Annotated in this window: 110 protein-coding genes, 1 tRNA gene and 1 riboswitch (2 of these 112 running past the window's edge); of the genes, 43 read left to right on the top strand and 68 right to left on the bottom strand. The window is 68.4% G+C overall.

The genetic code is table 11. The features are described 5' to 3' along the window. The 4 genes from GQR91_RS10985 to GQR91_RS10970 form a co-directional block, all read right to left on the bottom strand. Positions 1 to 488, bottom strand: the 5' portion of a protein-coding gene (locus GQR91_RS10985) for an HPP family protein (RefSeq protein WP_149681724.1). Its footprint begins 181 nt before the window's first position; the window shows 488 of its 669 coding nt (coding positions 1–488); the start codon lies at positions 486 to 488; its stop codon lies off the left edge, out of view. A 78-nt stretch (positions 489 to 566) separates the two neighbouring features. Beyond that, complete coding sequence (locus GQR91_RS10980) at positions 567 to 872, bottom strand: 2Fe-2S iron-sulfur cluster-binding protein (protein WP_149681725.1); 306 nt, start codon at positions 870 to 872, stop codon at positions 567 to 569. Continuing rightward, positions 869 to 1,936 (bottom strand): cysteine desulfurase family protein, encoded by a 1,068-nt coding sequence (locus tag GQR91_RS10975; RefSeq protein ID WP_149681726.1) that lies wholly within the window; start codon positions 1,934 to 1,936, stop codon positions 869 to 871. The genes GQR91_RS10980 and GQR91_RS10975 overlap by 4 nt, the downstream gene beginning before the upstream one ends. Continuing rightward, positions 1,933 to 2,934, bottom strand: a complete 1,002-nt coding sequence (locus GQR91_RS10970; RefSeq protein WP_149681727.1) for a cysteine desulfurase family protein — start codon at positions 2,932 to 2,934, stop codon at positions 1,933 to 1,935. Before GQR91_RS10970 ends, GQR91_RS10975 begins: the two co-directional genes overlap by 4 nt. Before the next feature lie 131 nt (positions 2,935 to 3,065). On the opposite strand from GQR91_RS10970, the gene GQR91_RS10965 reads away from it, so the two are divergent. Further along, positions 3,066 to 3,722: an alpha/beta hydrolase gene (locus tag GQR91_RS10965; protein WP_112382558.1), complete on the top strand. Its 657-nt coding sequence runs from the start codon at positions 3,066 to 3,068 to the stop codon at positions 3,720 to 3,722. Between the two features lie 135 nt (positions 3,723 to 3,857). On the opposite strand, the gene GQR91_RS10960 is transcribed toward GQR91_RS10965, so the two are convergent. Continuing rightward, a complete protein-coding gene (locus GQR91_RS10960; RefSeq protein ID WP_211368833.1) occupies positions 3,858 to 4,028 on the bottom strand; it encodes a hypothetical protein in 171 nt (56 codons plus the stop codon). Then, positions 4,021 to 4,932 carry a threonine ammonia-lyase gene (locus GQR91_RS10955; RefSeq protein WP_149681992.1) on the bottom strand — a complete coding sequence of 304 codons (912 nt, stop codon included), beginning with the start codon at positions 4,930 to 4,932 and terminating at the stop codon, positions 4,021 to 4,023. Before GQR91_RS10955 ends, GQR91_RS10960 begins: the two co-directional genes overlap by 8 nt. Positions 4,933 to 5,126: 194 nt before the next feature. Between GQR91_RS10955 and GQR91_RS10950 the strand changes: the two genes are divergently transcribed. The 3 genes from GQR91_RS10950 (at position 5,127) to GQR91_RS10940 (ending at position 8,705) form a co-directional block, all read left to right on the top strand. Beyond that, positions 5,127 to 6,320 carry a type III PLP-dependent enzyme gene (locus tag GQR91_RS10950; RefSeq protein ID WP_235903918.1) on the top strand — a complete coding sequence of 398 codons (1,194 nt, stop codon included), beginning with the start codon at positions 5,127 to 5,129 and terminating at the stop codon, positions 6,318 to 6,320. Between the two features lie 114 nt (positions 6,321 to 6,434). After that, positions 6,435 to 7,523, top strand: coding sequence for a 1,9-bis(guanidino)-5-aza-nonane synthase (locus tag GQR91_RS10945; protein ID WP_149681730.1), 1,089 nt, complete (start codon positions 6,435 to 6,437; stop codon positions 7,521 to 7,523). 204 nt (positions 7,524 to 7,727) lie between these two features. Further along, positions 7,728 to 8,705, top strand: coding sequence for an alpha/beta hydrolase (locus tag GQR91_RS10940; protein WP_149681731.1), 978 nt, complete (start codon positions 7,728 to 7,730; stop codon positions 8,703 to 8,705). Here the strand turns inward: GQR91_RS10940 and GQR91_RS10935 are convergent. From GQR91_RS10935 to GQR91_RS10880, 12 genes are all read right to left on the bottom strand, one after another. Further along, positions 8,686 to 10,572, bottom strand: a complete 1,887-nt coding sequence (locus GQR91_RS10935) for an XrtA/PEP-CTERM system amidotransferase (RefSeq protein ID WP_149681732.1) — start codon at positions 10,570 to 10,572, stop codon at positions 8,686 to 8,688. The two genes, GQR91_RS10940 and GQR91_RS10935, sit on opposite strands and share 20 nt — an antisense overlap. A gap of 1 nt (position 10,573) precedes the next feature. After that, positions 10,574 to 12,046, bottom strand: a complete 1,473-nt coding sequence (xrtA, locus tag GQR91_RS10930) for an exosortase A (RefSeq protein ID WP_174236600.1) — start codon at positions 12,044 to 12,046, stop codon at positions 10,574 to 10,576. Then, entirely contained in the window at positions 12,043 to 13,206 is a 1,164-nt protein-coding gene (locus GQR91_RS10925) for a TIGR03087 family PEP-CTERM/XrtA system glycosyltransferase (RefSeq protein WP_149681733.1), read from the bottom strand. The genes xrtA and GQR91_RS10925 overlap by 4 nt, the downstream gene beginning before the upstream one ends. Positions 13,207 to 13,210: 4 nt before the next feature. After that, entirely contained in the window at positions 13,211 to 14,233 is a 1,023-nt protein-coding gene (locus GQR91_RS10920) for a FemAB family XrtA/PEP-CTERM system-associated protein (protein ID WP_149681734.1), read from the bottom strand. After that, positions 14,230 to 15,081, bottom strand: coding sequence for an XrtA system polysaccharide deacetylase (locus GQR91_RS10915; protein WP_149681735.1), 852 nt, complete (start codon positions 15,079 to 15,081; stop codon positions 14,230 to 14,232). Before GQR91_RS10915 ends, GQR91_RS10920 begins: the two co-directional genes overlap by 4 nt. Beyond that, positions 15,071 to 16,144 carry an ExeA family protein gene (locus GQR91_RS10910; RefSeq protein ID WP_149681736.1) on the bottom strand — a complete coding sequence of 358 codons (1,074 nt, stop codon included), beginning with the start codon at positions 16,142 to 16,144 and terminating at the stop codon, positions 15,071 to 15,073. Before GQR91_RS10910 ends, GQR91_RS10915 begins: the two co-directional genes overlap by 11 nt. Positions 16,145 to 16,163: 19 nt before the next feature. Continuing rightward, positions 16,164 to 17,834 (bottom strand): hypothetical protein, encoded by a 1,671-nt coding sequence (locus GQR91_RS10905; RefSeq protein ID WP_149681737.1) that lies wholly within the window; start codon positions 17,832 to 17,834, stop codon positions 16,164 to 16,166. Then, positions 17,831 to 18,823, bottom strand: a complete 993-nt coding sequence (locus GQR91_RS10900) for a P-loop NTPase family protein (RefSeq protein WP_149681738.1) — start codon at positions 18,821 to 18,823, stop codon at positions 17,831 to 17,833. The genes GQR91_RS10905 and GQR91_RS10900 overlap by 4 nt, the downstream gene beginning before the upstream one ends. Positions 18,824 to 18,831: 8 nt before the next feature. After that, a complete protein-coding gene (locus tag GQR91_RS10895; RefSeq protein ID WP_149681739.1) occupies positions 18,832 to 20,343 on the bottom strand; it encodes an XrtA system polysaccharide chain length determinant in 1,512 nt (503 codons plus the stop codon). 10 nt (positions 20,344 to 20,353) lie between these two features. Next, complete coding sequence (locus GQR91_RS10890) at positions 20,354 to 20,998, bottom strand: XrtA/PEP-CTERM system exopolysaccharide export protein (protein ID WP_149681740.1); 645 nt, start codon at positions 20,996 to 20,998, stop codon at positions 20,354 to 20,356. Between the two features lie 118 nt (positions 20,999 to 21,116). Next, on the bottom strand, positions 21,117 to 22,328 hold the full coding sequence (locus GQR91_RS10885) for a pyridoxal-dependent decarboxylase, exosortase A system-associated (protein ID WP_149681741.1): 1,212 nt from the start codon (positions 22,326 to 22,328) through the stop codon (positions 21,117 to 21,119). Then, positions 22,325 to 23,794: an AMP-binding protein gene (locus GQR91_RS10880; RefSeq protein ID WP_174236601.1), complete on the bottom strand. Its 1,470-nt coding sequence runs from the start codon at positions 23,792 to 23,794 to the stop codon at positions 22,325 to 22,327. Before GQR91_RS10880 ends, GQR91_RS10885 begins: the two co-directional genes overlap by 4 nt. Before the next feature lie 84 nt (positions 23,795 to 23,878). Here GQR91_RS10880 and GQR91_RS10875 point away from each other — a divergent pair, with 84 nt between their 5' ends. Genes GQR91_RS10875 through GQR91_RS10865 form a run of 3 tightly spaced genes read left to right on the top strand, consistent with a single transcriptional unit; the run spans position 23,879 to position 25,535 of the window. Then, complete coding sequence (locus GQR91_RS10875; RefSeq protein ID WP_112382575.1) at positions 23,879 to 24,151, top strand: acyl carrier protein; 273 nt, start codon at positions 23,879 to 23,881, stop codon at positions 24,149 to 24,151. Then, complete coding sequence (locus GQR91_RS10870; protein WP_174236602.1) at positions 24,148 to 24,789, top strand: hypothetical protein; 642 nt, start codon at positions 24,148 to 24,150, stop codon at positions 24,787 to 24,789. Before GQR91_RS10875 ends, GQR91_RS10870 begins: the two co-directional genes overlap by 4 nt. Beyond that, the gene (locus GQR91_RS10865) at positions 24,777 to 25,535 is read left to right on the top strand and encodes a hydrolase 1, exosortase A system-associated (RefSeq protein ID WP_149681742.1); all 759 of its coding nucleotides are present in this window, start codon (positions 24,777 to 24,779) and stop codon (positions 25,533 to 25,535) included. Before GQR91_RS10870 ends, GQR91_RS10865 begins: the two co-directional genes overlap by 13 nt. Here the strand turns inward: GQR91_RS10865 and GQR91_RS10860 are convergent. From GQR91_RS10860 to GQR91_RS10800, 13 genes are all read right to left on the bottom strand, one after another. After that, positions 25,532 to 28,255 (bottom strand): TonB-dependent receptor domain-containing protein, encoded by a 2,724-nt coding sequence (locus GQR91_RS10860; RefSeq protein ID WP_112382576.1) that lies wholly within the window; start codon positions 28,253 to 28,255, stop codon positions 25,532 to 25,534. The genes GQR91_RS10865 and GQR91_RS10860 overlap by 4 nt on opposite strands. Before the next feature lie 102 nt (positions 28,256 to 28,357). Then, complete coding sequence (locus tag GQR91_RS10855; protein ID WP_149681743.1) at positions 28,358 to 29,947, bottom strand: hypothetical protein; 1,590 nt, start codon at positions 29,945 to 29,947, stop codon at positions 28,358 to 28,360. Positions 29,948 to 30,315: 368 nt separating this feature from the next. Then, positions 30,316 to 31,113, bottom strand: a complete 798-nt coding sequence (locus GQR91_RS10850; protein WP_149681744.1) for an AIM24 family protein — start codon at positions 31,111 to 31,113, stop codon at positions 30,316 to 30,318. A gap of 16 nt (positions 31,114 to 31,129) precedes the next feature. Further along, entirely contained in the window at positions 31,130 to 32,023 is an 894-nt protein-coding gene (locus GQR91_RS10845; protein ID WP_149681745.1) for an HpcH/HpaI aldolase/citrate lyase family protein, read from the bottom strand. Continuing rightward, complete coding sequence (locus GQR91_RS10840; protein WP_149681746.1) at positions 32,020 to 33,108, bottom strand: cysteine protease StiP domain-containing protein; 1,089 nt, start codon at positions 33,106 to 33,108, stop codon at positions 32,020 to 32,022. Before GQR91_RS10840 ends, GQR91_RS10845 begins: the two co-directional genes overlap by 4 nt. Then, a complete protein-coding gene (locus GQR91_RS10835) occupies positions 33,105 to 33,845 on the bottom strand; it encodes an HAD family hydrolase (protein ID WP_235903919.1) in 741 nt (246 codons plus the stop codon). The genes GQR91_RS10840 and GQR91_RS10835 overlap by 4 nt, the downstream gene beginning before the upstream one ends. Further along, complete coding sequence (locus tag GQR91_RS10830; protein WP_149681747.1) at positions 33,845 to 34,948, bottom strand: phosphoribosyltransferase domain-containing protein; 1,104 nt, start codon at positions 34,946 to 34,948, stop codon at positions 33,845 to 33,847. Before GQR91_RS10830 ends, GQR91_RS10835 begins: the two co-directional genes overlap by 1 nt. 3 nt (positions 34,949 to 34,951) lie before the next feature. After that, complete coding sequence (locus GQR91_RS10825) at positions 34,952 to 35,527, bottom strand: TerD family protein (protein WP_112382580.1); 576 nt, start codon at positions 35,525 to 35,527, stop codon at positions 34,952 to 34,954. A 59-nt stretch (positions 35,528 to 35,586) separates the two neighbouring features. After that, entirely contained in the window at positions 35,587 to 36,672 is a 1,086-nt protein-coding gene (locus tag GQR91_RS10820) for a DUF475 domain-containing protein (protein ID WP_149681997.1), read from the bottom strand. Between the two features lie 48 nt (positions 36,673 to 36,720). After that, positions 36,721 to 37,824 carry a TerD family protein gene (locus tag GQR91_RS10815; protein WP_149681748.1) on the bottom strand — a complete coding sequence of 368 codons (1,104 nt, stop codon included), beginning with the start codon at positions 37,822 to 37,824 and terminating at the stop codon, positions 36,721 to 36,723. A 14-nt stretch (positions 37,825 to 37,838) separates the two neighbouring features. Continuing rightward, positions 37,839 to 38,423 (bottom strand): TerD family protein, encoded by a 585-nt coding sequence (locus GQR91_RS10810; protein ID WP_149681749.1) that lies wholly within the window; start codon positions 38,421 to 38,423, stop codon positions 37,839 to 37,841. A gap of 77 nt (positions 38,424 to 38,500) precedes the next feature. Next, a complete protein-coding gene (locus tag GQR91_RS10805; protein WP_149681750.1) occupies positions 38,501 to 39,541 on the bottom strand; it encodes an ATP-grasp domain-containing protein in 1,041 nt (346 codons plus the stop codon). Positions 39,542 to 39,637: 96 nt separating this feature from the next. Continuing rightward, positions 39,638 to 40,420 carry an IclR family transcriptional regulator gene (locus GQR91_RS10800; RefSeq protein WP_149681751.1) on the bottom strand — a complete coding sequence of 261 codons (783 nt, stop codon included), beginning with the start codon at positions 40,418 to 40,420 and terminating at the stop codon, positions 39,638 to 39,640. Between the two features lie 315 nt (positions 40,421 to 40,735). On the opposite strand from GQR91_RS10800, the gene GQR91_RS10795 reads away from it, so the two are divergent. Further along, positions 40,736 to 41,422: a DUF4197 domain-containing protein gene (locus GQR91_RS10795; RefSeq protein WP_149681752.1), complete on the top strand. Its 687-nt coding sequence runs from the start codon at positions 40,736 to 40,738 to the stop codon at positions 41,420 to 41,422. 8 nt (positions 41,423 to 41,430) lie between these two features. Here GQR91_RS10795 and GQR91_RS10790 read toward each other — a convergent pair whose 3' ends face one another. From GQR91_RS10790 to GQR91_RS10740, 11 genes are read right to left on the bottom strand one after another with little or no spacing between them, the layout of a single operon-like run. After that, positions 41,431 to 41,952 carry a histidine phosphatase family protein gene (locus tag GQR91_RS10790; protein ID WP_149681753.1) on the bottom strand — a complete coding sequence of 174 codons (522 nt, stop codon included), beginning with the start codon at positions 41,950 to 41,952 and terminating at the stop codon, positions 41,431 to 41,433. Further along, positions 41,949 to 42,722, bottom strand: coding sequence for an adenosylcobinamide-GDP ribazoletransferase (locus GQR91_RS10785; RefSeq protein ID WP_311732255.1), 774 nt, complete (start codon positions 42,720 to 42,722; stop codon positions 41,949 to 41,951). Before GQR91_RS10785 ends, GQR91_RS10790 begins: the two co-directional genes overlap by 4 nt. After that, complete coding sequence (cobT, locus tag GQR91_RS10780) at positions 42,712 to 43,725, bottom strand: nicotinate-nucleotide--dimethylbenzimidazole phosphoribosyltransferase (protein ID WP_149681755.1); 1,014 nt, start codon at positions 43,723 to 43,725, stop codon at positions 42,712 to 42,714. The genes GQR91_RS10785 and cobT overlap by 11 nt, the downstream gene beginning before the upstream one ends. Next, the gene (locus GQR91_RS10775) at positions 43,722 to 45,179 is read right to left on the bottom strand and encodes a cobyric acid synthase (RefSeq protein ID WP_149681756.1); all 1,458 of its coding nucleotides are present in this window, start codon (positions 45,177 to 45,179) and stop codon (positions 43,722 to 43,724) included. The genes cobT and GQR91_RS10775 overlap by 4 nt, the downstream gene beginning before the upstream one ends. After that, positions 45,167 to 46,051: an adenosylcobinamide-phosphate synthase CbiB gene (gene cbiB / locus GQR91_RS10770; RefSeq protein ID WP_149681757.1), complete on the bottom strand. Its 885-nt coding sequence runs from the start codon at positions 46,049 to 46,051 to the stop codon at positions 45,167 to 45,169. Before cbiB ends, GQR91_RS10775 begins: the two co-directional genes overlap by 13 nt. Further along, positions 46,048 to 46,821, bottom strand: a complete 774-nt coding sequence (locus GQR91_RS10765) for an ABC transporter ATP-binding protein (RefSeq protein ID WP_149681758.1) — start codon at positions 46,819 to 46,821, stop codon at positions 46,048 to 46,050. The genes cbiB and GQR91_RS10765 overlap by 4 nt, the downstream gene beginning before the upstream one ends. Further along, the gene (locus GQR91_RS10760; protein WP_149681759.1) at positions 46,818 to 47,780 is read right to left on the bottom strand and encodes a FecCD family ABC transporter permease; all 963 of its coding nucleotides are present in this window, start codon (positions 47,778 to 47,780) and stop codon (positions 46,818 to 46,820) included. Before GQR91_RS10760 ends, GQR91_RS10765 begins: the two co-directional genes overlap by 4 nt. Beyond that, positions 47,777 to 48,598 carry an ABC transporter substrate-binding protein gene (locus GQR91_RS10755; RefSeq protein WP_235903959.1) on the bottom strand — a complete coding sequence of 274 codons (822 nt, stop codon included), beginning with the start codon at positions 48,596 to 48,598 and terminating at the stop codon, positions 47,777 to 47,779. Before GQR91_RS10755 ends, GQR91_RS10760 begins: the two co-directional genes overlap by 4 nt. Positions 48,599 to 48,600: 2 nt before the next feature. Then, positions 48,601 to 49,212: a cob(I)yrinic acid a,c-diamide adenosyltransferase gene (cobO, locus tag GQR91_RS10750; protein ID WP_149681760.1), complete on the bottom strand. Its 612-nt coding sequence runs from the start codon at positions 49,210 to 49,212 to the stop codon at positions 48,601 to 48,603. Then, a complete protein-coding gene (locus tag GQR91_RS10745) occupies positions 49,209 to 50,180 on the bottom strand; it encodes an aminotransferase class I/II-fold pyridoxal phosphate-dependent enzyme (protein ID WP_149681761.1) in 972 nt (323 codons plus the stop codon). Before GQR91_RS10745 ends, cobO begins: the two co-directional genes overlap by 4 nt. A 4-nt stretch (positions 50,181 to 50,184) precedes the next feature. Next, positions 50,185 to 52,116 carry a TonB-dependent receptor plug domain-containing protein gene (locus GQR91_RS10740; protein ID WP_149681762.1) on the bottom strand — a complete coding sequence of 644 codons (1,932 nt, stop codon included), beginning with the start codon at positions 52,114 to 52,116 and terminating at the stop codon, positions 50,185 to 50,187. Positions 52,117 to 52,256: 140 nt separating this feature from the next. After that, positions 52,257 to 52,463: riboswitch (cobalamin riboswitch) on the bottom strand. 25 nt (positions 52,464 to 52,488) lie between these two features. Between GQR91_RS10740 and cobU the strand changes: the two genes are divergently transcribed. The 5 genes from cobU to GQR91_RS10715 are packed head-to-tail and all read left to right on the top strand — an operon-like array spanning position 52,489 to position 57,448. Then, entirely contained in the window at positions 52,489 to 53,001 is a 513-nt protein-coding gene (gene cobU / locus GQR91_RS10735) for a bifunctional adenosylcobinamide kinase/adenosylcobinamide-phosphate guanylyltransferase (protein WP_149681763.1), read from the top strand. Positions 53,002 to 53,031: 30 nt separating this feature from the next. Continuing rightward, on the top strand, positions 53,032 to 53,658 hold the full coding sequence (locus GQR91_RS10730; RefSeq protein WP_149681764.1) for a TetR/AcrR family transcriptional regulator: 627 nt from the start codon (positions 53,032 to 53,034) through the stop codon (positions 53,656 to 53,658). 37 nt (positions 53,659 to 53,695) lie between these two features. Beyond that, positions 53,696 to 54,811, top strand: coding sequence for a glycoside hydrolase family 130 protein (locus GQR91_RS10725; protein ID WP_149681765.1), 1,116 nt, complete (start codon positions 53,696 to 53,698; stop codon positions 54,809 to 54,811). Continuing rightward, entirely contained in the window at positions 54,808 to 56,427 is a 1,620-nt protein-coding gene (locus GQR91_RS10720; RefSeq protein ID WP_149681766.1) for an alpha-amylase family glycosyl hydrolase, read from the top strand. Before GQR91_RS10725 ends, GQR91_RS10720 begins: the two co-directional genes overlap by 4 nt. A 10-nt stretch (positions 56,428 to 56,437) precedes the next feature. Continuing rightward, positions 56,438 to 57,448, top strand: coding sequence for a glycosyltransferase family 4 protein (locus GQR91_RS10715; RefSeq protein ID WP_149681767.1), 1,011 nt, complete (start codon positions 56,438 to 56,440; stop codon positions 57,446 to 57,448). 105 nt (positions 57,449 to 57,553) lie between these two features. On the opposite strand, the gene GQR91_RS10710 is transcribed toward GQR91_RS10715, so the two are convergent. Further along, complete coding sequence (locus GQR91_RS10710; RefSeq protein WP_162853752.1) at positions 57,554 to 58,015, bottom strand: MarR family winged helix-turn-helix transcriptional regulator; 462 nt, start codon at positions 58,013 to 58,015, stop codon at positions 57,554 to 57,556. 64 nt (positions 58,016 to 58,079) lie between these two features. On the opposite strand from GQR91_RS10710, the gene hppD reads away from it, so the two are divergent. The 5 genes from hppD (at position 58,080) to GQR91_RS10685 (ending at position 62,077) form a co-directional block, all read left to right on the top strand. Continuing rightward, positions 58,080 to 59,141: a 4-hydroxyphenylpyruvate dioxygenase gene (gene hppD / locus GQR91_RS10705; protein ID WP_149681768.1), complete on the top strand. Its 1,062-nt coding sequence runs from the start codon at positions 58,080 to 58,082 to the stop codon at positions 59,139 to 59,141. A gap of 179 nt (positions 59,142 to 59,320) precedes the next feature. Further along, positions 59,321 to 60,598, top strand: coding sequence for a homogentisate 1,2-dioxygenase (hmgA, locus tag GQR91_RS10700; RefSeq protein ID WP_149681769.1), 1,278 nt, complete (start codon positions 59,321 to 59,323; stop codon positions 60,596 to 60,598). Continuing rightward, the gene (gene maiA, locus GQR91_RS10695; protein ID WP_235903921.1) at positions 60,595 to 61,227 is read left to right on the top strand and encodes a maleylacetoacetate isomerase; all 633 of its coding nucleotides are present in this window, start codon (positions 60,595 to 60,597) and stop codon (positions 61,225 to 61,227) included. The genes hmgA and maiA overlap by 4 nt, the downstream gene beginning before the upstream one ends. Then, entirely contained in the window at positions 61,224 to 61,613 is a 390-nt protein-coding gene (locus GQR91_RS10690; RefSeq protein ID WP_149681770.1) for a Rieske (2Fe-2S) protein, read from the top strand. The genes maiA and GQR91_RS10690 overlap by 4 nt, the downstream gene beginning before the upstream one ends. A 68-nt stretch (positions 61,614 to 61,681) precedes the next feature. After that, positions 61,682 to 62,077 (top strand): hypothetical protein, encoded by a 396-nt coding sequence (locus tag GQR91_RS10685; RefSeq protein ID WP_149681771.1) that lies wholly within the window; start codon positions 61,682 to 61,684, stop codon positions 62,075 to 62,077. Between the two features lie 7 nt (positions 62,078 to 62,084). On the opposite strand, the gene map is transcribed toward GQR91_RS10685, so the two are convergent. The 3 genes from map to GQR91_RS10670 form a co-directional block, all read right to left on the bottom strand. Continuing rightward, on the bottom strand, positions 62,085 to 62,858 hold the full coding sequence (map, locus tag GQR91_RS10680; RefSeq protein WP_149681772.1) for a type I methionyl aminopeptidase: 774 nt from the start codon (positions 62,856 to 62,858) through the stop codon (positions 62,085 to 62,087). Between the two features lies 1 nt (position 62,859). Then, the gene (locus GQR91_RS10675; protein WP_149682001.1) at positions 62,860 to 63,063 is read right to left on the bottom strand and encodes a ParD-like family protein; all 204 of its coding nucleotides are present in this window, start codon (positions 63,061 to 63,063) and stop codon (positions 62,860 to 62,862) included. A 345-nt stretch (positions 63,064 to 63,408) separates the two neighbouring features. Beyond that, entirely contained in the window at positions 63,409 to 64,257 is an 849-nt protein-coding gene (locus tag GQR91_RS10670; RefSeq protein ID WP_149681773.1) for a PEP-CTERM sorting domain-containing protein, read from the bottom strand. A gap of 93 nt (positions 64,258 to 64,350) precedes the next feature. Between GQR91_RS10670 and GQR91_RS10665 the strand changes: the two genes are divergently transcribed. From GQR91_RS10665 to GQR91_RS10655, 3 genes are all read left to right on the top strand, one after another. Next, positions 64,351 to 64,626: a metal/formaldehyde-sensitive transcriptional repressor gene (locus GQR91_RS10665; protein WP_112382606.1), complete on the top strand. Its 276-nt coding sequence runs from the start codon at positions 64,351 to 64,353 to the stop codon at positions 64,624 to 64,626. A gap of 13 nt (positions 64,627 to 64,639) precedes the next feature. After that, the gene (dmeF, locus tag GQR91_RS10660; protein WP_149681774.1) at positions 64,640 to 65,542 is read left to right on the top strand and encodes a CDF family Co(II)/Ni(II) efflux transporter DmeF; all 903 of its coding nucleotides are present in this window, start codon (positions 64,640 to 64,642) and stop codon (positions 65,540 to 65,542) included. A 73-nt stretch (positions 65,543 to 65,615) separates the two neighbouring features. Continuing rightward, positions 65,616 to 66,272 carry a L,D-transpeptidase family protein gene (locus tag GQR91_RS10655; RefSeq protein WP_149681775.1) on the top strand — a complete coding sequence of 219 codons (657 nt, stop codon included), beginning with the start codon at positions 65,616 to 65,618 and terminating at the stop codon, positions 66,270 to 66,272. On the opposite strand, the gene GQR91_RS10650 is transcribed toward GQR91_RS10655, so the two are convergent. Further along, a complete protein-coding gene (locus tag GQR91_RS10650) occupies positions 66,269 to 67,828 on the bottom strand; it encodes a family 43 glycosylhydrolase (protein ID WP_149681776.1) in 1,560 nt (519 codons plus the stop codon). The genes GQR91_RS10655 and GQR91_RS10650 overlap by 4 nt on opposite strands. A gap of 270 nt (positions 67,829 to 68,098) precedes the next feature. Between GQR91_RS10650 and GQR91_RS10645 the strand changes: the two genes are divergently transcribed. Beyond that, positions 68,099 to 70,705 carry a DUF5695 domain-containing protein gene (locus GQR91_RS10645; protein WP_311732254.1) on the top strand — a complete coding sequence of 869 codons (2,607 nt, stop codon included), beginning with the start codon at positions 68,099 to 68,101 and terminating at the stop codon, positions 70,703 to 70,705. Between the two features lie 138 nt (positions 70,706 to 70,843). On the opposite strand, the gene tsf is transcribed toward GQR91_RS10645, so the two are convergent. The 4 genes from tsf to GQR91_RS10625 form a co-directional block, all read right to left on the bottom strand. Then, positions 70,844 to 71,779, bottom strand: a complete 936-nt coding sequence (gene tsf, locus GQR91_RS10640; RefSeq protein ID WP_112382610.1) for a translation elongation factor Ts — start codon at positions 71,777 to 71,779, stop codon at positions 70,844 to 70,846. 90 nt (positions 71,780 to 71,869) lie between these two features. Further along, positions 71,870 to 72,688, bottom strand: coding sequence for a 30S ribosomal protein S2 (gene rpsB / locus GQR91_RS10635; RefSeq protein ID WP_149681778.1), 819 nt, complete (start codon positions 72,686 to 72,688; stop codon positions 71,870 to 71,872). A 501-nt stretch (positions 72,689 to 73,189) separates the two neighbouring features. Continuing rightward, positions 73,190 to 74,002: a CDP-alcohol phosphatidyltransferase family protein gene (locus GQR91_RS10630; RefSeq protein ID WP_149681779.1), complete on the bottom strand. Its 813-nt coding sequence runs from the start codon at positions 74,000 to 74,002 to the stop codon at positions 73,190 to 73,192. Next, on the bottom strand, positions 74,002 to 74,724 hold the full coding sequence (locus GQR91_RS10625) for a phosphatidylserine decarboxylase (RefSeq protein ID WP_112382613.1): 723 nt from the start codon (positions 74,722 to 74,724) through the stop codon (positions 74,002 to 74,004). The genes GQR91_RS10630 and GQR91_RS10625 overlap by 1 nt, the downstream gene beginning before the upstream one ends. Positions 74,725 to 74,860: 136 nt before the next feature. Here GQR91_RS10625 and GQR91_RS10620 point away from each other — a divergent pair, with 136 nt between their 5' ends. After that, complete coding sequence (locus tag GQR91_RS10620) at positions 74,861 to 76,081, top strand: NADP-dependent isocitrate dehydrogenase (RefSeq protein WP_149681780.1); 1,221 nt, start codon at positions 74,861 to 74,863, stop codon at positions 76,079 to 76,081. Positions 76,082 to 76,141: 60 nt separating this feature from the next. Here the strand turns inward: GQR91_RS10620 and GQR91_RS10615 are convergent, their stop codons facing one another. After that, a complete protein-coding gene (locus GQR91_RS10615) occupies positions 76,142 to 76,555 on the bottom strand; it encodes a c-type cytochrome (protein WP_375781561.1) in 414 nt (137 codons plus the stop codon). 152 nt (positions 76,556 to 76,707) lie between these two features. Between GQR91_RS10615 and GQR91_RS10610 the strand changes: the two genes are divergently transcribed. After that, the gene (locus tag GQR91_RS10610) at positions 76,708 to 78,483 is read left to right on the top strand and encodes a cation:proton antiporter domain-containing protein (RefSeq protein ID WP_149681782.1); all 1,776 of its coding nucleotides are present in this window, start codon (positions 76,708 to 76,710) and stop codon (positions 78,481 to 78,483) included. A 42-nt stretch (positions 78,484 to 78,525) separates the two neighbouring features. Here GQR91_RS10610 and GQR91_RS10605 read toward each other — a convergent pair whose 3' ends face one another. From GQR91_RS10605 to GQR91_RS10585, 5 genes are read right to left on the bottom strand one after another with little or no spacing between them, the layout of a single operon-like run. Further along, positions 78,526 to 81,171 carry a valine--tRNA ligase gene (locus GQR91_RS10605; RefSeq protein WP_149681783.1) on the bottom strand — a complete coding sequence of 882 codons (2,646 nt, stop codon included), beginning with the start codon at positions 81,169 to 81,171 and terminating at the stop codon, positions 78,526 to 78,528. A 41-nt stretch (positions 81,172 to 81,212) separates the two neighbouring features. Continuing rightward, a complete protein-coding gene (locus tag GQR91_RS10600) occupies positions 81,213 to 82,826 on the bottom strand; it encodes a histidine kinase famiy protein (protein WP_149681784.1) in 1,614 nt (537 codons plus the stop codon). A 33-nt stretch (positions 82,827 to 82,859) separates the two neighbouring features. After that, positions 82,860 to 83,411 (bottom strand): DUF2497 domain-containing protein, encoded by a 552-nt coding sequence (locus GQR91_RS10595; protein ID WP_149681785.1) that lies wholly within the window; start codon positions 83,409 to 83,411, stop codon positions 82,860 to 82,862. 25 nt (positions 83,412 to 83,436) lie between these two features. Beyond that, positions 83,437 to 84,957 (bottom strand): TolC family outer membrane protein, encoded by a 1,521-nt coding sequence (locus GQR91_RS10590; protein ID WP_149681786.1) that lies wholly within the window; start codon positions 84,955 to 84,957, stop codon positions 83,437 to 83,439. Between the two features lie 8 nt (positions 84,958 to 84,965). Beyond that, a complete protein-coding gene (locus GQR91_RS10585; protein ID WP_112382692.1) occupies positions 84,966 to 85,658 on the bottom strand; it encodes a protein-L-isoaspartate O-methyltransferase family protein in 693 nt (230 codons plus the stop codon). Positions 85,659 to 85,850: 192 nt separating this feature from the next. Here GQR91_RS10585 and GQR91_RS10580 point away from each other — a divergent pair. From GQR91_RS10580 to paoC, 4 genes are all read left to right on the top strand, one after another. Further along, positions 85,851 to 85,924, top strand: a tRNA-Cys gene (locus GQR91_RS10580). Between the two features lie 265 nt (positions 85,925 to 86,189). After that, positions 86,190 to 86,822 carry an aldehyde dehydrogenase iron-sulfur subunit PaoA gene (gene paoA / locus GQR91_RS10575; protein WP_149681787.1) on the top strand — a complete coding sequence of 211 codons (633 nt, stop codon included), beginning with the start codon at positions 86,190 to 86,192 and terminating at the stop codon, positions 86,820 to 86,822. After that, the gene (locus tag GQR91_RS10570) at positions 86,819 to 87,778 is read left to right on the top strand and encodes an FAD binding domain-containing protein (RefSeq protein WP_149681788.1); all 960 of its coding nucleotides are present in this window, start codon (positions 86,819 to 86,821) and stop codon (positions 87,776 to 87,778) included. Before paoA ends, GQR91_RS10570 begins: the two co-directional genes overlap by 4 nt. Further along, positions 87,775 to 89,994, top strand: coding sequence for an aldehyde oxidoreductase molybdenum-binding subunit PaoC (paoC, locus tag GQR91_RS10565; protein WP_112384006.1), 2,220 nt, complete (start codon positions 87,775 to 87,777; stop codon positions 89,992 to 89,994). The genes GQR91_RS10570 and paoC overlap by 4 nt, the downstream gene beginning before the upstream one ends. Here the strand turns inward: paoC and GQR91_RS10560 are convergent. Beyond that, positions 89,951 to 90,418 carry a (deoxy)nucleoside triphosphate pyrophosphohydrolase gene (locus GQR91_RS10560; RefSeq protein WP_149681789.1) on the bottom strand — a complete coding sequence of 156 codons (468 nt, stop codon included), beginning with the start codon at positions 90,416 to 90,418 and terminating at the stop codon, positions 89,951 to 89,953. The genes paoC and GQR91_RS10560 overlap by 44 nt on opposite strands. A 32-nt stretch (positions 90,419 to 90,450) precedes the next feature. On the opposite strand from GQR91_RS10560, the gene GQR91_RS10555 reads away from it, so the two are divergent. Both GQR91_RS10555 and GQR91_RS10550 read left to right on the top strand, forming a co-directional pair. Further along, a complete protein-coding gene (locus GQR91_RS10555; protein WP_149681790.1) occupies positions 90,451 to 90,654 on the top strand; it encodes a Flp family type IVb pilin in 204 nt (67 codons plus the stop codon). Between the two features lie 113 nt (positions 90,655 to 90,767). Then, positions 90,768 to 90,938: a Flp family type IVb pilin gene (locus GQR91_RS10550; RefSeq protein ID WP_149681791.1), complete on the top strand. Its 171-nt coding sequence runs from the start codon at positions 90,768 to 90,770 to the stop codon at positions 90,936 to 90,938. Positions 90,939 to 91,019: 81 nt separating this feature from the next. Here the strand turns inward: GQR91_RS10550 and GQR91_RS10545 are convergent, their stop codons facing one another. Genes GQR91_RS10545 through GQR91_RS19785 form a run of 4 tightly spaced genes read right to left on the bottom strand, consistent with a single transcriptional unit; the run spans position 91,020 to position 94,817 of the window. Then, positions 91,020 to 91,967 (bottom strand): acetyl-CoA carboxylase carboxyltransferase subunit alpha, encoded by a 948-nt coding sequence (locus tag GQR91_RS10545; protein ID WP_149681792.1) that lies wholly within the window; start codon positions 91,965 to 91,967, stop codon positions 91,020 to 91,022. 51 nt (positions 91,968 to 92,018) lie between these two features. After that, positions 92,019 to 92,924 (bottom strand): tyrosine recombinase, encoded by a 906-nt coding sequence (locus GQR91_RS10540; RefSeq protein WP_149681793.1) that lies wholly within the window; start codon positions 92,922 to 92,924, stop codon positions 92,019 to 92,021. Then, positions 92,921 to 94,699 carry a hypothetical protein gene (locus GQR91_RS10535; RefSeq protein ID WP_211368598.1) on the bottom strand — a complete coding sequence of 593 codons (1,779 nt, stop codon included), beginning with the start codon at positions 94,697 to 94,699 and terminating at the stop codon, positions 92,921 to 92,923. The genes GQR91_RS10540 and GQR91_RS10535 overlap by 4 nt, the downstream gene beginning before the upstream one ends. Then, complete coding sequence (locus tag GQR91_RS19785) at positions 94,683 to 94,817, bottom strand: hypothetical protein (protein WP_260173116.1); 135 nt, start codon at positions 94,815 to 94,817, stop codon at positions 94,683 to 94,685. The genes GQR91_RS10535 and GQR91_RS19785 overlap by 17 nt, the downstream gene beginning before the upstream one ends. Positions 94,818 to 94,897: 80 nt before the next feature. On the opposite strand from GQR91_RS19785, the gene GQR91_RS10530 reads away from it, so the two are divergent. From GQR91_RS10530 to GQR91_RS10520, 3 genes are read left to right on the top strand one after another with little or no spacing between them, the layout of a single operon-like run. Beyond that, a complete protein-coding gene (locus GQR91_RS10530; RefSeq protein WP_112384000.1) occupies positions 94,898 to 95,440 on the top strand; it encodes a shikimate kinase in 543 nt (180 codons plus the stop codon). Next, positions 95,437 to 96,537: a 3-dehydroquinate synthase gene (gene aroB, locus GQR91_RS10525; protein ID WP_149681795.1), complete on the top strand. Its 1,101-nt coding sequence runs from the start codon at positions 95,437 to 95,439 to the stop codon at positions 96,535 to 96,537. The genes GQR91_RS10530 and aroB overlap by 4 nt, the downstream gene beginning before the upstream one ends. Then, positions 96,537 to 96,677, top strand: a complete 141-nt coding sequence (locus GQR91_RS10520) for a DUF2256 domain-containing protein (protein WP_112383998.1) — start codon at positions 96,537 to 96,539, stop codon at positions 96,675 to 96,677. The genes aroB and GQR91_RS10520 overlap by 1 nt, the downstream gene beginning before the upstream one ends. 3 nt (positions 96,678 to 96,680) lie before the next feature. Here the strand turns inward: GQR91_RS10520 and GQR91_RS10515 are convergent, their stop codons facing one another. From GQR91_RS10515 to GQR91_RS10505, 3 genes are read right to left on the bottom strand one after another with little or no spacing between them, the layout of a single operon-like run. After that, on the bottom strand, positions 96,681 to 97,895 hold the full coding sequence (locus GQR91_RS10515) for an SAM-dependent methyltransferase (protein WP_149681796.1): 1,215 nt from the start codon (positions 97,893 to 97,895) through the stop codon (positions 96,681 to 96,683). Between the two features lie 39 nt (positions 97,896 to 97,934). Beyond that, on the bottom strand, positions 97,935 to 99,299 hold the full coding sequence (locus GQR91_RS10510) for a cryptochrome/photolyase family protein (protein WP_149681797.1): 1,365 nt from the start codon (positions 99,297 to 99,299) through the stop codon (positions 97,935 to 97,937). Next, positions 99,296 to 100,216, bottom strand: coding sequence for a histone deacetylase family protein (locus GQR91_RS10505; RefSeq protein ID WP_149681798.1), 921 nt, complete (start codon positions 100,214 to 100,216; stop codon positions 99,296 to 99,298). The genes GQR91_RS10510 and GQR91_RS10505 overlap by 4 nt, the downstream gene beginning before the upstream one ends. Positions 100,217 to 100,257: 41 nt before the next feature. Between GQR91_RS10505 and GQR91_RS10500 the strand changes: the two genes are divergently transcribed. The 10 genes from GQR91_RS10500 (at position 100,258) to GQR91_RS10455 (ending at position 110,315) form a co-directional block, all read left to right on the top strand. After that, positions 100,258 to 101,235: an alpha/beta hydrolase gene (locus tag GQR91_RS10500; protein ID WP_149681799.1), complete on the top strand. Its 978-nt coding sequence runs from the start codon at positions 100,258 to 100,260 to the stop codon at positions 101,233 to 101,235. A gap of 4 nt (positions 101,236 to 101,239) precedes the next feature. Next, positions 101,240 to 101,755 (top strand): RNA pyrophosphohydrolase, encoded by a 516-nt coding sequence (locus tag GQR91_RS10495; RefSeq protein ID WP_149681800.1) that lies wholly within the window; start codon positions 101,240 to 101,242, stop codon positions 101,753 to 101,755. Between the two features lie 11 nt (positions 101,756 to 101,766). Next, entirely contained in the window at positions 101,767 to 102,669 is a 903-nt protein-coding gene (locus GQR91_RS10490) for a DUF481 domain-containing protein (protein ID WP_235903924.1), read from the top strand. A gap of 27 nt (positions 102,670 to 102,696) precedes the next feature. Next, a complete protein-coding gene (locus GQR91_RS10485; protein ID WP_174236603.1) occupies positions 102,697 to 103,908 on the top strand; it encodes a hydrolase in 1,212 nt (403 codons plus the stop codon). Beyond that, positions 103,905 to 104,921: an arginine N-succinyltransferase gene (locus GQR91_RS10480; protein ID WP_149681802.1), complete on the top strand. Its 1,017-nt coding sequence runs from the start codon at positions 103,905 to 103,907 to the stop codon at positions 104,919 to 104,921. Before GQR91_RS10485 ends, GQR91_RS10480 begins: the two co-directional genes overlap by 4 nt. Before the next feature lie 5 nt (positions 104,922 to 104,926). Beyond that, positions 104,927 to 106,174, top strand: coding sequence for an N-succinylarginine dihydrolase (locus tag GQR91_RS10475; protein ID WP_149682004.1), 1,248 nt, complete (start codon positions 104,927 to 104,929; stop codon positions 106,172 to 106,174). 281 nt (positions 106,175 to 106,455) lie between these two features. Then, the gene (locus tag GQR91_RS10470; RefSeq protein WP_112383991.1) at positions 106,456 to 106,695 is read left to right on the top strand and encodes a hypothetical protein; all 240 of its coding nucleotides are present in this window, start codon (positions 106,456 to 106,458) and stop codon (positions 106,693 to 106,695) included. A gap of 1 nt (position 106,696) precedes the next feature. Beyond that, positions 106,697 to 107,641, top strand: coding sequence for a sulfate adenylyltransferase subunit CysD (cysD, locus tag GQR91_RS10465; protein WP_268878315.1), 945 nt, complete (start codon positions 106,697 to 106,699; stop codon positions 107,639 to 107,641). Then, positions 107,641 to 109,581, top strand: a complete 1,941-nt coding sequence (gene cysN, locus GQR91_RS10460) for a sulfate adenylyltransferase subunit CysN (RefSeq protein ID WP_375781560.1) — start codon at positions 107,641 to 107,643, stop codon at positions 109,579 to 109,581. Before cysD ends, cysN begins: the two co-directional genes overlap by 1 nt. Beyond that, positions 109,578 to 110,315: a 3'(2'),5'-bisphosphate nucleotidase CysQ gene (locus GQR91_RS10455; protein WP_235903925.1), complete on the top strand. Its 738-nt coding sequence runs from the start codon at positions 109,578 to 109,580 to the stop codon at positions 110,313 to 110,315. Before cysN ends, GQR91_RS10455 begins: the two co-directional genes overlap by 4 nt. Before the next feature lie 4 nt (positions 110,316 to 110,319). Here GQR91_RS10455 and GQR91_RS10450 read toward each other — a convergent pair whose 3' ends face one another. The 3 genes in view from GQR91_RS10450 to GQR91_RS10440 are tightly spaced (at most 25 nt apart) and all read right to left on the bottom strand, a layout consistent with a single transcriptional unit that may run on beyond the window. Continuing rightward, positions 110,320 to 111,312 carry a UDP-glucuronic acid decarboxylase family protein gene (locus GQR91_RS10450; protein WP_149681804.1) on the bottom strand — a complete coding sequence of 331 codons (993 nt, stop codon included), beginning with the start codon at positions 111,310 to 111,312 and terminating at the stop codon, positions 110,320 to 110,322. Positions 111,313 to 111,337: 25 nt separating this feature from the next. Then, entirely contained in the window at positions 111,338 to 112,417 is a 1,080-nt protein-coding gene (locus GQR91_RS10445; RefSeq protein ID WP_149681805.1) for a CgeB family protein, read from the bottom strand. After that, a protein-coding gene (locus GQR91_RS10440; RefSeq protein ID WP_149681806.1) for a CgeB family protein crosses the window boundary here: on the bottom strand, positions 112,414 to 112,524 show its end. Its footprint extends 978 nt past the window's final position; only the last 111 of its 1,089 coding nucleotides appear in the window; the start codon falls outside the window, past its right edge — the gene reads right to left on this strand; its stop codon occupies positions 112,414 to 112,416. Before GQR91_RS10440 ends, GQR91_RS10445 begins: the two co-directional genes overlap by 4 nt.

Genomic DNA, 112,524 nt, shown 5'->3' with positions numbered 1-112,524 from the left:
GACAGCCGGTGGAACGCCACGCCGACCAGCGCGATGATCACCGCGTTCACCCCCACCGGGACGAAGGCAAAGGCATAGCCCGCACCCAGCACCGGCGCTCCGCCGATCACCGCGGTCAGCGCCGCCGCGCCGCCCGGCGGGTGCAGCGACCGCGTCAGCGCCATGGCCAGGATCGCGCCCCCCACCGCCAGCGGCGCGGCAAGGCCGTTGCCGGGCAGGGCATGGACCACCGCCACCCCGACCAGTGCCGAGATCACGTTGCCGCCGATCACCGGCCAGGGCTGCGCCAGGGGGCTCGCCGGCACCGCGAACACCAGTACTGCCGAGGCGCCCATCGGCGCCACCAGCAGCATCGTCGCACCCGCGTCACCGCACAGCAGCGCGGTCACCACCCCCGTCAGCGCGATCCCGATCAGCGCCCCCAATGGCGCGATCAACCGGTCGCGCAGAAAGCCGGCGGACAGAACGGAGGGGAACCGCGAACGCATCGAAAACCCGTACGAAAGAAGAGGAAAAAACCGCCGCGCTATGCCCCCGGCAAGCCCGCGTCGCAACCGGCGCGGCGATCAGGGCAGCCGCACCACCAATCCGTCCAGCGTCGCATCCAGCCGGATCTGGCAGGACAGCCGGCTGGTCCGCGTCGCCTTCGGCGCCAGATCCAGCATATCCTCCTCCTCCGCGCTCGGGCCGGGCAGCCGGTCCGCCCAGGCCGGGTCGACGACGACATGGCAGGTGGCACACGCCATCTGCCCCTCGCACGTTCCCTCCAGCGGCTGGCCGATCGCCTGCCCCACGCGCAGCACCGTATCGCCGGCCTCCCCCTGCGCCTCCGCCACCGATCCGTCGGGTGCGACGAAGCCGACCCGGATCATGCCTGCGCCGCCGCCGCGACCAGGATCGCGTCCACCGCCTGCATCAGTTCCGCCTCGCGCGTATAACGCCCGAACCCCAACCGAATGGAGGACCGCGCCTGCGCATCGGAAAGCCCGATCGCGCGCAGCACATGGCTGGGCCGCCCCGATCCGCTGGCGCAGGCGGAGCCCGCCGAAAACGCGACACCCCGCACGTCCGACATCAACCGCCCGACATCCAGGCGGTCGCGCCGCACGTTCAGATTGCCCGGATAGCGCGGGTCCGCCGCCCCGTTGAGCGACCAGCCCGCCGCCCGGAACCGGTCATGCGCCGCCCGCCACAGGCCGGCGACCGCGCCCGCATCGTCCGCCGCCATCAACTGCGCCGCCACACCGAAGCCGGCGCACAGGGCCGGGCTCAGCGTGCCCGAACGGCCCAGCGCCTCCTGCCCCCCGCCATGCATCAGCGGCGCCGGCGCCACCCCGTCGCGCAACCACAATGCCCCGATGCCCTTGGGGCCATAAATCTTGTGCGCGGAGACCGCCACCATATCCACCGTCCCGGGCAGCGGCACCCGGCCATAGCCCTGCACCGCATCGCACAGCATCCACGCGCCGGCATCATGCGCCAGGTCCGCCAGTTCAGCGATCGGCTGCACCACTCCGATCTCGTTGTTGACCAGCATCGCCGCCACCAGCCCGGTGCCCGGCCCGATCGCCGCACGCGCGGCGTCCAGGTCGACCAGGCCGTCGCCATGGACGGGCAGCACGACATGCGGCCGCCCACTCGCCGCCACTGTGTCCAGCACCGCGGCATGCTCGGTCGCGATCGTCACGATCGCGCCCGTGCTGCCCTTGATCGCCCAGTTCAGCGCCTCGGTCGCGCCACTGGTAAAGGCCAGCTTGCCGCCGGCGGGCAGCAGCGCGGCGATCCGGTCCCGCGCCACCTCCACCGCCGCCCGCGCGGCCCGTCCCGGCCGATGCGGCGAATGCGGATTGGCATGCGCATCGCGCAGCCACGGCACCATCGCGTCGAAGGCTTGCGGCGCCAGCGGCGTCGTCGCCTGATAATCCAGATAGATCATGCCCGCCCCCGCGCGATCCCGCGCCACGCCGCGATAAAGGCGTCCACCTCCTCGCGCGTCGTCGTCCGCCCGAAACTGACCCGCACCACCTCGCGCGCCGCCTCCTCGCGCCAGCCGAGCGCCGCCAGCACGTGACTGGGCTTCAGGCTCCCGCTCGCACAGGCGCTCCCCGCCGACACCGCGATTCCCCCTGAATCGAACCGGATCAGCTGCGCCGCCGCCGGCACCCCGGGCATCCGATACGCCCCGATCGCCGGGTGCCGCGCACTGTCCTCGGCCACCACGATCCCCCCCGACCGCCGCACCGCATCGTCCAGATGCGCGCGCAACGCCGTGTGATCGGGCTCCGCCTCGCGCAGCGCCGCGGCATAGCCGATCGCGGCGGGCATGTTCTCCGTCCCCGGCCGGTATCCCCGCTCCTGCCCGCCGGTCGGCAGCAACGTCGCCAGGTCGCGCACCAGCAGCGCGCCGATCCCCGGCGGCCCGCCGCGCTTGTGCGCGGACAGCGCGACGAAATCGGCATGCTCTGCCACGTGCGGGTCCGCCCCTGCCGGCATCTGCGCGGCATCGACCAGCAACAGGTGCCCGGCGCCGTGCACCGCCTCGGCCAGCGCCGCGATCGGCTGGCGAACGCCCGTCTCGCTGTTCGCCCACTGCACCGCCACCAGCGCGCGCGGCCCCGCCAGATCGGGCAGCACCACATGCCCCGCCGCATCCACCGGCATCACGCTCGCCGCCCCGCTCGCGCGCAGCACCGCATCATGCTCAACCGCCGAGACGAAGCACCGCTCCACCATCGAGCGCCCCAGTGCGATCGCCAGCGACTCGCTCGCGCCCCCCGTCAGCAGCACCTCCTGCCCCCAGCCATAGGCCGTCGCCACGTCCGCGCGCGCATCCTCCACCAGCCGCCGTGCCGCGCGCCCCTCCGCATGCGGCGAAGACGGATTCGCCCAGCGCGCGAAACCGTCCGCCACCGCCTCCCGCGCAGCGCGGGTCATCGGCGTGGTGGCGGCGTGATCAAGATAGAGACGGGTCAGGACGCGCGTTCCAATTGCTTGTAAGGGGCTCCCGCCTATATAGCGCGCACTGTCCGGCGCTCCACCTGCGCCCTTCCTGATCGGCGAGATTCATGCCCGAAGTCATTTTTCCCGGCCCCGAAGGCCGCCTCGAAGGCCGGTTCGTCCCTGCACCCCGGCCCCGCGCGCCCGTCGCGATGATCCTGCACCCCCACCCCTCGGCGGGCGGCACGATGAACAACCGCATTGTGCAGGAACTCTACAAGACGTTCCAGCGTCGCGGCTTCGCCACGCTGCGCTTCAACTTCCGCGGCGTCGGCAAGAGCCAGGGCACCTTCGACAACGGCATCGGCGAACTGTCCGACGCTGCCGCCGCGCTCGACTGGGTACAGAGCTTCCATCCCGAGGCCTCGACCACCTGGATCGCCGGCGTCAGCTTCGGCGCATGGATCGGCATGCAACTGCTCATGCGCCGCCCCGAAATCCGTGGCTTCATCTCGGTCGCGCCGCCGGCCAACATGTACGACTTCACCTTCCTGGCACCCTGCCCGTCGTCGGGCATCATCATCCAGGGCGAGGGCGACGAGGTGGCGACCCCCGCCGCGACGCAGAAGCTGGTCGACAAGCTGCGCACGCAAAAGCACATCACCATCCACCACGACACGATCCCCAAGGCGAACCACTTCTTCGAGCATGAGATGCCCGAGCTGATGGGCAGCGTGGACCGTTACCTCGACATGCGCCTGGACCCGAACTCGCCGATCAAATAACCGCCTCCCCTCCCCTTCAGGGGAGGGGCCGGGGGTGGGGCGGCTCCACGAACGCGGCGTCTGCGGATGCGCCCCACCCCATCCCCTCCCCTGAAGGGGAGGGGCTGAACAATGAGGCTTTGCCGCGCCGGGCACTCACATCGTCCAGATCAGCACATTGCCCAGCAAGACCGCGGCCATGACGAGCATCAGCACCCCCTTGGTCCGGTCGCGGCGCTTGGCGATCAGATAGCCCCCACCGCCCACACAGGCGAAACAGGCCAGCATCGCCAGCGCCGGCGCGGCCTGCGCGATCCCCTCAAGCACCGGCCAGCACCCGGCCATAGGCGGCCATGTCGACGTTGCCGCCGGACAGGATCACCAGCCCCCCCGGCTCGGCCCGCACGCGGCCGGCCAGGAGCGCCGCCAGCGCCACCGCCCCGCCCGGCTCCACCACCAGCCGCATCGTCTCCGCCGCCCAGCGCTGCGCGGCCGCGATCTCGGCTTCCGACACCGCAACGCCCTCCGCGCCCCGCCGCGCCAGCACGTCGAAGGTCAGCGGCGACACCCGCGTCGTCTGCAACGCGTCGCATGCGGTCGGCGGCGGATGGTCGCCGACCGGCTCGATCCACCCCGCCTCCAGGCTGCGACGCATATCGTCCCACCCCTCCGGCTCGACCACCGTCACCCGCGCCTCGGGCAGCGCCAGCGTCAGCCCGGCTGCCAGCCCGCCGCCGCCACATGGCACCACCACATGTGCCGGCGCCGGCAGGCCGCGCTCCGCCATCTGCCGCGCCGCCTCGATCCCGGCGCTCCCCTGCCCCTCGATCACCCACGGATCGTCGAAGCTCGGCACCAGCGTGGCGCCCCGCGCCTCCGCCAGCCGGCCCGCGATCGTCTCGCGGCTCTCTCGCGCGCGGTCGTAATCGACCACCTCCGCCCCCAGTGCCAGCGTCCCCTCGCGCTTGGCGCGCGGCGCATCGGCGGGCATCACGATCGTCGCTGCGATCCCCAGCCGCTTTGCCGCCCAGGCGACCCCTTGCGCATGATTCCCCGACGAGAACGCCACCACCCCGCGTGCCCGCGCCGCCTCATCCAGAGCGGTGAGCCGGTGCCAGGCACCACGAACCTTGAACGCACCCATGGGTTGCAGGGATTCGGCCTTGAACGCGACCTCCACCCCCTTGAAACGATGGGTGAAAAGCGGCGTCGGGCCTAGGATTTCCGCCATTTTCGCGGCGGCGTCCCGTACTCCGGCGCGTGTCGGCTGTCGCAGAATAGTCACATTTTATCCCTGACCGGTTTCAGACGCTTTACATAGCCAAAAGTGGGTCCTACATCGCGCGTCCGCTGCCCCATGGGACTTCCAACCGCAAGGCAGCTTTTTCTGTCGTCATGCCGCAAGGCAATTGGAGGTCCCTTGAGTTGCACAAGCATCATAGCGCGCTGGGGTTAGTTTCCACCCTTCGTCCGGTACAGCCGGTCACGCTCGTTCGCCCGCACGCCGCTGCGCGCGCCGCCCGCTTCTTTGTGGAGAAGTTTCCGGGCCGGCCGATGTATGCGGTAAAGGCGAACCCGTCCCCCGAACTCCTGCAGATCCTGTGGGACAACGGCGTCACGCACTACGACACCGCGTCGATCGGCGAGGTGCGTCTGGTGAAGTCGACCCTGCCGGATGCGGTGTGCTGCTTCATGCACCCGATCAAGGCGGAGGAGGCGATCGCCGAGGCGTATTTCGACCACGGCGTGCGCACCTTCTCGCTCGACAGCATGGAAGAGCTGGCGAAGATCGTCCGCGGCACCCGGGGTGCCACCGATCTCACGCTGTGCGTGCGCCTGCGCGTGTCGTCGGAATATGCGAAGCTGAGCCTTGGCTCCAAGTTCGGCGTCGCGCCGGACGAGGCCAAGGAATTGCTGATGGCGACCCGCCAGGTGGCGGACGCGCTCGGCATCTGCTTCCATGTCGGCAGCCAGACCATGTCGCCCGACGCCTATGTGGGTGCGATGGAGCGTGTCCGCGCCGCCATCGTGGAGGCCGCGGTGACGGTGGACGTGATCGATGTCGGCGGCGGTTTCCCGTCGCGCTATCCCGGCATGAACCCGCCCCCGCTGGAGCGGTATTTCGAGACGATCCACCGCGCGTTCGAGAGCCTGCCGATCAGCTATTCGGCGGAACTCTGGGCCGAGCCGGGTCGCGCGCTGTGCGCCGAATATGCCTCGGTCGTCGTCCGCGTCGAGCATCGGCGCGGGTCCGAGCTGTTCATCAACGACGGCGCCTATGGCACGTTGTTCGATGCGGCGCATATCGGCTGGAAATATCCGGTGCAGTTGCTGCGCGAGCCGGAATCGGACGCGCGCGACATGGACTTCGCCTTCTGGGGTCCGACCTGCGACGATATCGACTATATGAAGGGTCCGTTCCCGCTGCCTGCGGACACGCGTGGGGGCGATTATTTCGAGATCGGCATGCTCGGTGCCTATGGCTCGGCGATGCGCACGCAGTTCAACGGCTTCGGCTCCGACCTGACCGTCGTGGCCGGGGACGAACCGATGTTCTCCGTCTACCGCGAGGACGAGGCCGACGACCGCGTTGCGACGGGCAACGTCGTCAAGCTGTAACGGCCTCCCTATATCACACGTCTTCCCCCCTCCCGCCTGCCGGCGGGAGGGGCGGCTTTGGGTTTCCGCGTCCCCAATATCGAACGACGACGGCTGGATAGCCAAGGGCGAACCATGACCGACACGCTGACCAAGACCGCAAGCGCCAACGCGCCGATCAACGATACCCGCAAGGCCGAACTGCTGTCGAAGCAGGTGAAGCATATCGACATCAAGAGCTTCGACGCGCGTCCGATCGTCGACGCGATGGCCGATATGAGCTTCACCAGCCGCGACCTGGGCCGCGCGACCGGCATCTACAACCAGATGCTGGCCGACAAGGACTGCTCGATCTTCCTCGTCATCGCCGGGTCGACCTCGGCCGGCGGCTGCATGGACCTTTATGCCGAGCTGGTGCGCAACAACATGGTCGACGGCATCGTCGCGACCGGCGCCACCATCGTCGACATGGATTTCTTCGAAGGCCTGGGCCACAAGCATTACCAGGCGCTGGAGATCCCCGACGACGACACGCTGCGCTCGCTCTACATCGACCGCATCTACGACACCTATATCGACGAGGAAGCGCTCCAGAACGTCGACCACACGATCTTCGAGATCGCCGAGTCGCTGGAGCCGCGCGCCTATTCCAGCCGCGAGTTCATCCGCGAGATGGGCAAGTATCTGGTCAAGCACGGCAAGAAGGAGAACAGCCTCGTCAAGCTCGCTTATGAGCATGACGTGCCGATCTTCTGCCCGGCGTTCGTCGACAGCTCGGCCGGCTTCGGCCTCGTCAAGCATCAGGTCGACGCCGCCAAGGCGGGCCGTCCGTATCTGATGATCGACGCGGTCGCCGACTTCCGCGAACTCACGCAGATCAAGATCGAGGCTGGCGTCACCGGCCTCCTGATGATCGGCGGCGGCGTGCCGAAGAACTTCATCCAGGACACCGTCGTCTGCGCCGAGATCCTGGGTCATGACGACGTCCAGGTGCACAAGTACGCGGTGCAGATCACCGTCGCCGACGTGCGCGACGGCGCCTGCTCGTCCTCGACGCTGCAGGAAGCGGCAAGCTGGGGCAAGGTGAACACCGGCATCGAACAGATGGTATTCGCCGAGGCCGGCTCGGTCATGCCGCTGCTCGCCTCCGACGCGTACCACCGCGGCCACTGGAAGGACCGCCCAGTCCACCGCTGGGCCAAGCTGTTCGACAAGCAAGCCTAAAAATCTAAGAAGGCCGGCGGCAAATCCCGCCGGCCTTCTCCTTATTCCCTCTCCCTCACGGGGAGAGGGAAGGGGCCCGCTGCCGCAAGGCAGTGGGAAGGGTGAGGGGCAGCCCAACAGTGCAACACTGCCTGCGACCATAGTCCCCCTTGCCCCCGACCCCACACCCCGCCAATCTCCGCCCCAAACAGCGGAGAGGCCAGCATGATTTCCCGACGCACGCTCATCGCCGCCACCGCCGCGCTGCCGCTGGCCACCCGCGCGACTGCCCAGGCCCGCCCCCAAACCCCCTGGCCGCCTGCGGAACACGTCAAGCTCTGGCCCGGCCCACCCCCCGGCGCCCCCAACCCTCTCCCCCGCTATGCCCCCGAAATGAGCGGCAATCCCGCCGACCCCGAACTCTGGCTGCGCGGCGTCGTCGAACCCGTCATCGGCGTCTTCCGTCCCGAGCGTCCGGACGGCCGCGCGGTGCTGTCGATCCCCGGCGGCGGCTACGGCTTTGTTTCGATCGAAAACGAAGGCATCGACGTCGCCCGCGCGCTCAACCCGCAAGGCATCACCGTCTTCGCCCTTGCCTATCGCCTGCCCGGCGAGGGCTGGGCGAACCGCGCAGACGTACCGCTTCAGGATGCGCAGCGCGCCATGCGCCTGATCCGCGCCAATGCCGCCCGCTACGCCATCGACCCCACCCGCCTCGCCGCACTCGGCTTCTCGGCGGGCGGCCATCTTGCCGCCGCGCTTACCGTCGGTCACGCCGACCGCATCTATGCCCCCATCGACGCCGCCGACCGGCAATCCGCCCGCCCCGATGCCACCGGCCTTGTCTACCCCGTCACCCGCATGTCCGACCCGCGCACCCGCGGCCGCTCGACCGACAACCTGCTCGGCCCCACCCCGGCCCCCGAAACCGTGACGCGCTACGACACCCCGCCCCGCGTCCGCGCCGACACCCCGCCCCTCTTCATCGCCCACGCCATGGACGACCCCGCCGCCCGCGTAGAGGAATCCTTCGCGATCCTCGCCGCGGCCCGCGCCGCAAACGTACCCGTGGAGGCCCACCTGTTCGAACGCGGCGGCCACGGCTTCGGTGCGCGCCGCGCGGCCGAAGGGACGCCGCCACGCGAATGGCCGCACCTGTTCGACCTGTGGCTGCGCCAGCGCTTCAACCGAACAGCCGCGTAAGGCTCCGCTCCAGCATCAAAAACTGCCACAGCGTCCGGCCATGCTCCGCGCGGCCGGTGCGGTGGTCGTCGGCAAGGCGCGCAATCTCGGGCAGCGCGAACCACCCCGTCTCGCGCAGCAGCGACGAGGTGGCGAGCCCCGCCGCCTCCTCGGCCAGCGCCCCGCGGAACCAGTCGCTGATCGGCGTCACGAACCCCATTTTGGGCCGGTACAGAATATCCCGGGGCAGATACCGCTCCAGGCTGCGCTTCATCAGCCATTTGCCGCATCCGCGCTGCAACCGCATGGCCGGCGGCAGGCTGGCGGCGAACTGCACCAGCCGGTGGTCGAGCAGCGGCTCGCGCGCCTCCAGCCCCACCGCCATCGAGGTGCGGTCGGTCTTGGTCAGGATGTCGCCGGGCAGCCAAATCTTCAGGTCGGCATATTGCACCCGGTCCAGCGCCCCTTGCGCCGGGGCATTCTCCATCGCCGCGACGTAACGATCCTCGGCCCGGTGTCCGCCCAGCGCCGCCCGCGCTTCCTGCGTGAACAGCCGCGCGCGCAGGGCCGACGTCGTCACGCCGACGCTCGCCGCATAGCCTTCCGCGCTCTCGGCCGCGAGCGCCAGCAGCGTCGTCTTGGCCCTCAGCGGCCGCGGCGCCCAGTCGGCCTTCGGATAGAGATTGCCCAGCGTTCCGAACACCGATCGCCGGAACCCCGCCGGCAACAGGCCGCGCACCCGGTCCTCCGCCGCCTGGAACGCATGGCGGCGATACCCGGCCATCGCCTCGTCCGCGCCGTCGCCCGACAGCGCCACGGTCACATGTTCCCTTGCCAGCGCACAGACCTGATAGGTCGCCAGGGCCGAGGCATCGGCGAACGGTTCGTCGAAATGATGGACCAGCGTGTCGATCAGCCCGAAATCGTCGCTGCGCACCACCCGCGTCGCATGCGCGGTGGCAAATCGGCGCGCGACCATTTCAGCATAGGCGCGCTCGTCATAGCCCGCTTCCTCGAACCCGATCGTGCAGGTGCGCACCGCACGCGGGCTCGCCTCCGCCATCAGCGCGACCACGGCCGAGCTGTCCACCCCGCCCGACAGGAACGCGCCCAGCGGCACGTCCGCCACCATCCGGCTGGTCACGCCCGCGCGCATCAGGTCGAGTAGTTCCTCGCCCAGCGCCGCCGCCGATCCACTGGCGCGCCGGGAGAAATCCACGTCCCACCATTGCCGCGGCCGGGGAATACCCCGCCCGCGCTCAACCAGCAGGTAATGCCCGGCCGGCAACTTGCGCACGCCCGCGATCAGGCAGGCATCGTCGGGCACATAGCCCAGCGCCAGATAATCCTCGACCGCGGTCAGGTCGGGTTGCCGGCGCAGCAGGGGATGCGCCAGCAACCCCTTCAGTTCGGAGGCGAAGGCGATCGACCCGTCGGACAGTTCGGCCCAGTGCAGCGGCTTCACGCCCAGCCGGTCGCGCGCCAGGAACAGGGCACCCGCCAGCATGTCGTGGATGGCGAAGGCGAACATCCCGTCCAGCCGGTCGAGCATCGCCGGCCCCCAGTAGCGCCATCCCTGAAGCAGCACCTCGGTGTCGCCCTCCGTGCGGAAATGCGCGCCCATCCCGCGCAATTCGGCCCGCAGCGCCTGGAAATTATAGATCTCGCCGTTGAAGGTCACCGCGATCTCGCCGTCGATCATCGGCTGTGGCGATCCCGCCAGATCGATGATCGATAGTCGGCGATGGCCCAGCCCGACGCCGGGGGCGGTCCATACCCCGTCGCCGTCCGGCCCGCGGTGCGCCTGCGCCGCGATCATCGCGCGCACCCGCGGCGGATCGACCGGCTTGGGCGTGCCCGGATGGAAGATCCCTGCGATTCCGCACATCTCAGCGCGCCGCCGTCAGCCGGTCCGCGAACCGGCCCATGCCGCCGGTCGCCGCGACGAAGTCGGCGATCGCGGCGGGGTCGCGCCCCTCGGTCGACAGGTGGATCGCCGTCGCCGGTCGATCCTCCCCCAGCAGGCGGGCTTTCATCGTCACCATCTTCACCCGTCTTTCGTCCGCCGTCGTCTCGCCACCGACCCGGTACCATGTCGCCACGATCCGCTCCACCGGTCCCGGTGCCATGATCCGCATGGCCGATCCGCCCGCGATCGGCGCCATGTCCGCCACCCGCACCCAGCGGTCGTCCTCGCGCAGCACGCCGGTGCCGAACGCCGCCAGTTTCTTGGTTCCATGCTGCTCGGCGAACACCGCCACGCCGACATCCACCGGCCGTCCGCGCGCATCGACATAGCGGCCGAACAGATAATGGTCCGCCGCCGGATACCAGGGCTGCCAGGCCGAACCCAGCGGCGCGCGGTGCCATCCCGGCACATCGGGCAGCACCATCTGCGCGGGCAGCGTCGCCGCCCGCCCGCCCGTCATCGCCGCCCAGCTCGGGAAAACCGCCGCGGTGGCGATCACCAGCGCCCCGCCCGGGATCAGGCCGATGCGCCGGCGCGGCACGCCCGACAGTGAAGCGGGGTTGAAGGCGGGGTCATCGGGCGCCCGGTCGAACCATCGCCACCCGATCGCCAGCACCGCCGCCATCACCGCGGCGAAGAACAGCCATCCGAACACGATATGGTCGAACCCCGCCGCCGCCTCGATCCCGAACAGCTGCGCACCATAGATCGTCCCCCACGCCCGCACCCCGTTCGCGAGCACCGGCACCACCAGGCACGCCGCCAGAAACGTCGCACGCCGCGTCCAGCGCCGAAAACACAGGTTCGCCACCAGTACCCCGAACGCCAGCATCGCCAGCACGAACTTCGACCCCGAACACGCCTCCGCCACCTCGAACCGATACGCCCCCGCCTGGATCAGCACCCCGTCGACCGCCGCCCGCACCCCCGCCAGATGCAGCAGCGGCATGACGATCGCCACCGTCACGCGTTGCAGCGGCGGCTCCAGTTCCTGCCCGAACGGCACGGCGAACAGCGCATAGGCCAGCGGGAACAGCACGCCCCGCGCCACCATCGGCCCCAGCAGCGTCACCACCGCGCCCTGGCACATCAGCACCAGCCCAAGCTGCCGCGCGAACGTCACCGTCCCCGCCTCGCCCATCAGCCAGCCCACCCCGCCCAGCGCCACCAGCGCCAGCCCCGGCCACCACGCCTGCGGGCGCAGTTCCGCCAGTTGCGCCCGCCGCTGCCACACCAGCCACCCGACCACCGGCAGGATGAACAGGCAATGCCCATAGGTCGTGTTCGTCCACCACAGACCGACCAACTGCACCACATCGCGCCAGAACAGCGCCACCAGCGCCAGCCAGACCGCCGCCAGCACCAGCAGATGCCAGCGCCACCGGCGGCTCACGCCTCCAGCCCCATCAGCGCGTCCAGCGGGGCCAGCCGCGCCCCCCAGTCATAGCGGCTCAGCACCTGGGCACGCGCGTCCGGCCGATCCGCGGGTCCGTCCAGCGCCGCGATCACCGCCGCCGCGAACGCCTCCGGGCTATCGGCCACCGCGATCGTGCCGCCATGGTCGATGCCCTCGGCCGCCGCCTGTGTCGCCACCACCGGGCGCGCCATCGCCATCGCCTCCAGCACCTTGTTCTGGATACCGCGCGCCAACCTGAGCGGCGCCACGCACACCCGCGCCGCCGCCAGCCATCCGCGCACGTCGGGCACCGTCCCCGTCACCACCACCCCGTCCCGCGCACCCAGCCGCGTCACCGCCGCCACCGGCGCCCGCCCGACGATCACAAACACTGCCGCCGGCCGGCTCTGCCGGACGATCGGCAGGACATGGTCGGCAAACCACGTCACCGCCTCGATATTCGGGCGGTAATCCATCTGTCCCGTGAGCAGGATCGTCTCCGCCCCCGCCGCCACCGGGTGACACGTGGCCGGGTCATAGGTCGCCGCATCGATCCCGTTCTCGACCGCGACGATCCGTCCACGACCACCGCCTGCGCGGAACAGCGCCGCCTCCGCCTCGCTGACGAACAGGGTCGCCGCGGCGCGCGCCGAAACCGATCGCTCATGCGCCGCCAGCAGTCTGGCCTCGCGCGCATAGATCCAGGCCATGGGGCCGCGCGCGCCCTCGGCCAGTTGCGCGAACTTGGCGGAATCGACATCCACCATGTCCATCGTCATCGGCACGTCCGCCGGGGCATAGGGCGCCATCTGCCCCGAAAACACATAGGTCGCGGCGATCGGGTGGGCGCGCACCACGTCCGCGACGGCCGCCGTCATCCGGCGATCGGCAAAGGCGGTCAGCGACAGGGGCCGCCCGCTCACCAGCGCCTCCAGCCCCGCGCGCGGGCTCGATTTGGTGCGCGGCACGATGCGGCAACTCGCCAGCCGCGCCGCCAGCGCGGGCGGCACCACCCGGTCCGCCGGATCGTCGGCAAAGGCGCACAAATGCACCCGCGCCCGCGCCGCCAAGTGCGACAGGATATGGAAGCTGCGGATCTTGTCCCCGCGGTCGGGCGGAAACGGCGCCCGGTGCGCCAGGAACAGCAGATCCTTCACCGCCTCAGCCGAGCCCCCTGGAAATCCAGGGTCCGGCACGATTGGCCAGCCATAATGGCAGGCGCTTCCACGTCGCCACCATCAGGGCATATTTGGGGTTCAGCGGGTTCACCGCGCGCGCCTCGCCCTCGTGCCGGCTGGCATAGCGCAGCGGCTGGCCGTCGAACCCCCAATTCTTCTTGAACGCGGCGGCCCCCGTGCCCGTCTTCGACCGACCGAAGTCGAACCGCGTACATCCGCGTTCGCGCGCATGACGCATCAGGGCGAAATACATGGCGTCGTTGGCGCGCAGGCCCCGCGCCGCCTGCGTACCCCCGCCCCAATAAGGGTACACCGTTCCGCCGAAATACAGATTCAGCACGCTTGCCACCGCCCGGCCCTCATGCCGCACGGTCAGTATGTCGGCATCCAGTTCGTCCAGTACGGCCGCGAACAGCGCACGCGGGAATACCGGCGTCCCCAGATTGCGCACCGACTCGCCGTAAACGCGTGCATGCGCCGCCCGGTCGCGCGCCCCGCTACCGGTTTCGATGTGCAGGTCCAGCGCCAATGCCTTGCGCAACTCCGCACGCTGCTTGCGCGGCACCGCCTTCAGTTCCGCCTCGTCATCCGCCGCCAGCGGCCGGACGAAACCCAGATAGCTGCTGTCGTTCACCGCCCAGCCCTCGGGCGCCGGCCCGCCGCGCAACTCGACACTGCCCATCCCCCCGGCCCGCGCCATATCCCAGGCCGCCGCCGCCAGCGCGTCCACACCTTCGCCCAGCACGCCGCCATCCACGCCGAACCCGGCGGATACCAATGCCTTACCGAACAGGGGCGATCGCATCGCGGTCAGCGGCAGCACCCCCACCGGCACGCCGCCGCGCTCCGCCACCAGATAGCGTGCCTTCTGCCCCGTGCCCCGCTCCACCGCGCGCGACCAGCCGGTCAGGTGAAAGGGCGTGGCGCCCGGCGCCTGCTGCACGAACGCATCGATGCGCGCGGCCTCACCGGCCACACGCAGGTCCGCCACGCGGATCTCGGTCATGACAGCGCCCGTGCCTCCTGCGCCACCACCGCGTCCATCCGGCCCCAGTCGTGCCGCCTCGCCAGTCGGCGCAGCTTGCCCGCCATCGCGCCCAGCCGCGAATAATGCCGCACCCGCGATTTCAACGGCGCGTTCGCCACGCGCGGCTGGTCGGGATCGATCTCCCATGGGTGGAAGTAGAACACCGCACCATGCGCCTCGGCGTTCACCTGTCGCACCGCAAAGTCCATCAACTGCCCCGGCAACAGGCGGAAAAAGCCGCCCCCCGTTGCCCATCGCCGCCCGGCGATCTCGGCCACCGTCACCGGCACCTCGATCAGCGCGCTGTCGCCGAGCGGGCGATAGGCGTAGCGCGGCGCCTCGCGCCAGCCATAATGGTCGTGCGCCAGCGGTGCGACGCTGGAGGAATAGGCATAGCCTGCCTCGGCCAGCACCTGATGCGCCCATGGAGTGCGCGCATCGATCGAAAAGCTCGGCGCGCGGTAGCCCGTCACCGGCAGCCCCGACGCATCCTCGATCGCGGCCCGTGCCCGCGCCAGATCGGCGCGGAACGCCCCTGCGTCCATGGTGAAGACGCGGGCATGATCCCAGCCATGGCTCGCCATCTCGTGCCCGGCATCGACGATGCGGCGGATCAGGCGTGGGTGGCGGTGTGCCACCCATCCCAGCGTGAAAAAGGTCGCGCGCGTTCCCGTCTCGGCGAACAGGTCCAGCACCGCACCGGTATTGGCCTCGACGCGGGCGTCCAGCCGGTCCCAGTCCGCCTTGTCGATCACCCGCTCGAACGCGCCGACCTGGAACCATTCCTCCACGTCGACCGACATGCCGTTCAGGGGCTTAGGCGGCATGGTCCCACGCGCTCGGTCGGTGCAGGGGCGACAGGTCGGGCTGTTCGCGATCGGATTCCACCCAGTCGACCAGCAGCGTCAGGATACGGCGCAGCGCCGCCTCCTGCTGCTCGACGCGCGTCTCCAGCGCCGCCACCCGCGCGCGCAATCCCTCGTCGGGGGCCGGAGCGGGCGACGGAGTGACGGGCACCGGTACCTCGTCGGCAACGAAGCGCACCGGTTCCGGAGCCACGGCCTCGGTCGGCATCGGCAGGTCCGCCGCCATGTCCTCCGCCACCGTCTCCACCACCCCGGCATCGATCAGCGTCAGGTCGAGCACCGCCGCCTGCAGCATCACCCGCCCGGCCAGCAGGTTCAACCGCCGCGGCACGCCGCCCGACACGCGGTACAGCGCCGCGAACGCGTCGTCGGCGAAGTCCGGCCGCCCCTGCCACCCCACGATCGACAGGCGATGCGCGATGTAATCGGCGACCTCATGTTCCTCCATCGGGTCGAGATGGTGGATCGCGATGATCCGCTGGCGCAGTTGCTCCAGCCGCTCCGACCCGTGCAGCCGCTCGCGAAACTCGGGCTGGCCGAGCAGCACGATCTGGAGCAGCGCATGCCCGCCCGCCTGGAAGTTGGAGAGCATGCGCAGCTCCTCCAGCGCATCCACCGGCAACCCTTGCGCTTCGTCCACGATCAGCAGCGTCCGCCGCCCGGTCCGCGCGACGCCGTGCAGTCCCCGCTCGATCGCGGTCAGCAATTGCGCCTTTTCCAGCCCGGCGGGGTCGACGTTCAGCTGCGTCGCGATGGTGCGCAGCAGGTCGCGCGCGTCGATCGCGGTCGACACGATGGTCACCGCATGCAGCCGGCGCGGATCGATCGTCTCCAGCAGGTGACCGACCAGCGTCGTCTTGCCCGCGCCGATATCGCCGGTGATGACGATGAAGCCCTCGCCCTGCGCCAGCCCATATCCCAGATAGGACATCGCCTTGCGGTGGGTCGCCGTCTCGTACCAGAAGCGCGCGTCGGGCGTCAGCTGGAACGGCCGTCCGGTTAGCCCGTAATGCGTGTCGTACATATCCTGCCTTTCCGGCCGATCAAAAATAGTAACGGGCGGCGATGAGCGCCTGTGCGGACAAGGCGCTGTCGAGGTCGCCCACCTGGAAGTGGTACAGCCCGACGCTGGCCGTGGTGCCCAGCCGTCCGAAATTGCGGTAATAGCTGGCGGTCGCCCCCACCGAGACGACATCGTCCGCCCCCGCAAGCTCGCTGCTGTAATGATTGATGAAGGCGTTCAGGTCCACGCCCGACACCGCGTTCAACTGGCGTGCATAGAAGAGCTGCCCGTACCAGCTTTCGTCCTCCAGCCCGTACAGCACCACGCCCCCCGGCACGTTCGGCGAAAAGAGCCGCCGGTTGGCATAGCCGGCACCCGCGCCCCAGGTCGCCAGTCCCCGCTGCACCGTGACGATCCCGTCCACCCCGCGCGCGCGGTAGCTGGCCGTCTGCACCGACTGGAACACGTCGTTCAGGCATCCGCCCGGCGTCGCCCCGCTGGTCGAGAAGACGCAGCCATTCACCCCCTGGCCGAACACGTCGCGCGCACCGATGAAGCTGGTCGGCAGGCTGGCCAGCCCGGTGCGAAGCTGCCGTCCGAAGGTCTGCACCCCGTCATACACCACGACCGCCACACCCATGCTGCGCGACGCCTGATAGCGCAGCGACCCCGTGTAGCTGATCGATCCGAACCGCTCGCCCACCCGCGCCTCCAGCGCGGTGCGGCGGTTGGGCCGCCACATCACGCCGACATCGTAATAGACGCCGTCCGTCCGGTACGCGATCCGCCGCGGCGAGGCGGGATCGGTGACGAAGCGGCCATCCCCGTCCAGCACCGGCGCCCCGTCCGCACCGCGCAAGGCGTCGCGCTGGCTCGTCTCGATCCGCTCGTAACCGACCCCGCCGACCAGGGCGACATAAGGGGAGACCGGCCACAGCACGTCGCCGCGCCCGTACCAGCCCTCGTACCGGCCGGACAATTGCCCCGCCGTTTCGCGCTCATAGGCGCCGCTGGCCGTGAAGCCCGGCGTCGCGACCATGCCCGGCGCCACGCCGATGCTGGCGGTCGCGATGTGGTTCCAGCTGTCGTCGAAATAATCCAGCCGCGGCAGCGTGGGCGAAATGCCGCCGATCGACGGCACCTCCACCTTGGTATAACCCAGCCGGTAATTGGCGTTCACCGTCGCGACGCCCAGTTGGCCGGTATAGCTCGGCCCGACATAGGCCGAATAAAGCTGGCTGGTGTTGCCGACATTGCCGACCAGCACGCCCGGCGCATCGCCGCGAATGTCCGATCGCACCCGCGTCGCCAGCGCCCCGCCCTCCAGGCTCAGCCCGCGGGTCAGCGACACGATCCCGCGCGCCAGCCCGGCATGCACGTCGCTGTCCGCCAGATCGTTGCCCCAGCCGATCCGCCGCTCGTAGCGATAGCTGGCCTGCCCCTGCGCGCGCGCGGTGGCGATCGACGCATCCACCCCGGCGGCCAGCGTGGTATAGGTCAGCACATCGCCGGAGCGCAGGTCGGCCGCCAGCACCTGCCCCAGTTCGATATAGGGCTGCACCACCGTGCGACCCGATGCCGGCGCCCCGTTCGCGGTCCCGTCCGCGACCTGTGCCTGCGACGGCACCGATGGGCCGGCGATGTCGCCGCCCGTCTGCGCCGCCGCGGGCACCGCCAGGACGATGCCGGCAAGGGCCGCCACCGCCTTCACCGTGCGCCCTCCTGCCCGTAATAGCTGCCGAACCGCTGGCTGCCGGACACGAACGCCACCGAGTTCAGCACGAGCTGGATATGCTCGCACCCGTCGAGCAGGTTCACCGCTGCGGCGAGTTCGTTTTCCGGCGTCCGGTCCGCCCGCACGATCAGCATCACCTGCCCGACCAGCATCGCCAGCACCGAGGCGGGCGACGCCGCCAGCGCCGGCGGCGAATCGAAGATGATCAGGCGGCGGGGATTGGCCTCCAGCAGCCGGGCCAGCACCGCGCGGGTCCGTGCCGATCCCAGCAATTCGGTGTCGCTCGCCGTCTTGGTGCCCGCCGACAATACCGACAGGTGCGGCACGTCGGTGCGCACCACCAGCGTCTCGACGTCGATCCGCGCATCGTCCAGCGCATCCAGCAGCCCCGGTCCCTCGGGCAGCCCCAACCGCGCCAGCACGTCGGGCTTGGCGAAATCGGCATCGACCAGCAACACCTCGGTATCGCGTTCCGCCGCCACCGACAGCGCCAGGTTGATCGCGCAGAACGTCTTGCCGTCGCGCGGCCGCGACGAACAGACCAGCACGCTGCGCGCCTTGTCCGTCTCGCCCGCAGCCAGCAACCGTTCGCGCGTCACGAACAATTGCCGCTTCACCAGCCGGAATTCCTCCGCCAGCGGCCCCACCGGCGCGCCGGGCACGATCATGCCGTTTTCCGCCAGCATCGCCCGGTCGATCGTCGCGACATCGGTAAAGCCCGGCGCATATTCGCTCGCCAGGAACGCGCTATCCGCCGCACTCGCCCGAAACTCCTCGGGAATGTTCAGCAGCACCGGCCCGTCATTACCGGGCGTCGCCGGCATCGCGACCGGCGCCTCGGGCTCCCGTTCCGGCGGCACGGCCACCGCCGCCGGCGGCGTTGCACGAACATGCGCTGAAAAGTCGTATACCTCCGCCGCACGTTCCAGCAGCGAGGATGATCGGCGCGGTCTGGGATTGCTCATCTGGGTCCTCACGCCGCCATTCCGCGCTGCAATACCTCAACGCCCAGCAGCAGCACATAGGCCACCCCCAGCGCCGCCGTCCCGCCGAGGAACAGTTTCAGCCGCTTTGCCCGCGCCTCGGCCTGGGCGCGGGTCACCACCTCGCCGATCGCACCGATCACCGGCATGCCCGTCGCCCGCTCCAGCGCGCCGACCGTGGTGAACGTCCCCCTCAGCTTCGCCAGCGCGAACGCCGCGGCGACGCCTGCGCCCAACCCGGCGACGAAAACGCCGCTCAGCAACAGCATGCGGTTCGGCGCCACCGGCTTGGAGGCCAGCGTCGGCGGATCGATCAGGCTGAAGCGCACGGCATCGGTCTGCGTCTGCGCCTGCCCGCGCAGCGCGATCTGTTCGCGCTGGCGCAGCAACTGGTTATACTGGTCCTGCAGCACCTGGTAATCGCGCTCGATCTGGCCCTGCTCGGCCGCGACCTCCGGATCGCCGGCCAGCTTGGCGTTCAACTGGTCCAGGTCGCCCTGCAACTGCGCCTTTCGCATCCGGAGTGCCGCGACCTGCGCCTGCTTGTCCGCCGCCAGCGATTGCAGCGACAGGTAGAGCGGATTGGCCGTCGCACCGCCCGCCGTGCCCGCCGGCTCGGCCCGCGCCGCCGCGGTCGCCGCGCCCAGCTGGCTCTTCAGCGCCACCACATCGGGGTGATTGTCGGTATAGCCGCGTGCCCGCGCATCGGCCAGCTGCCCCTGGATCGCCGCCAGCCGCGCGCGCGCCGGGCCGCCCGTGGTGCCCCCCGGCCCCGCCACGGTCTGTGCGGTGGACGCCATCTGCCCCTGCACCGCCGCCAGCCCGGACTGCGCCGCGGCCAGATCGCCGTCCACCTGCGCCATCTGCGCGCGCGACGCACCGATCCGGTCGCTCACCGATCCGGTACCCGGCAGGCCGCCCAGATACCGGTTCTGGAAGTCGGCGCGCTTGGCCTCCGCATCCGCCAGTTGCCGCTGGCGCTGCGCCAGTTGCTTGTCCAGAAACGCCAGACTCTGGCTCGTCGCGCTGCGATCGCCCGCCAGATTGGTTTCGACGAAAATGTCGATCAGCTTCTGCGTCACGTCGCGCGCCAGCTTGGGGCTGCTCATCGTCGTGGTGATCTGGAACAGATTGTCCTGCTGGCTGTCGATCTTGATCGACTGCGCCAGCGACGACACCCGGTCGGCCACGTCGCGGTCGTTCGCCACCGTGTTCGCCAGATCGGTGCCGCGCACCACCTTCTGCAGGTTCACCGCCGAGATCAGCGTCTGGCGCACCTGGTCCACCGTCTGCTGCGCCGCCTGCGGCGCCCCGTTCAGGTCCGCGGGCAGGATCGACTGCATGTCGACCAGCACGCGGGCGCGCGATTCGTACCGGCTCGGTATCTGCGCCACGAACAGCCAGCCGAGCACGCACACGGCCCAGGCGACCGCCAGCGCGACCCAGCGCCGCGTCCACACCGCGTGCAGCGCCAGCCTTACCTCGTCCAGGATGCCGTTCATGCGCGCATCCTCAGAACATCGACTCAGGGATGATGATCACGTCGCCCGGCTCCAGCCGGACATTGGCGGAGGAATTGCCGCGCTTCAGCAGGTCGGCGATCTTCAGCGCATATTCCTTCTGCTTGCCCGTCGCCCGGTCGTACCGCACCAGCTTGGCCTTGTTGCCCGCGGCATATTGGCTGAGGCCGCCGACCGCGATCATCGCATCGAGCAGCGTCATGTTCGCGCGGTAGGGCAGCGATGCCGGCTTTTCGGTGGCGCCGACGATGCGCACCTGCTGGCTGAACGTGCCGGAGAAATTCTCCACGATCACCGAAACGATCGGCTTGGAGATATATTCGGACAGGGCCTTGGTCATGTCGTCGGCCAGCATCGCCGGCGTCTTGCCGACGGCGGGCATGTCGTTGACCAGCGGCGTCGTGATCCGGCCGTCGGGGCGCACCTGCACCTTGGCGGTCAGTTCGGGATTGCGCCACACGAAGATGTTCAACTGGTCCAGCGGACCGATCACATATTCCTCGCCCGGCTGCTCCTTGCTCGCCACATAGGACGCCGCGGGCAACTGCGCCGCCGGCGTCGTCGTCGTGGCGCACCCGGTCAGGGCCGTGGCAGCGATGCCGGCGAGCAGGCAGGAACGGACAAATGGGCCGGGCATCGGAACATCACTCCTCAAGACGCCATGTCCGGCGCCATCGTCTTCACCCTCCGCTATGCTGTGCCAGAGGTGAACATAGCGTTAGAGGCGGATGGAAAGTCGCAAAACGGCGGCACCGTCACCGCGCCAGCCGCTCCGCCGCCGCCGGATGGCCCAGAAACGCCGCCGGACTCGCGCTCGCGCCATACGCCCCCGCCAGAAAGATCGCGATCACGTCCCCCGCCGCGGCGGCGGGCAACGCCACCCGGTCGCCCAGCCGGTCCAGCGGCGTGCACAGCGGCCCGACCACCGATACCGTCTCGTGCCATTCCGCGCCCATCGCATGCGCCACCGCCAGCGGATAGTTGCGCCGCACCACCGTGCCGAAATTGCCGCTCGCGGCCAGTTGATGGTTCAACCCGCCCGACAGGATCAGGAAGGTCTCGCCCCCGCTCTCCTTGCGATCGATCACCCGCGCCAGATACACGCCCGCCTCCGCGACCAGCCAGCGGCCCAGTTCGATCGCGAACCGGCTGTCGGCCAGCACCGCGGCACGCCCCGACAGGGCATCGGTCAGCGCCGCGCCGACCTTTTCCACCTCCAGCGCCGTGTCGCCCGCGAAATAGGGCACGCCGAACCCGCCCCCCAGATTGACCAGCGGCGGCGCATGGCCTGCCTCGTCCGCCAGCCGCGCCGCCAGATCCAGCGTCGCGGCATGCGTGTCGATGATCGCCTGCGCGTCCAGCGCCTGGCTGCCCGCATAGATGTGGAACCCGCGCCAGTCCGCGTCCGCCGCCACCAGCCGTCGCACCAGCACGGGCACCCGCACCGCGTCGATCCCGAATGGCGAGGGGCGCCCGCCCATCCGCATGCCTGATCCGCGCAACTCCACATCCGGGTTCACCCTGACCGCCAGCCGCGGCACCCGGCCAAGGCGTGCCGCGATGGTCAGCGCCCGCTCCGCCTCCCCTTCCGATTCCACGTTTAGCGCGATCCCGGCGGCGATCGCCGCTGCCAGTTCGCCGTCGCGCTTGCCCGGCCCGGCAAAACTGACCGGCAGGCCAAGCCCTGCGACCTTGTCCAGTTCTCCCGCGGATGCGACGTCGAAACCGTCGACCATGCCGGCCATCGCTGCCAGCAGCGGCGGGAACGGATTGGCCTTGATCGCATAATGCAGGTCGATGCCCGCAAAGCTCGCCCGGAACCGCGCCACCCGCGCCGCGACGATGGCGGGGTCATAGACGAATACCGGCGCATCCCCCTCGATCCAGTCCGCCGCCGCGCGCCCGCCGATCGCCAGCGCACCCTGCTGCCCGGCGAACTCCGGCGGGATCGGTCCCATCGGCTTCATGCGCGCAACCCCGCCCGGTCCAGCTTGCCATTGGCGTTGCGCGGCAGGGCTTCTCGCCAGTCATAGCTGCGTGGTTGCATGAAACTTGGCAAATCGCGCTTCAACCGCGCGCGCAAGCCCGCCTCCTGCGCCGGATCGCCGGCCAGTACGACATGGATCGCCTGGCCCAGCCTGTCGTCCGTCAAGCCCATCGCCACCGCTTCGCGCGCCTCGCCACCCGCCAATACCGCCTCCTCGATCTCCTGCGGACTGATCCGGTTCCCGGCCGACTTGATCATCTCATCGTCCCGCCCGACGAAGCGCAACAACCCGTCCTCCCCCTCCACCACCGTGTCGCCCGACCACACCGCCATGCCCCCCGACACGGCAAATTCCGGCGCCGGGCGAAAGCGTTGCGCGCTACGCTCCTCGTCCTGCCAATAGCCTCCCGCGACGAGCGGCCCGGCATGGACCAGTTCCCCCTGCTCGCCGGGGACCGCACGCGTGCCGTCGGCCCGCACCACCATCACCTCGGCAAAGGGAATGGCCCGGCCGATCGCGTCGGGATGCGCGTCGAGCAGCGCTGGATCGAGATAGGTGGAGCGGAACGCCTCGGTCAGCCCGTACATCGCGTACAGGTCGGCACCGGGAAAGCGCGCCCGCAGATCGCGCACCAGGCGCGGCGTCAGTGCGCCGCCGGAATTGGTCAGTCGCCGCAGCGATGCCGCGACCTCCGCCGGCCATTCCGCCTCCAGCACCTGCACCCACAGGGGCGGCACCCCGGCCAGCGTCGTCGCACCGACCCGCGCCACCGCCTTCACCACGTCGCGCGCGGTCAGATAGTCCAGCGGCGCCACGCTTGCGCCCGCGATCCAGCTCGAAAACAACTGGTTCTGCCCGTAATCGAAACTCAGCGGCAACACGCCCAGCACCCGGTCGTCGGGCGCCAGCTTCAGGTAATGCGCGACCGACACCGCCCCCAGCCACAGATTGGCATGGCTCAGCATCACCCCCTTGGGCCGCCCGGTCGATCCGCTCGTATACAGGATCGCCGCCAGCGCACCGGTATCGGCGTCGGAGCGGCCGAGCGGCGGGCCGTCCAGCGCATCCTCGGCAACGATCGGCGTCGCCACATCCTCAAGGCCCGCCGCCCGCGCATCCTGCGTCACCAGCATCCGCGCACCGCTGTCGTTCAGGATATGCTCCACCTGTGCCCGGCGCAGCGCCGGATTGATCGGCACGTGCACCAGCCCGGCGCGCGGCACCGCCAGCGGCAGGATGCAGGCCATCCGCGTCTTGGGCAGCCAGCTCGCCACCCGGTCCCCTTGCGAAAAGCCCTGCGCCGCCAGCCATCCGGCCGCCCGCGCGACCGCATCCTCCAGCGTGGCATAGTCCATCACCCCCGCCCGCTCGATCAGCGCAGGCGCACCGGGCGCGCCGGCCAGAACATGGTCGATGGGTCGGGGGGTGGCATCCAGTGCGATCATGACACCGCCGCTATGCGCCAAGCCGTTGCCGAATTCACCCCCGCGCATTAACGGGCGGGCTGAACCATAGCGAGGCCACAAGCCGTGATCCCCGAAGGCCGCCACGAAATCGAACATACCGTCCGCGCCGTCCTGGCCGACGTGCTGGGACTGACGCCGGAGCGCGTTGCCGGCTTCACCGCCGACACGCCGCTGTTCGGCGCGCTGCCCGAACTGGACTCGATGGCGGTCGCCGGCGTGCTGACCGAGCTTGAGGACCGGTTGGGCGTCCTGATCGAGGATGACGAGGTGGACGGCGAGATGCTGGAAAGCTTCGGCAGCCTCGTCGCGTTCGCCGCCGGCAAGGCGCTCGTTTGATCGATCGCTACACCTGGTCGGGGGGGACCGAGGCGATGCTGCGCTTCGGCCCTCCGACCGGTGTGGTGGTCATCGCCATCCTTCCGCTTCTCGAAGAAGCGAATCGCACCCGCGGCCTTGCCGTCACGATCTTGCGACATCTGGCGGATCGCGGCATCGCCGGGGCGCTGCCCGATCTGCCCGGCACCGGCGAAAGCCCGCTTCCTACCGATGCGCTGTGCCTGCCCGACCTGCGCACCGCACTCGCTACCGCCGTCCGCTCCCTGAACCGCCCCGCCGTCACGCTCGCCATCCGCAGCGCCGCGCTTCTCGATGCCGACGCGCCGATGGTCGCGCGCTGGCTTCTGGCGCCGCAGGGGGGCGACGATCTGCTGCGCGCATGGCGGCGACTGTCGACGGGCGAGATGGTGGCGGGAAATGCCGTCGCACCCGCACTGCTCGCCGCGCTGCCCGGCACCGACCCCGTCGCCAGCGACGTACCGACCCGCGTCGTGCGCCTGGACACCGATCCCCGCCCCGCGGACATGAAGCTGCCCGGCGCTCCCCCCTGGCACCGTTCGGAACCGGACACGGACCTGACGCTCGGCACGGCGCTGGCGGACGATATCGCGACATGGGTCCGGCGATGCGCCGCCTGATCGCGTTCGCGTGCGAGGGGGCGTCCCTGCTCGGCACGCTGGACGAGGCGACGGGCAGCACCGGCATCCTGATCGTCTCCGGCGGCAACGAACCTCGCATGGGCGCACACCGCGGCATGACGATGCTCGCGATCCGGCTCGCCGCACAGGGCCACCCCGTCTTCCGCTACGACCGGCGCGGCATCGGTGATTCGGACGGGGCGAACGGCGGCTGGCAATCCGCCGCGCCCGATCTCGCCGCCGCCGCCGCTATATTCCGTGCCGCAGCGCCGCAGGTCACGCGGCTGATCGGCTTCGGCAATTGCGATGCCGCCACCACCCTGGCGCTCTATGGTCGCGCCGCCGGGATCGACCGCGTCGTTCTGGCGAATCCCTGGCTGGGCAAGGACGATGACGCACTTCCCCCCGCTGCCGCTATCCGCCGGCATTATGCGCAACGCCTGTTCGCGCCCGCGACATGGTGGCGCCTCGCCCGCGGCGACATCGACCGGACCCGCCTGCGCGCCGGTCTGGTGAAGCTGTGGCGCTCGCCCACCCCACCCCTTTCGGACCGCGTGATGCGTGCCATCGCCGGCTGGGGGACGGACGCCTCCATCCTGCTTGCCGAGGGCGACGCCACCGCCATCGGCTTCCAGGCCGCCGCCCGCCGCCACCGTTTCGCCACCGGCTACGTGGCCACCGCCTCCCACAGTTTCGCCGGCCACCGCCAAGCGGTGGACGCGGCGATCCTGGCAGCCCTTGATTAGAAGGTCGTGCTGACGCCCAGCGTGAAGATGCGACCCAGGCGATACCGGTTGATGTCCACCTGCGCGCCGTTTTCGAAGGTCTGGAATTCGCGGTAACCGGTGCCCGTCAGGTTCCGTGCCTCGAACTTCACCTCGAACTGACCACCCAACAGATCAACGCCCTGCCGCGCCACCACGTCCAGACGGATGCCCGGACGCTCGATCAGATCCGGCAGGCGCAGGCCGCCGCCGCCCGACACCGGCCCGCGATTGGTCACGCGGTTGCTGGCATAGTTGAACAGCACGGTCAGCTGCGACAGGCTCTCCTTGTCCTCCAGCCCGAGTTGCAGGTTCACCAGATGGTCCGACTGGCCGACCAGCGAGGCACCGTCCTGGAACAGGATGTTGGCCGGGCGCAGCACCGGGTTGACGCCGGTCTGCAGCGGGCTGGCGATCAACTGGTCCGTCGCGTCGATCGACGATTTGGTAAAGGTGTAGTTGGCGATCGCGACCAGGCGGCGTGTCGCCAGGAAGCCGATGTCCAACCCGTCGAGCGGGATATATTTCTGCAACTCGACCTCGCCACCGTACAGCTTGGCACGCGGGGCATTGGCGAAACCGGTCTGGAGCACGTCCGCGCCGCCGGGGAAGAACGCCACTGCCTCGATCGGATCGTCGATCCGCTTGTAGAAGCCGGAGGCGCTGAACCGCTGGTCGCGCGCGAAATACCATTCGTAGCGCAACTCGCCGTTGTAAAGCTGCGAGTCCTTCAGGAAGGCATTGCCGAAGAACAGGCGATCGCTCTCGAAATCCTGGTAAAGCTGCGGTGCCAGTTCGCGGAATTGCGGCCGGGCCAGCGTTTTGGACATGTGCCCGCGAAGCTGCATGTCCTCGGCGAAATTCCAGGTAATCGTCACCGCCGGCAACCAGTAGTCATTCTGGATACGCGTCGGCGCGGCGTTGCCCGAGGGCATCACCTGCTCGTCGCCATTCTCGTAGCGCACGCCGACCGTGGCACGCAGCCCGTCGGTGATCTCGCCCTCCACCTGCGCATAGGCGCCGTGGACGCGCAGGCTCGCGTCATACGCGGCCGCTCCCTGCCCGGTCGACGTATTGCGCAGATAGATGCCCGCATTCTGGATGGTGAAGTCGGACAGCAGGTAATCGGGACGCAACTGCGCGATGGTGTCGGACACCGGTCCGTTGTTCGGCCCCGAATATTGGAAGGTGTAGCGGCTGGAGCTACGTGCCGTGTCGTTATAGGCATAACCGACCGACACCGCGAACGGCCGGTCGAACGGCACGTTCCAGGTCAGGTTCGCCTGACCCGACCACAGGCGCTCGTCCAGTTCGCTGAACGCGATGGCGGCGGACTGCAACCCGCTCAGATTGTTCGTATAGTCGCCGATCGCCTCGTTATACTGATAGGTGAAGCCGCGCTCATACGGGCTGTTGCGCTTGGTCTTGGCATAGGCGCCGCGTGCATCGAACGAGATGTCGTCGAACTTGAACTCGCCCACCAGCTGCGTGTCGCGCAGCTCGCGCTCGAACCAGCTCGTATTCTGGTTGATGAACGGGTCGATCCCGCCCGGCAGCGTACCGATATTGGCGGTCGTCCCGCGCGACAGGCGCCCCTGCTTCAGCGTGTCGTGGATGTAGAGGTTGGTCAGCCGGATCTTGTGCGCGCCGAACTCGGCACCCATGCCCAGCATGCCGTTCACGATCGCACGGTGATCGGTCAGCACGGTGCGGAAATCGCGCAGCAGGCCGCCGTCGATGTCGTCGGATAGCTGCTGGCGCGAATCGCGGGTCCGCCAGCTGTTCGACAGCCCGGCCGCCGCGATCACGCCCAGCCGGACATTGCCGATATCGGTGGAGCTGCCAAAGCTCGCCTCATAGGAGAAATTGGCCGGCAACTGGTTGTTCTGCTGGAGCAGCGTCGTCTGCGCGTTGTTCAGGCCGATGATCTCGGACGATCCGGGCGACGTGCCCGCGATGCCAGCGCGCTTGATGAAGCCCGGCGTGGTGCGCGTGCCGTCGTCGAACCCGGTCCAGTCCGCATCGCCGCCGGCATAGGTATAGCCCAGCTCGCTGGTCGTCACCGTGTCCGCGCCCAGCGATCCGCCGATCTGGAAGAAGGTCTTGTCCGGCACCGCCTTGGTGGTCAGGTTGATGACGCCGCCGCCGAATTCGGCCGGGTAGTTCACCGAATAGCTTTTCTGCACCAGCGCAGAGGCGATGACGTTGGTCGGGAAGATGTCGAGCGGCACCACACGGCGCAGCGGCTCGGGGCTGGGCAGCGGCGATCCGTTGAGCAGCGACGAGGAGTAACGATCGCCCAGGCCGCGGACATAGACGAAGCCGTTGCCGACCACCGACAGGCCGGTCACGCGGCTGAGCGCACCGGCGATGTCGCCCTCGCCCGTCCGCTGGATGTCGGCGGTGGACAGGACGTTCAGCACCTCCGGCGTGGCGCGCACGACGTTGGGGATGTTGCGACCGACCACGACGATCTCGTCCGTGTTCGCCGCCCCGCCCGGGGTCGAGACGTCGACCTGTTCCTGCTGCTGCTCGGCGGCCGCTTGCGGGTCCTGCTGCGCCGGCGTGCCGGCCTGCGGCGACACCACCTGACCGGCCGGAGCCCCGCCGCCCGCGGGCGCCGCAGTGCCGGTCTGCGCGACGGCGGCGGCCGGAAGCAGGATAGTGCTCGCCAGCAGGGTGGAAAGGTAGGATGACGTCATGATGGCCCCGAGCCTTGAAGTAATGGCTCGTGGGCGACCCCCGCCGCCCCGAGCCTTGAATGGGTTCGCGGGCGGCTCCGGCCGCCCGCGTGGATACGCCGCTTAGCTCGGCAGGCTGGTGCAGGCGCCCGACGTCGCGCCGAAGTTGGCGCGGTTGGAATTGCACGTCCAGCCGCGGAACCAGGTGTCGTTCGGCCCGCTGACCGCGCCGACATAGCTGGTCTGGACCAGGACCGAGGTGCCCGCCGGGTTCAACGTGGAGGCGTTGAACGCGGTTGCGGTCGTGGCCTGGCCGGCGGGGTAGAAGCCGTTGGTCAGCAGGCCCGTGGCGCTTTCCACATTGTTGCCGCCCGCCGCGTTGAAGATCGCCGCCATTTCCGCATTGGTGACGGTGACGTTGTTCACCGTCGTCTCCGCATAGGGGTTGGCGCAACCGAACAGCACCGAGTTGAACACCGGCGGGCCATTGTCCTCCAGCGCGGTGTTGGCGGGACGGATCGTCGTCTTGCCCTGCGCATCGGCGCCGGCAACGATGTTGAGGCAGGCGGTCGGGCCGACCACGATGCCGTTGACGAAGCGCGCATCGGCGCCGCCACGCAGGCGGATCGCGGCGTTGGTCGCGGTCGAGGTCTGCACGAAGGTGAAGTTCGACAGCGTGTAGCGCTGACGCGGCAGCGCGTCCTCGTTGTTGTTCGAGTCGATCTCGGTCGAATAATTGTCGGTCTGCGTATTCACCGGCTTCTGGATCGCCAGCACGAACTGGATGAAGCCCTGCCAACCCACATCGGTATCCACCGCGTCGTCGTCGGTGCCGGTCATCACCAGGTAGCGCATGTTGGTGCGACCGCCGAAGACCTCGATGCCGTCGTCCGACGAGTTATGGACCTGGACGTGGTCGATCGTCGTGCCGGAACCCGTGCCGCCGAGCGTCAGGCCCTGCAGCTCGTTGTTCGGGCTGATGATCGTGCCCGAATACCGGATCTGGACGTAGCGCACGGTGCCCGAGTTGTCGGTCGGCGTCGCGCCGCCGTAGAGCGCGGTGGAAGTGCCCTCCACCACGTTTTCGCAGTTCACCGAACCACCCGCGACGGTCGCGTTGCAGTTTGAGATTGGCGCGCGGCCCGCCATGATGATGCCGCCCCACAGGCCCTGGCTCTCGTCGGTGACACCGCCGGTCAGGTTCTGCTGCGCGGTGAAGATGATCGGCTGCGTCTCGGTGCCCTCGGCATTCATGCGCGAGCCGCGATTGACGACCAGGAAGTCGTTGTCGGCGTTGGTCGTGTTGGCATAGATCAGCACGCCCGGCGCGATCGTCAGCGTGGCCGACGCACCGCCCGGTGCGTTGCCCGCGCCGCCGATGTCCACGCCGACATCGACGCGGCCGTTAATCTCATAGGCGACGCCCGCGACCTTCTGGAGCGACAGCGAACCCTCGATGCGGCTCGGCAGGCGGCAGCCGCGATAGCTGCCGACGATGCCGGCGTCCGACGTGCCGGTGGGGCAGGACGCGGCGGGCGTGCCCGGTGCGGTGGGGGTCGGCGTGGGGGTGGAGGGCGTCGGGGTCGGGGTGCCCGGCACGACGATGACGCCTTCGCCCGGCGAAGCGACGCCGTCCGCGCCGTTGCAGCCGGCAAGTGCCAGGCTCGCGGTCGTCGCCAGTAAAAGAGTGCCGAGGCGGTTGAAGCGGGCCATGTGAAGCTCCTGGTCGATCTTGGATGGTGCGATCGACCAGAGCATTCCCCCCTGCCGATCTCCCCGCGGCGGTTAGGCGGGCCGCATGACGGGAAGATGTGGTTTCGGGGTCAGAACGGTTACGGCTGCGTGACGGTTTCGTGACGATGCCGGGATGACACAGCGCGGCCGCATCGGCCGTTTCGCTGCAATGCAGCAATGCTGCTCGTCAAAGACCGACGCTATCGGAATGGCATGGGGAGCCCCTCCCCTTCAGGGGAGGGGTTGAGGTGGGGCGTTTCCTCGAACGCGGCGCTCGTCGAGGCGCCATCGCTTCGACCTTTGAAGATGCAGGGTCGCTGGACTGTTCGCTCACGCCCCCCGGCCCCTCACCCCAGCTTGGCGGTAGGCGTCAGCCATACCGTGCCGCGCCCGCGAAAGACGAACACCAGCCCCTCGCCGCTGCGCATCGCGTTGCGAATGCCCTGCACCAGCGGCCGCAAATCCACCTGCAACGTCGCCGAATACATCAGCATCAGGTCGCCATCGACGATCAGTTCGCCCGACCCGTCCAGTTCGATCACCTCGATCTCGTCCACCGGCACCGGCGCCTCGACCACGAACGCGCCCGCACCCGTCAGCTTGGGCTGCATCAGCCCGTTGCCGGAGAACAGCCCGGCGACCGAGCGGTGGACATGCGTCGACACCTGGATGTTCGCGTCGCAGGCATAAAAGGCGCCGTCGTCCAGGATCAGCGAGTCCTGCGGCCCGTCCATCGCCGCCAGGATGAAATGCTTGGTGGTCGGCTCGGTCCACACCTCGCCCCGCCCCGAAAAGCGCGTCGCATAGGCCGATTCACCCGACCCCGCCGATTTCACCGCCCGTGCCAGAAAACCGCCGCTCTCGTTGCGCTGCACCTCGGTATGGATCGCGCCGTGCGCATATTGCAGCGCCCCCGGCTCCAGCAGCGCAGCCCCGCCCTCCAGCACAATGCGAACCTGCCGCGCGGTCGCCTCATGCGCGGGGTAGACATAGACCGGGGCCGCGGCGGCCTGCCCGGCCGTTCCGCCCTGCGCCGTCGCCTGCACCGCGCGCGCCATGGCATAGCTCTTGCGCTTGAACTGAAAGAGTTCCAGCCGCATGCCATTGCCCTGCTGCTCGTCGATCTTCGTCCTGAAATCGGCCATCTCGTCCTCCGTCACGTCACGCGATCTTCAGTTCGGCGCCCGTCGTCCCGAACGCTTCGGCCCGCGCCATCACCCGCCGCGCCCAGCGGGCATGCGTTGCAGGTTCGCACATCACGCCCGCGCTGTTGAACACCGCCGGGCTGTCCTCGCCGAGGATCGCCTGCGCTTCGGCCAGTTGCGCCATCGGCACCGCCAGCGCGGCATGGATCACCGGCACCTGGGACGGGTGGATCGCGGTCTTGGCGCACAGCCCATGGTCCAGGTCGCGCTCCACCTCGGCGGCGAGCAGCGCAGGGTTCGCGAAATTCTCCATCACCGGCGCGGTCAGCTCGAACCCCCAGGGCGCGAACGTCGCCACCAGCGTCCCGATCAGCGGGCCGAGCGGACCGTCATAAACGGTGCGCGTCGCCGATCGCCGCGCCCCCAGTATCTGCAACAGGTCGTTGCCGCCGATGCGCAGCGCCAGGATACGCTCCTGCTGCCCCAGCAACTGGTCGCGCAGGCGGCGCATCTCGTGCCCGTCGCATACCTCGCGCGTTTCCAGCGTCGGCATCAGCCGGTGCCCCTCGTGCAGCGGCAGCGCCAGATAGGCGGGCAGGCTGTCGGCATGCGCCTTGGGGATCACGAAGCCTGCCGCATGGCCGATCCCGTCCAGGTGCAGGATATGCTCCAGCATGCCCGCACTTCGCGGTCGGACAAACACCGCCAGCGGAATGGCGCCAAGGACCGGCAACACCGCCGCCAGATTGTCCAGCGCCGCCGGCACGTCGCGCGCATGCACCGAGTCCTCGACGCACAACACCGCCGATCGCAGCCCCGACGCCGCCGCCCGCGCCAGCGCCGCCGCCAGGTCGCCCCGCGTGCACGGCATGTACAGGGTCGCGCCCAGTTCGATCGCGGACACGGTCATGCCGCCACCCGGTCCCGGCCCAGCGAGCGGATGATCGTCACCGCCCGGTACCGACTATCGGGATCCAGCCGCTCCACCGGCACGCCGCCCTGTTCGGCCAGATGGATCAGGTGCGCGACATCGGCATCGCCGGGATCGCGCACGAACAGCCGCTCGGGCATCCGCCGCAACAGGGCGCGTGTCGCCTCCGCGATGCCCGGCTTCACCCGGTTCGCATCCTCGCTGCCGATCGCCGCCAGCATCTGCGTCACCAGTGCACCGCTCGCCGCGCGCAAGGCCGCGCGCTCCGCCCCGTGCCCCCCGATCGGCCGCGGTTGCGCCAGCGCCGCCATAGGCGCCAGCGCGTCGACGAATGCGCGCGACCGGTCCGCCGCCGCATGTTCGGGATAGGTGACGCAGGCATGGAAATCCCCCGGCCCCACCACCGCATCCGACAGGATCGACCGGCTGACCAGCCCGGACACGATGCCGTTCAACAGGCCCGACGCGATCAGGTAATCGTCCGCGGTCGCCGCGATATCGGCCACGCCCGCCGGGTCCGCCACCACCGCCAGCACCGGCGCAAAGCCGAACGGCCGGTCGGCCAGGCTGCGCTGCAACTCGCCCGCGATCGCCCCCTTGCCCGTCCAGCCATCGACGAACACCACGTCCGCCGGATCGTGCCGCGCCGCGATATGGGCCAGCGCCGCGCGGTCGATCCCCCGGTCGCGGATGATGCTGATCGCATAATGCGCCGCTTTGACGCCGTGCGCACGCAGCGTGCGCAGCAGCAGCACGCCGATCGGCGTCCCCGCCCGCGCCAGGCTGGCGATCACCACCTCGCGGCCCTCTGCCCGCGCCGCCAGATGCGCGGCCAGCGCGGCGATATCGCTCGCCAGCCTCAGGCCGTTGCGTTGCAGGGCGGCATCGTACAGCGCCAGATAGGCGGCATCGGGCACCGCCTCGGGCGCGATCATCTCCGAATAATGCCGCGCGCCGGACTGGATCGCCCGTTCCTTGGCCGCGACGTCGGTGGCTGCCAGCACCACCGGTTTCAACAGGAAGGTGACGTCCGCCGGATCGTAGCTTCCGGAAAAGCCGCTCATGCGAATAGCCGGTCGGCCAGTTGGGATCGCGTCGGCAGCATCGCGAAATCGCACAGCGCCATGAACGGTGCATCGGTCAGGCTGTCGCCCACCCCGATCACGCTCGCCTCCGGAAACCGCGCGCGAAGGCCGGGCAGCAGATGCGCCACCGCATTGGCCTTGCCCAGATAGGGCGGCATCATCGCGACGTTGTTGCCGTTGCGATGCAGCGTCCATCCCGCCGGCACGTCCGGGATCGCGGCGTCCACCACCTTGAACAAGGCGGCATGATCCGCCTCGGGATGCTTGGCCAGCGTGTAGATCGGCACGCCCGCCTCCTCCAGCACCCGTACCCTCAGCGACACGCCCTGTGCTTCCGCCTCATGGGTGATCGCCGCGGCATAGCCCTCCAGCGCCCCGGCATGGTCGGCCGCGGCACGCGCGATCTCGGCCGCCCAGCCTTCATCCGGCTCGCCATCCTCGCCCAGCACCACGCCGCCATGCGCGCACACGCCGGCGGCAAAGGGCACGTTCACCCGGCGCAGCGCATCCAGGCTGCGGCCGGTGACGGGCACCAGATGCGTCGTCTCGGCCAGCCATTCGATGAAGCGCATCTGCCGCGGGGTGGCATAGCTCAGCGGTGCCCCGTCGACCGCAAAGCCGATCGGGGTCAGCGCCTCGACGGCCAGGTCCTCGGGGCATTTCGCCCGCGTCTGGAACAGCGTGTCGTCCAGATCGACCAGCGCGATCGCCCGCATCAGCGCGCGCTCCAGCGCAGCGTTTCTGCATCCAGCGCCGCGACCAGCGCCGGATCGACATCCGGCGTCTCGTGGCAGATCCATGTCGTCCGCCCATCGGCGGCATCCGCATTATAAAGGAAGTTCGGCACACCCGTCCCATAATTGTCGTCGAAACACAGCGCGCAGGCCAGCGCCCCGCCGATCCGCGCCGGACTGCGGCTCGTCGCCTGCACCACCACGTCCAGCCCCGCCGCCTCCAGCCGCTCCGCCAGCCGGAACGGCGCATAGGTGAACTCCCCCGTCCCCACGATCCGCAGCGGACCGTGCACCGCCGGCTCGCTGTCCGGCCCGGCAACATCACTGTCACGGCGGCCCAGCCGCCCGTGATTGACGGGATCGTCCAGCACGCCCAGCGTTCCCGCCGCCGCCTCGAACCCGGCCACGTCCTCCGCCACCCCGCCCGGCGTCCAGTCCAGCCGCCCTTGCAACAGGCTCGCGATCGTCGCCGGCCGCGGCATCGCTGTCAGCCATCCGCCCCCCGACCAGTCGGTCAGCGTCGCCACCACGATCCGCTCGACGCTCGGCCAGCGCGCCACCAGCACCCTCGCCAGATTGGTCAGCGTCGTCCCCGTCGACACCTCGTCATCGACCAGCACCAGCGTCCTCGGCGCCTCGAACCCCGGCTCCACCGGCTCGTACACCAGATGCGCGGACGCATGGCTGTGCGGCTCCTCGAACCGCGCCAGCAGCGGATGGTCGATCCGCTGCCGCGTCGAATGCAGGAACAGCGCGTCGCCCCGCGCCATCTCCTCATGCAGCGTCTGTCCCAGGCACACCGCCGTCTCGGCCAGCCCCATCACCACGATGGGCCCCGCCAGATCGCCCGGCAACCGCGCCGCCAGCGCGCGCACCGCGGCGCGCATCTCCCCCGGCCGCGCCGGCCAATGCCGCCCCAGCACCTTGGACACCACCAGGAAACCGCGCCTGGGATTGCGCCGCGCCGCGAACCCGCACAGCCGCGCGAGCGGCCAGTCCGGATCGCCCCCCGTCACCTCCACACGCAACTGCCCCGTCGGCAGCGACACCGCCGCTGCCGACACCTGCCCCCCCGCCGCCATCATCGCCTAGACGTTGACGCCGAACGACCGGGCCAGCGGCCCCAGGCCACCGGCAAAGCCCTGGCCGATCGCCTTGAACTTCCACTCGCCACCATGGCGATACAGGTCGCCGAAGATCATCGCCGTCTCGGTCGATGCGTCCTCCGACAGGTCGTAGCGCGCGATCTCGGTGCCGCCATCGGCGTTCAGCACGCGGATGAACGCGTTCGATACCATGCCGAAATTCTGCCGACGCGCCTCGGCCTCATGGATCGTCACCGCAAAGCTGATCTTGGCGATGTCGGCAGGCAGCGTGTCGAGGTTGACGCTCACCGTCTCGTCGTCGCCCGAGCCTTCGCCGGTCAGGTTGTCGCCCTGATGCTCGACCGCGCCGTTTGCGCCCAGCTTGTTGTTGTAGAACACGAAGTCCGCGTCCGACCGCACCTGTCCCGCCTCGTTCAGCAGGAACACCGACGCATCCAGGTCGAACCCGCTGCCGTCCGTCACCCGCGTGTCCCAACCCAGGCCGACGCGTACCGCCTTCAGGCCGGGTGCTTCCTTCGACAGGCTGACATTGCCGCCCTTGGACAGGGATACCGCCATCTGATCGTCTCCATTGCTTGCCGGCCGATCATCGACCGATATTGACGTAAAGGTTGCGCTTAGTCCTTCAGCGCGGTGCCCGACGGCTTGACCGGATCGGCCGCCTCGATCGGCTGTTCCGGATCCCGCTTGTTGCTGCGCACCGACGCCCAGAAGGCCAGGCCGATCAGCGCGGCGCCGATCAGGCCGGTCACCGTCTCCGGAATCTCGAACTCGACCGACAGCAGCATGATCGCGGCCAGCGCGATGATCGCGTAAAAGGCGCCGTGCTCCAGATAGCGATACTGGGTCAGCGTGCCCTTATCGACCAGCATGATCGTCATCGAACGCACGAACATCGCCCCGATGCCAAGGCCCAGCGCGATGATGAACAGGTTGTTCGACAAGGCAAACGCACCGATCACCCCGTCGAACGAGAAGCTGGCGTCCAGCACTTCCAGATATAGGAAGGATGCCAGGCCCGACCGTGCCGCCGCGCCCGTCGCGGCATCGCCGTCGCCTTCCAGCAGCACGCCCAGCGCATGCACCGCGATATAGGTCAACAGCCCGAAGATGCCCGAGGTGATGTAGGTCATCGCCTCCTCGACGGGGATGAAGCGCGAGATCACGTACATCGCCAGCAGCACGATGCCGACCGCCAGACCCGAAATGTCGGTCAGCTTGGCCAGCGGCCGCTCGATCACGCCGATCCAGTGCTCCTCCTTCTCGTCGTCGAAGAAGAAGTTCAGGCCGACCATCGCCAGGAACGCGCCGCCAAAGCCTGAAATGCCGACATGGGCGGAGGTGATGATCTGTTCGTAGCGCACGGGATCGCCCGCCGCCAGCTTCAGCGCCTCGACCGGCCCCAGGCTGGCCGCGATCGCGACGATTGCCAGCGGGAAGACGATGCGCATGCCGAACACAGCGATCAGGATGCCCCAGGTCAGGAAGCGGCGGCGCCATTTCTCGTCCATGTCGCGCAGCACCGTCGCGTTGACGACGGCGTTGTCGAACGACAGCGACACCTCCAGCACGCCCAGCACCGCCACGATCCACAGCACGCCCAGCGTGCCGCCGACGGTGCCGGTGCTCTGCATCCCCAGCCAGGCCGCGATGGCCAGGCAGATGCCCGTGAAGATGAACGAACCCTTGTAATATTTCAGCAGCACGAATGTCCCCCGGATGCGCCGTTTTTGGTGTATGGGGCGCTTATGTCAGTCCTTTGACCCCGCCGTCCAGCGCAAGCCCCAGCGATAGGCTTCGTCCAGCTTGCGCTGCCCCTGATGGTAATCCACCAGCCGCATCGCCTGGAACCGGCCGCCGACATTTTCCAGCATCGCGACCGCGCACAGCCGGCGGTCGTTGCGACCCTCGGTCATGCGCACTTCGATATCCTGTTCGCCGGGCATCTTCACCGTCACCACGCCGTCCGTCGCCTGCCAGTTCGGCACGCCTTCGTAGATCAGCGCGAAAACGAGGATGCGGCGGATTCGGTCCCAATGCCGGCCGTTTACCCGCATCGTCTCGCCGCTGGCGGTGTCGCCCGATCGATCGTCGGCGGACAGCGCGATCCACGGCTCGCCCTCATAATCGCCGAAGGTGCCGCCCAGCGCCTGGATCACGCCCTTCCAGCCATCGTCCAGCTCGAACAGGCAGCCCAGGTCCAAGTCGACCGCGCCGCTGCGCCCCCAGCCGCCCTTGCCGCGCGACCAGTTCAGGTTGATGACGATCTCGCCGGTCGGCTTGGCAAGGCTGACCGTCTGGCGCGGCTTGTCCAGCGTCACCTTGCTCAGCCGCACCGGCGGGGGTGGCGGCGGTGGCGGTGGCGGCGGCGCGGCGACAGGCTCCGCCACCTCGATCCCGAACGAGCGGGCGAGCGGCGCCAGCCCGCCGTCGAAGCCCTGCCCCACCGCGCGGAACTTCCACTGCCCGGCGCGCCGGTACAGCTCGCCCAGCATCATCGCCGCCTCGCTCGCCCCTGCCAGTCGAGGGCGATATTCGACATCGCCCGCCGTGATCGCGGCGCCCTCCAGCGCGGCCACCGTGCCCCGGTCCACCGTCACGCAGAACACGATCCGTTCGATCGCCGGGTCCAGCCGCGACAGGGTGACCGCAAAGGTCCGCGTCGCCACGTCCAGCCGGACCGCGCCCGCGGGATCGGCGGGCTGGTTGTAGAACAGCATGTCGGCATCGCCGCGCACCCGCCCGTCCCCGCGCAGCAGGTAAGCGGACACATCGGCCTCCGCCGGCAGGGTCAGGGCGACGCGCACCGCGTCCCCCGCCACCGGTGCATTGCCGCCCTGGCTCAGTTCGCGCATCGCGAGGGGCGTCCTTACAACGCGGCCGTGATCGGCCCCATCATGTCGTGAAAGGTGCGGCCCGTGGTCTTCTCGCCCAGCGCCTTCATCTCCCACCCGTCGCCGACGCGCACCACCTGCGCCATCACCTGCCCGGTATGCGTGCCCGATCCCGACAGATCGAACCGCGCCAGTTCGCTGCCGTTGGTGGCATCCACCAGCCGGCAATAGGCATTGTCGATCCGGTCGAACGTGTCGCCGCGAAAGCTGTTCACCGTGAACACCAGCGCGCGCACCGTGGAGGGCAGACGCGTCAGGTCGACATTGATCGTCTCGTCATCGCCAGCACCCGCCCCCGTCAGATTGTCGCCCGAATGGACGATGCTGCCGTCGCGGCTGGTCAGTTGCCGGAACCACACCTGGTCCACCATCTGCCCGCCGGCATCGAACAGCAGGCAGGACGCATCCAGGTCGATGTCGCCGCCCCCGCCGCCCAGCAGCGCGCCGAACAGCCCCTTGGCCTTTTTCACGTCCCAGCCCAGCCCCATGGCCACGCGGGTCAGCGTGCCGCCACCGCGCTTTTCCAATCGAACCGTCTGACCTTTTTGAAGATTTACCATCGCGCTGCCCCTCCCAAGGCAAAAGATCGGAAGATGTCCGCACCACGCTAGACCGCCCCTGCGGGCGCCCGCAACCGCTATTCGTCGCGGATCATCGCGGAAAAGGGCGGCGCCGGCGCATCCAGCCGGATCGCATCGGGTACCGCCGCCACCAGCGCGCGGCCGCGGGGGCGCGGCACCATGTCCGCATGCGCCAGCCCCAGTTCCAGCGCGACATGCCACCAGGGCAGGTTCACGCCCGCAAACACGGTGTTCAGGCACCCGCCGCTCATCCGCGTATTGACCTCGATCAGCCGCAGCTGCCCGGCCGCATCCTCGATCATCTGCACGTTGATCAGGCCGGACAGGCCGAACAGTTGCACCGTCGCTGCCGCCAGATCGATCGCCTCGCCCTCGCTTTCCACCCACTGCCCCACGCGCTCCTTGCGCCGGGCGACGGCGCTCACCACGCGGCCGCCGTCCGCCAGCATATCGACGCTCGTCTCATGCCCCGGCAGATATTCCAGTATCAGCAGGTCGGGCGCCTGCCCGTCGTCCAGCGCCTGCGCAAAGGCCTCGACCCCGATCGTCCGCGCATCGACATCCATCAGCGTCGCGATCAGCGGCCGCTCGTCCTCCAGCCGCCAGAAGCCCGCCCCGAACACGCCGCGCCGCGGCTTGACGCACGCGCCAAGTCCCTGCCCGCGCAGGGCGGCGACGGCGCGGCGCACGTCATCGCCGCCCCGCGCCAGCCACGCCTGCGGTACCGGCAGCCCGGCCGCCGCCACCGCGTCCATGAACGCCCATTTGTCGTCCAGCAGGTCCAGCATGTCGGGCGCCGCCGGCAGCGCCAGCCGGGTGCCGAGCGCGGCAAAGGCGGCCGCGTCGCCCGCGATCAGGTCGCGGCGCATGCCGGGCACGAACAGGTCGACGCCGTGCACCCGGCACATGTCCAGACACCAGTCGCGATAGCCGTCCGCCGTAATCGGCTCGATCAGCGCCAGATCGGCGGCCGCCAGCGCCGCGGCATCGGCATAAGGGTGCGAGGCGATCAATCGCACCCGCCCGTTCGCCCCCGCCCTTATCAGGGCCAGCGCATTGCGGACCGAATGCCCGCGATCGAACCAGATCGTCTTCATCGCCGGCGCTGTTTCAGACTTTGCGCGCCGGCGATAGCGCCCCCGGCCGGTATCGCCCTGAAACCGCCTCCGCCGCGAAGGTCCGACCGGGTATCCTCAGGCGTGGCTGTCGTTGAACGCCAAGCTGCTCGAAATCTCCGCCGCCGCCGCCCGGATCGCGTTGCATGCGGCATCTTCCGATACCGTCGAATCGGTCAGGCGCAGGAACGGTACGGTCAACACCGCGATCGCCTGCCGGCCGCGCAGGATCGGCGCCGACAGATCGCGCATCCCATTGACGCAGGGGTTATCCTGCCGCCCCAGGCCGGTAACGCGAATCTCGTCGGCTTGCGCCCGGAACGCGTTCAGTTCGTCGGCCGAGGGTGCCGGCTGGAACGACCGCTCCCAGTCACCCCGGATCGAGGGCGACTGAAACGCATAGAGCACCGCTCCCGAGGAGGTCCGGTGCAACGGCTGCCGATATCCGACCCGTACCGCAAAGCCCACCGCCGCGGTCGACTCCATGCGCGCGACCACCGCCATGTCGCTGCCGGTCTGGATGCCCAGATGGCAGGATTGACCGATATCGATGGTCAGTTGCCGCATGATCGGCAGGGCCTGTTCCAGCATGCTGCGCACCGGCGGCCGCTTCAATCCCAGATGAAACAGGCGCGGCGTCATGACATAGCCGGCGGGTCCTTGTTCCACGAAACCGCGATGCTCCAGCACCTGGATCATGCGAAACAGTTCGCCCGTGGATCGCCCCAGTCGCTGCACGATGGCGCTGACCGTCAGCGGCTGTTCCTCACCCGCCAGCAGCTCCAGGATATCCAGACCCTTTTCCAGCGCGGGCGCGCGATAGAGCCGCTTGCCGTCCCGCTCCAGGATGCCGTCTTCCATTTCCGCTTCCGCTTCCAAACGCCGTTCCCCCGTTCCTGCTGTCTGGCTCGATCTTTTGCTTATCGATCCGTAGCTTCACGACATGTCGGTTCGGTCGTGTGCATCGTTCCAAACCAGCGCACCGTAACCTAGATTAACTTTAGCTATGCAATGGAACGTGGAAACGTCAATGATCTGTGCGTTTCCTGACACCGCTGGACAACAATGCTGCGCCAAACCGCGATTCTGCCGGTCCGTTCACCCTGTCGCAATCCCCCGTCCCACACAGGCTAGGTCATATCGACCAGTGAAATCCACCCAAATCGGGATGCTCGAATGGCCATGTCGCCTCTCCTTGCCCGCCGTCACCTGCTCCGCGGTGCCGCGCTGCTGCCGCTGGTCACGATCGGCGCCTGCACCACGCCGCTCGGCTCCTACAGCCTGGGCGACGGCATCCACCGTCTGCTCACCCTGTCCAGCCAGCGTGCCTTTGCCCGGCTGCTGCAACCCGGCGGCTTCTACGACGACCAGCTGACCCGCATCACCGTGCCGCAACAGGTGGCGGGCGGCCGCGATGGCGACGTGCTGGCCGCGATCCTGCGCACGCGCGCGGTACGCGACCGCATCGCCTTTGCCCTGAACGACGTGGCCGTGGATGCCGCCGACCGGGCGACGCCGGTCGTGCTCGATGCGATTCGCGGCCTTAGCGTGGCCGATGCCGTATCGGTGCTGCGCGGCGGGCCGACCGCGGCAACGACCCTGCTCGAACGCCAGGCGCGCGGCGCCGTGGTCGACGCCATGTTTCCCGAGATTGGCGGCGCGCTACGCTCCGACGGCGCGGAGATACTGGGCGCGGTCATCGCCGCGCGCACCGGGGTGGATTACACCGCGCTCGCCCGGGACGTCGCCGAACAGGCCGGCAGCGCCATCTTCCGCGCGATCGGTCGCGAGGAGGCCGCGATCCGCGCCGACCCGCTGGCGACGCGCGACCCCGTGCTGATCGCGGTGCTGGGCGGCCGCTGACCCGCCGGTCAGCGCGCCAGTTCCACCATCTCGCCGCAGGCGGGGATGAACCGCACCGCCTCGGTCAGCGGCGCCCCCGCCAACAGGCAGCGGAGCGTCGCGATCGACCCGCCATGCGCGATCACCAGCACATGGTCAGCGTCGGGCAGCGCGTCCCAGGCCGCCCGCACCCGCGCGGCCAGCATCGCCCCCGTCTCGCCGCCACCCGGACGGAAACCGTGCGGGTCGGTCATCAGGCCGTCCATCGCATTTCCGCTCTCGCGCCAGATCGCGTCCCAGCGCCGGCCCTCCCACGCGCCGAAGTCGCGCTCGCGCCACCGCGCGTCCTCGATCGGCGCGGAACACAGCATCTCGGCCAGTCGCCGCGTCCGCTCCAGCCCCGAATGCACGACCCGGTCCGCCCGCACCGCCGCCGCCAGCGACCACGCCATCGCCCGCCCTTCGCGGCTCCATCCCATGTCCGACACGCCGTAGCACCGCCCGGCCCAGGCCTTGGCGACCGGCGGGTGCCGCAACAGCCGCACCGTCACGCGCCGGCCACCACCAGCAGCACCAGTATCTGCGCCGCATAGGCCGCAAAGCCCAGACAATCCCCCGTGCTGCCCCCGATCCGCCGTCGTATCCCGCGCGCGATCCACACCAGCATCAGGCTGATTACCACCAGCACGACCGACGCAGTCCATCGTCCGCCGGCCGCCAGCAGTCCGATCGCCGGCAGGACGGTCACCGCCGCCAGCCAGAAGGATCGTCGCGGCAGGCGTCCGATATCCTTTGCGACGCCCTCGCCCGTCGCCGCCGGCGGCGCCATCGCCATCAACAGCACCGCGCACCACCGTGCGATGCCGGCCGCGGCGACGATCGCATACAGCCCGACCGAACCCGGCACCGCCAGCGTCGCCGCCACGCGCAGCGCGACCGCCAGTCCCAGCCCCAGCGCACCGTAACTGCCGATCCGGCTGTCCTTCATGATCCGCCGCGTCGTCTCCGCATCGCGCGCAGCCCCGAACGCGTCGCAGAAATCGGCCACCGCATCCTCATGGAACGCACCGGTCAGCCACGCCTCCACGGCCAGCGCGACCAGCAGCGCGACCAGCGGCGGCCACCATAACTGCCCCAGCGCGAACACGGTCGCCGTCACGATCCCGATGGCGGTCCCCACCAGCGGCAGCCATCCGGTCGACCGCACGAACGCGTCGCCCGCCCTTGCGCCGTCCAGCCGCGCCAGCCACGGCACGGGCACGCGCGTCAGGAACTGTACCGCCATCAGCGGCGGTGCCCAGAACGGCGCCCTAGTCCGCACGGCCCACGCCGATCGCATCCAGCCGCGCCACGTCGCGCAGCAGCGCCGCCGCGCTGTCGAGCAGCGGCAGGGCGACCAGCGCCCCGCTTCCCTCGCCCAGCCGCATGTCCCATTCCAGCATCGGCGCCAGCCCCAGCGCCGCCAGCGCCGCTGCGTGTCCCGGCTCGGCCGAGCGATGCGCCGCGATCATCGCCCGCGCCGTCCCCGGCGCCAGCCGCTCCGCCACCAGCGCCGCCGCCGTCGCGACATAGCCGTCGATCAACAGGGTCACGCCGGCCCGCGCCCCCTCCGCATAAAAGCCCGCCATCGCCGCGATTTCATAGCCGCAGATACCCGCGATCGCCGCCCGCGCATCACCCTCGCCCCGCGCCCGCGCCACCGCCCCCGCCACCACCGCCCGCTTTGCCGCCATCACCGCATCGTCCGCACCCGCCCCGCGCCCCACCGCGGCATCGGCCTCGATCCCCGTAATGAGCGCAGTCAGGCATGCCGCCGGCGTCGTATTCCCGATCCCCATCTCGCCCGCGATCAGCACCGCCGCGCCGTCACCGACCGCGCGGCGCGCCTCGTCGGCGCCCACCGCCCATGCCGCCTCGAACGCGTCGACCGACATCGCAGGCCCCCGCGCAAGGCTCGCCGTCCCGTCACCGACCCGCGCATCGCGGAAAAAGGCCGGCGCATCGGTGGTGCGCGGCCCGGCCACGCCGACATCCACCAGCCTGAGCGCACAGTCCTGCGCCGCCGCCAGCGCATTGCTCGTCGCCCGCCCGCCCAGGATCGCCCCGACCATCACCCCCGTCACCGCCGAGGGCCAGGCCGACACGCCATCGTCTACACAGCCATGGTCGCCCGCGAACAGCACCAGTTGCCGCGGCCGGGTCTCCGGATCGATCCACCCCTGGCTCAGCGCCAGCCGCACCGCCACATCCTCCAGCCGGCCCATGGCGCCCCGCGGCTTGGCCAGCGCATCCAGATGCGCGCGCACCTCCGCCTCGGCGATCATGCCGCCTCCCCCGCCAGCGCCAATATCCGCTCCACCGCCACCACCGCCTCCAGTTCCCCCGCGATCGCATCCAGCGCCGCATCGATCGCCTCGCTGCGGTCCCACCCGTCCGACACCGCCCCGATCACCTTCAGCCAATGCCCCCGCGCGCCCACCCGGTCGAACAACCCATGGACATAACAGCCCGCGATCCGCCCATCCTCAGCGGTCGCGCCATCGACGCCGCCATCCTCGAAGCGAAGCAGCGGCGGCGTTCCCGCGTCCACCCGCGTCACCCCGGCATGGATCTCGTACCCGGCAAAGTCGCCCCCGCCGCCATACAGCGTGCCCGTCACCGCCCGCACCCGCTTGTCGCGGCCGAGTTCGGTCTCCACCGGCAACAGGCCCAGTCCCGCGACGCTGTCCGCCGCGCCCTCGATCCCCTCCGGATCGGACACCCGCCGCCCCAGCATCTGGTATCCGCCGCAAATCCCCAGCACCCGGCCGCCACGCCGGACATGCGCGAACAGGTCCACGTCCCACCCCTGCGCGCGCAGGAACGCCAAGTCCGCGATCGTCGCCTTGCTCCCCGGCAGGATCACCAGCGCCGCATCGGCCGGCAAAGGCTGCCCCGGCGGGATCATCGCCAGCCGCACGCCCGGCTCGCTCGCCAGCGCATCGAAATCGTCGAAATTGGCGATCCGCGACAGCATCGGCACCGCGATCACCACCCCCTGGCCCCCGCCCATCCGGTCGAGCGCCACCGCATCCTCCGCCGGCAAGCGCGCCGCCGCGTTCAGCCATGGCACCAGCCCCAGCGCCTCCCACCCGGTCCGCGTCTCGATCGCCGCCATGCCTTCGCCGAACAGCGCCGGGTCGCCGCGGAACTTGTTGATCAGGAACCCGCGCACCATCGCCGCATCCGCCTCGTCCAGCACCGCGCGCGTGCCGACCAGCGATGCGATCACCCCGCCCCGGTCGATATCGCCCACCAGCACCACCGGCACGCCCGCCGCGCGCGCAAAGCCCATATTGGCGATGTCGCCGTCGCGCAGGTTGATCTCCGCCGGGCTTCCCGCCCCCTCCACGATCACCAGATCGGCTTGCCCGCGCAACCGGCGATAGGACGCCAGCACCGGCGTCATCAGCCCCGCCTTCGCCTCGCGCCAGCGCCCCGCCTGCACCACGCCTGCGACCCGCCCCTGCACCACCAGTTGCGACGTCCGGTCGGACTGCGGCTTCATCAGCACCGGGTTCATGTCCGTCGTCGGCGGCGTGCGCGCGGCGATCGCCTGCAACGCCTGCGCCCGCCCGATCTCGCCGCCATCCACGGCCACCGCCGCATTGTTCGACATGTTCTGCGGCTTGAACGGCCGCACCTTCAGCCCCCGATTGGCAAAGAGCCGGCACAGCCCGGCGACCAGCACCGACTTGCCCACGTCCGACCCCGTCCCTTGCAGCATCACCGCGCCCAAGCGATCACCCCCACCAGCACCCACATCATCATGCATGCGCCGCGATAGACGCGCAGCGCCCGCCTCAGATCGCCCGCATCCGGCACCGCCCCCTCGCCCAGCACCGCCCGCATCGCCGGCTCGCCGTCATAGCATACCGGCCCGCCCAGCCGCCGCCCTAGCACGCCGGCCATCGCGCTCTCCGGCCAACCGCCATTGGGCGAGGCATGTTTGCCCGCATCGCGCAGCATCACCCGCCATCCGCCCCGCCCGACCAGACAGATCAGCAACCCCGCGATCTGCGCCGGCAACCAGTTGATCACATCATCGGCCTTCGCACTCGCCCATCCGAACGCCGCCAGCCGCGCGGTGCGATGCCCCACCATGCTGTCCGCGGTGTTGATCGCCTTGGCCACGAACAGCCCCGGCAAACCGCCGATCAGGAACCAGAAGGCCGGCGCCACCACCCCGTCGCAGAAACTCTCCGCCAGGCTCTCGATCGCCGCCGTCGCCACCCCGCCCTCGTCCAGCGTGTCGGTATCGCGCCCGACGATCATCGCCACCGCGCCGCGCGCCGCCACCAGATCGCCCGCCGCAAGGGGGGTCGCCACCGCCGAAACATGGTCGTGAAGGCTTCGCTGCGCCAACCCCGTCGTGCCCACCAGTATGACCGCGACCCACCCGAGCATCCCGATCGCCAGCCCGGCCGCGACCGCCAATCCGATCAGCACCGCCAGCAACACCACGCCCCCGATCCGGCGGTGCCGCCGCCAACGCCGCTCGAACGCCGCGATCAGCGCCCCCACCGCCTCCACCGGATGCCGCCACCGCCGCGGATAGCCCAGCACCGCCTCCAGCATCAGGATCGCCAACAGCGCCGCCGCCTGGTTCATGCCCGCGCAGTCGGCAGGATGAAGCGGTGCCCGCCCGGTGTCCGCCCGATCTCCACCGCGACACCATAGGTCCGGGCGATCAGCGGCGCGGTCAGCACCGCCTCCGCCGCTCCCGCCGCAACGACCCGCCCCCGGTTCAGCAGCACCACATCGTCGGCGATCCGTCCCGCCAGATGCAGGTCGTGCAGCACCACCACCACGCCGCGCCCGGCATCCGCCACGGCGCGCAGCCGCGCCAGCACGTCCAGTTGATGCGCCGGGTCCAGGCTCGCCAGCGGCTCGTCGGCCAGCAGCCAGTCCGGCTCCCCCGCCAGCACCCGCGCCAGCAGCGCGCGCCCCCGCTCCCCGCCCGACAGGCGTTCGACGCCGCGCCGGGCCAGATGCTCCACATCGGTTTCGGCCATCGCCCGCGCCACCGCCGCGCGGTCGGCATCGGTCTCGCCCCAGCGCCCCCGATGCGGCAGGCGACCCAGCGCGACCAGCGTCGCCACGTCGATATTCCAGTGCACGTCGCCGTCTTGCGGCAGCAACCCGATCCGCCGCCCCCGCTCGCGCCGGTCGAGCGCCGTCACCCCGGCGCCGTCCAGCGTCACGCGGCCCGCATCCGGCCGCCGCAACCCCGCCACGCAGGACAACAGACTGCTCTTGCCCGCCCCGTTCGGCCCCAGCAGTGCGGTCACGCGCCCCTGTGCAAACGCGAACGACACCTCGTGCAGCACCGGATTGCCGCCCAGCGCCAGCGAGACGCCCTCGATCGCCAGCACGCTCATGCCAGCCCCCGCCGCATGCGGATCAGCAGATACAGGAAGAACGGCCCGCCCAGCATCGACATCGCCACGCCCAGCCTCAGTTCGCTGACCGTCGGCGCGATCCGCACCAGACTGTCCGCCACCGTGACCAGCAGCGCCCCGCCCAGCGCGGAGGGCAGCAGGATCGCCGAGGGGCGATTACCCGCCAGCGGCCGCACCAGATGCGGCACCATCAACCCGACAAAGCCGATCACCCCGGCCGTCGCCACGCTCGCCCCCACGGTCAGCGCGGTGCCCGCGATCACCGCCAGTTGCAGCCGCCGGGGATCGACCCCGATCGACCGTGCCGCCGCCTCGCCCAGCGTCAGCGCATCCAGCGACCGCGCCGTCGTCGCCAGCACCGCGATCCCGCCTGCGATCAGCGGCAGCGCGACCTTGACGTCGTCCCAGCTCCGGTCGGTCAGCGCACCGATCAGCCAGGTGACGATCTCGCTCGCGACGAACGGCGTCGGCGCCAGGCTGATCGCCAGCGTCGTCAGCGATCCCGCGATGCTGGTCAGGATCATCCCCGCCAGCGTGAACAGGATCAGGCTGCCCGACCGCCCGGCGATCAGCGCGAGCAGCGCCATCGTCACGCCTGCCCCGGCCAGCGCGAAGCCCGGCAGCAACCACGCCTGCGCGGCATAGCCGAAGAACAGTGACAAGACCGCCCCCAGCGCCGCGCCAGACGACACGCCGAACAGCCCCGGATCGGCCAGCGGGTTGCGCAGATAGCCTTGCATCACCGCACCCGACAGGCCGAGCGCCGCGCCCACCGCCATCGCCAGCACGGTGCGCGGCAGGCGCAACTCGGCGATGATGATCCCGCGCGGATCGTCCGCGGTCCATGCGCCCCACGGCACCCAGACCTTGCCCGCCGCCACCGACAGCAACGCCGCCGCGATCAACGCCAGCAGCAGAAACAGGCTCAACCGCTTCATCGCCCCAAACCTTCTCGTACCGTGCGCAGCCGCGCCATCGCTGCGACGATCGTCGGCCCGCCGCAATTCATCAGCCGCGCCGGATAGGGCGCCACCGTGATCCGCTCACCCAGCCGCCGCACCGCCGGATGCCGCGCCAGCCGGTCGCCGCCGGCCTCCGCCGTGCCCACCGACAGCAACACCCGCGGCGGTCGCGCCACCAGATATTCCAGCGGCAGCACGTCCCATTTCTTCAGGCCATAGGCCGCGCTCATGTTGCGGAACCCGCTGCGCGCCAACAGGTCGTCGGACAGGGTTCCCGCTCCCGGCACCAGTCCGCCACCCTGCCAGATCAGCGCCGGCACCTTTGCCCCTGCCACCGGCCGCGCCGCCGCCGTGATCGCCCCCGCCAGACGCGCGCCCCGGTCGGCATGGCCGATCGCGGCGGCCATCTCGCGCACCTGCGCCACGCTTTCGTCCACGCTGTCGGGTACCGGATATTGCACCAGCCGGATCTTCATCCGCTTCAACGCCGCGATCGTGGAGGGCGCGACATGGGGGCCGCTCAGCACCAGATCGGGGCGCAGCGCCACCACCTCCTCCGCGGTGCCCGAGGTCGCGTGAAAGCGCCGCGCGAGGTCCAGCGGGATGGAGGAGGCGCGCGCATCCTGCGAATAATGGCTGATCCCGGCGATCTCGGCGGGATCGGCGATGCGCATCAGGATCGCATCGATGCACGGATTGATCGACACGATGCGCAAGGTCCCCGGCACCGGCACCGGCACCGGCGCCGCCGACACCGTCATCAGGCACGTCGCCGCGCCGATCGCGCGCGCCATGCTCAATATTCGACGCCCTTCTGCGCCTTGAAGCCTGCGTTGTAGGGATGTTTCACCTCGCCGAACTCGGTCACCAGATCGGCGATCTCCAGCAGTTCGGGCTTGGCATGGCGCCCGGTGACGCAGATATGCTTGGTCAGCGGCCGGTCCTTCAGGAACGCGACGATCTCGTCCGCCGGCAACGTCCCGTCGCGCAACACGATGTTCAGTTCGTCCAGGATCACGAAGTCGATCTCGGGGTCGAGGATCATCGCCTTGGACCGTTCCCACGCCGCGCGCGCCGCGCGGATATCCTGCTCGCGGTCCTGCGTGTCCCAGGTGAAGCCTTCGCCCATCACCTCGAAGGTGGCGAGATCGGGATGCGCTTCGAAGAAGTTGCGCTCCCCCGTCTCCCACTTGCCCTTCACATATTGCAGGATGGCGACCTTCATGCCCCAGCCGATGCTGCGGATCGCCATGCCGAAAGCGGAGGACGACTTGCCCTTGCCGTTGCCGGTATGGACGATCAACAGGCCGCGCTCCAGCGTGCGCCTGGCCTGCATCTTCTCGCGCGCCGCCTGCATCCGCTTCATCTTGGCGTTGTGGCGGGCATAGTCCTCGGGCGTATCGGTCATCGCTTGAACTCCTGTAACGCGTCGGCCAGTCGCCACACCGCGGCCGCGTCTCCGGGCAGGCCGATGCGCAACCGGTCCGGCTGGTCGGCCAGCGGCCGCACCAGGATCGCACGCTCGGCCAGATGGCGGAACAGGCGCCCGGCACCGGGTACCGCGACCAGCCGGAACAACCCCGCCCGCCCCGACACCGCGAACCCGGCTGCATCCAGTACCGCATCCAGCGCCACTGCCGCATCCCCGATCCTGCGCACCTGCTCCACCTGCCACGCCGTGTCGCCATAGGCCTGCGTCCCGATCGTCACCGCCGGCCCGCTCACCGGCCAGTCCCCCAGCAACGCCCGCAAGGCGTCCGCCAGCGCCGGCGCCGCGATGACGAAGCCCAGCCTCACCCCCGGCAACCCATAGAATTTGCCGAACGACCGCAGCACCACCAGCCTCGCGTCATCCATCGCCGCCAGCCCCGGCGCCGGGTCGGCATAGGCCTCGTCCACCACCAGCATGCCGCGCGCCAGCAGGTCGCGCGCGCTCACCGGATCCAGCCGCCGGCCGTCGGGGTTGGCGGGGCTGGCAAGAATGGTCAGGTCGTGGCCGCCCTGCCCCAGCGCCTCCCACGCGATCGGCACCGCCGCCGGCCACGCCGCCCGGTGCCCGCCATAGCCCGGCACCACCACTGCCGGACGCTCCCCCGGCATCAACAGCGCCAGCAGCCGCATCGCCAGGTCCGTCCCCGGCACCGCCACCACCGCGCGCCCCGCCGGCACCCCGAACGCACGCCCCGCCGCCGCCTCCAGCGCCGCCACCGCCCCGCTCTCCGGCAGACGTGCCAGCCCGGTCTCCCCGACCGGATAGGCGTGCGGCGCGATCCCCGTCGACAGGTCGATCCAGTTCTCGCCCCCGAACACGGCACGCGCCTCCGCCACCCGCCCGCCATGAACGTAGAACGGCGCCAGATTGCGTGCGCCGGACATCACCTCAGTACGCCAGCCGCACGCCGGCAAAGGCCGCACGCCCCTGCTGGCCGTAATCGAGCACCGTCTGGTAGCGTTCGTCGAACAGGTTCTCGATCCGGCCATAGACGGCCAGATTGCCCGTCACCGGCATCGATGCGCGCAGGTCGACCAACGTATATCCGTCCAGCCGCCGCGCATTGGCCGCATCGTTGAAGCTGTCGCCGACACTCGTCACCGTCGCCCCCGTCTCCAGTCCGAACGCCCAGCGGTAATCGGCATTCACCGTCACGCTGTGATCCGGCCGCCGCGCCAGCCGCCGCCCGAAACCGGCGGTGCCGGTCGAGCGATTCTCGGCATCCAGATAGGTATAGGCCACGCTCAGCCGCAACGCCTCGACCGGCACCAGCGCCAGGGTGAACTCCAGCCCCTGTGACCGTGCCCGCGCGACATTGTCATAGGTGCCGAACGGCCGCCCCGCACAGATGCCGGAAAGCGGCGCGGCGCACGACACGAAGGTGATCAGGTCGCGCGAGGTGCGGTGAAACCATGTCGCGCTCGCCTCGATCGCACCGTCCAGCGCGCGCTGCGTGATGCCCGCGTCCCAGCCCTTCGACCGTTCGGGATCGAGCAGCGCGTTGCCATATTCGCTCTGCAACTGGTACAGCGTCGGCGCCTTGAACCCTTCCGAATAGCTGCCCCGGAACAGCGTATTGCCGCCATTGGGCGACCAGACGCCGCTGGCCGACACCGTGGTCGCGCCGCCGAACACATTATGGTCGTCATGGCGCACGCCGCCCGTCACGGTCAGCCCTGCGACGGGCGTCACCGCCAACTGGCCATAGACGCTGAACAGCCGCGCCCGCCCGCGCGTTTCCGGCCCGCCAAAGCTCGTGGTGGTGAACCGCGTCACCTCCCGCTCCGCGCCGAACGTGCCCTGCACCGCGTCGCTCAGGTCGAGCAGCCCCTGATATTCGATACGCTCGTTGCGGCCATTGCCGCGAAACGTCTCGGTCGGCACCCCGTCCGGATCGATGTTGCGCCGCCGCGTCTGCGTATAGGCATAGCCCAGCCGGTTGCGCAGCCGCCCGTCGAACAGCGCCAGGTTCGCGCCGCCATAGCCGACGAACTGCTTCGACGTGCCATATTCGCGCGTATCGCCAAAGGTGAAGGCGGGTGCCGGAAAGCCGTCAATCTCCGTCCGGCCATCCGAATAGAAGCCGCGCAGGTCCAGCGACAGGTTGGTGGCAACGTCCACCGTCACGCTGCCATTGGCGCCGTAGTTGCGATATCCGTCGCGCTCGGTCCCGCCGGCAAAGGCGGACAGGCCGTCGCTGGTGAAATACCCGCCGCCAAGGCTCGCCGCGACCGGCCCCGCCTTGCCCGACATATTGGCGAACACCTGCCCCGTATCGCGCCAGCCCCCTTCCGCGCGCGCGTTGACCGACAGCGCCTCGGTCGGCTGCCGCGTGATCAGGTTCACCACACCGCCGATCGCCTGGCTGCCCCACAGCACCGACTGCGCACCCCGAAGCACCTCGATCCGCGCGATATTCCCCACCAGCAATCCGCCGAAGTTGAACCCGCCGCCGGGCGCCGACGGATCGTTCAGCTTGATGCCGTCGATCAGTGCCACCGTCTGGTCGGTCTCCGCACCGCGGATGCTGACCCCGGTCTGCGTGCCGATCCCGCCGTTGCGCGCGATCGTCACGCCGGGTGTCTGGCGCAGCAGGTCGGCCACCGCCACCGACTGGCGCCGCGTGATCTCGGCGGTGTCCAGCACGCTTATCGCCTGGCCCACCCGGTCGATCGGTTGCGCGGCGCGATTGGCCGTCACCACGATGCGGTCGTCGGCGCCCTGCACCTGTTCCAGTCCGGCATTGGACTGCGCGCTCTGGCCCCAGGCCGGCAGCGCGGCGAGTAGCACCGGTGCCGCCAATAGATATCGAATCGTCACAGCTCTTGTTTCCCCGTTCGCGTTCGCAACAGGGGGCACGCGCACGGGCGGCGCCGGACAAGCCCCGCTGCACCCACGCCCCCAAAGACGTCGTCACGCGAGGATCATTCCTCGATCGCCCGGCACACCCCGTCCGCGCGAAGGACAGACCGCGACAGGCAGGTCTCCTGGCTCCCGGGTCAGCGCCGCGCCCGGCCTTCCCGGATCAACTCCAGTGGCATGGGGATGGGCGAGGCTCGCCGGTCACAGTTGCGGGGGCAGCTTCGGATCACGCCGGCCCGGTCCGGGCGTCGCTTCCGAATTCCCTTTTCATCCCGTCTCCGGGAACCTGTCACGCTTGCGCCCTTAGGCGGGGGCGGGCACGGGGGCAAGATGGCGACGACGTTGTTCCTCGGGGGTGCCCGCTCGGGCAAGAGCCGGCTGGCCCAGACCGCGGCGGAGCGCTTCGCCGCGCCGCTGATCTACTGCGCGACGGGCCAGGCGTTCGACGACGAGATGGCGGAGCGCATCGCCCGGCACCGTGCCGATCGCGACGCGCGCTGGACGACGATCGACTGCCCGGTCGCGCTGCCCGCGGCGATCCGCGAGGCTGTGGGCGGTGCGATCCTAGTCGATTGCCTGACCCTGTGGCTCACCAACGTCATGCTCGGCGATCACGATGTCGCTGCCGCCCGCGCCGACCTGCTCGCCGCGATCGGCGCGGCGCGCGCGCCGCTGTTCCTCGTCTCCAACGAGGTGGGGCTCGGCCTCGTCCCCGAAACCCCGCTCGGCCGCGCGTTTCGCGACGAGGCGGGCCGGCTCAACCAGGCGGTGGCCGGGGTGGTGGAGCGCACCTATTTCGTCGCCGCCGGTCTGGCGCTGCGCCTGCAGCCGCCCGATATTTGACGTGCGCGACCCCGCCCGCAAAAGAAGATCATGCCCACCGACAAACGCACCACCGGACGACCCACCCGCGAACAGGCGCAGCAGATCAACGACCTGGTCCTCACCGGCGCGCGCGAGGCCTTTTGCTGCCGCGGCATCGACGGCACCTCGATGGAGGAGATCGCCGCCGCCGTCGGCGTCAGCAAGCACACCATCTATCGCCGCTATCCCGGCAAGATGGCGCTCCTCGATGCGGTGGTGACGCGCGACCTTGAGCGACTGGCCGAGGCGTTCGTTGAGGGCGACGGCGCGGAAAATCCCCTCGCCTCGCTGAAGCGCGCCTCGCGCCATTTCTTCGGTTTCTGCCTGTCGCCCGACAATGTCCGCTTCATGGCCTTTCTCACCTCGGAGGCCGCCTATTCGGAGGAGCTGCGCACCCGCTTCGCCGCGTGGAACCGGATCATGTCCGCGCCCATGCTCGACCGCATCCGCCACGCGCAAGCCGCCGGGCTGCTCCGCCAGGCCGATCCGACCTGCCTCTACCATCTGCTCGGCGATCTGCTCGACGGCCCGACCCGGCGCCTGCAATTCGGCCTGCCCGATCCCTTTTGCGGCCTTTCGCCGGACGCGTTTTTCGAGGAACGCTGGCGCGTCTTCCTGCGCGACGCCGCGATCTGACGGGAACGCCGGCCCACGCCGCCGCGTTCGCGCCCGCATGGCCGACGACTTCCTGATCTTCCGTCCCGACGATGTCGACCTCGCACGCTCGCCGCTGCGTCGCGGGATCGCCGAGCCGACCTATGTGCTGGGCGCGTTCAATCCCGGCATGGCGCGACTGCCGAACGGCAACCTGTTGCTGATGGTCCGCATCGCCGAGGCACTGGCGCAACCGGTGGTGGACGGCCATGTCCGCGCCATCCGCTGGACGCCCGGCGGCTATGTGCTCGACCGCTATCCCCTTGCCGGCGTCGACATGACCGACCCGCGCCAGTTCGCGCTGAAGGGCCATGCCCACCGCATGCTGGCGCTCACCTCGCTGTCCTGGCTGCTGCCGGTCGAACTCACCCCCGATGGCGAGCGCATCGTCGCGGTCCATTACGACAAGGCGATCGAGCCCGCTGCGCCCTATCAGGATTACGGCGTCGAGGATGCCCGGATCAGCCGCATCGCCGACCGCTGGTACATGACCACCTGTTCGGTCTCTGCCGAGCGTCACTGCACCACGCTCCACGTCTCCGACAACGGCATAGACTACTGGCTGGAGGGGATCGTCCTCGACCATCAGAACAAGGACATGATCCTGTTCGAAGGGCTGGTCGGCGACCGCTTCATGGCCCTCACCCGCCCGCTGGGAGAGGTGTATTTCGCCTATCCCGAGGACAGCCCCTATGTCGGCGGCCCTGCGATCAACTTCGCCGCCTCGCCCGATGCGCTCCACTGGAAGCCGCTGGAGGCACCCGGCATCCGCGCGCGCAAGGGATCCACCTCGGCGATGAAGATCGGCGGCGGCACGCAACCGGTACTGACCGATGACGGCTGGCTGACCATCTATCACGGCGTCGAACGCCGCGAGACGGTGGGCATCTATCGCAGTTTCTGGGCGCTGCTCGACCGCGACGACCCCACCCGCATCCTGCGGCTGGAGGACGATGCACCATTGATCGAGGCCGCACCCGCCCTCACCGCCGACATCGCGCACCAGATGTACCTGCCGACCCCCGTCGTCTTTTCCACCGGGCTGGCCGATGGCGGCGACCATTATCTGGTCGCCAGCGGCGAGGCCGATCTCGCCTGCCGGATGACCCGCCTGCGCAAGGATCGCTTCCGATGAGCATATCGGCCCCGGACGTCACCCCGGACGTGACCCCGAACGCACCATGGTGGCGATCCGCCGTCCTGTACCAGATCTATCCCCGCTCGTTTCAGGACAGCGACGGCGACGGCATCGGCGACCTGAACGGCATCGCCGCCCGGCTCGATTATCTGGTCGATCTCGGCGTCGATGCGATCTGGATCTCGCCCATCTTCCCCTCGCCCATGGCCGATTTCGGCTATGACGTGGAGGATTATTGCGGGATCGATCCGCGCTTCGGCACGCTGGCCGATTTCGATGCGCTGCTCGCCGCCGCCCATGCCCGCGGGCTGAAGATCCTGCTCGATTTCGTGCCGAACCACAGTTCGGACCAGCATCCCTGGTTTCGCGAAAGCCGCGCGTCGCGCACCAACCCGAAACGCGACTGGTATCTGTGGCGCGACGCCGCACCGGATGGCGGCGTGCCCAACAACTGGATCAGCGACTTCGGCGGGCCCGCCTGGGAATGGGACGAGGCGACCGGCCAATATTACTACCACGCCTTTTTGAAGGAACAGCCCGACCTCAACTGGCGCAACCCGGATGTGCGTGCGGCGATGCTGGACGTGCTGCGCTTCTGGTTCGCTCGCGGCGTCGATGGTTTCCGCATCGACGTGCTGTGGCACATGGTCAAGCATGCCGACTTCCCCGACAATCCGTTGAACCCCGCCTGGCACGTCAGCATGGGCGAGATGCACCGCGTGCTGCAACGCCACTCCACCGACCAGCCCGAGGTGCACGCCATCGCCGGCGACATGCGCCGCATCGCCGACGATTACAGCACCCCCGGCGAGGAGCGCGTGCTGATCGGCGAGATCTACCTGCCGCTCGAACGCCTGATGCACTATTACGGGCAGGACGAAAGCGGCGTCCACCTGCCCTTCAACTTCCAGTTGATCGACGCCCGCTGGGACGCGCGCACGCTGGCGCAGATGATCGCCGATTATGAGGCGGCGCTGCCCCCCGGCGGCTGGCCCAACTGGGTGCTGGGCAATCACGACCGCCCACGCAGCGCCACCAAGCGCGGGGCGGAACAGGCCCGTGTCGCCGCCATGCTGCTGCTCACCCTGCGCGGCACGCCCACCCTTTATTATGGCGACGAACTGGGGCTGGAGGATGCGGTCATCCCGCCCGACCGGGTGCAGGACCCGCGCGAGTTGCGCGAACCCGGCCTCGGCCTTGGCCGCGATCCGGTACGCGCACCGATGCCATGGGATGCCGGCGCCCATGCCGGCTTCTCCACCGCCGAACCATGGCTTCCGCTCGGAGCGGACTGGCGGACGCGGAACGTCGCGGCCGAACGGGATGACCCGGCCTCGATGCTGTCGCTGCACCGGGCGCTGCTCGCCCTGCGCCGCCGCCATCCTGCGCTGGGCGTCGGCCAGTTCCGGTTGATCGAGGCGGAGGGCGATGTCCTCGCCTATGAACGCGTCTGCGGCGACGACCGCATCGTCGTCGCACTCAATCTGGGCGCGACGCCGCACCCCGTCATCCTGCCGCCGGGCGCATGGCGCCTGCTGCTGTCCACCACCCCCGACCCCTTCACCGATACCCTTGCGCCCAACCAGGGCGTCATCCTCCAGCCAGAACGGTAACGCCCTTTTCATGAAGATCGCGATGATCGCCCCGATCGCCTGGCGCACCCCGCCGCGCGCCTATGGTCCCTGGGAACTCGTCACCAGCCTGCTGACCGAGGCGCTTGTCGCGCGCGGGGTGGACGTCACCCTGTTCGCCACTCAGGACAGCATCACCGCCGCCACCCTCGCCGGCCCCGTTCCCGCCGCCTATTCCGAAGATCCCTCGATCGACGCCAAGGTATGGGAGATGCGCCATCTCTCCACCGTCTTCGCGCGCGCGGCCGAATTCGACCTGATCCACAACCAGGCCGACTTCCCCGCCCACGCCTTCGCGCCCCTCGTCTCCACCCCGATGGTCACCACCATCCACGGCTTCTCGTCCGACCGGATCCTGCCGATGTACGCCCCCTATCAGGACCGCGTGCACTATGTCGCGATCTCGAACGCCGACCGCCACCCCGCGCTCCGCTACGCCGCCACCATCCACCACGGCATCCCGGTGGACGACTTCCCCTTCGACCCCGTCGGCAGCGATGACCTCCTCTTTTTCGGCCGCATGCACCCCGACAAGGGCGCCCGCGAAGCGATCGACGCCGCCCGCGCCACCGGCCGTCGCCTCCACATGGCCGGCATTGTTCAAGATCAGGGTTACTGGGACCGCGACGTCCGGCCGCATGTCGACGGTGATCGCGTGATCTATCACGGCCCGCTCGGCGGCGAGGCGCGCACCCGCGCACTCGGCAGCGCGAGGGCGCTTCTCCACCTCATCAACTTCGACGAACCCTTCGGCCTGTCGGTGGTCGAGGCGATGGCCTGCGGCACCCCGGTCATCGCGATCGACCGCGGATCGATGCCGGAGCTAATCGAGGACGGCGTCAACGGTTTCCTGGTAAAGGACGTGGCGGAAGCGGTAAGGGCCATCGACCGCCTCGACACCATAGACCGCGCCGCCTGCCGCCGCACGGCGGTTGAGCGCTTCTCGATCGACCGCATGGCCGACGCCTACATCGCGCTCTACCGGGACATTTTGGATACATGATGCCCTCTCCCCTTCGGGGAGCAGCGCCACGCGCCGAAGTTTATCCTGAGCTTGTCGAGGGGCTCAGGCCGAACGGATGTTGCGTCAGGTTTTGCGCGCGATGCTCTACGACTCCAAAACCGCCCGCTCCATCCGCCTGAGCATCGCGGTAAACCCCGCCAGTTCCTCCTCCGAAAACTCGGCAAACAACCGCGCCTCCAGTTCCAGCGCCTTGGGCGCCACCTGTGCGTACAGTTCCTCCCCCGCCGCGGTCAGCATCAACAGGTGCGACCGCCGGTCACCGTCATGCGGCACCCGCGCCACCAGACCGCGATCGGCCAGCGCGATCGCGGCGCGGCTGACCGTCACCTTGTCCATCCGGCTCCGCTCGCAGATCGCCGACTGGGCGATGCGGCCCTCTTCCGCCACGATCGCGACCAGCCGCCATTCGGGAATGCTCAACCCGAACAATTGCTCATACGCACTGGCGATATGCCCGCTCACCAGATTGGACGCGATCGACAACCGGTAGGGCAGGAAATCGTCCAGCCGCAGCACCGCCGCACCGCCGTCTTGCGATCGTAACATTTGACACCATCCTTCCCGTGCGGCACATTGGTAACCAACGATACCAGATTAGGAGTTGGATGCCATGTCCGTCGAAACGAACCCGCTGGGCCTGGACGGCTTCGCCTTCTGCGAGTTCACCTCGCCCGAACCCGAAGCGCTGGCCCGCCAGTTCGAGATGATGGGCTTCGTGCCTGCACATCGCCACCCGACCAAGGCGATCACCCGCTATGTGCAGGGTCGCATCAACCTGCTGCTCAATGCGGAGGAAACCGGCCAGGCCGCCGACTTCCGTGCCGAACATGGCCCGTCGGCCAGCGGCATGGGCTTTCGCGTCACCGATCCGGCCGCGGCGCACGCCCATGCGCTTCAGCACGGCGCGGTCGCGGTCGATCCCTCTGTCGGCGCGCTGGGCGCGGACAGCTTCGCGGTCGAGGGGATCGGCGGCTCCTATCTCTATCTCGTCGCCGCCGGCGGGGACATGTACGCGGACTGGACCGAAATCCCCGGCTGGCAACAGGCGGCACGGGAAAACAGCGTCGGGCTCGACCTGCTCGATCACCTGACCCACAATGTCCGCCGCGGCGAGATGCGCACCTGGTCCAGCTTCTACGGCCGCATCTTCGGCTTCGAAGAACAGAAATACTTCGACATCAAGGGCAAGGCGACCGGCCTGTTCAGCCAGGCGATGATCGCCCCCGATCAGGCGATCCGTATCCCGCTCAACGAAAGCCAGGACGAGAACAGCCAGATCGAGGAATTCATCCGGCAATATCAGGGCGAGGGCATCCAGCACCTCGCGCTGACCACCGATGACATCTACACCACCGTCGAAAAACTGCGCGAGCGCGGCGTGCGCCTGCAGGACACGATCGAAACCTATTTCGAACTGGTCGACAAGCGCGTGCCCGGCCATGGCGAGGATCTGGAACGCCTTCGCAAGAACCGCATCCTAATCGACGGCTCGGTCGAGCGTGGCGAGGGACTGCTTCTCCAGATCTTCACCGAGAACATGGTCGGCCCGATCTTCTTCGAGATCATCCAGCGCAAGGGCAATGAGGGCTTCGGCAACGGCAATTTCCAGGCGCTGTTCGAGTCCATTGAACTCGATCAAATTCGCCGGGGCGTCATCACCGTCGACGCTTAAGAAAAAAGTGGATCACGCGAAGGCGCGAAGACGCGAAGAGGTACCGTCCCGGGCAAGCGACCGCGTCAGCGGTCAAACCGATGCCTGCGGTCGATATGGGAAGGCCGCTCACGCGGCATACGCATCATCTTCGCGCCTTCGCGTCTTCGCGTGAACAATCTTCTTGCAGGAGATCGGCGATGACCGACTACACCCCCGGCTTCGGCAACCACGTTTCGACGGAGGCCGTCCCCGGCGCGCTCCCCATCGGCCGCAACTCGCCGCAGCGCCCCGCCTTCGGTCTCTATGCCGAGCAACTGTCCGGCACCGCCTTCACCGCGCCGCGTCACGAGAACCGCCGCTCCTGGCTCTACCGAATGCGCCCCACCGCGGAGCATCCGCCCTACACCCGCTACGAGGGCGCCCCCCGCTTCGCTCCGGGCACCGTCGAAGGCCCGCTGCCCCCCAACCGCCTCCGCTGGGACCCCATCGCCAATACCGCCCACGGCACCGACTGGCTCGACAGCCTGACGACGATGCTCGCCAACCGCGACCCCGCCGATCTCGAGGGCGTCGCCATCCACCTCTACGCCGCGAACAAGGACATGCAGGACCGCGTCTTCATGGACGCGGACGGCGAACTGCTCTTCGTCCCCCAGTTCGGCCGCCTCGCGATCTTCACCGAACTCGGCCGCCTCGATCTCGCCCCCGGCCAAATCGCCCTCATCCCCCGCGGCGTCCGCTTCCGCATCACCCTCCCCGACACCCAAGCCCGCGGCTATGTCTGCGAAAACCACGGCGCCCTGTTCCGCTTGCCCGATCTCGGGCCGATCGGTGCCAACGGCCTCGCCAATCCCCGCGATTTCGAGACGCCGCACGCTTGGTTCGAGGATCGGGATACCCCCACACAGGTCGTCCAGAAATATCTCGGGCATCTGTGGACGACCCAACTCGATCACAGTCCGCTCGACGTCGTCGCGTGGCACGGCAATCTTGCGCCCTGGCGCTATGACCTGTCGCGCTTCAACACGATCGGCACGGTCAGCTTCGACCATCCCGATCCGTCGATCTTCACGCTCCTGACCTCGCCCTCCGACGTGCCCGGCCGCGCCAATGCCGATTTCGTCCTGTTTCCGCCGCGCTGGATGGTGGCGGAGGATACGTTCCGCCCCCCCTGGTTCCACCGCAACGTCATGTCCGAGGCGATGGGCCTCATCACCGGCGCCTATGATGCCAAGGCGGAAGGGTTTCAGCCCGGTGGCCTCTCGCTCCACAACCTCATGGCCGGCCACGGGCCGGACCTCGCCAGTTGGCAGGGCGCCTCGCATGCCGCATTGAAACCGCACAAGATCGACGGCACGATGGCGTTCATGCTGGAAAGCTGCTGGCCCTATCGCCCCACCCGCTTCGCGCAGGATCATGCGCAGCTCGATTATGATGCGGTGTGGAAGGACTTCCCCAAGGCCCTGCTGCCGTGACCCTGCGGCTGCACGGCTATTGGCGCTCCAGCGCCGCCTACCGTGTCCGCCTCGCGCTCGGGCTGAAGGGGCTGGCCTATGAACAGGTCCCGCACGACCTGCGCACCGGCGCGCAGGCTACGCCCGACTACCGCGCACTGAACCCGCAGGCGCTGCTGCCGACGCTGGAGGCGGACGGCCTGGTCCTGACGCAAAGCCCCGCCATCCTGGAATGGCTGGACGAGCGCTTTCCCGATCCCCCGCTGCTGCCCGCCGACCCCGATGCGCGCGCCGTCGTTCGCGCCATGGCGGCGATCGTCGCCTGCGACATCCATCCGGTGAACAATCTGCGCATCCTCTCCGCGCTTCGCCGCGACTTCGACGCGCAGGATGTCGCGGTCTCGCGCTGGATACGCCGCTGGATCACGCAAGGGTTCGAAGCGCTGGAGGTCATGATCGCCCGTCACGGCGGCGGCTTCGCCTATGGCGACACACCGACGGTCGCCGATTGCCACCTGCTCCCCCAGGTCTATAACGCACTGCGCTTCGACCTCGACCTCGCCCCCTTCCCCCTCCTCGCCGCCGCCGCCGCAAAGCTCGACGCCCGCGTGCCGCAAGCCCATCCCGACGCGCAGCCGGACGCGCCATGAACGACAGCGGCGCAAGCGAAACGCGCCTGACCGCCACCCCCGCCGGTGTTCGCCTGGGGCCGCTCGACACCATCGCGGACGGTGCCGCACGCAACTTCGTTCTCCAGATGCGCGCCGGCCGTTTCCACGGCTTCATCGTCCGCCGCGGCGATGCCGTGCATGGCTATGTCGATCGCTGCCCGCACATGGGCCTGCCCCTCGCACAGGCGCTCGACGCCTATCTGACGCCTGACGGCATCCATATCGCCTGCTCCTGGCACGGCGCCGTCTTCGCGGTGGAGAATGGGCTTTGCCTCGGCGGTCCCTGCACGGGCCAGCGGCTGACGCCGTGGCCCGTTACCGTCACCGATGGCCAGATCGTCACCGCCACCAGCGACCGGGATTGATCGCGCGGCAACGATGGTGCAGCTTGGGGAGTTGTTACCGCAACCCGATACGAAAGGACGCCGTGAGCATGCTCTCCATCCTCCTTTTCGCCGCCGCCGCCGGTCAGGCCACCGACCAGCCTCCCGAATTCGGCATCGATGCGCCCACACCGAATATGTGGCAGGGCATCCAATATTATCCGACGCTCTACACCCAGGGCGATGACCGCGCCTTTCGCCGCCGCATGCTGGCCTTTCGCGAGGAAGCGTTGCAGCAACAGGCGCTCGACGGCGGCACACTGACCGCCGAACATCGCGCCGAATTGCAGCGCAAGCTCGACCGCATCCACTTCCGCTACGCCGAACGTCGCCGCCGGGCCGACATACTGGCGGTGGATAGCAATGGCCGCGCGGTCTATTCGGCCGCGACGCGTCCGACCTTTGTGCAACCCCCGGGGCTGCGCCTGACCCGCGTGGCGAACTGACCGCTGGTCAGCGCGCCGCCATCGGCCGTTCGTCCCGGCGCAGCGTCAGGACCTCGACGCCGTCCTTCGTGACCGCGACCGTATGCTCGAACTGTGCCGAGAGCTTGCCGTCGCCGGTTACCACCGTCCAGCCATCGTCCATGGTCGACACCTTGCGCGTGCCCTGGTTGATCATCGGCTCGACGGTAAAGGTCATCCCCTCGCGCAGCGGCGCGCCCGTACCCGGCCGCCCGAAGTTCAGCACATCGGGCGCCTCGTGCATCTCGCGGCCAATGCCATGGCCGCAAAAGTCGCGCACCACCGAATAGCCGTTCTTCTTGGCATGCCGCTCGATCGCAAAGCCGATGTCACCGACATGCGCGCCCGGTCGCACCTGCGCGATGCCCTTCCACATCGCCTCCTGCGCAACCCGCACCAGTCGTTTTGCGCCCGGTGACACCTCGCCGACCATGTAGGTCTTGCTGGAGTCGGCGATGAACCCGTTCTTTTCCAGCGTGATGTCCAGGTTGATGATGTCGCCGTCCCGGATGATGGTCGCCGCATCCGGCACGCCGTGGCACACCACTGCGTTGATCGAACAGTTCAACACATAGGCAAAGCCATATTGCCCCTTGCTCGCCGGCCGCGCCGCCAGATCATGGGTGATGAAGCGGTCCACCATGTCGTTCACCGCCAGCGTCGACATGCCCGCCAGATCCTGTTCGTCCAGCATCTCGAACACCGATGCCAGCAACCGGCCGGACGCGCGCATCAATGCCAGTTCGTCGGGGGTCTTCACCATATCAGGCCGCCACCCGCACGCCGCCAACCTGTGCGGCCTCGACCTGCATCCTCATGATATCGTTGAACGAAAGCGTGGGATTGCACTCAGCGATCATGCCCACCTTCATCCAGAATTCCGCCTGCGCATTGATCGACCTGCACATCACTGCGCTCGCCCGACGCGCCTCTTCATGCAGGTCGTCGTCGATCTTCACGATACCCATGCCGAATTGCTCCTCGATATGGAACATATACGTTTCATATATTCCAGGTCAATCCGCCGTGCCCCCTGCCGCCCCTCCCCATCGCAGAGGTCAGGAGATCCCGTGAGGACCAAGCCCGATCCGACACCTTCAGGTTCGGAGCTGATCGCGCCGATCCGCGGGATGAAACGCGATCCCGTGTACGGAGCATGTCAGGCGCAAAGGTGGATCACACACCGGCGGCGCGCCAGGCACAGCTGTCACCCGCCAATGGCAGCGCGACCTTGCGCGTCAGGCGCGCACCATCAGGTCGACGCGTTCGCCATTGCGCCGGACCGTACCCCGCGATGACCGCACGGCTGCGGCCTAGGCCGCCAGCTCGGCCTGCGCCACCGCCTGCAGGCGCTCCATCAGTTGTGGCTCCAGCCCCAGGTCACGCCCGGCACGCTCGTTGCGGCCCAGCGTGCGAACGTCGACCCCGGTCACCCGTCCGAAGATCGTCAGCGCTTCCAGATAATAGCCCGCCGCACTCGCATGATACTGGTCCCAGGTCCACAGGTCGACCTGCCCGAAGGCGATGCCGTCATAGGGATTGGGATCGGCGATCCGGTCGCGCATCGCCCGCGTCCATGCCTGTCCCACCGGAATCGCGCCGGCAATATCGGAACTGGCGCGCACCGCCAGTGCGTTGCCCGCCGCCAGTGTCTCGGCCATCGCGGCATAGCCCTGCCCCCGCCACGGGCTGGGGTGGCGATAGGTCAGGTCGGCGCGGCTCCACGTCGTCACCAGCTCGACGCGCACCTTGGAGTTGGCACGCTTCACCATGGCGGCCAGTTGCGCGGCCGCCCCGGCATGACGCATCGGGTCGCCGGGCTTTTCCGGGTCCAGCGTGCTGTACCCTTGCAGGATCACCACGTCCCAACGACGGTCGATGTGCCGCTGCTTATGCTCGAAATGATAGGCCAGATCCTTGCCCGGCACCGTCTCCAGGCTGACCTTCCAGTCGAGCTTCGCCTGCTCGGCAAAGGTCTTGAACAGCGCCGGCACGCCGCCGATCCCCTCCCGGTTCAGGTCGGTCACCACATCGGGGCGGTAGCGCATCACCGGCGAATTCGCGCCAAAGGTAAAGCTGTTGCCGACGAACAGGATCGTCTCCGCCGCCGCCGGCGTGGCAAGCAGCGCACCCAGCGCGGCAACGATGATCCCGATCCTCATGGCTCCCCCCAAACACTGTGCGTGCGCGCAACGCCCCTAGCCGCCCGGCGATCCTTGCGCCAACAGGCGATATACCCTATACCCCTATATGCTATGGCCCATGTCACCACCAACAAGGACAAGATCGTCGCGCGCGTTCGCCGCATTGCCGGGCAGGTCGCCGCGGTCGAACGCTCGGTGCTTGCCGACGCAGAATGTGCGGACACGCTGCATCTCGTCGCCGCCGTGCGCGGCGCGGTCGCCGGGCTGATGGACGAACTGGTCGAGGATCATCTCCACGCCCATGTCGCGGCCGCCGGCGTCACCGATGCGGAGCGTGCCGCTGCCGCCGCCGAACTCGCCAAGCTGCTCCGTCGCCACTTCCGCTAAAGGTTTCGCGACCATGGTCTCGCACGATCACGATTATCTGGGCCACCATCATGACGAGAATGCGCGCCGGACGCGCTGGGTCGTCTGGTTGAGCGCCGGCATGATGGTGGCCGAAATCGTCGCGGGCTGGCTGACCGGGTCGATGGCCCTGCTCGCCGACGGCTTCCATATGGCGACGCATGTCGGTGCGCTGGGTCTGGCGGCGCTCGCCTATTCCTATGCACGCCGCAACGTCGGCAATCCGCGCTATGGCTGGGGCACCGGCAAGGTGGGCGAACTTGCCGCCTTCGCATCGGCACTGGTGCTGGGGATCGTGTCGCTCGGCATCGCGGTCGAATCGATCATGCGGCTGGGTGAACATCACCCTGTTGCGTTCGGCGACGCCACGCTGGTCGCGGTCCTCGGCCTGCTGGTCAATTTCGCCAGCGCGGCGCTGCTCGGCGGCGGGCACCATCATCACGGCTCCCGGCATGATCACGGCCACGCCCATGACCACGATCACGCCCATGGCGACGATGCCAATATGCGTGCCGCCTATCTTCATGTGCTGGCGGACGCGCTGACCTCGGTCATGGCGATCGCCGCGCTTCTGGCGGGACGTTATCTGGGCTGGTGGTGGCTCGATCCGCTCACCGGATTTATCGGCGCGGTGGTCATCGCACGCTGGTCCTGGACGCTGATGCGCGATGCGTCCGCGGTGCTGCTCGACGCCACCGATCCCGCGCTCGCTGCCCGCGTCCGCGCGTGCGTGGAAGGCGCCGGCGATGTCCAGATACTCGACATGCACGTCTGGCGGATCGGCCCCGGCGCCCATGCCGCCATCGTGGAGGTGCGCGGCACCGTCACATCGGCCACCTTGCGCCAGCGCCTGTCGCCGATCCCCGCCCTTGCCCACGTCACCATAGAGGTGCACTGAACCCTTTTTCCGTCCCACTACGGTACGGAACCGGACCCTGACAAGCCGGGGCGGAGTGGGTTAGGATGCGCTCATGGCCGATGCCTGGCGCCCCCTTGCCGCGCGGATCACCGCGATCGCGATCCTGTCCGTCACCGCGGGCAGCGCCGCCATGTTCGCAATGGCGGCGGATGGTTCGGGCGTGGCGCCGCCCCCGGCCCGGAAGGCCGCCGCAAAGCTTTCCCCTACTCCAACTCCCGCACCCATACCGACCCCAACCCCGACCCCGACCCCGCTGGTCGTCCGCCGCATCCTTCACCTTGAAAAACCCCTGCGCCACGGCGATTTCGTCTGGGATGATGCGGGCGTACCGGCGGGTCCACTGGTCATCACCATCGATCTGGCGGCGCAGACCATTTCGGCGTTTCGCGACGGCTACGAAATTGGCGCGGCCGCCATCCTGTACGGCGCGGATAACAAGCCGACCCCGCTTGGCGTCTTTCCGATCCTGGAAAAGGACGTCGATCACGTCTCCAACCTGTATGACGCACCGATGCCCTATATGCTGCGTCTCACCCGCGACGGTGTGGCGATCCACGCCAGCGACGTGCGGTTCGGCTATGCGACCCATGGCTGCATCGGCGTGCCACCAGGCTTCGCGCGGCGCCTGTTCGCGGCGGCCAAGCTGGGTGACACGGTCATCGTCACCAATGGCAAGATGATGCAGATGGGCGATACGATCACCAGCTAGGGGCGGTCGCAGGGCGGGGCGGCGGTTTTCGGGGCGAGCGGCGGCACGGTCGCCTGGGGGCCCAGCGCTTCCCATTCCTGCACCCCGACGCCCGCCCCTTTCGATGCCACGAATTGCGCCCGCAGGCACCGGGTGGTCACGGGCGGGAAATCCACCGTCTGCCACGTATCGGCGGACGTGCCATAGGAGCCGGCTCCCCGGACCGGCCTCCAGCCGCCGTCCCAATATTCCAGCCGCCACGATGCGGGCGGCGCCACCCCTTCGCCGGCTCCTGCCGGCTGGTCCGCGAAGAAGCGGATGCGGCTGCCGTTCAGCGTGACCGGGGCTGGCCAGCGATATTCGATCCACGGCGTCGCGGGATTGTCCTTGCCCCGCCAGCTCGACCACATGTCGGGCGGCAGCGGTGCGGCGCGTATGATGCCGTCGTTCAGCGATTTCAGCCAGAATTGGGTGGGTAGCGCGTTCGGGCCGGCGGTGGGGGTGGCCGCGGGGGCGATGTTGCGGCCGGGGCGCGGGGCGGCGCGGGGGGCGATGGTCGGTACGACCGGGCGGATCGCCGCCGGCGTCACGCTGTCGTCCCATTCCAGCCGGTCGATCGCGACCGAGCGGCGGAAATGCCCGCCGCCCTTTGCGTCCGCGGTGTGGTAGGTGATGTACCACTTTCCCTTGAATTCGACCGCCCCCGCATGCGACGTGGTGGACGACACCGGCTTCAGCACGACCCCGCGATAGGTCCACGGGCCCAGCGGCGACGTGGCCGTGCCATAGGCTTGGCACGCATGGTACAATGCTGGCGTGCACGGGCTGTCCGGTCCGGCGTTGTTGCCGGCGTAAAGCATATAATACACGCCCTTGCGCTTCATGATCCACGGCGCCTCGAAAAAGCCCGTCAGCCCCTCGATCACCTGCTCCGGACCCTTGGCGCTCACCATGTCCGACGCCAGCTCCATCCCCCGCAACCGCCCGAACGTCCCCCAATAGATGAACACCCGCCCATCCTCATCCACCAGCACCGTCGGATCGATATTCTGGATGTCGTTGCTTTCCGGCACGCGCTGCGAGATGATTGGCCCCGCAGGATGCGCATCCTTCCACGGACCGTGGGGGCTGTCCGATACGGCGACACCGATCGCGAACCGGTCCCGGGCGTCGCTGTTCCGCTCCTCAACGGGCGCGTAGAAGTAGAAGCGGCCGTTCCTCGCCTTCACGATCTGCCCGGCATAGGCGCGGCCCGGGGACGCCCAGGCGAACAGGCGCTCCGGCCGCGCGATGCCGGGATCATGGCGCCACCGACGCGACGCCGGATCCTGCGTGGATAAAAGCTGCCATTCGTTCATGATGAAGTCGTTGACCCCATCCGGGGCCTCGTCGCGCCCTGCCAGGATGTACAGCGTATCGCCATCGACCACGGGGGCGGGATCGGTCGTGTAATAGCTGCCGTCTGCCAAAATGGGGTTCCCGGTCGACTGGACCACGCGCGCGACAGCCGCCGTCCCGGCCAGCACGAGCAATGTCGGTATGATCGCCACCCGTCCAATCGGCTTTATCATCATCATTCCCCTCCCTGGCACCTTTCCCCAAATACAATCGAAAAACAATATACGGTATAACAATGATTGAAACTTGTTTGATGGGCCGATACGCTTGCATCGAACGGGCACCCTTCGCCCCTTTCCTTCTTTGCAGTTTCCTCAACGAGGTCCGTCATGCCGCTCCTTCGTCCAGCCATAATGATCGCCATGACGTTGGGCACCGCCACCTCGGCGTTGATTGCTCAGGATACACCCAAACCGGCCGTTCGCCCCGTCGTGACGACGGAGCATAGGGTGGGACCGTTCCACATTGCGTTGCGCCAGGACACACAGACGCTGGCACGCCTGTCTCCCGCGAATGAACCGGGCTTCAGCTTCGTGCCCACGTCCCGCGAGGCAGAGCGGGCCGGCGACGGCTATAACCATCTCGGCGATCTCAACCTTCGCCTGCGGACTCCCGGTGGCACGTGGCGCGATTTCGCCTCCGCGCATGAACGCCGCCCGATCCGGCCTCTTCCCAGCGGCGGCACGACCATCGCTGCGGCCGACATCACCGCCAGCATGGGCGAAGGTGCCCCGGTTCGGGTCGAGCGTCACTGGCGCAACGAAGGCGGGCGGCTCGCTCTTGCCTTTCGCATCACCAACACGGCCGCGACGCCGGTCGAGATCGGCACGCTGGGCATGCCGATGGTGTTCGACAACATCATCACCGATCGCAATCTGGAACAGGCCCACGCCCAAGCCAGTTTCGTCGATCCGTATATCGGGCGCGATGCCGGTTATCTTCAGGTGACCCGCCTGAACGGGAAGGGCCCCGCATTGCTTGTCATGCCGGCAAAGAATACGCCGCTGGAAGCATATGTACCCTTGCGTAATCCCCGCGAGGTCAAAGACGGATCGATCTTCACCGATCGCAGCCCGCGCGGACAGACCTCGGAGGGCTTCTACGACTGGACGGTGCATTCCGCCGGCTATGTCGAGCGTGAATGGAAAAAGGCGGGCGAACAGTGGAACGCCCCCACCGCCCGCACGCTTTCGCCCGGCGAAACGCTGGAAGTCGGCGTACGCTTCGCCCAGTCTCCATCGATCCGTGCGATCGAACCGACGTTGATCGCCAACAATCGTCCCGTCGCGGTCGGCCTGCCCGGCTATGTCGTTCCTACCGATCAGGATGCGGCGCTGTTCGTTCGCAGGCCGGCTGCGATCACCTCGATCGAGAGCTATCCCGCAGGCAGGGTAACGGCGAAGCCCGCCGGCACGGTGAAGGGCTGGACACGGCTCGCGCTGCGCGGCAGCCAATGGGGGCCTGCGCGGCTGACGATCGGCTATGCCGACGGCACGAAGCAGACGGTCAGCTACTTCATCACCAAGCCGCTCGATCAGGCGATGGCGGACCTGGGGCGCTTTTCGACGAACCAGCAATGGTATGAGGGCAAGGGCGATCCCTTTGGCCGCAACCCGGCCATCCTGACCTATGACAACGAAAGCAAGGCGATCGTGGATGTCGAACCACGCGTCTGGATCGCGGGGATGAGCGACGAGGGCGGCGGCGGCAGCTGGGTTGCGGCGACGATGAAGCAACTCGATCATCCCGACCCGCAGGAGGTCGCCAAGATCGAACGGCTGGTGGATGAAACCGTGCATGGCCGCCTGCAGGTGGTCAGCGGGCCACAGGCCGGCGGCGTCAAGAAGAGCCTGTTCTATTACGATCCGGTCAAGTTCCCTACGCTCTACACCGGTGATCCGGAGAAGTGGAAAAGCTGGACGTTGTGGAAGGAGAAGGATGCCAATGATCTGGGGCGTGCCTACAACTACCCCCATGTCGCGATCGGCTATTGGGTGCTGTATCGCATCGCCCGCAATCATCCCGGCATGGTCAGCCGGCACGATTGGCGCTGGTATCTGGACCGGGCGTATGAAACCTCGGTAGCGATGACGCGCGCGCATTATGCCGAATTCGGCCTGATGGAAGGCGACGTCTTTCTCGACATCCTGAAGGATCTGAAGCGCGAAGGCATGACCGCAAAGGCTGCCGACATGGAGCGGCTGATGAAGGCGCGGGCCGATCACTGGCGCACGTTGAAATATCCGTTCGGATCGGAAATGGCCTGGGATTCGACCGGCCAGCCGGAAGTCTATGCCTGGATGCGCTATTTCGGTTTCCAGCCACAGGCGGACGTCACGCGCGAGGTGATCCTGGGATATGATCCGACGGTGCCCAGCTGGGGGTATAACGGCAATGCCCGCCGCTACTGGGATTTCCTGTATGGCGGCAAATATCCGCGTATCGAACGACAGATCCATCACTACGGATCGGCGCTGAACGCGGTACCCCTGTTCGATGCCTATCGCCAGAATCCGGCCGATCTGCACCTGTTGCGGGTCGCCTATGGCGGCATGATGGGCGGCATCACCAATATCGACCAGCAGGGCTTCTCGTCCGCCGCTTTCCACGCCTGGCCGGACATGATGAAATGGGACCCGTATAGCGGTGACTATGGCATGGGATATTATGGCCATGCCCTGACCGCGGCGACCTATCTGGTCGATCATCCGACCTTTGGCTGGGTCGGTTTCGGCGGAAGCGTGGTCGAAAACGCCGGCACGGTGACGATCGTCCCGAAGGACGGTGCACGCACCCGCTTGTTCGTCGCGCCCATTGGCCAATGGATCACCCTGGAGGCCGGGCGGATCGCCGAGGCGCGTTACGTGCCGAAGACCGGCCGGATCACGCTGACTCTGGATCCGGCGGCACCGAATACGCCAACCGCGCGGGTATTCGTCGAAGGAACGATGGCGGGTGCCAAGACCTATGTCCTGAACAACGGCAAGATGGAGCGCGGTGGCTACACCGTGCCGCTCGGCCATGGCACCACAAGGATCGAACTGACCCGGCCATGATCCGGTGCCCTCCCCCCGGCCGGGAGAGGGCTTTGCATCACTGTTCCGAGCCCAACAGAAAAGACGCCGTGCATCGCTGCACGGCGTCTTTGTCCTGTCGCCAGGTCCCCGGACGCTTCCGCCCGGGGAAAAGCACGGTCAGGCCTTCTGCGGAACGCCCGAAGCCGCCGCCACTTCGGCGGCGAAGTCGGATGCTTCCTTCTCGATGCCTTCGCCGAGCTGGAAGCGGACATAGTCCTTCAGCACGATCTCGGCCCCGGCGTCCTTGCCGGCCTTGGCAACGACGTCGCTGATCTTGGTCTTGCCGTCCATCACGAACAGCTGGCTGACCAGCGCATGCTCCTTGCGGTACTTGGCGATCGAGCCTTCCACCATCTTGGCGATGATGTCGGCGGGCTTGCCGCTCTCGCTCGCCTTTTCGGTCGCGATCGCGCGCTCGCGCTCGATCTCGGCCTCGTCCAGATCGCCTTCGTTCAGCGCCTTCGGGAAAGCGGCCGCAATGTGCATCGCAAGCTGCTTGCCCAGGCCCTGCAGCACCTCGTCGGACGCTTCGGACTCGAGCGCGACCAGCACGCCGATCTTGCCCAGGCCCGGCGATGCCGCGTTGTGGACGTAGGACACAACCGCGCCCTTGGACACTTCGAGGCGCTTGGCACGACGGATCGCCTGGTTCTCGCCGATCGTCGCGATGTTGTTGGTCAGCGTTTCCTCGACCGTCGTACCCGACGGCATCGCGGCGCCCTTGATCGCGTCCAGATCGTCACCGGTGTTGAGCGCGATCTGCGTCAGTTCGCGGACGAACGACTGGAACTGATCGTTCTTGGCGACGAAGTCGGTCTCGGAGTTCACCTCGATCGCGGCACCCTTGGTGCCGGCGGTCGCGACGCCGACCAGGCCCTCGGCCGCCGTGCGGCTGGACTTCTTGGCGGCCGCGGCCAGACCCTTGGTCCGCAGCCAGTCCATTGCGGCGTCCATGTCGCCGCTGGTCTCGTTCAGCGCCTTCTTGCAGTCCATCATGCCGGCGCCGCTCTTTTCGCGCAGCTCCTTGACCATCGCTGCCGTGATCTCAGCCATGTTCCGTAATCCTCTTTAATCGTTCGATATGGTTGCGGGCGAGACGGGGCGTCGCCGCCCTATCCCGCCCGCATGACGTCTTGACGACGATTAGGCGTCGATCTGGCGCTCGGCCTCGGCGCCAGCGCCCTCGACGTTCGCCGCAGCGGGCTCTTCGACGCTCAGCGCTTCCTCGACGGGCGGCTCGGCCATCGCACCGACATCGGCACCGCTGCGGCGCTGCTGCTCCTGGCCGCCGCGGGTCGCGGCGATCGCCACGGCCTCGCAATACAGGCGGATCGCACGGCTCGCGTCGTCGTTGGCCGGCACCGGGAAGGCGATGCCGTCCGGCGACACGTTCGAATCGAGGATGGCAACGACCGGGATGCCCAGCGTGTTGGCTTCCTTGATCGCCAGCTCTTCCTTGTTCGCGTCGATCACGAACATGACGTCGGGCACGCCGCCCATGTCGCGGATGCCGCCCAGCGACAGTTCCAGCTTGTCGCGCTCACGGGTGAGCTGCAGGACTTCCTTCTTGGTCAGGCCCGCGGTGTTGCCCGAAAGCTGCTCTTCGAGCGACTTGAGACGCTTGATCGAGTTCGAGATCGTCTTCCAGTTGGTGAGCATGCCGCCCAGCCAGCGGTGGTTGACAAAATGCTGGTTCGAGCGGCGGGCCGCATCGGCAACCGCTTCCTGCGCCTGGCGCTTGGTGCCGACGAACAGCACCTTGCCGCCGCCGGCGACCGACGAGCTGATGAACTCCAGCGCGCGCGCGAAAAGCGGCACGGTCTGCGAGAGGTCAAGGATGTGGACGCCGTTGCGGTCGCCGAAGATGTAGGGCTTCATCTTCGGGTTCCAGCGGTGGGTCTGGTGGCCGAAGTGCGCGCCGGTCTCGACAAGCTGCTGCATGGTGACGACAGGTGCCGCCATAGTGAAATTCCTTTCCGGTTTGTCCTCTGGGAAGCGGATGACGCGTCAGCCCAAGGCCTGCGCACCGGTATGTGATGCTTCCCATGCGGTGTTGAGGCGCGCGCCTTACCGCATCGAACGGCATTCTGCAATCCGCTGAAAAACGGGTTGACCGCTGGAACGAATGTGGAACATAAATGGACCACATAGAGGACACGGAGCGATTCGTCGCGTTTCACATGCGAAACGTCTTGAAATCGGTGCAACTCACCGACTCAGCCCCGGAACCTGTCCACTATGAGTCTGTTGATCGAGACGTTCGACTGAGCGTCGGACCGGAGGGCATCATGGTTACAGTGCTGAGTGTCTTGGTATTCGTGGGTGCCCTGGTCACTGCCGTGTCGGTGATCGCCATGATGGTCGCCCCCCAGTGGCGTCGCATTCTGCATCTTGCGTCCGGTCATGTCGAACCAGCGTTCACGCCCCTGAGCCAGTTGGTGGTTGCCGAACGCCGAATCGCCGTCAGGCGCTGGTCGTCGATGTCGCCGGCTTATGTTCCGGTGCGCCAGTCGCGCGCTGCCGCCTGACCCGACCGTAATTCACCATGCTGAATGGGATGCTGGCGAGATAGGCGACGCAGATCAGCGTGAGCGTGTGCCACGGCACGGACACCAGCGCCCCACCGAGCAGGACGACCAGCGCCAGCGCTTCGAAACGCACCGTACGGCGCAGGCGGAGCGATCCCCATGAAAAGGTGGCGACGCTTGAGACCATCAGCATCGCGATGAAGGCGACCCAGGGGCCGACCAGATAGGGCGAGGTGAACAGCGTCTCGCCGGTCCAGAACCACAGATACATGGGCAGCATGGCAAGCCCCGCCCCGGCGGGTGCCGGAATGCCGGTCAGGAAGCCGGCCGATTTGTGCGGCTGCTCGACTTCGTCAATCGCGGCATTGAACCGCGCCAGTCGGAGCGCGCAAAACACCGCAAGCAGCAAGGCGCAGATCCATCCGATCCGCGGGGCGCTGGACAGCGACCAGAGGTAGAGGATCAGCGCCGGCGCGACGCCGAACGAAATGGCGTCGGACAGCGAGTCCAGTTCCGCCCCGAACCGGCTTTCACCGTGAAGCAGGCGAGCGATCCGCCCGTCCAGCCCGTCCAGGACGCCGGCAATCATGATCATCGCAACCGCGCTCTGCCATTCTCCGCCGATGGCGAAGCGGACGCCGGACAGACCGGAACAGAGGGCGAGCGCCGTTACCGCATTGGGGGCTACCGCCCGCAATGGCAGTCCGCGTGGCGCACGGCGCAGCCGGGACCGGCGTGGCAGCGCCATTACTGCGCGACGCCCGTAACGGGTCGTCCGCCGACGCGGCCGAGCACCGTTTCCCCGGCGATCGAACGCTGCCCCAACGTCACCTGCGGCATCACGTCATCGGGCAGATACACGTCGACGCGGCTGCCGAAGCGGATCAGGCCGATGCGCTGGCCGGCCGCGACCATGTCTCCGGGCTTCACGAACCCGACGATCCGGCGTGCGACCAGCCCCGCGATCTGGGTAAAGCCGATCTTGCGACCGTCCCGGCCTTCGACCACGAAATGCTGTCGTTCGTTTTCGTCGGATGCCTTGTCGAGGTCGGCATTGAGGAACTTGCCGGAGATATAGACGACCTGGCGGATCGTGCCCGCGATCGGGGTGCGGTTGATGTGCACGTCGAACACCGACATGAAGATCGACACCCGCATCATCGGCGCGGTGCCCAGCTCCCCGGTCAGCTCGCGCGGAATGGGTACGCGCTGGATCATGGTGATGAGGCCGTCGGCGGGTGCGACGATCAGGTCGTCACCCTGCGGCGTGGTGCGGATCGGATCGCGAAAGAACGCGGCCACCCAGATGCACAGGCCGATGAACGGCCAGAACAGGATCTTGGTGACGAGCGTGGCGAGCAGCGTAAGGCCGCCGGCGATCAGGACGTATTTGCGCCCTTCCGGATGGACGGCGGGGAAGCGCCACTTGACCGTGGTCGTGGCGACAGGGGGCTTTTCAAGCGAAGGCATCGCACCAGTCTACCGGTGGCGGACGCACGACACAATGTTTTCGGTACGCGACGGCCCGTGGTCCCTGCCCCCGGTTGATCCGGCCGCCCCCCTCCCCTAGACGCATGCCCAAACCACCCCTGCCAAGGAAGTGAAGATGGCCAAGATCAAGGTGAAAACGCCCGTCGTGGAGATCGACGGCGACGAGATGACGCGGATCATCTGGGAATGGATCCGCGAGCGCCTTATCAAGCCGTATCTGGACATCGACCTGGAATATTACGACCTGGGCATCCAGAAGCGTGACGAGACGGACGACCAGATCACCATCCAGTCGGCCAAGGCGATCCAGAAGTACGGCGTCGGCGTGAAGTGCGCGACGATCACCCCCGACGAGCAGCGCGTCGAAGAGTTCGGCCTGAAGAAGATGTGGCGCTCGCCCAACGGCACGATCCGCAACATCCTGGGCGGCGTCGTCTTCCGCGAACCGATCGTCATCAAGAACGTACCCCGCCTGATCCCCGGCTGGACCCACCCGATCGTCGTCGGCCGTCACGCCTTTGGCGACCAGTACAAGGCCACCGACTTCAAGGTGCCCGGCAAGGGCAAGCTGACCATGAAGTGGGAAGGCGAGAATGGCGAGACGATCGAGGAGGAAGTGTTCGACTTCCCCGCGGCCGGCGTCGCGATGGGCATGTACAACCTCGACGAATCGATCCGCGACTTTGCGCGTGCATCGATGAACTACGGCCTGGGCCGTGGCTGGCCGGTGTACCTGTCGACGAAGAACACGATCCTGAAGGCCTATGACGGCCGCTTCAAGGACATCTTCGAGGAAGTGTACGCCGCCGAGTTCAAGGACCAGTTCCAGGCCGCGGGCATCGAGTATCAGCACCGCCTGATCGACGACATGGTCGCATCCGCGCTGAAGTGGCACGGCGAGTTCGTCTGGGCCTGCAAGAACTATGACGGCGACGTACAGTCGGATCAGGTGGCGCAGGGCTTCGGCTCCCTGGGCCTGATGACCTCGGTGCTGATGACGCCAGACGGCCAGACGATCGAGGCCGAGGCCGCGCATGGCACCGTCACCCGCCACTATCGCCAGCATCAGCAGGGCAAGGCGACGTCGACCAACCCGATCGCGTCGATCTTCGCCTGGACCGGCGGCCTGAAGTTCCGTGGCAAGTTCGACGGTACGCCGGACGTGACGCGCTTCGCCGAGACGCTGGAGCAGGTCTGCATCAAGACCGTCGAGAACGGCCACATGACCAAGGATCTGGCGATCCTGATCGGCCCGGACCAGCCCTGGATGACCACCGAACAGTTCTTCGAGCAGATCCGTTCGAACCTGGAAGCCGAGATGGGCAACTGGGCCTGAGCTGAACGACCGGAAAGCGGGCCCCGGCGACGACCGGGGCCCGTTTCCTTCGCGGTGGGGCTATTTCCCTTCCGCCTCCAGATACCAGATCACGTCGGCACGATCGAGCGGATCGGCAAGCCCGGCGAAGCTCATCCGCGTGCCCGGCGCGAAACGCTGCGGATCGGCAAGCCAGCGATCCATCGTCGCCCTGTCCCAACGCCCGCCGACGCGCGACAGCGCCACCGTATAGCCGAACCGATCGCTGCCGCCCGCAACCGGCTTGCCCATGATCGCATGCAGGTTCGGCCCTGCACGGTCCAGCTGCCCCTGCCCGATCGTGTGACAGGCCAGGCATTGGCCGAACACGCGCCGGCCATTGCCGGGATCGGCGACCCGCATCAGCGCATCGAGCGACGGGTTCGGCCCCGCCGATGCCAGCCGCCTGGCATGGTCATCATCACCGCATCCCGCCAGCGCCAAGAGGATGGTCACGGGCAGCGCCCACCAGCATATCGTCATGCCGCGCCAGATAGGGTCCCGCCCGCCCCCCGCGCAGTGGACAGTTCGTCCCATCCGGCGACCGGGCGCCCGGTTTGTGCAAAACATACCTGACAAGGGGGACATGGGCTGGTTAAGCTGCGGCCATGGCACTTCGGCTCGACAATCACGGCTTCAGCGACGCGCTCGTCATCCTTGGTGCAGCAGGCATCGTCATCCCGGCCTTTGCCCGTTTCCGGGTCAGCCCGGTGATCGGCTTCATCCTCGTCGGCCTGCTGGTCGGCCCGGCCGGGCTCGGCTCGCTCGTGCCCGACGCCTCCTGGCTTTACTATGTGACCATTTCCGACCCGGAATCGATCGAGCCTTTCGCCGAGTTCGGCATCATCCTGCTGCTGTTCTCGATCGGACTGGAATTGTCGTTCCGGCGTTTATGGTCGATGCGGCGGCTGGTGTTCGGCACCGGCGTGACCGAACTGCTCGGCTCCGCCTTTCTGATCGGCCTGGCACTGCATCTGCTGGGGCAAAGCTGGGGCGGCGCGATCGGACTGGGGCTGGCCTTGGCGCTCTCGTCCACCGCGCTGGTGCTGCCGCTGGTGGGCACGACCAGTCCGGTCGGGCGCGGCGCGTTCGCGATGCTGTTGTTCGAGGATCTGGCGCTGGTCCCCATCATCTTCGCGCTCGGTGCGATGGCGCCGACGGCCAGCGAGGAAGGCTGGGTGGGCATCGCCGGCGTCGCCCTGCGTGGTGGCCTGACCGTGGTCGCGATGTATCTGGGTGGGCGCATCGTGCTGCCGCGCCTGTTCGCACAGGCCGCGCGTACCAAGAGCCCGGAGTTGTTCCTGGCCGCGTCGCTGCTGGTGGTGATCGTCGCCAGCGTCGCGACCACCGCCGCCGGATTGTCGCCGATCGTCGGTGCGCTGCTCGCCGGCCTGCTGATCGCGGAAACCGAGTATCATTCCGAGGTCGAGGTGATGACCGCCCCGTTCAAGGGGCTGGCGCTCGGCGTCTTCCTCATCACCGTGGGCATGAGCCTGGACCTCCGTCTGATCGCCAAGAACTGGCCGTCGCTGCTCGCGGCCGTCGTCGGCGTCGTCGCGGTGAAGGCGATCGTCACTTATCTGCTGCTGCGCGTCGCCCATGCCCGGCGCGGCACCGCGGCCGAAACCGGCCTGCTGATGGGCAGCCCGTCGGAGACCACGTTGATCGTGCTGGGGACGGCGGCACAGGCGCAGTTGATCCAGCCGTCGACCGCCGCCTTCTGGCAGACCGTCACCGCAATCGGCCTGACGCTGACCCCGCTCCTCGCCAAGGCCGGGCGTATCACCTCGCGCCGGATCGAGCAGGCCGGAGAAGGCCCGCCGATCCCCGAGGTGGAGACGGAAGGTCCCGGCGCGGTCGTCATCGGTTTCGGCCGCGTCGGCAAGCTGGTGTCGGACATGCTGACCGCGCACGGCCAGCGTTATCTGGCGGTGGAAGCGAACATCGACGCCGTGACCGAGGCGCGGCGGGCGGGCTATCCGGTGCTGTTCGGCGATGTCGCGCGGCCGGAACTGGTCGACCGGCTGAACCTGGCGCAGGCGCGCGCGCTGATCCTGACCATGGACGATCCGGTGCTTACCGTCCGGCTGGCGCGGCGCATCCGGCAGGCGGTGCCGGCCCTGCCGATCATCGCGCGCGCCCGCGATGCCAGCCATGCCGCCGAACTCTACCGTGCGGGCGTCACCGATGCGGTGCCCGAAACGCTGGAAAGCTCGCTGCAACTCTCGGAAGCGGTGCTGGTCGATCTTGGCGTCGCGATGGGCTTGGTGATCGCCTCGATCCACGAAAAACGCGACGAACTCCGCCAGACGATCCGGCGCGAGGCGCAACTGACCCGCGAACCGCGCATCCGCCGGATCAAGCGGCTGAGCGAAACCGGCTGATCGCGGGCGGGGACGGCGCCAGGTGCCGCCCCGCTCCCCACCTTACCCCAACCGGCCGAGCGCCGCGTGCAGCCGGGCCGCCTCCGCCATCTTGTCGGCATGATCGGCCCGCGCCTTGTCCACCGCCTCGGGCTTGGCGCGCTCGACGAAGCTGGCATTGCCCAGCCGCGCGCCCAGTGCATCGCGCTCCTTCTCGGCCGCGGCGATCGCCTTGGTCAGACGGGCGCGCTCCGCATCCAGATCGATCACACCTTCCAGCGGCAGGATGAACGTCGCCTCGTCCACCACCACTTGGGCGGCCCCGCCGCTGGCGGCGTCGCCCTCGGCGCGGTCGACGCGGGCCAGCCGCGCCAGCACCGATGCCTGCCGGTCGAGGCGTGCCAGCGTATCGTCATGCGCATCACGGACATGCAGCGGCAGGCGTGCGCCGGGCGGCACGTTCAGTTCGGTGCGCGCGGCGCGAATGTCGCCGACCAGCCGGATCAGCCAGTCGATCTCGCGCTCCGCCTCCGGATCGAGCGCGCGGGCATCCGCCATCGGCCACTGGGCGACGATCAGGTCATGATCGCGCGACCCCATTGCGTGCCACAATTCCTCCGTGATGAACGGCATGAACGGGTGGAGCAGCACCAGGATCTGGTCGAGCACCCAGCCGGCGACCGCGCGGGTCTCTTCGCCACCGGCCTCGCCGCCTTGCAGCACCGGCTTGATGAGTTCCAGATACCAGTCGCAGAAACGGCTCCAGACGAACTGGTAGATCGCATTGGCCGCCCCGTCGAACCGGTAATCGGCCAGCGCCAGGTCCACCGCCTGCACCGTCTTCACCGTCTCGGCGATGATCCACTTGTTCACCGCCAGCGTGGCGACCGGCGCATCCAGCGTCGCGGAGGCACCGATGCCATTGGCCTGTGCGAAGCGGGCCGCGTTCCACAGCTTGGTCGCGAAGTTGCGATACCCCTCGACGCGGCGCTCATCCATCTTGATGTCGCGGCCCTGGCTTTCCATCGCCGCCATGAAGAAGCGCAGTGCGTCGGCGCCATATTGGTCGATCAGGCCGAGCGGATCGACCGTGTTGCCCTTCGACTTCGACATCTTCGAGCCGTCGGCCGCGCGGACCAGCCCGTGCAGGTAGAGCGTGCGGAACGGCACGTCCTTCATGAACTGCATGCCCTGCATCATCATCCGGGCATCCCAGAAGAACAGGATGTCGAAGCCGGAGACGAGGACGTCATTGGGATAGCGACCACCCAGCGTCGGGTCCGCTGCATCCGGCCAGCCGAGCGTCGCGAACGGCCACAATGCGGAGGAGAACCAGGTGTCGAGCACGTCCGGATCGCGGGTCAGCACCACGCCGGCGCCGGCCTGTGCCTGCGCCTCTTCCTCGGTTTCAGCGACGAAGGCACGGCCATCCTCGGCGAACCATGCGGGGATCTGGTGGCCCCACCAAAGCTGGCGGCTGACGCACCAGGGCTGGATATTCTCCATCCAGTTGAAGAAGGTCTTCTCCCAGCTTGCCGGCACCAGCTTGATCGCGCCCGATCGCACCGCCTCGATCGCCGGCTGGGCCAGCGTCTTGGCATCGACATACCATTGGTCGGTCAGCCACGGCTCGATCACCACGCCCGATCGGTCGCCATAGGGCGTCTGGATCACCCGGTCCTCGACCCGCTCCAGCACGCCCGCCTCTTCCAGCAGCGCGATCACCGCCTGGCGTGCCTCGAACCGGTCGAGCCCGATCAGCGCTTCGGGCACCAGCCCGTCCGCGGTCTGGCAGATACGCGCCTTCGCATCGAGCATGTTGAGCATGTCGCGCGCCTCGATCCCGGCGCGGCGGCCGACCTCGAAATCGTTGAAGTCGTGGCCCGGCGTGATCTTCACCGCGCCCGAGCCCAGTTCGGGGTCGGCATGCTCGTCGGCGACGATCGGGATCAGGCGGCCGGTGATCGGCAGGCGCACTTGCGCACCGATCAGCGCGGTATAGCGCGGATCGTCCGGATTTACCGCCACCGCCATGTCGGCCAGCATCGTCTCCGGCCGCGTCGTCGCCACCGAGATCGTGCCGCTGCCATCGGCCAGCGGATAGGTCAGGTGCCAGAACTTGCCCTGCACCTCGCGCGTCTCGACCTCCAGGTCGCTGATCGCGGTGCCAAGGCCTGCGTCCCAGTTCACCAACCGCTTGTCGCGGTAGAGCAGTCCCTGACGGTGCAGTTCGACGAACACCTTCAGCACGGCCCTGGAGAAGCCCTCGTCCATGGTGAAGCGCTCGTTCGCCCAGTCCATCGAGCAGCCCAGCCGGCGAAGCTGGCGCGTGATCTGGCCGCCCGACTCCGCTTTCCAGTCCCAGATTCGGGCGACGAAATCATCGCGGCCAATATCGGTGCGCTTCACGCCCTGCTGCGCCAGGTTGCGCTCGACCACCATCTGCGTGGCGATGCCGGCATGATCGGTGCCGACCACCCACAGCGCGTCCTTGCCCTTCAACCGGGCGTGGCGCGTCAGGATGTCCTGCAGCGTATTGTCCAGCGCGTGGCCGATATGCAGGCTGCCCGTGACGTTGGGCGGCGGGTTGACGATCGTCCACGGCTCGGCCTGCGGGCGTTCGGGACGGAACAGCCCCTCCTGCTCCCAATGGGCATACCAGCGGGCCTCGATGGCGGCGGGGTCGAAGGTCTTGGGCAGTTCGGTCATGCCCCTGCCCTTAATCGGCGTCGCGGCCGGGCGCTAGACCATCAGGTGCGCGCGCCCGGCTTGTCGAGGACGGCGCGGATGCGCTCGTTCAATTCCCCGCGACGATAGGGCTTGCGGATCAGCTCGTAGGAGCGCGAACCCTCGTCGATCGCCTCATCGGCAAACCCGGTGGTCAGCAGGATCGCGGTGCGCGGGTAATCGCGCTTCACCGCCTGCGCCAGACCGACGCCGTTCATGCCGCCGGGCATCAATATGTCGGTAAACAGCAACTGGAAATTCGCGTCGCGCGCCAGCACGTCCAGCGCTTCGCGCGCGTTATGGGCAAGCACCACGTCATAGCCCAGGTCCTGAAGCATGGCACGGCCCAGTTCGCCCACCTCCTCCTGGTCCTCGACCATCAGCACGCGCTCCACGCCGTGGGCGGCGGGCTTGGACAAGGCCGGGTTCGATCGCCGCTCGGTCGCACCACTGGCGCGCGGGAAATAGAGCGAGAACAGCGCGCCGCCATCGTCGCTGGTCCCCACCGTCGCCAGCCCGCCGGACTGGCGCATGAAGCCATAGACCATCGCCAGGCCAAGGCCGGTGCCCTTGCCCATGTCCTTGGTGGTGAAGAACGGGTCGAAGATCTTGTCGGCGATCGCCGGATCGACGCCGGGACCGTTGTCGGCAACGGTTACCTGCACATATTCACCGGCATCCAGCTTCAGCGCGGCGCCCCCCTCGCCATCGGCATCTTCCGGCAGGAGGACGTTGCGCGTGGTGATGGTGATGCGCCCGCTGTCGTCGTCCACCGCGTCGCGCGCGTTGCCGACGATGTTGAGCAGCGCCATCTCGGCCTGCACCGGATCGATCCGGCAATTCCACAGATTGTCCGCCAGCTGCCGTCGCAGCGCGACCGAATCCCCCACCGTCCGGTCCAGGATCGGGCGGAAATCGGTGACCAGCGAGTTGAAGTTGAGCAACCGGTCGCGCAGTTCCTGCTTGCGCGCAAAGGCGAGCAATTGCTGGGTCAGCGTCGCACCGCGACTGGCCGCCCCCGAAATCGCCTCCACGGCACGCCGCGACGCCCGGTCACCATCGGCAACCCGCGCTTCCAATATGTCGACATAGCCCAGAATGACCTGGAGCAGGTTGTTGAAGTCGTGCGCGATGCCGCCGGTCAGCTTGCCGACCGCCTCCATCTTCTGCGCCTCGTGCAGCGCATCCTCCGCTTCGCGCCGCCGCGAAATGTCGAGCTGGCTGCCGAAGAAATAGACGAGTTCCCCGTCATCGTCATAAACCGGCGACACGAACAGCGCATTCCAGAAGGTCGATCCGTTCTTCCGGTAGTTCAGGATCTCGACCGCGACCTCCTCGCGCGTGCGGATCGCGGTGCGCACCTGATCGACGACGCTGCGATCGGTTTCCGGCCCCTGAAGAAAGCGGCAGTTGCTCCCGACGATTTCCGCCTGGGTATAGCCGGTCATGAACGTGAACGCGTCGTTGCAGAAGATGATCGGGTTGTCCGGCTGATGCGGATCGGTGACGATCATCGGCATCCGCGTCGCCTTCACGGCCGCAAAGAAGATGTCGCTGCTGCCCCCCTGCTGGGCTTCGGCCTTGCGGTCACGCGGTGGCGGCGTGTGCGGCGTCTCGCCACCCTCGTGGTCAGGCATCGATAGTATCCGACGGTACCGATAGTTGCCGGATCAATGCCCTTCGCCGGTGATGCGGGCGATCTCCCGCGCCACCATGCTTTCCACCATGTTCGGCAGGTTGGCATCCAGCCACTCGCGCAGCATGGGGCGCAGCATCTCGCGCACCAGTCCCTCCAGCGTCCCGTCGCTCCCGGCCTCCGGCTTGACCATCAGCCGGGTCAGCGCCTCCAGCGAACCACGGCTCGCCTCGGCGACACGGGGGGATACGATCGGATCGGCAGCCGGTTCGGGCTGGGGTGCAGGTGCGGGCGCCGGGGCAGGCGCAGCGGCACGCGGCGCGGGCTTGCTGAGCAGCGGCGAAGCGGCAGGGGGCGCGGCGGGCACAGGCGGCGGAACCGGCATGGGGTCGCTCAACTCCAGCACCTCGCCTGCATCGTCCTCATCCTCGTCATCGGCATCGTCCAGTGAGGGATGCAGCATCGGCGGCGGCATGGTGCGCGCAGGGCGGCGCGGGCGGCCCGGTGCATCCCCTTCTTCCGCGATGATCCGCTTAATGGAAGACAGGATCTCCTCCATCGACGGTTCCGCGCTGATATCCCCCATGACAGCAATCACCCCGGTTGACGTCCTATTGTCTGTTCGGCGATTCCGCACCTGTGGTTAAAGCCGGGCTTCTGTCAACCGGTCGATCGACCGTGCTGTCCAGAGGACGGGTGACGACCGCGGTCTGCGCCGGCGTGTTCGCGGTGGAGACGGCGACCGGCATAGGCTCGCCATCCCCGTCCCAGTCGTTGATCCGGTTGCGGACGCGTCGGTAATTGATCACCGGATCGTACAGCACGCCGCCGTCCAGCCCCAGGTCGCGAGCCTCGGCATTGCCCATCGCCGCCAGGAGCGCGAAGCCCGCGACATAGGCGTCGCGCCGCGCGGTGACGAGTTGCACCTGGCTGTTGAGCAGTTCCTGCTCGGCATTCAGGATTTCGATCACGGTGCGGGTGCCGACGCTGTTCTCGGCACGAACACCCTCCAGCGACAGCGTGTTCGCACTGACCGCGGCCTCCGACGAGGCGATCACCTGGCGCGAGGCCTGCCACTGGGCATAGGCGGACCGCGCCTGCGCGATCACCTGCCGCTCGGTTGCCGTGACATTCTCGATGGCCTGGGCGCGCAGCGCCTCCGCCTGGCGGACCTGCGCGGCCGGGCGCCCGCCCTGGAACAGCGGCACGTTCAACTGCAGGCCGGCGTTCACATTCTTGCCCGATCCGGGAATGCCGGCACGAACCGCCTGATCGGTCAGCGAATCGAGATAGTTGAAGTAGGACCCGCTGGTCACCGCGTTCAGCCGCGGCAGGCGGTTGGCCCGCGCCACGCCGATATCGAACCGCGTCGCATCGGCATTGCGACGCGCGGCCAGCAGTTGCGGATTGCTTTCCAGCGCGACCGACACGGCCGTGGACGGTGCATCGGGCAAGTTTGGCAGCGACGGCGGCTGTTCCAACCGGTCCGGCGGCGAGCCGACGACGTTGATATAATCCTCTCGGCTGGCGATGAGCTGCGCCTCCGCCGATTGCAGCTGCGCGCGCGCCTGAGCCAGTCGTGCCTCCGACTGGGCGACGTCGGTGCGGGTCAAATCACCCACCTCGAACCGGTCGCGACTCGCGCGCAGGTTCGTCTCCAGCACCCGGACATTCTGGGTGTTCAGCCCGACCACTGCCTCGTCGCGAATCACGTTCATGTACGCGCTGACGACGGAGGTGAAGATCTGCGCCTCGGTGCTGCGCAGGGTCGCGCGGCCGGCATCGACGCGGGTTTCCGCCGCGCGCAGCCCGTTCTTGACCGCGCCACCCTGATAGATCGGCACGGAAAGCTGGACGTTGGCCACGCCCTGTCGGGTCGGATTGACGAAATTGTTGTTCGCCTGGACCACGAACTCGGTCAACTGCCCCGTGGCGTTCACCGTCGGCAGCGCCCCCGCCCGCGCGATCGGGACATTCTCGTCCGTGGCACGCTGTTGTGCCCGCTGCCCCGTGATCGTGGGATTGCCCTGATAGGCCTTCAGCAATGCCTCCCGCAGCGTATCGGCCGACGCCGGCACGCACGGAACGATGGCTGCGCCGATCAGCAGCAGGCGGACGGGGCGGAGGCGCATGGTTTCGCCTAGAACCGGAAGGAGCGCGGACGCTCGAAGCCGGGCAGAACGGTGCAGTCCACATCGGCAAAGGGCTGCAACCCGAAACCGCCCTCGGTGCGTCGGCCGGTGGCGAGGCGGCTGACGCCATTTTCGATCAGCCCGGTCGCGATCCGCCCACCGACGCGCACCTGCTCGATCAGTGCGGCCGGCACCTCTTCGACGGCGCCGTCGATCAGCAGCACGTCATAGGGCGCGTCCGCGGCATGACCCTCGGGCAGCGGCCCCTCGACCACGCGGACGTTGCCATATCCGGCAAGAGCCGCGCGGGCATCCTGTGCCAGCGCCGGATGGCTTTCGACCGCCACCACTTCGGCGACGATGCCGGACAGCAGGGCCGCGGTATAGCCGCCAGCCGCACCGATCAGCAGCACGCGGTCGCCACGCTCCAGATAGGCCTCGGTCAGCAGTCGGCCGGTGGCCATCGGCAGGTTGATGCTGCGGCCATGGCCGATGTTGATCAGGCTGTCGCGATAGGCGAGCGAGCGCGCGTCGGCGGGCAGGAACGCCTCACGCGGGACCTGCGTCATCGCGGCGACGACACGGGTGTCGTTCACCGCATTGGTGCGCAGTTGGCTGGCCACCATCGCGTGGCGCATCGCCTCGTAAGTCGTGGAGCCAGCGGCGTTTCCGGCCGCGCTGGTGATCCCGGATTCCGTCATCGTGGTCGTCATGGCCATCCCTGTCGCACAACTGTTGTAGCTGCGCAATACACTAGTTCAACTGATGCGGCTTGTATCGCGCCCGCATGACGAGGCCAAGCGGACCGTGACGATGCCATGGCATCCCCGACATGCAGAAATCATCGGCTGCGGCTTGACCCGTTTCAAAAAACCTACCAAAGGCCCGCCTCCGGCCCGATGGCGGAGTGGTGACGCAGAGGACTGCAAATCCTTGCACCCGGGTTCGATTCCCGGTCGGGCCTCCACTTCCATGATGATCTGCCCGCGCGGCGCGCGGGCGCTGTATCCCGGCAGATACAATGGACGGCACCGTGTTATCTAACGGGCTGCTGGCGTCGCCGGTTTCATGAAGAAAATTGTTGGTGCGTTTCTGGACGGTTGGCAGGGCCGACGGCTCCCGATACGCATTTTTGCAGGTTATGCTTGCGATCCGGCGTGCACGCCCTTTCCGCCTGATATCACGGGCGATCCATCACCGGCCCGCCTCGATGGGCCAAGGAGCTAGATGACATGGACACTTCCGGCGAACGCGCGATTTCACGGCGCGGGATGCTGGTCGGCAGTGCCGCCTCGGCCGCGTTGACCGCGGTGGCGGCGGACGCGCAGACCCTGCCCCCCGCGGCCCAGCCCAGCATGATGACCGTGGCGATGGAGGTGAACGGCAAGCGCCGCGAGTTGCAGGTCGATACCCGCACGACGCTGCTCGACGCACTGCGCGAGCATTGGCGCCTGACCGGCACCAAGAAGGGGTGCGACCATGGCCAGTGCGGCGCCTGCACCGTGATCGCGGACGGCAAACGGATCAACGCCTGCCTGTCGCTGGCGGTGCAGCATCAGGGCGACCGCATCACCACCATCGAGGGGCTGGGCCAGCCCGGCGACCTGCATCCGATGCAGGCGGCCTTCGTCAAGCATGACGGCTATCAATGCGGCTATTGCACGCCGGGCCAGATCTGTTCGGCGGTGGCGGTGCTGGACGAGATCAGGGCCGGCGTCCCCAGCCATGTGACCAGCGACATCACGGCCGCCTCGCCGATGACGACGACCGAGATGCGCGAACGGATGAGCGGCAATCTGTGCCGCTGCGGCGCCTATTCCAACATTGCCGAGGCGATGGCCGAAGTCGCGGGAGCGAACGTATGAAGCCCTTCAGCTATGAACGCGCCCGGACGCCCGCAGAGGCGGCGGCCGCAGTGGCGCAGCGGCCCGGCGCCAAGTTCCTGGCAGGCGGCACCAACCTCCTCGACCTGATGAAGCTGGAGATCGAGGCACCGACCCATCTGGTCGACGTGCAGGACCTGAAGCTGGACCGGATCGAGGAAACGCCGGAGGGCGGCCTGCGCATCGGCGCCTTCGTGTCGAATACCGCGCTGGCCGCCGACATGCGCGTGCGCCGCGATTACGCCGTGCTGTCCCGCGCGATCGTAGCCGGCGCAAGCGGCCAGTTGCGCAACAAGGCGACCACCGCGGGCAATCTGCTCCAGCGCACCCGCTGCCCCTATTTCTACGACACCAACCAGGCCTGCAACAAGCGCCGGCCGGGTTCGGGGTGCGCGGCGATCGGCGGCTATTCGCGGCAACTGGCGGTGGTGGGCAGCAGCGATGCCTGCATCGCGACCTATCCCGGAGACATGGCGGTTGCGATGCGCGTGCTGGACGCACAGGTGGAAACGGTGAACGCCGCCGGTGCGACGCGCACCATCCCGATCGACGTGTTCCACCGCCTGCCCGGCAACACCCCGCATGTCGAAAACGCGCTGCAACCCGGCGAGCTTATCACCGCGGTCACCCTGCCCCGTCCGCTGGGCGGCCACCATGCCTATCAGAAGGTGCGCGACCGCGCCTCCTATGCCTTTGCACTCGTCTCGGTGGCAGCGGTCATCCAGAAGGACGGCACCGGCCGCGTCGCGATCGGCGGCGTGGCGCACAAGCCATGGCGGGTGGAGGCGGCCGAGGCAGCGATGCCGCAAGGATCGCAGGCGGTGTCCGCCCGCCTGATGGCCGGGGCCCGCCCGACCCGCGACAATGCCTTCAAGGTTCCCCTGGTCGAACGCACGCTGGCCCTTGTCCTCGACGAAGCCAAGGAGGCGCGCGCATGAAGTACGAACAGCCAGCCGGCACCAACGTGCTCGACCGGATGACGATCGTCGGGAAACCGACCGACCGGATCGACGGCCCGCGCAAGACCACCGGCACCGCACCCTATGCCTATGAACGCCACGATGTCGCCCCCGGCGCGGCCTATGGCTATGTCGTCGGTGCAGGCATCGCCAAGGGGCGCGTGACCGCGATCGACACCGCCGCTGCCAAGGCCGCCCCCGGCGTCATTGCCGTGATCAGCACGCTCGACATGCCCAAGCTGCCGCTCAGCCGGATGAACACCGCGTCGCTGTTCGGCGGGCCGGTGGTGGAGCATTATCATCAGGCGATCGCGCTGGTGGTGGCTGACACGTTCGAGCAGGCGCGCGCCGCCGCGGGCCTGCTGCGCATCGACTATGCACGCACCAAGGGTCGGTTCGACCTGAAGGAAGCCGCGCCGACCGCCCCCTATACCGGCGGCGACAGCGGGGAAGGATCGGGCGCGCCGCCGATCGACCGCGTCGGCAATTTCGACCGCGCCTTTGCCGCGGCACCGGTGAAGCTCGACGCCGCCTACACCACGCCCGACGAAAGCCATGCGATGATGGAGCCGCATGCCTCCATCGCGGCGTGGCAGGACGGCAAGCTGACGGTGTGGACGTCGAACCAGATGATCGCCTGGGGCAAGCGCTCGCTCGCCACCACGCTGGGTCTGGACCCGGCGGATGTACGGATCGATTCGCCCTTCATCGGGGGCGGCTTCGGCGGCAAGCTGTTCATCCGCGCGGACATCGTGCTCGCGGCACTGGGTGCGAAGGCGGCGGGTCGCCCGGTCAAGGTCGCGCTGACCCGGCCGATCATGGCGAACAACACCACGCACCGCCCCGCCACCATCCAGCGCATCCGCCTGGGCTGCACCCGTGACGGCACGATCACGGCCATCGCGCATGAAAGCACCAGCGGCAACCTGCCCAAGGGCGATCCGGAAACCGCGGTCGCGCAGACCAAGCTGCTATATGCCGGCAAGAACCGCATGACCGCGCTGCGCCTGGCCGTGCTCGACCTGCCGGAGGGCAATGCGATGCGCGCGCCCGGCGAGGCGCCCGGCATGATGGCGCTGGAAATCGCCATGGACGAGATGGCGGAAAAGCTGGGCATGGACCCGGTCGCCTTTCGCGTGAAGAACGATACGCAGGTCGATCCCGAGGACCCGAAACGTCGCTTTTCACAGCGCCAGCTGGTCCGCTGCCTGGAAATGGGTGCGGAACGCTTTGGCTGGTCCGCGCGCAATCCGAAGCCGGCACAGGTGCGCGACGGCCGCTGGCTGGTTGGCATGGGCATGGCCGCCGGTTTCCGCAACAGCCCCACCCAGAAGTCGGCGGCACGCGTCGGCATCGATCGCAAGGGCGTGGTGACCGTCGCCACCGACATGACCGATATCGGCACCGGCAGCTACACGATCATCGCGCAAACCGCCGCGGAAGCGATGGGCGTGCCGCTGGACAAGGTGGTCGTGCTGCTCGGCGATTCGGACTTCCCCGCCTCCGCCGGTTCGGGCGGCCAGTGGGGCGCCGCGAACAGCACGTCCGGAGTCTATGCCGCATGCATGAACCTGCGCGCCAGCATCGCGCAGCGGCTGGGCTATGATGGTCCCGACGTGACCTTTGCCGATGGCGAGGTCCGCTCCGGCAACCGCCGCGCCAAGCTGGGCGATGCAGCGGGCCGCGACGGCCTCTCGGCGGATGGCCAGATCGAATATGGCGATCTCGACAAGCAGTACCAACTATCGACGTTCGCCGGACATTTCGTCGAAGCGGGGGTGGATGCCTATACCGGCGAGGTGCGGGTGCGCCGGATGCTGGCGGTGTGTGCCGCGGGCCGGATCATCAATCCCAAGTCGGCGCGCAGCCAGGTGATCGGTGCCATGACGATGGGGGTGGGCGCGGCCCTGATGGAGGAGCTGGCGGTCGATACCCGTTTCGGCTTCTTCGTGAACCACGATCTGGCCAGCTACGAGGTCCCCGTTCACGCCGACATCCCGCATCAGGAGGTGATCTTCCTGGACGAAGCGGATGCCTATGCCTCGCCGATCAAGGCCAAGGGCGTGGGCGAACTGGGCCTGTGCGGCGTCGGCGCGGCCATCGCCAACGCGGTCTACAACGCCACCGGCGTGCGTATCCGCGATTATCCGATCACGCTGGAGAAGCATCTGGCAAAGCTGCCGCCGATCGCCTGATCCCGGCGGCATCCCAGGCAAGGCAGGCGGCAAGCTGGCGGACCAGGGGCGGGTCCGCCGGCGGCATCGGCAGGCTGGCCATGTCGGCCGGCTGCTCCCAGCGAAGCGCGGTCGCGGCATGCGGCCGTGCCTCGCCCTGCCACTCCCGCACGACATACAGCATCAACAGCAGGTGCCGGTCGGGCAACATCTCGGTCGCGAACCCGGCCGGGGTCAGCGCGTCCGACGCGACCGATATCTCCAGCTCCTCCGCCAGTTCGCGAATCAGTGCCGCCTCGGGCGATTCGCCGCGCTCCACCTTGCCGCCGGGAAACTCCCACAACCCCGCCAGCGGCTTGCCCGCGGGGCGTTGCTGGAGCAGCACGCGACCGGCGGAATCGACCAAAGCTGCGGCAACTACCGGAAAAATCATCCGTTCGTTCATTCTTAAGCCCTTACGGATAAGCCGTTTTCTCGATGAAGCTGCGAATCGCGAAGCTGTTGCGCCCTCGGGTGCCCCTTGCCGGCCTTTGGCATCAGTCGCGTGGCGCGACCGCCATCGAATACGGCCTGATCCTGGCGCTCGTCTTCCTGGTCATCATCGTCGGCGTCGGCCAGACGGCCGACAGCACCATCGGCATCTGGAATCGCGTCAGCTCCCGCATCGTCAACGCCCGCTAAATCCGGCGTGTTTACCCTTTCTTCAAAGGGATAGGGGTAAAACATCGTCGCTGCTCCGGTGTGATGTCCGGTTCAGCCGGGTGAATGACGCTTTGGAAAGCATGGAGACCGGAATGCAGACGATCCGCAAGATTCTCAAGAACAACAAGGGCGCGACGGCCATCGAATATGGCCTGATCGCAGCCCTCATCGCCGTTGCCGCGATCGCCACGATGACGACGCTGGGCACCAACCTGAACAAGACGTTCTCGAACGTCTCGTCCAACATCAACAAGGCCGGCTAAGCCGATCTTGCTCTGACAAGCAAAGGGGCGGCGGAACGATGGTTCCGCCGCCCCTTTTTGCTTGGCCTGCGATGAACTGGGTTACAGCCGGCCCATCGCCAGGAACTTGGCGGCACGCGCCCGCTTCAACTCCGCCGCGCTCAATCCGTCCAGATCGCCCAGCGCACCCGATAGCGCATCGCCGAGTGCGCCGATCGCCGCACCCCGATCCCGGTGCGCGCCACCCACCGGCTCGGCGACGATCGTGTCGATGACGCCCAGCGCCTTCAGGTCCTGTGCGGTCATCTTCATCGCCTCGGCCGCCTCCGGCGCCTTGTCGGCGGTGCGCCACAGGATCGATGCGCAACCCTCCGGGCTGATCACCGAATAGACCGCATGCTCGAACATCAGCACCCGGTTGCCCGCCGCCAGCGCGACCGCGCCGCCCGAGCCGCCTTCGCCGACGATCGCCGACACCACCGGGACACCTGCCGCCAGGCATGCCTCGGTCGAACGCGCAATCGCCTCCGCCTGGCCGCGTTCCTCGGCCTGGATGCCGGGAAACGCACCGGACGTATCGACCAAAGTCACGATCGGCAGGCCGAATCGATCGGCCAGTTCGACCAGCCGGATCGCCTTGCGATACCCTTCCGGCTTGCCCATCCCGAAATTGTGGCGAAGGCGCGTGGCGGTATCCTCGCCCTTCTCATGGCCGAGCACCATGACGCGGCGACCGCGAAACGTGGCGAAACCGCCCAGAATCGCCTGATCGTCGGCAAAGGCCCGGTCGCCGGCCAATGGCACGAACTCGTCGAACAGCGCCGCGACATAATGCTTGAAGTGCGGCCGTTCGGGATGACGGGCCACCTGCGTCTTCTGCCACGGCGTCAGCTTGGCAAAGGTATCGCGCAACAGCTTGTCGGATTTGGTCTGCAAACGGGCGATCTCGGCTGCGATGTCCACCGTGCCGTCGGCGGCGGTTTCCCGCAGCTCGTCGATCCGGTTCTGCAGCTCGGCGATCGGTTTCTCGAAGTCGAGGAAGCTAGGCATTCCGCGCGCCTACGGTGCACCGGCCGGAAAATCAACGAGGGCGCACCCCCCTCAGGCGTCGCGCGCGGCCAAATCGACCAGCGGGTGACGCGTATTCACCAGTTCGACCAGTCGCGCGGCATCGACATGGGTGTAGATTTCGGTGGTGGCGATGTCCGCATGCCCCAGCATCGCCTGCAAGGCGCGCAGGTCCGCGCCCCCCTCCAGCAGATGGGTGGCGAACGCGTGGCGCAGGATGTGCGGGCTGACCCGGTCGGGGGGCACCCCCGCTTCCGCCGCCAGCGCCTTCAGCAACTGGTACAACCGGATCCGGGTCAGATGCCCCTTGCCGCTGGGGAACAGCCAGGCGCGGTCGGTGGCGACATGCGCGCGCCACGCCGCCACCGCCGCGCGCGCCCGGTCCGATATCGGCACCATGCGCTCACGACCGCCCTTGCCGCGCAGGATCAGGAACGGCCGGTCGGGATGAACCGCCCCGCGGGGCAGCGCGACCAGCTCGCTGGCACGCAGGCCCGATCCGTAGAGCAGCTCCACCAGCGCGGACAGGCGCAGATCATTGGCGGCCGGGTGCGCCACCGCCAGCCGCTCGGCAATGGCGGCGAACAGGCGATCGACATCGGCGTGGCTCAACACCTTGGGCAGCGCGCGCCGCGTGCCCGGCCGTGGCAATGCGGTGCCGGGATCGTCCGCCCGGTGCCCTTCCTCGTGCAGGAACGCGAAGAAACGACGCAAGGCGGAGGATTTGCGGGCCACGCTGGCATGCGACAGGTCGCGCCATTCATGGGTCAGCGTCGCGATCGCATCCGCATCGGCCCGTGCCAATCCGCCGTCCAGCACCTGCGATGCCAGGGACAGGTCGCTGCGATAGGCCGCGACGGTGTTCGCCGCCGCGCCCGTCTCCGCCGCCATCATCTCCAGGAACCGGTCGATCAGCGCGCGGTCCGCAGGGCCGGTCACGTCCGGGCGATCGCCTCGGCCGCGATCATCCGTGCCTCGCCGTCGAAGCCGACGGCGCGCAGCGCACTGATGATGCGGTACAGCGCCTGTGGCGGCACGCCGCGCCAGTCGCCGGTCTGCATGCCGATCGCGGCCAGCAGCACGACCATGCCGGGCTGGTCGCGCTCCACCGCGCGGTCCATTGCGCGGGTCCAGCTATTCTGCGCGCCGATCCGCACGTCCAGCGCCTGCGCGGCACGCTCGGCATCCTCGGCGCTCATCCGGCCGAGGCCCGCAAGGCCGGCAAACAGCATCTGCTGCTTGCGGCGCGAATCGCCGCCGCTGCCGCCATAGACGGCCATGTCGTCATAGCTGATGCTGGACTGCGCATCGGGATCGGCAAGCAGGATCATCGCCCAGGCGTCGCCGCCTGCCGTCACCGCGCTGCGCCACCGCGCCGCGCTGCGATCCAGCCCCGCCGACAGCATCGACGCGACCAGCCGGTCGCCATCCTCGCTCTCGGCGGCCACCGGCAGGCGCGCCGCCGCCCGCGCGGTCAGCACCAGCCGGTCATAGCGTGTCCGCGGCTCGCTGCCCCAGATCTGGCGCAGCGCCGCCAGCCGTCCACCCGCGTCGCCGGCCGTGTAGGCGGTGCGCAGATCGTTCGCGACGGCACTGGCGGCATTGGGGGCCGAATCATCGTCCGCGACGCTGCCGTACAGATCGACCAGCGCGACATTGGAGAACACGCCCTGTGCCGCGGCACGCTCCGCCAGCGGCAGTCGCTCCGCCAGCGGCAGCATCGGGGATTGCGCCAGCCAGAGCCGCGCCTGCGGTCCGACGCCGTCCAGCATCTCGTCCGGGATGGCGACGCCGGTCGCGTTCGCCAGGCCGAAGCGCCAGACGGTCAGGCGGTCGACGCCGCCCCATTCGATGGTCACCGCGCGCCGGCTGTTCGCGCCGGCGCCGATCACCTTTTCCGCCAGCTTGCGGTCGATATCCTCGCCCAGGCGACGTCGGCGAACGACCCGCATCGCAGCCGTCGCCTCGGCCGACTGACCCTCCAGCCCGGCGCACATCGCCTGCGCCACCATCCAGCCGCCCTCCCGCGTCACCGCCGCGCCCCCCGCCGCCAACGGACACAACCCCGCCGCATCCCCCGTCGCCAGCATCGCGTTCATCGCAACTTGGTACAATTTGGGCGTGTAGTTCGCAGTGTCGACACCCTGCACCACGGCGCGGGCCGGAGCCGATTCGCCCATGCGCAGCAACAGCCAGGCACGCTCCGCGGCGAAATCGGCGCCGTTCACGGCTTCGGGCTTGACCAGACGCGCTGCCAGCGTGCGCCGCAACAGGATCGACATCCAGCGCGACGGCAGCGGTGCGCTCAGGCGCCGCATCAACTGTTCGGCAAAGCGCCCATTGGCCGTGGCGAATGCCGCGGCGTCCACCCCGCCCTCGCGCATACCCGCCGGCCCGATCAGATCCAGCGAGCGGCGAGCATAGCCCGGCATCTCATATTGGGCGGCAATGGCCGGATCGACGGGGCTGGGCGTGGGCGACGGCGTCGGGCTGGGCGTGTCCACCGGCAGCGGCTGCACCACCGCGCCGGGTGGATCGGGCCGCGCGACCGACGGCGGCGGAAGCGATCCTGCCGGTGCCGGGGTCGGGCTTGGCGCCGGATCACCGAAGCCGGGTGGAAGCAGCGATTCGGGCCGATCCTGCGCCGAGGCGAGCGCAGCCGCGCTCACCAGCCCCAACGTCAGGAAAACCGCGCGCTTACTGGAGATTGGCAAGCGAGACCGCCTTCTCGACCTGGGTCGTCGGACGTTCGGTGGCGCGACCGCCCAGCAGCGCCATGCCACCCACGACCACGACCACGATGACGACAAGCGAGATGACCAGGCGGGACATGGGACGCAAACCTTGGCTATGAAGCAATGTTGCCCGGCGGATGTTGCCGGGCGCGGTCCCGCTGTATAGCGCAGGCGGCGATGTTGCAAAGCCACAACCCCGCCCCCGCCTCATGGGACGGCCAGCCGATCGTGCTGGTCGGGCTGATGGGCGTGGGCAAGTCCACCGTCGGCCGCCGTCTGGCCGCCCGCCTGCGCGTTCCGTTTGTCGATGCCGACCACGAGATCGAGGCGGCGGCGGGCATGACCATCGCCGACATGTTCGAAAAATTCGGCGAGGCGCATTTTCGCGACGGCGAGCGGCGGGTGATCGCGCGGCTGGTCGATGGCCGCCCGAAGGTGATCGCCACCGGCGGCGGCGCGTTCATCAACGACGAGACGCGCGCGCTGATCCTGGAACAGGCGACCGCCATCTGGCTGACCGCCAACACCGACGTGCTGGTCGAACGGGTACGCAAGCGCGATACCCGCCCGCTGCTGCGCGGTCGCGATCCTCGGCAGGTGCTGGCCGACCTCGCCGCCAAGCGGAACCCGATCTACGCGCTCGCCCCCATCCACGTATCCAGCCACCGCGGCCCCCATGAAGCAACGGTCGCCGCCATCCTGAAGGCCATCGGACGATGAAGACCGTCACCGTCGCGCTCGGCGCGCGCAGCTATCCGATCCATATCGAGGCCGGCCTGCTGACACGCGCCGCGGAATATCTGGTGCCGCTGGCGCGCGGTCGCACGATGGCGATCGTCACCGACGAGAATGTGCGCCCGCACCTCGCCACCCTGCAGGCCGCCCTGACTGCGGCCGGCGTTGCCAGCGAGGCGATCGTGCTGCCGCCGGGGGAAAAGACGAAGAGCTGGCCGATCCTGGAGCAGCTTTGCGACCGCCTGCTCGAACTCGGCGTCGAGCGGCAGGATCATGTCGTGGCCCTTGGCGGCGGGGTGATCGGTGATCTGGTCGGCTTCGCCTGCGCGATCCTCAAGCGCGGATGCCGCTTCGTACAAATCCCGACGACGCTGCTGGCGCAGGTCGATTCGTCGGTGGGCGGCAAGACCGCGATCAACACGCGCGCGGGCAAGAACCTGATCGGCGCGTTCCACCAGCCCGCCATGGTGCTGATCGACCCGGACGTGTTGGATACGTTGGGGGTGCGCGAGGTGCGGGCCGGGTATGGGGAGGTGGTGAAGTATGGGTTGATAGACGACTTTGCGTTCTTTGAATGGTGCGAGGGGCATGCCGGGGCGCTGTTTGCGGGAGAGGCCGAGGCGCGGGTTCATGCGATCGCGCATGCGGTGGCGGCCAAGGCGCGCATCGTCGCGGCGGACGAGCATGAGACGGCGGGGATCAGGGCGCTGCTGAACCTGGGGCATACCTTCGGGCATGCGCTGGAGGCGGAGGCCGGGTTCTCCGACCGGTTGCTGCATGGTGAGGGGGTGGCGGCGGGATGTGCGCTCGCCTTTCGTTATTCGGCGCGGCTGGGGCTGTGTTCGGGGCAGGAGGCGATGCGGGTGGCGGCGCACATGCGCGCGAGCGGCCTGCCGGACGGGCTGGCCGCGGCGGGGATCGCCGCATCCGGCGAGACGTTGGTCGCGCATATGCGGCACGACAAGAAGATGAATGCGGGCACCCTGCCCTTCCTGCTGGCGCGCGGGATCGGCCAGACCTTTCTCGACAAGACGGTCGATCTGGCCGACGTCGCCGCGTTTCTGGACGAAGAGCCGCGCTGATGCCGAACGGCGTCGCCAAGCGGGACCTGCCCACCAAGCTCTGTCCCGCCTGCGGGCGGCCGTTCACCTGGCGCAAGAAATGGGCGCGCGACTGGGACCAGGTCGTCTATTGCTCGGACCGCTGTCGCAAGGCGCGGTAGCGCTCAGCGCTTCACCAAAGTGACCTGCGCGACATCGATGCCGCCGCCGCGAAAACCGCCCTCGCAATACATCAGATAATAGCGCCACAGCGCGACGAACCGCGCGTCGAAACGGGCGGGCAATCGCCCCTCCGCCACCGCCACATCGAAGCGTTCGCGCCAGAGACGCAGCGTTTCGGCATAGTCGAGGCCGAAGGCATGGGGTGCGTCCCAGTGCAGTCCGCGTGCTTGTGCGAGCCGGCGGAAACGGGATTCGGAAAGAAGCATGCCGCCGGGAAAGACGTAGCGCTGGATGAAGTCGACGCTGTCCGCATAGGCGGGAAACACGTCGTCGGCGATGGTGATATACTGGATCGCGGCGCGCCCACCGGGCTTCAGGCGCGATGCGATCATGTCGAGATAGGCGGCCCAATATTCCTGGCCGACCGCCTCCACCATCTCGATGCTGGCGATGGCGTCATAGGTGCCGGTCGCGTCGCGATAGTCGGTCAGCGAGACGGAAACGCCGGGCAGGCCGCGCGCATCGACCACCGCCTTCTGCTCGGTGGACAGCGTCAGGCAATGAACGCCGACGCCGGCACCTGCCGCAAGCGCGGCGAACGAGCCCCAGCCGCAGCCGACCTCCAGGATGGTATCGCCCGGTTTCGCACCGGTGCGGTCCAGCACCGCGCGCAGCTTGGCGTCCTGCGCCGCCTCCAGCGACTGACCGGGCGCGGTGAACAGCGCGCTGGAATAGGTAAGGCCGGGATCGAGCCATTCGCGATAGAAGTCGTTGCCCAGATCATAATGGGCAGCGATGTTACGGCGTGATCCGGCGCGGTCGTTGCGGCGGAAACGGTGGCCGAGCCGCGCCAGCACCTTCACCACGCCGCCGGCGCGCGCCGCGTCGCCCAGCGTCACGCGGTTGCGCATGAACAGGTCGAACAAGGGGACCGGATCGGGGCTGGACCAGTCGCCTGCCGCCCATCCCTCGTACCAGCCCACCGACCCGCCGGTCGCCAGCCGGACGAGCGCGCGCCAGCGGTGCACGGCGACGATCGCCACGGGGCCGGGCGCGCGGCCGCCGAGCAGGCGCTGCGTGCCATCGGGCAGGCTCGCCTCGATCGCGCCCGCCGCCAGCCCGCGGTCGATGCGGTCGAGCAGCCGGTGGAAGATGGGCGCGACCATCCGACTCGACGTGCTGCCGCCCTGCCCCACCATCGCCACGGTTTCGTTCATGGCGCGCCCCATGCACGGCGAACGCGCGGGTGAAAAGGGTCAGCCGCGCATCGCCTTCGCCGCGGCCAATGCCCGTTCGCGCCCCTCCCGGTGGCCGATGATCCTGTGCGGATAGGCCTGGGGGCGTGCGGCGTCGTCGGGATCGTGGATCTGCGCGTCGGACAGGTCGGCGAGTTCGGGCACCCAGCGCCGGATATAATCGCCCGCGTCGAATTTCTCCGACTGGCCGAGCGGCGCCATGATCCGGCCGAACATGTTGGCATCGATGCCGGTCCCGGCGATCCACTGCCAGTTGACCGAATTGTTGCCGTAATCGGCATCGACCAGACAGTCCCAATACCAGCGCTCGCCCTCGCGCCAGTCGATCAGCAGGTGCTTTACCAGAAAGGATGCCGCGATCATCCGCACCCGGTTGTGCATCCAGCCGCTGGTCCACAGCTGGCGCATGCCGGCATCGACGATCGGATAGCCGGTGCGGCCGCGCTGCCACGCCCGCAGATCACGCTGCGCCGCCGCGCCTTTGCGCCACGGCAACCGGTCAAAGGCGTCGCGGCCATTTTCGTCGGCATAGCGGGGCAGCGCCATCACCACCCCGTCGGTGAAATCGCGCCAGGCGAGTTCCTTGCGGAATTTCTCCGCGTCGCGCTGCCCCTCGATCGCATGCCATACGGCGCGCGGCGATATCTCGCCGTGATGGAGATGCGGCGACAGGCGCGAGGTGCCTTCCTCCGCCGGCAGGTTGCGGTCCCGCTCATAGCCCGCGACGCGGTCGACGAAATCGGCGAGGCGTTCGTGGGCCTGCGCCTCGCCCGGTTGCCATTCCTCGCCAAAACCGGTCGACCAGTCGGGTCCGGTCGGGAGCAGCGCCCATTCGGCAAGCGCATCGCTATCCGGCCAGTGGTCCGGTGCCGGGATCGTCTCGGGCGCCTCCCGTGGCGCCTCCGGCGGCAGATGTGCCTGCAACGCGCGCCAGAAAGCCGAATAGATGCGGAACGGCTTGCCCGACCCTGTCGTCACCGCCTCGGGCGGGGCGAGATGATTGCCGTCATGCAGGCACAGCCGCTCGCCCAGATCGGCCTCGGCGGCCCGCCACCAGGGTTCGTAATGGCGGATGGCATGGATGGCGCCGGCGCCGCTTTCCCCCGCCAGTTGCGCCAGCACCTTCGCCGCGGGCCCGCGGCGCAGGAGCAGCCGCGATCCCCGGCTCTCCAGATCGCGGGCGAGCGCATGGAGGCTGTGGTGCAACCACCAGCGCTGCGCGCCGCCGATCCGCCAGTCGCCGGGTGCATCGTCATCCAGCACATAGACCGGGATGACCGGCCCGGCATCGGCGGCGGCGCACAAGGCGGGCTGGTCGTGCAGGCGCAGGTCCTGACGAAACCAGAGGATCGAGGGCTGGGTCATGACGGGGTTCCGGTGCGAATGGGGGCAAAGGCGGTGCCGAGCGTCAGGATGGCATCGACATGGCGCCGGGCGATGGCGAGCGCGTCGTCGCCGTAACCGCCGCCGACCGTACTTGCGAGCGGCACGCCACGCCGGATGGCGAGGTCGGCGATCAGCCGCTCGCGCCGGGCAAGACCGTCCAGGCTGAGCGACAAGCGGCCGAGCCGGTCGCCGGCAAAGGGATCGACGCCGGCCTGGTAGAGGATCAGGTCGGGCGCGACATCGTCGAGAAAGGGCACGAGGGTGGTCGCCAGCGTGTCGAGATAGCCATCGTCATCGACGCCGTCGGGCAGGCCGACATCGAGCGTCGAGCGCGCCTTGCGGACGGGGAAGTTCTTTTCGGCATGGATCGAATAGGTCGCGATATCGCTTCGGCCGGCGGTGAGCGCGGCGGTGCCGTCGCCCTGATGCACGTCGCAATCGACGATCGCGATGCGGGCGACGGTACCTTCCTCCACCAGCCGGACGGCGGCGAGCGCAAGGTCGTTGAATACGCAATATCCCGCCCCCGTCGCCGCCAGCGCATGGTGGCTGCCCCCCGCGGTATTGGCGGCAAAACCGTGCAACAGCGCCAGATGCGCGGCGGCCCAGGTGCCGGCGGGCACCATCTGCGCGCGGAGCGCGACGGGGGGCGTGACGGGAAAGCCGATGCGGCGGGTCTTTTCGGGCGGCACCCGCGCCTCCAGCACTTCCGCGACATAATCGGGGTCGTGCACCGCCTCCAGCCAGTGGCGCGGCATCGCCTCCGGCTGGTGCCAGGCGATGCGTGCGCCCTCCTCCAGCAGCAGGTCGCGGATCAAGCCGTTCTTGCCCCAGCGATAGGTGGAGCGGGCGGGCGCGGGCGAGACATAGGCGGGGTGATGGACGACATGGATCATGATCTCTAGACAGCCCCTGCCACGTCGCTTCGAGGAACCGCATGTCCGATCAGCCTTTCGTCCGACCTGACGTTCGCCAGTTCCTAACCTATCTCAACGCGCTACCCGGCCCGCGGATGCACGAAATGGAAACGGCGGCGGCGCGCGCGCTGTTTCTGGCATCGAACGACGTGGCCGAATTGCCGGTGGGCGAACTGGCGGTGATCCGCGACCTGGCGATCCCCGGCCCCGCCGGCACCATCCCGGCGCGGCTGTTCGACACGGTGGAGGCGCGCGTGCCCGGCCCGGTCATCGTCTTCTATCATGGCGGCGGCTTCGTCATCGGGGACCTCGACACACACGCATCCTTTTGCGCGGCGCTGGCGCGGGGCACCGGGTTGCCGGTGGTGTCGGTCGGCTACCGCCTCGCGCCCGAGCATCGGTGGCCGGCGGCGCCCGACGATGCGGAGGCGGCGGCGCGCTGGGTGGCGGGCAACCCGGCCGAACTGGGCATTGCCGCGACCGCGCTTATCCTGTGCGGTGACAGCGCGGGCGGCACGCTGACCATCACCACCGCGATCGCCTTGCGGGACGATCCGGCGGCGTTGCCGGTGATCGTGCAGGCGCCGATCTATCCGGCGACGGATCTGACCACGCATTATCCCTCCTTCGCAGCGTTCGGCGAAGGCTATCTGTTGTCGCGCGATTCGCTGCGCTGGTTCGCGGATGCCTATGCCGCCGACATCCATCATGCCCGCGCCTCGCCGATGGCCGCCGACCTGACCGGCCTGCCCCCGGCGGTGATCGTCACCGCCAGCCTGGACCCGATCCGCGATCAGGGCCGCGCCTATGCCGCGGCGCTTGCCAGGGCGGGCGTGCCGGTGGTGTTCCGCGAGGCGGTGGGCACCGTCCACGGCTTCATCACGCTGCGTCGTGCCATCCCCTCCGCCGTCGGCGATGTCGCCGGCTTCATCCTTGCGCTGAAGGCTGTCGTCACCGAAGCCGAAGCGGCGCGCGTTTCCATCCAGGCTGCCGGCTGATCCCATGACCGACCTTCCCTATCGCCCCTGCGCGGGCGTGATGCTGATGAACCGTGACGGCCGGGTGTTCGTCGGCCAGCGGCTCGATTCGACGCTGGAGGCGTGGCAGATGCCGCAGGGCGGGATCGATCCGGGCGAGGACGGCTACGCCGCGGCGGTGCGCGAATTGTTCGAGGAAACCGGCGTCGTGGCCGATCATGTCGAACTGATCGCGGAGGCGCCGGGCGAATTCTTCTACGACCTGCCCGACGAGCTGATCGGCAAGGTCTGGAAGGGCAAGTGGCGCGGGCAGCGGCAGCGCTGGTTCCTGTTCCGCTTCCTAGGGAATGACGGGGATATCGACATCCGCACCGCCCACCCGGAATTCCGCACCTGGCGCTGGGCCGATCCGGCCGACCTGCCGGCGATGATCGTGCCGTTCAAAAAGGCGTTGTACGAACAGGTGCTGGTCGCGTTCACGCCTCATCTCGGCGCAACCCCGGGCAGCGACGCCGTTTCCGCCGCGACGCGGCGACCGTAAGGGCGATCGTCGTGCGTTTCCTGTTCCTCCTTGCCGCTGCTCCGTTCCTGCTCGCCAATACCGGCGATCCTGATCCGGCGCTGATCCCGCCGGCCGTGAAGGCGATGCTGGATGCCGCCGTGGCGTCGGGCAACGAGAATGATATCTCGACCATCGTCCGCTATGCGCTGAACGCCTCGCCGGAGGCGGCCGACGCGATCAATGCGGTGGTGGAGGCATGGCGCGACGAAAAGAGCGCCAGCAAGACGCGCACCGTGCGCGAGGCGGGGGTGTTCGACCTGTGGCGCGGCCGGGCCGAGCTGGGCGGCTATGCAACCACGGGCAACACCGACAATCTGGGCGTGACCGCGATCATCGACCTGACGCGCGAAGGCCTGCAATGGCGGCACAAAGTGTATTTGCAGGCCGATTATCAGGAAGCCAGCAACGTCACCAACCGCGAACATTATCTGGCGCGGTACGAGCCCAACTACAAGCTGAACGCCGACATCTACGTTTATGGCTCCGCCCTGTACGAGAGCGACAAGTTCCTGGGCTATTTCAACCGTTACTCGGGATCGGCGGGGGCCGGCTACAGCGTGATCCGCGGACGGCGGGTGACGCTGGACCTGGAACTGGGGCCAGCGTTCCGGCACACCGAATTCACTGACGACACGATCGAAAGCAGCCTGGCGGCGCGCGGCAACGTGAATTTCGGGTGGAAGCTGACCAATGCGATCAGCCTGAACCAGACGACATCGGCCTATCTGCAGGAATTCAACAGCACGGTATCGAGCGTGACCGGGCTCAATGCGCGGCTGCTCGGGCCCTTGTCGGCGCAGATGTCGTACACGGTGCAGTATGAAAGCCAGCCGCCGGTCGGCCGGCGCACGACCGACACCACCACCCGCGCGTCGCTCGTCTATAGCTTCTGAAGGCTCGCTTGGGCTAGGCTCCCCCGCATGGAGGGGATGACCAACGACGAGCGCGCCGCGATCGACCGGATCGATGCCGGCGCGATGCTGGCCCAGGTCGAGGACTGGTCCGCGATCAACAGCGGGACAGGCAATCTGGCCGGTCTGGCGACGGTGGCGGGGCGGCTGGCGGATGCCTTTGCCGTGCTGCCGGGCGCAGTGTCGCTGGTCGACCCGGCACCGGTCGAGCGGGTGGGCGCGGACGGGGTGCCCGCGCCCCTGGCGCATGGCCGCCACCTGGCTCTGACCGTGCGCCCCGACGCGCCGGTGCAGATGCTGTTCACCGGGCACATGGACACCGTCTATCCCGTCGACCATCCATTCCAGGCGCTGCGCTGGATGGAGGATGGCACGCTGAACGGCCCCGGCGTGGCCGATATGAAGGGCGGGCTGGCGGTGATGCTGGCGGCGCTGCGGGCGGTGGAGGCGTCTCCCGCGGCGGCGCGGCTCGGCTATGCGGTGGTCATCAATTCGGACGAGGAAACCGGATCGGCGGCGTCCGCGCCCCTGCTGGCGGAGGCGGCACGCGGCAAGGTGGCGGCGCTGACCTATGAACCCGCGCTGCCCGACGGGACGCTGGCAGGCGCGCGGGGCGGCACGGGCAACTTCACGATCGTGGTGCGCGGGCGGGCCGCGCATGCCGGGCGCAACCCGCGCGACGGGCGCAACGCCGTCGTCGCGGCAGCGGCGATTGCAGTGCAGCTGGCCGCGCTGATGGCGGACGACCTGAGCGTGAACCCGGCGCGGATCGCAGGCGGTGGGCCGAACAACGTGGTGCCCGATCTTGCGATGCTGCACGTCAATTTCCGCCCCGCCTCTGCCGCGGCGATCGCGCGGACGGATGCGGCGATGCGTGGGATCACCGAGGCCGTCGCGCAGGCGCATGATGTGGCCGTGTCGGTGCATGGCAGCTTCAACCGACCGCCCAAGCCGATCGATGCGGGCGCCGCCGCGCTGTTCGAGCGGGTCCGGCAGGCGGGCGCCGATATGGGACTGTCGATCGGCTGGCGGGCGACGGGCGGGGTGTGCGACGGCAACAACATCGCGGCGGCCGGCGTGCCGGTGGTCGACACGATGGGCGTGCGCGGCGGGGCGATCCATTCGGCGGACGAGTTCCTGATTCCCGACAGCCTGGCCGAACGCGCCGCGCTGTCCGCACTCACCATCTTGCGCACCATCGGCTTGGGGGGCCGCCAATGACGTTTCGTATCCGCGCCGCGCGCGACGCCGACCTGCAACATCTTTATGAAATGGCCAAGCTGACCGGGGGCGGCTTCACCAACCTGCCGCCCGACAGGCGTGCGCTGGTCGCCAAGCTGGAGCGCAGCCACGCTGCCTTTTCACGCACCGCCGGCGCGCTGGACGACGAATTGTTCGTGCTGATGCTGGAAAACGCCGACACCGGCGAGGTGCGCGGCACCTGCCAGATCTTCACCCAGGTGGGGCAGCGACATCCCTTCTACAGCTACCGCCTCGGCACGCTGACCCAGCACAGCCGCGAGTTGCAGCGGACCTTTCGCGCCGAAATGCTGTCGCTGACCACCGATCTGGAGGGTGCGAGCGAGGTGGGCGGGCTGTTCCTGCACCCCGGCGAGCGGGCCGGCGGCCTCGGCCTGTTGCTGGCGCGCAGCCGTTATCTGTTCGTCCGCCAGCACCGGGCACGCTTTGCCGACCGCATCCTGGCGGAGCTGCGCGGCGTCATCGACGAGGCGGGGGGATCGCCCTTCTGGGACGGGCTGGCCGGCCGTTTCTTCGGCATGAATTTCCAGGATGCCGACCAGTTCAATGCGATCAACGGCCACCAGTTCATCGCCGACCTGATGCCCAAGCATCCGATCTACACCGCGATGCTGACCGAGACCGCACGCGCCGCGATCGGCCTGCCCCACCCCTCCGGCCGGGCCGCGATGCGGATGCTGGAGAATGAAGGGTTCGCCTATGAGAATTATGTCGACATCTTCGACGGCGGGCCGACGATGACGGCACGAACCGATCGGGTGCGCTCGATCCGCGAGGCGGCCGACGATCGCGTCATATCGGTGGACCGCGGCGGCGGGGCGGAGGCGCTGGTGGCGACCGGCGTGCTGGGCGATTTCCGCTGCGCCTTCGGCCATATCCGGCACGAGGATGGCGGGATCATCCTGTCCGAGGATTGCGCCCGCGCGCTGGATGTCGGGGCGGGCGACAACGTGGTGCATGTGGGGCGGTGGTGAGCACGATGCTGCGAGAGATCAACTTCGACGGGATCGTCGGCCCGAGCCATAATTATGCGGGGCTCAGCCACGGCAATCTGGCCGCGACCCGCAATGCCGGCCAATCGTCGCACCCGCGCGCCGCCGCGTTGCAGGGCATCGCCAAGATGCGCGCCAATCTGAACCTGGGACTGGTGCAGGGCGTGCTGCTGCCCCACCGGCGCCCCGATCACGACTGGCTGGCACGGCTTTCGACCAGCTATGCCGAGGCGCCGCCGCACCTGAAGGCGCAGGCGCTGTCCGCGTCGGCGATGTGGGCGGCCAATGCGGCGACGGTCTCGCCGGCCCCCGACACGGCGGACGGTCGCTGCCACCTGAGCGTCGCCAATCTGGTGACGATGCCGCACCGCAGTCATGAATGGTCCGAAACGCTGGCGCAGCTGCGCGTCGCCTTTGCCGACCCGGCCTTTGCGGTGCATGGCCCCGTGCCGCCCCCCTTTGGTGACGAGGGCGCGGCCAACCATATGCGGTTGTGCGTGGATCATGGCGCGCCCGGTGTCGAGGTGTTCGTCTATGGACGCAGCGGCGGGCGTTTCCCCGCGCGCCAGCACCGCGAGGCATGCGAGGCGGTGGCGCGCGCGCATGGGCTCGACCCCGCACGCACGCTGTTCGTGGAACAGTCCGAGGTCGCGATCGCGGCCGGCGCCTTTCACAACGACGTGGTGGCAGTGGCCAATGGCCGGGTGCTGTTCGCGCACGAACAGGCCTTTGCCGATCGCGACGGTTTCTACGCCGATCTGCGCCGGTTGATGCCGGAGGTGGAGATCGTCGAGGTGCCCGCCGCGCGCGTGTCGCTGGAGGATGCCATCGCCTCCTATCTGTTCAACGCGCAGCTCGTGACGCTGCCCTCGGGCGAGCAGGCGCTGGTGCTGCCGGGCGAGGCACGCGCGACACCCAGTGTATGGCAATGGCTGGAGGATCATGTGGCGGGCAACGGCCCGATCCGCCGGCTGGAGGTGGTGGACGTGCGCGAATCAATGGCGAATGGCGGCGGCCCTGCCTGCCTTCGCCTGCGCGTCGTCGCCGATCCCGCCACGGTCGACCCGCGCTTTCTGGTCGATCATGCACGGCTCGATCGTATCGCGGCGGTGGTCGAAGCCTATTGGCCGGAGACGATCGCGCCCGGGGATATCGCGGACCCGGCGTTGATTGTAGCGATCGAGGCCGCCCGCGCGGCGCTGCTGGAGGTGCTCGACCTGCCGCCGCACTGGTGATCAACGTCTAGCGCATGAAGCCTTCACCCCTGCCCGTTCGTGTCGAGTAGAGATCACGTAGCTCCGCAGGAGCGTATCGAGGGCTCGTATCGAGACGTTGTTGTACGCGGCAACCTGTCTCTCGATACACCGTCTCGATACGCGGCTTTGCCGCTACTCGACGGCTACTCGAGACGAACGGGTTTTTAGGGTCCGCTGACACCATCAGGCCATAGCGATTCCCATTCCGGGACGGGGTGCGCGGTTGCGCCGCTTCGGCCACGGGTGTCTAACCCTCACCCATGTGGCACCGGATCGTCAGGCTCTTCACGATCAAGAGCAAGTTCGAGGCGTTCCTCATCATCTACGGCCTGGCCGTGGGTGCGTGTCAGCGCGGCGTCGTGTATCTGGATCAATATCCCGGCTGGCCTGGCAAGATGATGTTCGCGGTCTGCCCGATCGCCGTCTTCATGGCGGGCGCGCGCATTCTCGACTCGATCGAACGCGAGCAGGCGGACGGCGACGACTTGGGCGCGTGTTAGGATAAGTTGGTCGCACCGTGCGCCAGAGACATTATCTGGCGTGGAGATGACCCGTCTCACCCATCTCCAGCGCCTGGAAGCCGAAAGCATCCACATCCTGCGCGAAGTCGTCGCCGAGGCCGAGCGCCCGGTGATGCTCTATTCCGTCGGCAAGGATTCGGCGGTGATGCTGCATCTGGCCAAGAAGGCGTTCTTCCCGGCGCGTCCGCCCTTCCCGCTGCTGCATGTCGATACGACGTGGAAATTCCGCGCGATGTACGACCTGCGCGACAGGGCGGCGGCGGATGCGGGGATGGAGTTGATCGTCCATCGCAACCCCGAGGCCGAGGCGCAGGGCATCAATCCGTTCGATCATGGCAGCCGGCATACCGACATGTGGAAGACCGAGGGGCTGAAGCAGGCGCTGACGCTTCATGGCTTCGACGCGGCATTCGGCGGCGCCCGCCGCGACGAGGAGAAGAGCCGGGCCAAGGAGCGCATCTTTTCGTTCCGCTCCGCCTCGCACGGCTGGGACCCCAAGGCGCAGCGGCCTGAGCTTTGGCGGCTCTACAATACCCGCAAGCACAAGGGTGAGAGCATCCGCGTCTTTCCGCTGTCCAACTGGACCGAGCTGGACATCTGGCAATATATCCTGGCGGAGAATATCGAGATCGTGCCGCTTTACTTCGCCGCACCGCGCCCGACCGTGGAGCGCGACGGCATGCTGCTGATGGTGGATGACGACCGCTTTCGCTTGCGCCCCGGCGAGGTGCCGGTGGACCGTTCGATCCGCTTCCGCACGCTCGGCTGTTATCCGTTGACGGGTGCCGTCGAGAGCGAGGCGGCGACGCTGCCCGCGATCATCCAGGAGATGCTGCTGACCACGACCAGCGAACGCCAGGGCCGCGCGATCGACCATGATCAGGCGGCGAGCATGGAGAAGAAGAAGCGCGAGGGGTATTTCTGATGGCCAGCATGGCAGAGCTTGCGCCCCGCGGCGTCTATGAGCCCGACGCGCTGATCGCATCCGACATCGCGGCCTATCTGGAGGGGCATGCGAACAAGTCGATGCTGCGCTTCATAACCTGCGGGTCGGTGGACGATGGCAAGTCGACGCTGATCGGGCGGCTGCTCTACGATTCCAAGACGATCTTCGAGGATCAGTTGAACCAGCTGGAGGCGGACTCGCGCCGGCTGGGGACGCAGGGGCAGAATATCGACTTCGCGCTGCTCGTCGACGGTCTTGCCGCCGAGCGCGAGCAGGGCATCACCATCGATGTCGCCTACCGCTTCTTCGCGACCGAGCGGCGCAAGTTCATCGTCGCGGATACGCCCGGCCACGAACAATATACGCGCAACATGGTGACGGGCGCGTCCACCGCCGACTGCGCGGTGATCCTGATCGATGCGCGAAAAGGCGTGCTGACCCAGACGCGGCGGCACAGCTATCTGGCGCATCTGGTCGGCATTCGCGAGATCGTGCTGGCGGTGAACAAGATGGATCTGGTCGGCAACGACCAGGCGGTGTTCGACACGATCGTCGCGGACTATGCCGCGTTCGCGCAGGCGATCGGGATCGAGCATTTCCGCGCCATTCCGCTGTCGGGGCTGACCGGTGCGAACGTCACCAGCCGCTCGGACACGATGCCCTGGTATGACGGTCCCGCGCTGCTGCCGCATCTGGAGAGCATCGACGTCGATGCAGACCGCGCAGGGCTGCGCCCTTTCCGCATGCCGGTTCAATGGGTGAACCGGCCCGATCTCGACTTTCGCGGTTTTGCCGGGCTGATCGCGGGCGGACGGATATCGGTGGGCGATCCGGTGCGGATCGTGCCGTCGGGACGCAGTTCCAAGGTCGCGCGGATCGTCACCTTCGAGGGGGATCGGCCGAGCGCGATCGCCGGCGAGGCGGTGACATTGGTGCTGGCCGACGAGGTGGACTGCTCGCGCGGGGACGTGATCGCCGCGGCGTCCGCGCCGCCGGAGGTGGCGGACCAGTTGCTCGCGACGATCGTGTGGATGGCGGATGCCGAACTGGTGCCCGGCCGGGGATATTGGCTGAAGCTGGGCACGCAACTGGTCAACGCGGTCGTGCAGCCGCCGCGCCATGTGGTGGACGTGAATACGCAGGCCGAATTGTCGGCAACGACGCTCAGCCTGAACGATATCGGCGTGGCGGAGGTCTATGCCGATCGGCCGATCGTGTTCGAGCCCTATGCCAAGGGCAGCGACCTTGGCGGCTTCATCCTGATCGACCGCGCGACCAATGCGACGGTGGCGGCGGGCATGATCGCCGAGCCGCTGCGCCGCGCACAGAACGTCCATTGGCAGTCGATCGACGTGACGCGCGAGGCGCATGCGCGCCAAAAGGGGCAGACGCCGCGCGTCCTGTGGTTCACCGGCCTGTCGGGATCGGGCAAGTCGACCATCGCCAATCTGGTCGAGAAGCGGCTGCACGCCATGGGGCGGCACACCTTCCTGCTGGACGGCGACAATATCCGCCATGGGCTGAACCGCGATCTGGATTTCAGCGAGGCGGGGCGGATCGAGAATATCCGCCGCGTCGGCGAGGTTGCCAAGCTGATGGCGGATGCCGGGTTGATCGTGCTGACCGCGTTCATCTCGCCCTTCGCTGCCGAGCGCGACATGGTGCGCCGGATGCTGCCCGAGGGCGAGTTCGTCGAGATCTTCGTGGATACGCCGCTGGACGTGGCGGAGGACCGCGACGTGAAGGGCCTCTACGCCAAGGCGCGGGCCGGTGAGATCGCCGACTTCACTGGCATCTCCAGCCCCTATGAGCGTCCGACCCGGCCCGAACTGCGCATCGACACGGTGCGCGAGACACCGGAGGCGGCGGCCGAGCGGATCGTCGAGCATCTGCTTGGCGTGTGGACCTACGACCTGTGACCGATGCGGAGCTTGCACGCGCGGTGGCGCTGGAGGCGGGGGCGTTGCTGGCGCGCATCCGCGGCGCCGGCGACTGTTCCGGCAAGACGCTGGGCGACCGCGGCGACCATGACGCGAACCTGCTGATCCTCGACCGGCTGCGTGCCGCCCGGCCGGACGATTTCATCCTGTCCGAGGAGTCGGTGGACGACCGTGCGCGCTGCGCGGCGCGACGGGTGTGGATCGTCGACCCGCTGGACGGCACGCGCGAATATGCCAGCGGATCGGACGAATGGGCGGTGCATATCGGGCTGGCGATCGACGGCCGCCCGGCGGTGGGCGCCGTGGCGGTGCCGGCGCTGGCCCGCGTGTTCGCGACCGACGATGTGGCGGCGACCCCGCCCCCCCTGCCCGATCGGTTGCGGGTGGTGGTCAGCCGCTCCCGCGCGCCGGAAATCGCGCGCGGCGTCGGCGAGGCGCTCGGCGCGACGATGATCCCGATGGGGTCGGCCGGTGCCAAGGCGATGGCGGTGGTCGACGGGCGCGCCGACATCTACCTGCATGACGGCGGGCAATATGAATGGGACAATTGCGCGCCCGCCGCGGTGGCGATGGCCGCCGGGCTGCACGCGTCGCGCATCGACGGCAGCCCGCTCGTCTATAATTGCGAGAACCCGCTGCTGCCCGACCTGCTGATCTGCCGGCCGGAGCTGGCGGAGCGGGTGCTGGCGGCGGTTCGCGCGGGCCGGGGCTGAGGCTCTACGCCGCCACCCGTTGCGGCACGCGCCCCAGTTCCTCGGCGAACCACGCGCAGGTCTTGGCAAGACCGTCGGCCAGCGGCACGCGCGGTTCCCAGCCGAGCAGCGCCTTTGCCCGGTCGATGTTCGGGCGGCGGCGGCGGGGATCGTCCTGGGGGAGCGGGGTATAGACCAGCCGGTTGGTGCTGCCCGTCATCGCCACCACCTTCTCCGCCAAGTCCGACACGGTCAGCTCGTTGGGGTTGCCCAGATTGACCGGCTCCAGCCCGTCGATCTCGCTTTCCATCAGGCGGATCAGCGCGTCGACCATGTCGGAGACATAGCAGAAGCTGCGCGTCTGCGTGCCGTCGCCGTGAATGGTGATGTCGCGGTTCGACAGCGCCTGGCAGATCAGGTTGGAGACGACGCGGCCATCATCGGGATGCATCTGCGGGCCATAGGTGTTGAAGATGCGCGCGACGCGGACCTGGGCACGCTTCATGCGCGCATAGTCGAAGGTCAGCGCCTCAGCGGCGCGCTTGCCCTCGTCATAGCAGGCGCGGGGCCCGGTGCAGTTCACCCAGCCGCGATAACCTTCTACCTGCGGATGCACCTCCGGGTCGCCGTACACTTCGGACGTGGAGGTGAGCAGGAAGCGCGCGCCCGTCTGCTCGGCGAGGCGCAACAGATGGTTGGTGCCCATCACGTTGGTCAGCATCGTGTGTTCGGGATCGACCTGATATTGCGGCGGGGAGGCGGCACAGGCCAGATTGTAGATGCGCACGATGCGGCCCGCTTCGCGCAACACCGCCTCGGGCAGCGGATCGACGATGTCGCCTTGCACGAAGGTGAAGCCCGGCCGCCCTTCCAGCAGACGCAGGTTGGAGGGGCGCGCGGTCTGCAGATTGTCGAGGACGATCACCTGCCGCCCCTCGTCCAACAATCGCGCGGTCAGGTGCGAGCCGATGAACCCCGCGCCGCCCGCGATCAGGATCACCTCCTCCGATGCTGCCATTGCCTCTTCCTTTCCATGGTCATCGTCACGCGACCTGCGGCTCGCGTGCGGCCGCTGTTGCGGCATGTTCCAGATATGCTTCGAGTTCGGCCGCGCGGTGGCGCGCGGTATGCTGGGCCAGCACGCGGGCCTGTGCGGCACGGCCCATCGCCCCGGCATCCTCGCCGGACAGCGCCGCCACCACCGCCTCGGTGCCGTCCGCCAGGATGATTTCCGATTGCGGCACGAAGAGCTGGTCCAGCCCCTCCCAGATGTCGGAGATGATCGGCGTGGCGCAGGCCGCGGCCTCGAACAGGCGCACCGAGGGCGACCAGCCGCGCGCGATCATGTCGCCCCGCGTCACGTTCAGCGTGAAGCGCGAGGCGGAGTAGAAAGCGGCATGGTCGGCAGGCGGGCAATGCTCGATCCGCTCGACATTGGCCGGCCAGTCGATGTCGGCGGGATATTGCGGCCCGGCAACGACGAAGCGGCGATCGGGCATGCGCCGCGCCGGCTCCAGCAACAGCCGCTCCAGCGTCGGTTGGCGATCGGGGCTGTAGGTGCCGAGATAGGAGAGGTCCCAACGCGAAGCCACCTCCAGCGGCCGATAGGCATCCTCGTCCACCGAGCAGAACAGCGCGCGCGCGGCCGGCGAGCCATATTGCCGCTCCAGATGGTCCAGCGTCGGCCCACCGGTGAACGACAGATACAGGTCGTAGCCGGGGATCACCGCCGGCGAGAGATATTCGAAGTCGCCGCGTTCCAGCTTGGCGAGCGTCACGGGCGTGTCGATGTCGTAAAAGGCGGTGACGCCGCGCGCCAGTTCCTGCACCAGCCGCCCGACCTCCACGCCTTGCGGCACATAGGAGCCGACGATCACCGCATCGGCCTCAGCGATCGCCTTGCCCCAGCGGCTGCGCAGTTCGTCCAGGTCGGCGTAAAAGACCAGTTCGCAATAATCGGGATCGGTGCAGTCGCGCTGGCTGGCATACCAGGGGACGTCGCGTTCTAGGAACAGGATATCGTGCCCGCGCGCGGCAAATGCCTTCAGCAGCGCGCGAAAGGTGGTGGCGTGGCCATTGCCCCAGGACGAGGACAGCGACAGGCCAAGGACGACGAGCCTCATGCCGGCACCGCCTGCCGGGCGAGATGGTCGCGGAACAGCGCGTCCACCTGCACCGCGCGCAGTTCATAGGTATGTTCGGCCAGCACCCGCGCTTTCGCCGCCTGCCC

The sequence above is a fragment of the Sphingomonas carotinifaciens genome (assembly GCF_009789535.1).
Lineage (GTDB): Bacteria > Pseudomonadota > Alphaproteobacteria > Sphingomonadales > Sphingomonadaceae > Sphingomonas > Sphingomonas carotinifaciens.
The sequence above is the reverse complement of the archived record's forward strand: the minus strand, read 5'-3'. Positions and strand labels throughout refer to the sequence as shown.

Excerpts from the sequence above, each read along its gene's own strand:
- GQR91_RS10840 (WP_149681746.1), bottom strand. The coding sequence starts at position 33,108 with ATGAGCGGCTTTTCCGGAAGCTACGATCCGGCGGACGTCACCTTCCTG.
- GQR91_RS19785 (WP_260173116.1), bottom strand. The coding sequence starts at position 94,817 with ATGTCCCGCCTGGTCATCTCGCTTGTCGTCATCGTGGTCGTGGTCGTG.
- GQR91_RS10745 (WP_149681761.1), bottom strand. The coding sequence starts at position 50,180 with ATGTCCGGCGCACGCAATCTGGCGCCGTTCTACGTTCATGGCGGGCGG.
- GQR91_RS10895 (WP_149681739.1), bottom strand. The coding sequence starts at position 20,343 with ATGAACGGCATCCTGGACGAGGTAAGGCTGGCGCTGCACGCGGTGTGG.
- GQR91_RS10865 (WP_149681742.1), top strand. The coding sequence starts at position 24,777 with ATGCGCCGCCTGATCGCGTTCGCGTGCGAGGGGGCGTCCCTGCTCGGC.
- GQR91_RS10625 (WP_112382613.1), bottom strand. The coding sequence starts at position 74,724 with ATGCCTTCGCTTGAAAAGCCCCCTGTCGCCACGACCACGGTCAAGTGG.
- GQR91_RS10805 (WP_149681750.1), bottom strand. The coding sequence starts at position 39,541 with ATGAAGACGATCTGGTTCGATCGCGGGCATTCGGTCCGCAATGCGCTG.
- GQR91_RS10910 (WP_149681736.1), bottom strand. The coding sequence starts at position 16,144 with ATGTACGACACGCATTACGGGCTAACCGGACGGCCGTTCCAGCTGACG.
- GQR91_RS10975 (WP_149681726.1), bottom strand. The coding sequence starts at position 1,936 with ATGATCTATCTGGATTATCAGGCGACGACGCCGCTGGCGCCGCAAGCC.
- GQR91_RS10485 (WP_174236603.1), top strand. The coding sequence starts at position 102,697 with ATGGAGGGGATGACCAACGACGAGCGCGCCGCGATCGACCGGATCGAT.
- GQR91_RS10800 (WP_149681751.1), bottom strand. The coding sequence starts at position 40,420 with ATGGAAGACGGCATCCTGGAGCGGGACGGCAAGCGGCTCTATCGCGCG.
- GQR91_RS10590 (WP_149681786.1), bottom strand. The coding sequence starts at position 84,957 with ATGCGCCTCCGCCCCGTCCGCCTGCTGCTGATCGGCGCAGCCATCGTT.
- GQR91_RS10980 (WP_149681725.1), bottom strand. The coding sequence starts at position 872 with ATGATCCGGGTCGGCTTCGTCGCACCCGACGGATCGGTGGCGGAGGCG.
- GQR91_RS10620 (WP_149681780.1), top strand. The coding sequence starts at position 74,861 with ATGGCCAAGATCAAGGTGAAAACGCCCGTCGTGGAGATCGACGGCGAC.
- GQR91_RS10600 (WP_149681784.1), bottom strand. The coding sequence starts at position 82,826 with ATGCCTGACCACGAGGGTGGCGAGACGCCGCACACGCCGCCACCGCGT.
- GQR91_RS10940 (WP_149681731.1), top strand. The coding sequence starts at position 7,728 with ATGATTTCCCGACGCACGCTCATCGCCGCCACCGCCGCGCTGCCGCTG.
- cobU (WP_149681763.1), top strand. The coding sequence starts at position 52,489 with ATGGCGACGACGTTGTTCCTCGGGGGTGCCCGCTCGGGCAAGAGCCGG.
- GQR91_RS10675 (WP_149682001.1), bottom strand. The coding sequence starts at position 63,063 with ATGGGTATCGTGAAGATCGACGACGACCTGCATGAAGAGGCGCGTCGG.
- GQR91_RS10545 (WP_149681792.1), bottom strand. The coding sequence starts at position 91,967 with ATGCCTAGCTTCCTCGACTTCGAGAAACCGATCGCCGAGCTGCAGAAC.
- dmeF (WP_149681774.1), top strand. The coding sequence starts at position 64,640 with ATGGTCTCGCACGATCACGATTATCTGGGCCACCATCATGACGAGAAT.
- GQR91_RS10760 (WP_149681759.1), bottom strand. The coding sequence starts at position 47,780 with ATGAAGCGGTTGAGCCTGTTTCTGCTGCTGGCGTTGATCGCGGCGGCG.
- GQR91_RS10855 (WP_149681743.1), bottom strand. The coding sequence starts at position 29,947 with ATGGCCCGCTTCAACCGCCTCGGCACTCTTTTACTGGCGACGACCGCG.
- GQR91_RS10570 (WP_149681788.1), top strand. The coding sequence starts at position 86,819 with ATGAAGCCCTTCAGCTATGAACGCGCCCGGACGCCCGCAGAGGCGGCG.
- GQR91_RS10605 (WP_149681783.1), bottom strand. The coding sequence starts at position 81,171 with ATGACCGAACTGCCCAAGACCTTCGACCCCGCCGCCATCGAGGCCCGC.
- cobO (WP_149681760.1), bottom strand. The coding sequence starts at position 49,212 with ATGACCGATACGCCCGAGGACTATGCCCGCCACAACGCCAAGATGAAG.
- GQR91_RS10655 (WP_149681775.1), top strand. The coding sequence starts at position 65,616 with ATGGCCGATGCCTGGCGCCCCCTTGCCGCGCGGATCACCGCGATCGCG.
- GQR91_RS10920 (WP_149681734.1), bottom strand. The coding sequence starts at position 14,233 with ATGACCGAGATCCGCGTGGCGGACCTGCGTGTGGCCGGTGAGGCCGCG.
- GQR91_RS10560 (WP_149681789.1), bottom strand. The coding sequence starts at position 90,418 with ATGAACGAACGGATGATTTTTCCGGTAGTTGCCGCAGCTTTGGTCGAT.
- GQR91_RS10505 (WP_149681798.1), bottom strand. The coding sequence starts at position 100,216 with ATGATCCATGTCGTCCATCACCCCGCCTATGTCTCGCCCGCGCCCGCC.
- GQR91_RS10970 (WP_149681727.1), bottom strand. The coding sequence starts at position 2,934 with ATGACCCGCGCTGCGCGGGAGGCGGTGGCGGACGGTTTCGCGCGCTGG.
- rpsB (WP_149681778.1), bottom strand. The coding sequence starts at position 72,688 with ATGGCGGCACCTGTCGTCACCATGCAGCAGCTTGTCGAGACCGGCGCG.
- paoA (WP_149681787.1), top strand. The coding sequence starts at position 86,190 with ATGGACACTTCCGGCGAACGCGCGATTTCACGGCGCGGGATGCTGGTC.
- GQR91_RS10650 (WP_149681776.1), bottom strand. The coding sequence starts at position 67,828 with ATGATGATGATAAAGCCGATTGGACGGGTGGCGATCATACCGACATTG.
- GQR91_RS10860 (WP_112382576.1), bottom strand. The coding sequence starts at position 28,255 with ATGACGTCATCCTACCTTTCCACCCTGCTGGCGAGCACTATCCTGCTT.
- GQR91_RS10555 (WP_149681790.1), top strand. The coding sequence starts at position 90,451 with ATGAAGCTGCGAATCGCGAAGCTGTTGCGCCCTCGGGTGCCCCTTGCC.
- GQR91_RS10445 (WP_149681805.1), bottom strand. The coding sequence starts at position 112,417 with ATGAGGCTCGTCGTCCTTGGCCTGTCGCTGTCCTCGTCCTGGGGCAAT.
- GQR91_RS10955 (WP_149681992.1), bottom strand. The coding sequence starts at position 4,932 with ATGGCGGAAATCCTAGGCCCGACGCCGCTTTTCACCCATCGTTTCAAG.
- GQR91_RS10945 (WP_149681730.1), top strand. The coding sequence starts at position 6,435 with ATGACCGACACGCTGACCAAGACCGCAAGCGCCAACGCGCCGATCAAC.
- hppD (WP_149681768.1), top strand. The coding sequence starts at position 58,080 with ATGTCCGTCGAAACGAACCCGCTGGGCCTGGACGGCTTCGCCTTCTGC.
- GQR91_RS10845 (WP_149681745.1), bottom strand. The coding sequence starts at position 32,023 with ATGACCGTGTCCGCGATCGAACTGGGCGCGACCCTGTACATGCCGTGC.
- GQR91_RS10720 (WP_149681766.1), top strand. The coding sequence starts at position 54,808 with ATGAGCATATCGGCCCCGGACGTCACCCCGGACGTGACCCCGAACGCA.
- tsf (WP_112382610.1), bottom strand. The coding sequence starts at position 71,779 with ATGGCTGAGATCACGGCAGCGATGGTCAAGGAGCTGCGCGAAAAGAGC.
- GQR91_RS10515 (WP_149681796.1), bottom strand. The coding sequence starts at position 97,895 with ATGAACGAAACCGTGGCGATGGTGGGGCAGGGCGGCAGCACGTCGAGT.
- GQR91_RS10880 (WP_174236601.1), bottom strand. The coding sequence starts at position 23,794 with ATGATCGCACTGGATGCCACCCCCCGACCCATCGACCATGTTCTGGCC.
- GQR91_RS10450 (WP_149681804.1), bottom strand. The coding sequence starts at position 111,312 with ATGGCAGCATCGGAGGAGGTGATCCTGATCGCGGGCGGCGCGGGGTTC.
- GQR91_RS10825 (WP_112382580.1), bottom strand. The coding sequence starts at position 35,527 with ATGGCGGTATCCCTGTCCAAGGGCGGCAATGTCAGCCTGTCGAAGGAA.
- cysN (WP_375781560.1), top strand. The coding sequence starts at position 107,641 with ATGGCCAGCATGGCAGAGCTTGCGCCCCGCGGCGTCTATGAGCCCGAC.
- GQR91_RS10765 (WP_149681758.1), bottom strand. The coding sequence starts at position 46,821 with ATGAGCGTGCTGGCGATCGAGGGCGTCTCGCTGGCGCTGGGCGGCAAT.
- GQR91_RS10670 (WP_149681773.1), bottom strand. The coding sequence starts at position 64,257 with ATGAGGATCGGGATCATCGTTGCCGCGCTGGGTGCGCTGCTTGCCACG.
- GQR91_RS10850 (WP_149681744.1), bottom strand. The coding sequence starts at position 31,113 with ATGGCCGATTTCAGGACGAAGATCGACGAGCAGCAGGGCAATGGCATG.
- GQR91_RS10835 (WP_235903919.1), bottom strand. The coding sequence starts at position 33,845 with ATGCGGGCGATCGCGCTGGTCGATCTGGACGACACGCTGTTCCAGACG.
- GQR91_RS10795 (WP_149681752.1), top strand. The coding sequence starts at position 40,736 with ATGGCCATGTCGCCTCTCCTTGCCCGCCGTCACCTGCTCCGCGGTGCC.
- GQR91_RS10755 (WP_235903959.1), bottom strand. The coding sequence starts at position 48,598 with ATGGCGCGCGCGATCGGCGCGGCGACGTGCCTGATGACGGTGTCGGCG.
- GQR91_RS10550 (WP_149681791.1), top strand. The coding sequence starts at position 90,768 with ATGCAGACGATCCGCAAGATTCTCAAGAACAACAAGGGCGCGACGGCC.
- aroB (WP_149681795.1), top strand. The coding sequence starts at position 95,437 with ATGAAGACCGTCACCGTCGCGCTCGGCGCGCGCAGCTATCCGATCCAT.
- GQR91_RS10520 (WP_112383998.1), top strand. The coding sequence starts at position 96,537 with ATGCCGAACGGCGTCGCCAAGCGGGACCTGCCCACCAAGCTCTGTCCC.
- GQR91_RS10915 (WP_149681735.1), bottom strand. The coding sequence starts at position 15,081 with ATGCCGCCTAAGCCCCTGAACGGCATGTCGGTCGACGTGGAGGAATGG.
- GQR91_RS10710 (WP_162853752.1), bottom strand. The coding sequence starts at position 58,015 with ATGTTACGATCGCAAGACGGCGGTGCGGCGGTGCTGCGGCTGGACGAT.
- GQR91_RS10530 (WP_112384000.1), top strand. The coding sequence starts at position 94,898 with ATGTTGCAAAGCCACAACCCCGCCCCCGCCTCATGGGACGGCCAGCCG.
- GQR91_RS10900 (WP_149681738.1), bottom strand. The coding sequence starts at position 18,823 with ATGAGCAATCCCAGACCGCGCCGATCATCCTCGCTGCTGGAACGTGCG.
- GQR91_RS10725 (WP_149681765.1), top strand. The coding sequence starts at position 53,696 with ATGGCCGACGACTTCCTGATCTTCCGTCCCGACGATGTCGACCTCGCA.
- GQR91_RS10475 (WP_149682004.1), top strand. The coding sequence starts at position 104,927 with ATGCTGCGAGAGATCAACTTCGACGGGATCGTCGGCCCGAGCCATAAT.
- GQR91_RS10595 (WP_149681785.1), bottom strand. The coding sequence starts at position 83,411 with ATGGGGGATATCAGCGCGGAACCGTCGATGGAGGAGATCCTGTCTTCC.
- GQR91_RS10730 (WP_149681764.1), top strand. The coding sequence starts at position 53,032 with ATGCCCACCGACAAACGCACCACCGGACGACCCACCCGCGAACAGGCG.
- GQR91_RS10965 (WP_112382558.1), top strand. The coding sequence starts at position 3,066 with ATGCCCGAAGTCATTTTTCCCGGCCCCGAAGGCCGCCTCGAAGGCCGG.
- cobT (WP_149681755.1), bottom strand. The coding sequence starts at position 43,725 with ATGATCGCCGAGGCGGAGGTGCGCGCGCATCTGGATGCGCTGGCCAAG.
- GQR91_RS10510 (WP_149681797.1), bottom strand. The coding sequence starts at position 99,299 with ATGACCCAGCCCTCGATCCTCTGGTTTCGTCAGGACCTGCGCCTGCAC.
- GQR91_RS10630 (WP_149681779.1), bottom strand. The coding sequence starts at position 74,002 with ATGGCGCTGCCACGCCGGTCCCGGCTGCGCCGTGCGCCACGCGGACTG.
- GQR91_RS10685 (WP_149681771.1), top strand. The coding sequence starts at position 61,682 with ATGCTCTCCATCCTCCTTTTCGCCGCCGCCGCCGGTCAGGCCACCGAC.
- map (WP_149681772.1), bottom strand. The coding sequence starts at position 62,858 with ATGGTGAAGACCCCCGACGAACTGGCATTGATGCGCGCGTCCGGCCGG.
- GQR91_RS10690 (WP_149681770.1), top strand. The coding sequence starts at position 61,224 with ATGAACGACAGCGGCGCAAGCGAAACGCGCCTGACCGCCACCCCCGCC.
- GQR91_RS10815 (WP_149681748.1), bottom strand. The coding sequence starts at position 37,824 with ATGCGCGAACTGAGCCAGGGCGGCAATGCACCGGTGGCGGGGGACGCG.
- GQR91_RS10885 (WP_149681741.1), bottom strand. The coding sequence starts at position 22,328 with ATGAAGCCGATGGGACCGATCCCGCCGGAGTTCGCCGGGCAGCAGGGT.
- GQR91_RS10470 (WP_112383991.1), top strand. The coding sequence starts at position 106,456 with ATGTGGCACCGGATCGTCAGGCTCTTCACGATCAAGAGCAAGTTCGAG.
- GQR91_RS10610 (WP_149681782.1), top strand. The coding sequence starts at position 76,708 with ATGGCACTTCGGCTCGACAATCACGGCTTCAGCGACGCGCTCGTCATC.
- hmgA (WP_149681769.1), top strand. The coding sequence starts at position 59,321 with ATGACCGACTACACCCCCGGCTTCGGCAACCACGTTTCGACGGAGGCC.
- GQR91_RS10585 (WP_112382692.1), bottom strand. The coding sequence starts at position 85,658 with ATGACGGAATCCGGGATCACCAGCGCGGCCGGAAACGCCGCTGGCTCC.
- GQR91_RS10810 (WP_149681749.1), bottom strand. The coding sequence starts at position 38,423 with ATGGTAAATCTTCAAAAAGGTCAGACGGTTCGATTGGAAAAGCGCGGT.
- GQR91_RS10495 (WP_149681800.1), top strand. The coding sequence starts at position 101,240 with ATGACCGACCTTCCCTATCGCCCCTGCGCGGGCGTGATGCTGATGAAC.
- GQR91_RS10480 (WP_149681802.1), top strand. The coding sequence starts at position 103,905 with ATGACGTTTCGTATCCGCGCCGCGCGCGACGCCGACCTGCAACATCTT.
- GQR91_RS10665 (WP_112382606.1), top strand. The coding sequence starts at position 64,351 with ATGGCCCATGTCACCACCAACAAGGACAAGATCGTCGCGCGCGTTCGC.
- GQR91_RS10890 (WP_149681740.1), bottom strand. The coding sequence starts at position 20,998 with ATGCCCGGCCCATTTGTCCGTTCCTGCCTGCTCGCCGGCATCGCTGCC.
- GQR91_RS10500 (WP_149681799.1), top strand. The coding sequence starts at position 100,258 with ATGTCCGATCAGCCTTTCGTCCGACCTGACGTTCGCCAGTTCCTAACC.
- paoC (WP_112384006.1), top strand. The coding sequence starts at position 87,775 with ATGAAGTACGAACAGCCAGCCGGCACCAACGTGCTCGACCGGATGACG.
- cbiB (WP_149681757.1), bottom strand. The coding sequence starts at position 46,051 with ATGAACCAGGCGGCGGCGCTGTTGGCGATCCTGATGCTGGAGGCGGTG.
- GQR91_RS10715 (WP_149681767.1), top strand. The coding sequence starts at position 56,438 with ATGAAGATCGCGATGATCGCCCCGATCGCCTGGCGCACCCCGCCGCGC.
- GQR91_RS10830 (WP_149681747.1), bottom strand. The coding sequence starts at position 34,948 with ATGATGGCGGCGGGGGGGCAGGTGTCGGCAGCGGCGGTGTCGCTGCCG.
- GQR91_RS10935 (WP_149681732.1), bottom strand. The coding sequence starts at position 10,572 with ATGTGCGGAATCGCAGGGATCTTCCATCCGGGCACGCCCAAGCCGGTC.